Raw genomic sequence first — 115,343 nt, 5'->3', positions numbered from 1 at the left:
ATTACTAGATAGATCCGCTTAAAAAAACGTAGGATGGTGCTGCAACATCATCCTACACCTATTATACAACATATAAGAAAAGGTGGTCTATATGGCTAAATTCAGAATGATACAAACAGATTTTTGGAGCGACCCTAAGATTGTGGAAGAGTTTACTCCTGAAGATAAATTCTTCTTTTTATATTTATTAACCAACCCAAAAACAACTCAGATCGGTATTTATGTAATTACTAAGAAACATATTTCTTTTGACACAGGTTACACAATTGAAGCCGTTAATGCAATAATGGACCGTTTTATCAATCATCATGAAGTTATATCTTACAATACTGAAACACGTGAACTAGCTATAAAGAATTGGGGGAGATACAACCTTAACAAAGGTGGAAAGCCTATTGAGGATTGTGTCCGCTCTGAATTAAAAGAAGTGAAAGATATAAGTTTGATTAATTATGTTGGAGAACGAATTCAAAAAAAGGAAATAAAAGCTTTGTACGATTCGTATAACGTATCGTCGCACGATACGGATAACGATACGTCTAGCGAACCGTCACACGATACGCACAACGATTCGAAACGTAGTGAAAATGAAGAAGCCAGTCATATCAATACTTCTGACGATACGTCGGACGACTCGTCAACGATAAGTGGACAAGATAAAGAAGAAGAAGAAGAAAAAGAAGAATATAAAGAAAAACAACAACAACAAGAACTAGATAAAACATTAGATAGTGGTGGTAGTGGTGTTGATGATCCTGGTTTTAAAGAAATACTTGATTTTTACCGCGATAATTTACAAAAAGCCATTACAGAGACGCCATTCAACTATGAGTTACTCGGTAAATTTTATGATGAATGGGGCAAGGATTTGATGTTAGCAGCATTAAAGTTAGCGGCTAAAAAAGAAGCTAAAGGCATTTCATTTATCGAAGCGGTTTTCAATAACTGGCGAACATATGGTGTAAAAACATTAGAAGATGCTCGACGTTATAACGAACGCATGCTTAAAAGCAGAAAAGGTTATTCCAATCATAAAGTCGAGGATGTACCAAGTTGGTATCGAGAACAGAAAGAGAAGAACGAAGAGATAGAAAAACAAGCAACTGAATCACCTCAATCACAAGAAGAACAAGCAGATGTTAGTCAGCTATTAAAGCAATATAACAGCAAAAAAAGTCCAAAAAGCAAAACATCTTAAACAAATAAGCGGGAGTGAGTCACTTGGAAGATTTATTTACTGATGTAGAACAAACCGCAATATTTATTCGGAACGCTGTTCGTGATGTGCCTGATCGATTGAATACTAATAATGCGCAATTGACTAAAATCAATCAAGAAATTCAAGACTTAATGCATGTTGTAGAGTTTTCTAGCTTTAACGCAAGTGATGGTTACCGCTTAGCTAAAGATTTAAAAATAGCACGCAAGAAGCGAAGAGAACTTAAGAATGAATTAGAGTTGCTTGAACCGCTTGTAAGTGTATTAAAAAAGTTTAGAAATAACTTGCAAGAAATGGACAAGGCTGTTGGTGAAATTCGCAAAGTCAAAGCATTACAACAATCAAGAACTTATAAATGCAGAGTGCGCGAAGATCTACAAATAAAACTATAAGAAGGTGCTGCAAGTGAATAAATGTGTCGAGTGTCAAAAAGAATCAGCACACCATTGGAATAGTCATTTATGTTGGGATTGCTATAAAAAACTGTTTAAAGAAAACGTTGAGGAAGTTAAGCATGACGGTAAATCTACGCAATGAATTTAATCCTTACCCAAAGTCCAAACAACTTGGATTAAAAACAAAGAAGAAGCGGAAAAGTCCTAAGAATAAAAACTTTACTCAAGCTATTAAACTAGCAATCTTTAAACGTGATGAACATCGATGCGTTAAGTGTGGCAGTCACAAAATAGAGAATGTACCACATCACGTTATTTATAAATCGCAAGGTGGTTTAGGTACAAAACAAAATGGAGCTACTGTTTGCAGACTTTGCCATGACTGGGCACACCATAAAAGAAAAGGACCTAATGGCGAGCCATCAAGCGAAGGAAGGCAATGGTTTGTAGATTGGTGTAATCGATGTTTAGACGAAAATGGTGATCGTAAGGAGGGAGCGCGTGAAGAGGTATACACCTGAAGAAGTAAATTACTTAGAGCAAAGCGTTGGAAAAGTCAAATTAGATACGATGGCCAAGAATCTAAACCGAACAACAACAGCTATTCTTATGAAGCTTAAGCGGATGGGCATATATAATACAACGCTTGAAAGCGGGAAAATTACAATTTCTGAATTGTCTAGAGCATTAAACGTAGATAGAAGTACAGTTAAGCGCTGGACGTTTAAGAAAGGCTTAAAAGTTACTAAACAAATAACACGTTTAAAAAAAACGGTATTTCTTATTTCTGTGAGTGACTTTTGGGAATGGGCAGAAGGAAATAAGGAACTTGTCAATTTTTTTAAAGTGGAACGACAGGCGCTATTGCCTGAACCAAAGTGGTTAGAAGAAGCGCGTGCACATGATTTTTATAATAAGTCTCACAAACAATTTCACAAGTGGACAGCTAAAGAAGATCAAAGGCTGCTAACCATGATTAAACAAGGTTACACCTACAAGGATATAGCTGATTGCCTAAATAGAGGTGAGAGAGCAGTTGAACGAAGATTTTCAAGAATACGTTCTAGAATGTTTGTGAAAGCATCATGAAAATATATGTACTTGATCAAGTTGTTTTTAACAAAGACGGAGATCCAATGCAATTAGTTAAAACATTCAAATCAAAGCCACATAGATATAGTTATATTATTTTTATTTAGTCAGGAGTGCGAAAAATGATAAACAGAACAGTATTAGTCGGGCGATTAACAAAGGATCCTAATTTACGCTACACACCTAATGGAGTAGCGGTTGCAAACTTTACGATAGCTGTTAATAGACCATTTACAAACCAGCAAGGCGATCAAGAAGCGGATTTTGTTAATTGCGTGATTTGGAGAGCGCCAGCTGAAAATCTAGCAAAGTATATGACAAAAGGAAGCTTGATTGGTGTAGATGGACGTATTCAAACGCGTAACTTTGAAGGACAAGATGGGAAGACAGTATTTGTTACTGAAGTTCTTGCAGGTTCTGTACAGTTTTTAGAATCGAAAAATAAATCATCCGCTTCAAATCAAAAACAAGAGTCACCTTCAGATACTAATCCGCTTGAAGGCCATGGAGAACCTATTGATATTAGCGATGATGATTTACCTTTTTAGGGGGTGTTTTCAATAAAACAACTTGATTTATTTAGAGAAATTATAGTTGATAACTTTGCTGGTGGGGGAGGAGCTAGTACAGGGATTGAATTAGCTACAGGTTTAAATGTTGATATAGCAATCAATCACGATCCAGCTGCTATTGCAATGCACAAAGCGAATCATCCAGAAACAGAGCATTATTGTGAAAGTGTGTGGGATATAGATCCGATTGAAGTTGTTAAAGGTCGCAAGGTTGGTCTATGTTGGCTATCTCCAGATTGCAAGCATTTCAGCAAGGCAAAAGGCGGTAAACCAGTTAGTCAGAAGGTTAGAGGTCTTGCTTGGATAGCTGTTAATTGGGCGATAAAGGTTAGACCAAGAGTGATCATGTTAGAGAATGTAGAAGAATTTAGAACATGGGGACCACTTAAGCAAAATGATAAAGGTGATTATGTTCCAGATCCTAATAAAAAAGGTATGACATTTTTATCTTTTAAAAAGTCACTTCAAGCACTAGGTTACCAAGTTGATACCAAAGAATTAAAAGCTTGCGATTACGGAGCACCAACCACAAGAAAAAGGCTCTTTTTAATTGCTAGGTCTGACGGAAAGTGTATTACATGGCCAGATCAAACACATGGCGATCCAAGTGAATTTAAAGTACAACTAGGATTAATGAAACCATACCGCATAGCTGCAGAAGTTATTGATTGGTCAATCCCAGCGCCTAGCATCTGTCAACGAAAAAAACCTTTAAGTAAAAACACTATGATACGCATTGAAAGAGGAATAAGGAAATTTGTTTTAAACGATCCTTACATCATCGATAACAAAGCAATGTTTATTCAACATTACTATACACATCAAGGGAAAGAAACACGAGCGAGTGGACTGAATGAGCCTTTAGCAACTATACCTACAGCGAATCGATTCGGTTTAGTAGCTGCATTCTTAACTAAATATTACGGTCAAGGTGTTGGTCAAAGTCTAGAAGAACCATTGCATACGATACCGACTAAAGATCGATTTGGATTAGTAACTGTCAAAGGGGAAAATTACAAGATTGTAGATATTGGTATGAGAATGTTGCAACCACATGAATTATTTAAAGCGCAAGGGTTTCCAAACGAATACATTATTGATCGTGATTTTGAAGGAAATAAATATCCTAAAACACAACAAGTAGCAAGGTGCGGTAATTCGGTACCACCAGTGTTTACAGAAGCGTTAGTAAGAGCGAATTTACCAGAGATGTGCGTAAAAAAATACAAATACAAAGCTGCTAATTAGGAGGTATCGGAATGAACAATAGAGAGATTGATAGATTAATAGCTGAAAAGGTTATGGATTGGGACATAGAAGAATTTAGAAATATCGGAATTGTACGTGCTTATGCAGAAGATGAAGTTATTACTATACCGGATAATTTTTGTCCTAGCGAGAGTATTGAGGATGCTTGGGAAGTGGTTGGAGAACTGCGAAAATTCAGGGGATTCAGTATTCATGATGCGTGGGATGAAGAAGATAACTTAATTTACTCAGCTTGTTTTCTTTACAACGATGGGGCGCACGCAATTGATTATCAAGCATATGCAAAAACAGCGCCACTAGCTATATGTAAAGCAGCATTAAAATCTGTAGGTGTGGAGGTATCAGAATGAAAACAGTATCAGTAATAGCATTCAAAAACAAAGATAAAGACAATCGGTTTTTATCTAACGGTATGGATGCAGGCGATTGGTCAGATGAAGATCTAGATGTTCATATTGACAACATTGAAAATGCGTTTATGATTTGGCGAAAAGACTTCAGCAAGCCAACTGAGAACGATGTTGATGATCTACTAAAACAATCACAAGCGCACAAAAAACTCATGATTAAAAGATTCGGTGATGACGCCATTATTAATTTTGATGTAGAAAATTGGCTAATACAGTATGAACCTATCAACCTAGAGATAACAAAAGAACAATTCCAATTACATTTAGAATGGTTAGACACCATGTAAAGTAGGTGTGATAAATGAAAGGCATCGATCGCGAATCTATCATACAAGAACTATCACTCATTAAAGGGTACAGTGCTGAAGTATTTGAAAAGTTGACAGATGAACAACTTCTAAAAGAATTAAACAACGTATACAAAGCGGGTGATTAAATGCAATTGATTGTTACAAACATAAATAGATTGATAGGCACTACAGAACTTCATGGTGATGGAGAAATTGTAAAAGTAGAAATGCATCCTAAAGGAAAATATGATGTGACATTTAATTTAATGATCAGTAGCGGAGAGTATATTACATCTACGTGTACTTTAAAACATGATGAAGATTTATCTTTTGCAACCGCAGAGAAGAAGTTAATTGAAAAGTTAAAAGTGGGTCTTGAATTATGAACAAGGTAGATGAAAATCTTGCTGAAGTAGTTCGATACCAAAGAGAAATCAAAAAACTAACTGAAGAAGATAAAGTAGACAAGATTTATTTATTGTCAAAGCAATTGATATTTATCGGTAGGCTGTCTGCAATATACGCTGAACACTATAAACAGTTATATGTCTATCGCAAGCAATTGTATAACGAGGAATACTTAAAAGCGAAAAAGCATAAAGCAGCTACTGCAGAAATCGCGGTTGTTGAAGTTAGAAAACAAGAAGCGGAAGCATACGGTAATTACAAACGATGGAACGTCGCATTTATAACCACAAGAGAAGAAATCAATGCATTGAAATATAAGGTGCGAATTGATTTAGCGGACGGTTCTAGTAGTAATACATTTTAAATTAAAAGGAGACCTCTAACCAGGTCTCCAAAACAAACAAGAACAAACGTTCCCTTTTTCAATCATTATTTTACTACAGAAAAGGGGAAAAAGAAATGAATATCAAGTACAACACGATCTATAACATGGACTGCATAACAGGAATGAAGACGATACCGGATAAATCAGTAGACATGATATTATGCGATTTACCATACGGTACAACTAACTGTAGGTGGGATGAAATTATTCCATTTAATCAACTATGGGAACAGTATAAGCGGATTATTAAAGACAATGGAGCTATTGTTTTAACAGCAAGTCAACCATTCACAACAAAACTAATCGCAAGTAATATGAGCTGGTTCCGTTATGAGTGGATCTGGAAGAAAGGCAAACACACTACAGGATTTCAAAACGCCAAGCGAATGCCGCTTAAAAACCACGAAAACATTTGTGTGTTTTATAAAAAGCTACCAACTTATCATCCGCAAGGGTTAATTCCGCTTGTTAAAGTTCGTAAAGGACAACGTAAGAAAACAGGTGGAATATTTAAAGAAAACGATACGAGTTTGTTAAAAGAATATACAACTACACATACAAATTATCCGAAGTCTATATTGGATTTTTCAAGAGACAGTAAAACATTCCATCCAACACAAAAACCATTAGTTTTATTTGAGTATTTAATCAAAACGTACACAAACCGTGGAGACGTTGTACTAGATAATTGTATGGGTTCATTTACTACTGCAGTAGCAGCAGATAATACAAAAAGAAAATGGATAGGATTCGAACTGGAGAAGGATTACTGTACACAAGGAATGGAAAGAGTCAATGACAACCGAGAGAAATTAGGGCTGCCTAAAGTAGATATCATCAGCTAGGGGGAGTTACATGGCCACAGCCATTAAAGTAAAGAAGACCACATTTAAACATATTGAAGCGGAATGGTATAACTATCATGCAACACTAAAAGAGATAGCTAATTTACGAGAAGAGATTATGTATCCCATGCAAGAGCATGAAGACATCAACATTGTCAAAGGTTCTAATTCTGTTAGACAACCAGGTGATCCTACTCAACGTATAGCAACTAGGTTAACAACAAATAAAAGAATTAAATATCTACAAGAGATGGTAGAGGCTGTAGAAACAGTTTATAATGCTTTACCTGATGAATATAAAAACTTAGTTCGCATTAAATATTGGAGTAAAAGTAGATTAACTTGGGAAGGCGTTGCTTTAGAACTTAATGTTAGTAAAAGGCAAGCCATGCGTTGGAGAGATGGAATTATTCAAGCTACTGCTGAAGTGATTGGATGGAGATGAAGTTAAGTTTTAAAAAGCTAAGTTAAAATAATTTGTTGATTTTGCAGGAAAACAATGATTATTGTAGAATTTGTTAAAGTAATGACTAAATCATTTTATATTTTAACAACAAATTATGAGGAGTTTGGATACTTCATGTACAAAATAAGAATTCCAACAATAAACGATGAAATAGAAGATTTCATAAAACTATTTAATATATATAATGAATCTATAAATTTATCACATTCTGAGGTGCTATTAGATTTTAGCTTTTGTAGATTTCTCAGACAAAATGCAGTGGCTTTTTTAGGAGGGGTAATAAGAAATCTACAAAAAAATAATATTACTGTATACCTTAATTTGAATATTTTAGAGAAAAAAGTATATACTAATTTAGAACAAAATGGTTTTATATCGCATTTTTTTGATGAAACAGGACCTTGGACGGGTAATTCAATTCCGTATTTAGAATCTTATAATGAAGATGGTATAAACAATTATTTAGAAGAAAAGTGGCTTGGAAGAGGATGGATTAACATTAGTGAAGATTTAAAAAATGCAATTGTCGGAAAAGTATATGAAATATTCGCAAATGCGTACGAGCATAGTAAATCTGAAATAGGTGTTTTTAGTTGTGGACAGCATTATCCATCTGGTAATGAGTTAAAGTTAACAGTTGTTGACTTTGGTGTAAGTATTCCTAAAAACGTAAGAAATTTTCTGGGAGATGTCTCTTTATCATCGTACGAGGCTATAAGGTGGGCTTTAGCTGACAAAAATACTACAAGGATTTCTGAAGACTATATAGGCGGATTAGGGTTAGGGGTATTAAAAGATTTTATAGAAATAAACAGAGGTAAGCTTGAAATATATTCTGATGATGGTTGCTGTGTTATAAGCAAAAATGGTGTCCAGTATTATTCGTTAAACACTACATTTTTAGGAACAGCAATAAATATTTCTTTAAATTGTGATGAAAATAAGTATAGCTTTAAAGAAGAACAAATTGATGATGATTTCTTTCTATTTTAAGGAGGATGAAAATGCTAATTAAGGTATTTGATCTTATAGGTGATAAAAACGCTCTCTCAATGGATAAAGGAGAGAAAGTGTATAAAGCAATAAGAGAATCAATTGATAACGAAAAAAATGTAGAAGTTGATTTTGAAGGAGTGCAAATTTTTGCAACACTTTTTTTTAATACTGCAATAGGAAAGTTGCTAAAAGACTACCACGCAGAAGACTTAAATGATAAAATAAAATTTATCAATCTAACAGATAATGGGAAAAATCTTGTGAGAAAATCAATTAAAAATTCTGCTGAATATTACAATAATACTGATCTTAAGAACGCAGTTGATAAAGTTATAAATGAGGAGAATTAGTATGATCATTAATGCAAAGGGAATAATCGATATAAATAATGATACTCCATTAGAACAAGATGAATTCTTTGTAGATACAAATGTTTGGTTTTGGTTAACTTATCATCGGGCAAACCAAAACGGAAATAAGTACCAATTGACTGATTATCCTAATTATATAGAAGCGGCACTAGTTTTAGGGACAAAGCTTTTTAGATCAGGCTTATCATTGTCAGAATTAGCTCATCAAATTGAAAAAGTAGAACGAGAGATTTACAAGATCACTACTAACAACAAGGGGTTAAAGCCTAAAGATTATAGAATTAATCAATCAGAAAGAGCGAAAGTGGTGGAAGAAGTTGAAACTTCCTGGGAACAAGTAAAAACTTTCGGAAGACCACTAGAACATGAATATATAAATGAAGTTACTACAGATTTAGCATTAAATAAAATGGGAAAACAAGCGTTGGATGGTTATGATTTGTTTTTAATGGAGTTCGTTGAACGAGCTGGAATAAACAAGGTTATATCAGACGATAAAGATTTAGCATCTGTCCCTAATATTTATTTATTTACTGCAAATAAAAATTTAATTTCAGAAGCAGAATCTCAAGGAAAACTTATAGTTAGAAAAATCTAGTCATTTTAATGTCACTTTTAACGTTATAAAACGTGTTATTATGCTAGTATAGGATTTTTATATTAAAAAGGCATTCACTATAATTATAGTTGAGTGCCTTTTTTCGCTACCAATCATTCATGGCATCCCAATTAATGAATGAATCTAAAACATCCTTTGCTGATTGTTGATCTAAGTTAGCAATCCAGCCTAGAATTAGTAAAGCAAATGCTACTCCAAGTAATCCAGATAAGTATCTTTTCAATATAAAGCCTCCTTTACATAACAATTCGACATATGATTAAATTTACCTGCTAAACTTGCAGGATTTTACTTATTTTTGTCGAAAATGTTTTATTAAGGAGGAAGATTAATATGGATAAGAAAGAAGAGAAAGGTCAAAAATATTTAGTTTCCGATTTAATATATCTATTTAAAAAGAACCAAAAGTGGATTTATTTTTTCTTGTTAATAACTATACTTCCACCAATCATATTTAATTATATAATTTCAAAAAGTGTTCCTAACATACACGTTGTCCAAGATAATAATTGGATTGGTTTTTTTGGAAGTTATCTAGGGTCTATAATTGGTGGTGTTTTGACATTATTAGGGGTTAGATTAACTATAACTTCAAGCGAGAATCAAAGGTTTGTAAATAAAGCTCCTATTGATTTTAGAAAAATTGATTTCATTTTAATTGAAATAAAAGAATTGTTAGATTTGTTAATGACACAAAAAAAAGATGAAAGAACACTTGTAATGTTTGATAAATATCGTGTTGATGAAAAAATTAAAACATTAATGTATGATGCTAGTGAAATAGATGGTACTGTATATCTATATATAAAAAATATAAAGACCGATATAAATTTGTTTTTTAATGAAAATTGGAAATATGTAAAGACTGATGGTTGGGGTAATAATTTGGTGATTGAAAATAAAGAAATTGAGTTTATAAAAAAACTACTAGAGTTGCATGAAAATATAGACTGGAGCCGAAAACAAATCGCAAATCATAAAAGGAAAATTAGTGAAAGATATTATAAATTAATGAAGCCTTAACTATTTAGGAATCTCGATATAAACGGAGATTCCTTTTTCTTCTGGAAAAACAATCCAATAACTGATAAAATTCTATGTAATGATACATGGAAAGGATTGGTTTAGATGAGCAATAATTTTTATAGTAAGCTAGGAATATTTATCGTTGCATTAGGTTTTATTGGAGCAATAGGAATTATCTCTTCTTTTGATTGGGAAACATGGAGTGAAGTAAAAGAGTATCCAGATGAATATATGGGTACTTTTATGGCACTGAAATCTCAATTAACCAGTGTATGGACAACGGCTATTACATCATTCGTAGGTAGTTTAGCTGTCGGGGCTGTATTAATGGCGCTTGGTAGGATTGTTGAATTGTTAGAAGATATTAGAGGTACGAAGCCTGGCAACAGAGAAAAGAATAACATACATAAACCTAAAAAAGTTCCAGAACCAGATAACACACCACGTATTAACTGGTGATGAACATTTATAAATTTTCGATAAGACATCTCACACAAAGAGATGTCTTTTTATTATGCATAAAAGTAGGTGAGGAAGATTGCTGAATACAAAACTAAGCAACAAAAGCGTAAGTTCTATGACAGTAGACCATGGAAGCTATTACGGGAAGATATTAAGGAACGTGACAATTACGAATGCCAGGAGTGTAAACGACAAGGCGGATTAACGATTGATACCAATGAGTACAGTGAGTCTGCAAAGCGCAAGAAGATCGTGCTGGTAGTGGACCATATCAAAGAGATAGAAGACTATCCGGAGCTTGCACTTGATGAGGACAATCTACAAACGTTATGTGTTAACTGTCATAACAAGAAACATGGGAGATATGTTGATTATTCTTTATGGAGAAAGAAACCTAAGTGGGATGATGAATGGTGGTGATGTTAGTTGAGGATTGGAATTGATTTTGCAAACGGGGATGATTATACATTAAGTGATAGAGTGTTAGCTTGCGTTAAGGAAGTTAAATCAAGAATGGTGTATGGAGAAACAACAGAACAATCATTCAACAATGCCATTTATATTTACGAACTAAGCGAGAGCGAAAAAAGATATTTAGATAATTATTTTGTTAGAACACCCCCCACCTAAAAAGTTTCGCGATTTTAACCATCGGGGGCACCGGTAAAGGGGGAGTCAACTCGGCGGTTGCAACATGAAATGATACCCCCTCCCTACCCGTAGTCCATACAGAAAGAAGGTGATTAATTTGGATAAGCAAAAAGTTGGTTTTCGAATGAAGGAAAAACGAAAAGAGAAAAAGTTGACACAAGCTGATTTTTCTAAGGAAGCAGGGATTTCAACGAACTATTATGCAAGTCTTGAACAAGGTAAAAATTCTCCTAGTTTAGAACTCTTGGCTAAAATTGCAGAAGCGTTAGGCGTATCTGTACTTTATTTATTAAACGACAGAATTGATGACATGGAGGGTCGAGTAGAGTTAGAAGTTAAAAGACTGAAGAGTCTTTTTAAAAACATCCCTAAAAACCAACTGGACGTTGCAGAAGGATTAATCACTCAGGCTGCTCGACTACGAATTTTATTAGATGATAACTGGAAAGACATCTTAGAAAACGGGGAGTATGAAAAGTTTTCGCAAAGTGAGAACCAGGTGCCGTATGATCGCAAGCGACCTATAGTTGAAAACTATGACAATCGAGATAAAACCTATCAGACGATTATTAAACAATTAACCGATCTATTGCCACAACCTAAAAATGATGGGAAATCGAAATTATTAGGTCGTAGATAGCTTATGATGTATAACAAGTATGTTGAAGATTATATAAAGAACTGGAAATGTGGCAAACTATTACTTAACAAAAAAAGAATACAGCTAATCTGTTTAATTGAGAAACATATATTACCGCGTGATGATCTTTATTATTTCGATGAAGAGCAAATTGAAAATTATATAGATTTCAGTGAAACCTGGTATTTCGAATTAGATGAATGGGAGAAATTTATAACCCCATTCATTTTTTTGTTCCGTAAAGAAGATGATGAACCTATATTTGATGAGTTTGTCATTAACATGGGGCGCGGTGGTGGTAAGAATGGTTTCATCTCTACCCTTGCTAATTACTTCATCAGTCCTTTACACGGGATTGACTACTATGATGTCTCTATTGTTGCTAACTCTGAAAAGCAGGCAAAGAGAAGTTTCTTAGAATGTTTTCGGGTTATAAATAAAAACGGCAATGAGGATCTACTAGAAGAATTTGAAGCCTTTAAAAGTAGCATTACTGGTACAGAAACACAAAGCGTTTTCGAGTATAAAACAAGTAATGCTAGCTCGCAAGATGGTGGGCGTGAAGGTGCAGTAATCTATGATGAGTATCATGAAATGGAAGATACAGAAATCGTTGACGTATTTTCTGGTGGTCTTGGTAAGGTTGATTGCGGTAGACAATTTTTCATCGGAACAAAAGGCTATGTTCGAGAAGGGTATTTCGATATTAAATATCGTGAATGCGAAGATGTGCTTAATGGATTAATTGAGTTCTCAGGTGTTTTTCCATACATCTGTGAGTTAGATGATTTAAAAGAAATGGATGATCCAAATAATTGGGCGAAAGCTAATCCCGCACTTCAAGAACCTTTGAATAAACGTGGTAAACGCTTATTCAACAAGGTTAAAAAGGAATATGACAAGTTAGCTTATAATCCGTCTGGACGTGCTGCGTTTGTTACTAAACGAATGAATTTCATAGAAGACAATATGGAAAACTCTGTTGCTTCCCGTGAAGAAATAATGGCAACTAATCGACCATTTTTCAAACTCGATACAAAGCCTATTGGGTCGTTAGATTTTGGTAGTGTGCGAGATTTTACTACATGCGGACTGCTATTTAAGAAAAAAGACGAATACGCATTTAAATCATTTACATTTGCTATTAAACATTTTTGCGATGTGCATTATGGGTACTCAAATACGAATAACAATTTTGGTACTGAGAAAAAAGCGCCAATAAAGAAGTGGGAAAAAGATGGATTGATGAAGGTTGTGGATGAACCTTCTTTAAATCCTATGCACGCAGTTGACTGGTTTGTTGAAATGCGCGAGATATATGGTGTGGAAAAAATTATTGCTGATAATTATAAGTTGGATATTTTAAGACCTCTACTTGAAGCAGAAGGTTTTGAAGTGGAAGGGATAAGACGACCTTCAAGCATTCATCCATTACTAGCGCCACGTGTAGAAGATGGATTTGCAAATCATAAATTTATTTTTGATGATAACCCATTAATGCGTTGGTTTACCAATAATGTTTATGTAAAAGAAACTCAAGCAGGAAAGCAGTTTTTAAAGAAAGAAGAAGTCAAGCGTAAAACAGATGGGTTCCAGGCATTCGTCCACGCGTTGTATCGTGCTAGTGAGTTGGAAGATGAAACTGACCTTAATGACTCATTAGATGCACTAGAAGCTTTGAACTACTAAAGGAGGTGAATAAAAAAGGTGGGATGGTTGGATAAAGTTTTACGACGAAATAGTGAACTCGAATCTTTATTTGATTTAGATTTAATTGACGAAACAAATCACAGATATTATTTAAAGCAAATTGCTCTGGAAACCAATATCAATTTTATAGGACGTACAATAAGTCAATCTGATTTCAGGATTATGAAAGATCAAAAACGACAGTATAACGATTGGCATTATTTATTAAATGTTCGTCCAAATACAGATCAGACAGCTGCGAACTTTTGGCAAGACTTTATCTATAAATTAATTTATGAAAATGAAGTTTTAGTAATTTTGACAGATAATAACGATTTGCTGATAGTTGATGACTTTGAAAGAATCGAATATGCAGTTTATCCCGATAAATTTGTTGATGTTACTGTAAAAGATTATACCTTCGGGCGTTCTTTTCAAATGGATGAAGTTATTTATTTGACCTTTAACAATGAAAAGCTAACAAAGTTTATGGATGGAATGTTTAGAGATTTTGGTAATTTGTTCAGTCGTATGGTTGAAATTAGTATGCGTAACCAGCAAATACGAGGAACTGTTGGATTGGATACCGCACAGAAATTAGATAAAGAAACCCAAGGGAAGTTACAAGAGTTTATTGACAAGCTATTTGCATCTTTTAAAAAAAATACGGTCGCTCTGGTTCCGAAGCTAAAAGGGTTTACTTATGAAGAAGTTTCAAAAGGTGATGGTAAAGGGCAATCTATTGAGGAAATTACAAAACTTAAAAGAACTCTAACTGATGATGTGGCTGATATTTTAGGAATACCAAATGCATTAGTGCATGGAGATTTATCAGATTATGAAACAAGTATTAAGGCATACATTAAGTTTTGTGTTGGACCATTAGTGAAGAAAATATCAGATGAACTAAATGCAAAATTGATTGAAAAATACGACCATTTAAAAGGTGAGCGAATCGATGTTAAGGGCATTACAGAAAAGAGCGCAATTGAAAATGCAAATAATGCAGACAAAATGGTTGCCAGTGGAGCATGGAGCAGGAATGATGTTAGAGAAAAGTTTGGTGATGAGCGTGTTGATGATCCACGAATGGATGAATATGTTATCACGAAAAATTATCAAACATTAGATGAACTTGAAGGAGGTGAGAATTGATGCCAAAGAGAATTAATGTAAAAGGTCCTATCGTGTCTAGCGATATTTCATGGATATATGACTTGTTTGACATAGAACATACGTCACCGCAAGGGGTTGCTAAGCAAATCGAAGAAGCTGATGGTGATAGTTTAGAAGTCATTATCAATAGTGGAGGCGGTGAAGTATATGCCGCATCTGAAATATACACGGAGTTAAAGTCTTATGCTGCAAGTGTTGAAACACGAATAGTAGGATTAGCTGCATCTGCAGCAAGTGTAATCGCAATGGCCGGTGATAGAGTATTGATCGCTCCAACAGGAGAAATGATGATTCACAATTCCAAAATGGGTTATTTGGGAGACCACCGGGACATGAGCAAAGCATCTGAAATGCTACAAAATACGGATAAGACGATTGCTAATGCCTATCGCTTAAAGACCGGTATGAATGAGAAAGAATTACTGGATCTCATGGGTGAAGAAACATGGCTAACTCCGCAGGATGCTCTTGAAAAAGGTCTAGTTGATGAAATCATGTTTGAAAATGAAATTAAACTTACAGCCAACGCTGGTGTTTTAAATTTAATACCTCAAGAAGTCATTGATGGTATTAGACAAGGGAAGTTAAACAAAGTGCCAGGTAAATCTGAACAGACATTAGATAAAGAAACTGTAAAGAATATGTTTGCTGATTTTAAGGAAGAAATTTTAAATGAATTAAAAGAAAATAACAATAATCAAAATGAACCTTCAACAGCTGCAGCAACGCAGCCAAAAAGAAAAGGGTTCATTTTTTAATTTAAAAATATTGGAGGAATGAGAAATGACAATTAAATTAAAAGGGAAGATGGATAATTTTAAAGCTAAAAAAGAAGCATATATGGATTTAGTGAAAGCGGAAGAACAAGACCAGGAGAAGCTTGCAACTGCATGGGATGAGATGCAGACAGCTCTTGCTGAAGATTTAACTGAAAAGATTACTGCAGAAGTACGCACGCAACAGATGGATGCACAGATTCTATCGGCACGTGGTCAAAACGTTCTCACTTCAGAAGAGAAGAAGTTCTTTAATGCAGTTGTGACATCTGGTGGATTTGAAGAAGACTCTATTTTGCCAGAAACTACTCAAGAAAGAGTATTCGAGGATCTAGCAGAAGCTCATCCATTACTGCAAGCAATTGGTCTACGAGATCTAGGGGCAGTGACGCGTTTTATTAAATCTGATCCGACAAAAGCTTATGCATGGGGTAAATTGTTTGGAGATATTAAAGGACAAGTTAGCTCAGCGTTTAGCGAAGAGCAAATCACGCAATTGAAACTTACTGCATTCGCTGTAATACCAAAGGACATGTTGGAACTAGGCCCTGTGTGGGTAGAACGTTATGTTCGTAATCTATTAGTTGAATCGTACTCCGTAGGATTAGAATATGGACTAGTAAATGGTCGTGGACCAACAAAAAATGAACCAATAGGATTAATGAAAAACGTTAATTCTGAAAACGGAGCTGTTACAGAAAAAACGTCATCTGGTACTCTAACATTTGCACCATCAGATAAAGGGCAAGTCGTAGTTGGTGAATTACATGATGTTATTCAAGCTTTGTCAACCGATGAAAAAGATAAAGCTAGAAAAGTGTTAAATAAAATTGTAATGGTAGTCAATCCAATCGATGCTATTAGTGTGCAAGCTAGAAACACAATTCAAACAGCTAATGGACAATGGGTAACGGCTTTACCATACAACATTAAAGTTGTTGAATCAGAAGAAATTCCTTCAAAGAAAGCATTATTCTTTGTACAAGGAAAATATCTTGCAGCACTAGCGGGAGGATACAAGACAAACAAGTTTGATCAAACATTAGCGATTGAAGATGCAATGCTTTACACAATTAAGCAGTTTGCTAATGGTAAGCCAGAGGATAATAAAACAGCTTTGCTATATGACTTGAATATCCAGTTCAATACTAGTGATAATACGACAACTACAACAAGCACTAGCACAACAACTACAACGACTGGCGCATAACGGGGTGATGTGATTGGCAGAGATCACGAAAACAATTGTAGATGAATTTAAAGACAGGATGCATATTTCTCATGATGAGGACAGCAATTTAAAACGATTGTTGTCCTTTTCTGTGTCAGCAATAAAAAGCAGTTGCGGTGAATTTAATATTAACGGTACAACGGATATTGATAATCGAGCTAAAGAATTGGTGTTTGAGCGTACGCGATATGCTTACAATGATGCGGTTGAATACTTTGATGACAACTTCTTGAGTGACATTCTCAGCCTGGGCTTAGATATGGAGTTTGCAAAAGATGATACAACAACTACTACCACAACAATAGGGGGTGTCTAAATTGCGGAAATTCGAATATAAACCACCTCGATTGCATTCTGGCCAATTACGGACACCTACTACATTTTATGAATACGCACCTAATCCTGGTCCAGAACCAGGTGAGCAAGAAAAGAAACCTCTATATGAATGTATGGCCAAGATTGACGAAGTGTGGTTAAAGGATGTAGAGCGAGCTAAGTCAAACGGTACTTTATCTGATATCACCATTGTAATAAGAGATCCATTACAAGATTTTATTCCAACGGATAAGCACTATATAGCTATTGATCATCCGCAATATATAGGGAAACGTTACAATGTGAAACATGTCCAACCGGATCCACAAAATAGTCGTTTTATTAATGTTATTGCGGAGTTGGTCAAATGAGTGTGGAAGTAAAAGGTTTAAAAAAACTGCAAAATGAGCTTGAGAAAAAACTCGGACAACAAGCAATGCAATGTATTAGTGACAAGGCTTTGCTAGATGCAGCTAATGAATTTGTTAAGGTTTTAAAACAAGAATTTGAAAGTTTTAAAGACACAGGGGCAAGTATCGATGAAATAACTATAACGGGGCCTGTTTGGGAGAATGGCGTTCGCACAATTAAGATACATTGGCGTGGTCCTAATGGTCGATACCGCATAATCCATTTAAACGAATGGGGAACAATTAATAATCCTAATCCAGCTGGTAAGGGTGCTATAGCAAGAGCATTAAAGAATAGCGAGAAAGTATACCGTGATGCTGTTCGAAAAGCATTGAAAGGTGGTCTGTGATGGATATATTAGACATGATCTATGATGCATTAATTGCAGATGACTATATAAATACCAACGCTGCTGGTTGCATTAAGTTTTATGAGTACCCTGAAACAGGTGATATGACAGGTGCTTATATTGTTATAGATCCAATGGATACACCGACAACAATTGTTTTTGCAGATGATACATGGACAAGGTTGGATTTTTTACTGCAGATCGATGTATGGAGTAAAGACAGAAAATTGACGGATAAACTAGCTGATAAAGTACGTGATTTGATATGGGAGCATTTTGGCTTTAGACAAACAGCAGGACCAAAAGAATATGACAAAGGTGTGTTCCGTGATGCTAGGAGGTATCGCGGTTCTTTGTATCGAGAAGATTTTAATAATTTATAGGAGTGATAGATATGGTATTTAAGGAATACAAAAATCCAGAAGAGACTAATTGGCGTGGATGGTTAGAAAATGGGAATGGTGATGTTATTGGTTTTGTAAAGCTTGATGGAAAAATTTCATTTGAATAGTAATCAAACAATGAGGAGTGAATCGAAATGAACGAAGAAAAAACAAAGTTATTAAAATTAGATTTGCAACATTTTGCTACAGGCGAAAAAAACTATAGAGCATCTACTGGAGTAGATGAATTTTATTACGGCATTGTTGACGATGGTTTAACGGCTGCACAGTTAGAGCGAGTGAAATTTTTGCAGAACATTACGGTAGATATGCCACAAGAAGTGGTTCGTGCGTATGGTGACAACGAAACAGCAGAAATGGCGGTGTCGAGTGGGGATGTAAGTGTAAACTCTGCTTTTCATAAAATACCTATAGAAGATAAGCAAAAGCTATTAGGTTGGGAAGTAGTAGAAGGTTTAACTGCAGCGGGTAATAATGACAACCCTCCGTATGTAGGTGTTATATTTACGAAAACTTATGAAGACGGTTCAAAGGAATATGTTGGTTTGCCTAAAGGAATATTCACCAGACCATCTATAACAGGTAATACAAAGGGTCAAAATACAGAGTTCTCTAATGAAGAGATTTCTGCTCAATTCATGGATAGAGAAGTAACTGGTTTTTCAAAGAAAAAATCAGTTATCTTTGCGCGTGATGCTAAAGATTCTACAACCAATCGCGATGCATTATTCCAGAAAATCTTTGGCATTGCACATCCATCGACAACTACGACCACTACTACAACTGGAGCTTAATAATGTATGAAGTACATTTTATGTCAACCAGCAATCAAACGATTTGAATGGGAATTAGAAGTCTGTATAACAAGACTTCAAAAACTAGGCATCCGTGATATTGTTTTGCTTTTTACAAAGCAGGATGACCGGGTGCCTTTATATTTACAAGAAACTTATGATGTGGAAACGCATGTATATAGCGATGATCGACACGATAAATCTTATATTCCATCTGTAAAACCATACTTATGGATGAGGTATTTACAAGAGAATCCATCGAGGGAAAACGAAACCTATTTTTATTTGGATAGTGACGTACTTTTAAGAGAAATACCAAAAGTTAAACCAACTAAAAATAAATGGATTGCATCTGCTTGTGAGAGTTATTTAAGTGTGGCTTACATTGATAGCAAAGATACAAGCTTGCTAGAGGATATGTGCAACGTTATAGGTGTTGATCCGGAATTAATACGCAATAACAATCCGATAGGTGGAGCGCAATGGGCAATCAAACATCCAAGCTATGAATATTGGAAAAAGGTTTATCATGACTCTATCACATTATATAAGTTGCTCGATAAGTCAAACACAGATATTCAAAAGTGGACAGCTGAGATGTGGGCACAATTGTGGAACGTTTATCACTTTGGTAATGATGTGAAGGTGCCTGAAGAAATGAGTTTTTCTTGGCCAACGGATCCAATTGAAAAATATGATGAAACTAAAATCTTTCATAATGCTGGTGTCGTTGACGATCATCAGAATCTATTTTTTAAAGGGAAGTATGTTAATCATACACCTTTTAATGATTCGCTTGAACATGTTAACCAAGACAGAGCATCATATGAATACGTAAAAGCGATAAAGGAGGTAAAAAATATGGCGAAAAGTGCAAAGTATTTGTCAAATGAAAACTGGCGTGATTTAGATGACGACAAAGAATATGAAAAAGATAAGCCATGGCCACGTCCGGTAAACAAGAAAGTTAGCCAAGAGCGTATTGATGAACTATTGTCGGACAAAAACAAAGCTGGACGCCCAATGATTAGAAAAGTGGAAGAGCAGGGATAAAACCTTGCTCTTTTTAATTTAGGAGGAATTGTTAATATGGCAAATTTAAAAAGAAACATGTTAGAGCTAGTTAAGAATCCAGAAGGTGTGCTAAAAGGTGACGAACCAGAAGTTGAAAAGGTATGGACACCTGCTTTTATACCTTTAAGAGTTGCTCGTGATGCTATCGAAGTGTGGCATGAAGTAGAAGCCAACACAGAAATGACTGAGGCAGATAAGTTTGATAAGATTGCAGATTTTGTGGCCAATGAAGTGTTTGCTGGAAAGATTACACCAGATGATATTTATAATCGTCTACACGCACCTGGTGGTCAAGATGTGTTGAAACAACAATTAATTTTTGTCGCGCAAGGGCAACAAAGCAATGAAACAAAAAACTTTTTGGCGAAGAAGAATTAACGGATGAGGATTTTTCTATCGCCAAGCAAGCGGAATACTTAGATAAACTCATCCTTAAATTGATGGACAACGGCAAGGACATTAACGAGATACTCGATATGCCAATTCATTATATTGTGCAGCTAATGGAAGATAAAAATAAACCAAAAGAAGAAAAATCACTTATTGCTGCTTTTGGTGGTTAAGAAGGGAGGATAAATGATGGCTGAAAGAATTGAAGGTCTATCGATTGAGCTTGACCTGGATGCAATGAAAATCAATTCAGGTCTAAAAGATTTAAAATCCCAATTGACCACTGTAAACAGCGAAATGAAAGCTAACATGTCTGCGTTTGATCGTAGCGATAAATCTATTGCTAAATATGAAACCAGGCTAAAAGGATTGAACAAGAAGTTAGAAGTACAACAGGCCGTTACAGACAGTGCTAGAAAAAGCTATGAGAAGATGGTTAAAGAACATGGTGAAGGTTCCGCGGAAGCACAAAAGGCTGCTAAAGAATATAACAACCAAGTTGCTTCTTTGAATAATTTAAGTCGGTATGTTGAACGTGTAGAAAAGGATCTATCTCAGTTAAGAGAAGAACAACGCATTGCTAATTCCAATTGGACGAAGATGGGTAACAAAATCGACAGTGCAGGAAGCAAAATGAAAACTTTTGGTAACAAAGCAACAGGTGTCGGAAACGCCATGTCTACGACTGTTACACCAGCTGTAATTGGAATGGGAACAGCGATGGGTTTCGTTGCTTCTTCTTATGAAGACTCTGCGGTAAAAATACAAAATTCTTTAGGTCTAACTGCAGAAGAAGCTAAGGAATTAACCGATATATCTCGTAATATTTATAACGATGGCTTTGGTGAAAGTGCTGACCAAATTGACCAGGCTTTATTACAAGTAAAGCAGAACATTAGAGGATTGAACAATGAAGATCTAGATCGTATCACAGAGAAAGCTTTTCTTTTAGCCGAAACGTTTGAATCAGACGTAAACGAGGTTACACGAGCAGGAAACAACGTCATGAAAGGCTTTGGTATTGAAGCGGATGAAGCCTTTGATTTAATGGCTAGGGGCGCACAAAAGGGACTTAATTTTAGCAATGAGATGTTCGATAACTTAAGCGAATATTCGACCTTGTTTGCAAGCATGGGCTTTTCTGCTGAAGAGTATTTCGAACTATTACTGAAAGGTACAGAAGCAGGCGTTTATAACCTTGACTATATCAATGACGTAATGAAAGAATTTCAGGTTCGTGTAAAAGATGGTAGTAAAACGACCTCTGATTCAATGAATAAATTATCAGACTCTACCCAAAAAGTTTGGAAACAATATGAAAACGGCGAGAAAACTGTAAAAGATGTGTCTAATGCAGTTTTAAAAGAATTGAAAGGCATGGATAACCAGGTAGAAGCTAACCAAATTGGAGTGGACCTTTATGGCACAAAATTTGAGGATTTAGAATCTGATGCAGTTTATTCATTAGGTGGTATTGGCGAAGGTATAGAAGATGTCGATGGAACAATGGACGATATGACCAAAAATACCGAGCAATCTATATCAAAGCAATGGAAATCTACTTGGCGTGAAGCTAAAGAAGTATTACTTCCAGTTGGAGAAACACTTCTTGATTTTACAAGAGAAGTATTACCTGATGTCAAAGATGGCATTGAGGATGTAACTGAGTGGTTCGAAGAATTAGACGATGAGGGAAAAAGAAACATTGTAATGCTTGGCGGGATTGCTGCAGCTGCTGGTCCTGTAATATCTGTGTTTGGTGGTTTAAGTTCTGGGATTGGATCTGTAGTTAAGGTAGGCGGTAGTTTATTTAACACGCTAGGAAAAGTCGGAGGAAAAGGGTTAATTGGTCGCATAGGTACAATGGCTTTAGGTGCAGGTCCTGTCGGTTTAGCTGTAGCTGGTGTAGGTGCTTTGGGTCTGAAATTATATGATTTGACCAAGGACAGTAAAGAAGCTGAAGAAGCTACTCTAGACGTTGCAAAGTCATTAAATGATCAAGCAGTGGAATTAGAAAATAGCGCTGAAACATTTGATAAGCTTTCAGAAAAAGCAAAGATAAGTAATGAACAATTAGCTGAACTCAACGACTTAAATATAAGAATTTCAAAGTCTAGCAATCCTGGTGAAATAGAACAATTGCAAAAACAATATGATAATCTTGCAACGAAGTCAGGACTTTCAAAAGATGAGCTTAAGAGATTATTTAAAGCAAACGAAAATATTATTGATCAAACCCCTGATGTAGAAGCAAACATTTCAAAACAGGGGAATGCATTTGCTAAAAACACGGAAGCGGTAAATGAATATATAGCTTCTCTCTATGATGCGACACGCATCGAATTAGAGGGAGAAAGAATAAAAAATCTTGAAAAAGAAAAAGAAACAAGAGAAGAGATTAATAAACTCAACAAAGAGCATGAGCAATATCAGGAGAGAATAACTAAGCTTGTAGAAGCTAAACAAATGTCTGAGGAAGAACGCGGAAAGAGAATTAGAGAAATCGCAGTTGATTTAGAAAAAGAAAATCTCTCGACTGCAGAATTCAATAGATTAAATGATGAGCGTAATGATTTATTGGAAATTCAAAAAGGGAAATATAGTGATATTTTCGAAACGCTGACCGAAAGTGCAAAAGAAACACGTGAGAAGATCGCAAATGAAGAAGAAAGCTTAGAAAAGTTACAAGCCTTTGATGATCAATATCAAAACATTATTTTAAAGCAAGCCGGAATTAATGAAGAAGGTCAGAAAGGTCTTGAACAGTTAGATAAAGCTATAGCAAAGAACGACGAAGAGATAGCAAAACTTGAAGAAAAAAGAGCGAAGAATGGTCAACTTAATCAGGAAGAACAAGAACGATTAAACAAATTGATCGAAACTAACAAGAAGCAACAAGAAGCAAAAATTTATATATCTGAAGAACTTGGACTCTACAACAATATCAATTCTTTGCTTGAGACAAAACTGGCCAAGCTATCACAGGAAGAGCAACAAAAAATAATCAACCTTGCCAAAACAACGGAAATTAAAGTTGAGGAAGGTAATATTGTTGGTCAAATTCAAAAGAAAAATGAACAGTTAGTTATTGAGCGTCAAAACCTTGAAGAGAATAGGAAAAAGCAAGGTGCAAATAAAGTAGAAATCGATAAACAAATAGCAGCTATTGATATGAAACTTGGAAGAAACAATCAAGTTATTGAAGACATCCTTCGCGAAGCGGGTCTTTGGGATCAAGTTAAGAATGAAATTAACTTAGGTAAACAAGCATTAGAAAGTCAAGGAACTCAAATTGATAGCAACAACACTAAAACGCAAATAGGTATAGGCTTAGAACGGGACAGAACAAGAGAAGCAGGTAAAGATGTTAACAAAAATATATTGCTAGGTGATATAGATAGCAGAATTAGTGGTGTTAATTCAGCTTTAGAAAAAAGCGTAGATAAGAATGTTAACGTCAAAACTAGCCCTAGAATAAGTGATTTAGATAGTAAATTATCGGCTCCGTTAAAAAGAACGTTAACAATTAGCCAAAACTTCAAAAGATTTAATAGCATTACAAGTGGCGTTGGTAGTAACGCTGATGGTACCGATTATTTTAATCATCCAAGTGGTTTATCTTGGTTAGGAGAAGAAGGTCCTGAATTAGTTAGACATGGTAACAAATGGTCAATGGCTGACTTCGGATTATATAGTGTTCCAAAAGGCGCTCAAGTTTTTACTAATGACGAGACAAACAGCATAGTAAATGCTCTGTGGAATATACCAAAGCTCGCTACTGGAATTAGTCCAACAGGCGAAGCGGATAGAATAGTGAATACGTTAAGAAATAATCCATTTAACAAATTATTAGCTTTAATAGGAAAGCAAACCACTACACCAAACCATTCTACCAGATCAACATCAGTCGCTGATTATACGAAAGAGTTGTTGAGCGCTACGTTAAAGCAAAACGAAATCTTGATGCAATTGTTGGCTAAAGATAACAGCCCAATCATAGATGCTAGATCACTAGGTAAAGGATTGGAGCCTGTAATAACAGAAACGCAAAATCGGAAGCAGAAGGTGAGGGAGAAATTTGGCGTATGAATCCATAACGTTTAATGGTATAAGAAAAGATTGGCTATATATCGAACGTGGACGAAGCAAACCTCCCTTCGCTGCTAGAAGACGTAATTTAATAACAGTACCAGGTTATCCGGGTGGACACTTACAATCTACAGAGGTGGATCCATTAACAATCAGTCAACCGGTTGGTTTTCGCATTAAAGATGATGCTGACGCATTAGTAAAACAAGACGAATTAGCAGAATGGCTTTTGACTGATGAACCTGTTCCTTTAGAGTTTGATGATGAGCCTGGTCGCATTTATTATGCTGTAGTCCAAAATACTTTAGAAGATTTTGAGAAGATGTCTCTTTTAAGGAGTGGGACCATACAGTTTATTTGTCCTGATCCGTATGCTTATGGCCAAGAAAAAGCACACGGCCTAACTGGTCAAGGAACCGTAATAAATGTAGCCGGCACAGCTGAAGCAAAGCCTGTGTTTGAACTTGAGGTACTAGAGCCAGTTACGTTTGCAATGATCTCAAATGGCGATGAATATAACCTGGTAGGGCGTCCGGCATCAGCATCAGATCAGACATTTGTTAGAGAAGAACTAGTAATGCATGATGATTGCACATCGCTCGCTGGTTGGATTACTGCAGATAAGGTTGACAATGGGAAGATAACAGGAGCAATGAAGTCTGTAAATGGTGCATTTGTCGTAGACTCTGTTGGTACGCCTGTATCACCTGCAGTATGGCAAGGACCATCTATAAAACGAGATATAGGTGCTACTTTAGAAAATTTCAGAATGGCTACTAAGGTTAGTTTAAATAATCTAGTTGGCCAAACAGGAATGATAGAGATTTATCTCTTAGATGCTTTTGGAGAGATTGTTGCGAAGATAGGTATCGAGGACGTGTGGCGAGGTCTGAAAAAGGTACAAGGTAAATTTCAAATGGGCGAGATAGGTAATCGAGAAGCGTATTATCGTGAAGCTGACTATGCACCAGCGTGGAATAACTTTGACGGTATCTTACAAATATTTAGAGATAACGGTAAGTTAAGACCTTATTTTGCTTTGATTGATAACAAAGGTAAGCACGTTTGGGTATCATCTGAATACAGCTACAATGATGTTAACAATAACTATCATACACCTATTACACAAATACAGATCGCGTTTAGAATGTGGCCAGGAACAGAAATGTCTGAAGCAGAGATTAAAGATATAAAATTTTGGAGATATAAAAAAGAGCCAGATAAAGTACCTTATATTGCTCAACCTGGTGATATTATCACGTTTGATCATACAAGTGATAGTGTCTATTTAAATGGCCAAAATTTTATGAAAGAACATGCGATTGGTGGTACCTTCTTCAAATTGAAAAAAGGCGATAATACATTAGCTATGCTTCCAGACGGGGCATTTAACGGCAGTTTAATATATCGCACGCGTTATAAGTAGGAGGTGATGAGTATATGCTGCATATCATAGATGGGCAAGATGGTCGTAAGTTAGATGTGTTACCGTTTGATTATGTAATAGATGATGACCATCATAAGTCACTTGAAAATACGCTTGAAACGTATTATTTTAAAACATTTGCAGATAAACGGTTTAGTCCATACCTTAGTAAACGTAATCGTGTGTTAGTACCAGACGAGGACGGAACATATGTTGAGTTTATTATCTTTGAAACAGATAAGTATCATAACCAAGATGGGCATTTGTCTGAGGTGTATGCGAGTGCTAGTTATATTAATTTGCGTAATGCCGAACCAATTAGGCCACAATCATTTACATCAATGCCTGCTGCACAAATGGTTACCAAAGCAACAAACAAAACAATTTGGAAAATGGGCATTATTGAAGGAAAAGGTACACGCACGATAAGCATTGAAAAGCACACAAATCCTTATGCTTTGCTAAAAAGAATTGCAACAGAATTTGATCTTGAATTACGATTTAGAGCAGAACATAACGAACAAGGAATAACAGATCGCTATGTTGATTTATTGGAACGTGTTGGTGAAGCACGAGGACGTACTGCCCAATTTGGTGTTGATCTACAAGGTATTAGACGTATTGAAAACACTGAAGATGTTGTAACGGCTCTTGTAGGAATTGGTCCTGAACGTGATGATGGAACAAGAATAGAAGTCATCGTTACCGATGATGAAGCATTACAGCGATGGGGCGAAAATGGCGAACACATTTGGGATACGCATGAGGTGCAAACGTCTGATTTAGATATAACTATGGAAGACGTGCGCAGATACACGCGTGCGGCATTAGACAAGCGTATAAAATCATCAGTTAAATATGAAACAACTATTGTTGATTTAGAACATGTGCCAGGATTGGAAAATAAGAAGATCCGTTTTGGTGATACGATTAAAATTAAAGATACAAAATTCAATCCACCGTTATACCTTGAAGCACGCGTATTTGATCAACATCGATCAGCTAAGCTAAAAGGTAACAAAAAAGTAATACTTGGTGACTACGTTGAGTATACGCAAGAAGAAGTAGATGCTATTTGGAATCTGCTAAAAAAACAAATGCGAGAAAAAATTAGTGCTGCAGAAATGCTTGAGTACACATATGACAAGCTGACGATAGATGATAAAGACGAATTTGTGTTCACAGACGGTAAAACATTTGCTCAACTTAAAGCAGACGAAGCACAAGCAGCAGCTGAAGCAGTTGCGATTGCTGAAGCGAACCTGGCTGAAACACAAGCGAAAGCACACGCTGATAATAAAGTATCAGCTGAAGAAGCAAGAGCGATACAAGATGCGAAAGATAAACTTGCTGAAGCCAAAGCGGATGCACTCGCAAAAGCCAATGCTGCAGAAAGTGCAGCTAAGACACATGCTGATACACAAGCTAACATTGCTGAAACAAACTCTAAAGATCATGCTGACATTGTATCTGGTCAAGCCTTAATCGATGCAAAAAATTACGCAGTAGCACAACAAGTCTATGACAATAAAATGACTGAAATAGCAACGGACTTAGCGAATAAAACAGATATTGAATATGTTGATGGTCAGTTGGTTAGCAAAGCCAACAAAAATGATGTATACACTATATCCGAGGTCGATAATCGACTTCTTAATTATGTAGGTGTCATAGAGTATCAAACGGATATAGATGGCATTGTGCAAAATATAAGTTCTAACAGTACATTGATTGGTCAAAATCAAACAGCTATTGCTTTAAAAGCTGATCAAACTGAAGTTAATACATTAAGTGGTACAGTATCAGATAACAGCGCACAATTAAGCGTACAAGCTAATCAGATTAGTAGTAAAGTGGATGCTAGTTATGTTGATGGTGCGATTGCTGGGTTTGTTGGTAGGAATTTACTTATAGGCACTAAGGATTTTGTAGACTCCCTTAATAATAAAGTTACGCATAATGGTGTTGTTTATAGTTTATATGGTTATAATTGGGGCTTTTTATTTAACATGAACTTAAAAAAAGGCGAAACGTACACCGTGAGTGTCCCAGTATTTAATCCTAGCGAGACTGACACATCAAAAGCAAGAATATGGGTAGGTCATTTAGGTAATATGTATACAAATCTACAGCCATTAGAGGCAAGGAAGGTGAAACATACTTTTACTGCTACCCAAGATGAAGATAATGCTATTATTCGATTTTTAACAGCTGACGGCAATGTTCCAACTGTAGGTTGGATTTATCCTAAAACAGAAAAAGGCAACAAAGCCACAGACTGGACACCAGCACCAGAAGACACACAAGCAGATATAGATTTTGTTTACAATTATGCTGAATCCGAAATCACACAATTAGCAGGCAGAGTTGATACTAAAGCAGAATCGACAGTGGTAGATAATTTAGGTGTTAGAGTAACGACAGCTGAGCAGAGTATCAATGCGCTTGATGGTGCGATAAGTCAAAAAGTATCGCAAACAGATTACAATGGCAACACGATCACATCAATGATTAATCAAAGTGCTACAACGATTGATATACAAGCTAATCGTATAAATTTTGATGGCCATGTATTTGGTACAAATGCTACGTTTTCGGGTGAAATTAATGTAGAAGGAAAGGTAATTACTGATCCTAATGTCCAATACACTAACTATATATCTGATCTTACCGTTAACGGAATGGGTTTTAGCGCAAGTTTATATAACGGTGTATATGGTAATGATTTCGGCTTTGCTCCTGGAAGAGTTTATGCAGATAATCAAGGCGGTACTAGTTTTGGTGGGTTTGATATTTATAACGCTGGAAATAAGACAACTATTGCATCGTTGCATGATAAAGACCTTATTTTAGGTATTAAACCTGACGGAAAAAATTCAGTATTTAATGATTTACTAACTCTTAAAGCAAGCACAGGTAACGTAGAAGCTAAAAATAATTTATATATGGGTGGCGCCATCGTTGCTACAAGGTCATGGGCAACTGCAAACTTAGCAAACAAAAATCATAACCATGACAACAGATATTCAAGAGTGGTAGGCTCTACTGATATTTGGTTTGAAAAAACATCAAGTGGCAATCTAAACGTTTATTATAACGGTGCATATGCAGGTACAATTGCAGTATAAGGAGAGATTAAATGACAGTATCAATTTCGGGTACAGATTATCAATACGATCAAAATGAACAGTTAGAAAAGGTGTATGTTAGATTTACTTATCGCACAGCTGGCACACAGTTGCATGGTGATATAGAGTTGTCTGCAACAGAATATAATGCAACAGCTGATATACCAGCACTAGAATCCACAATATTAAATAGATTACAAGCTGAGTTTGCTGTTTAAGGAGAGGTGATAGCGTGCAAGATGCAAACAAGATTATTGATAACTTAAATAGAGAATGGACAAGCGATATGGCTATTATTAAAAAGCGTATCGCTATTTTATTGGAAGAAAACGAAAGACTTAAAACGGAGAATGAACAATTGAAATCAGAAAGGCAGGACGATGAAAATGCAAATTAATATTACAAATGTATCTATGAGTTACAATAACGATGCGATTGATAAGGTTAGAGTTAATTTTCAAGGTTATGACAGCGAACGATCTATTAATGTTAACGGAAATATACCTCTTACTGCAGAACAGTACAAAGGCAATGAGTCACTCACAGCATTAGAGGGCATTGTTAGGCAAGAAGTATCTACAAAGATTTTGGATGATGGTACCGCCGTATAATTGTAATTTATGAAGGAATTTCCTCTTTTTTGTCGAAAATGATTATAGAGGAGGGATTAGTATTGTTAGAAGTTGAATCTGAAATTAATAAATTGGAGATGCAAATTGAAAAGATCTTAAAAAAATCCAAAGATTTCAAATCGGAAAAAATAAAAGGTGAAAATATTTTTAAGTTAGAGCTATTAAAATTAAAAATAATTTCCTCCAGTGAATCGTCTAAGCACAATCATTTTTTTATATTGGTAATGGGTGTGCTTTTTACTCTAGGAGTAACAACAATAACTGGTTCGATTACAAATTATAAGGAATTAAATGTGAATTTTGGAATCATAGTAATAACTTCTTCTTTGTTGTTTTTATTGGATCCATTAATTAAAAAACGAGTAGCAGATTACACTTATGTTATAGGTTTAATGGATATGCTGATCGAAAGAAAAAAAAGTTATGATGCACCTCAATAGGGGGTGCTTTTTATTATGCAGTTAGGGGGTCGAGAATGTCAGTTGAACTAGGTTTATTAATATCAGTAACATCTATGGTCATAGCGTACTTGGGCTATCAGCTTAACAAGCAAAAACAACAAACCAAACATCAAGAGAACATAAAAAATGATGCAACAAGAGAAGCTGTTATAGAGACAAAGCTTGATAACATAAGTAACGGAGTAGACAATATCAGAATTGATATGAGAGCAAATGAACAACGTATTGGAGAATTAAATGAAAGAGTTACTAGAGTAGAAGAATCAAGCAAACAAGCGCATAAGAGAATTGATAATATCAGTCCAGAAAAGGGCGGATTTTTTAATGTGCTTTTTGAGAGGAGGTGAAAATATTTTGGATAAAAAATTAGTTGGACATGTCAAACTAAAAAACGCTGAAGAACTTCAACAATTAATTATAAGAGCTAGCGATCTTAATAATCAACTATTAAAAACTCTTCAGCAAATAAGTGGTTTTAAATTAGAAACCTAACCTTTTAACAGCGTATTCTTGAGTAGCTGAACCAAGCATATCTTGCCAATTTTCGAAGTTTGTAGTTTTAGCAACATGTTCATCAAGTTCTGATTCAGGGATAGCATCAAAGTCTTCTTCGGAAGTAATTTCAAATCCACCAGATTGAAGAAGATCATCAAATGAACTGAATTGTGTATTTTCTTCCATAAAGCTTTTATTGAATAGTTTACCAAAAGGAACTTCTTCTCCTTTTTCCATTTCACTAGCAGCTTTTTGCATCTTTTTCAGTTCTTTATTTAAATCATCAAAACCGTTACTTTTAAATTTCATTTACTTCACCTCCCTTCTTTGTCATTATTCGACAGAAAGGGAGGTATTTCCTTTTAAAGGAGGTGATACACATGGAACAAGTATTAATCTTTGCAACAGTGTTATTGCCAATCGTTACTGCAGTAGTTGAGTTAGTTAAACGTACCGTATCTTTGCCAAAGAACATTATTCCTTTGATTAGCTTAGTGATTGGATTAGTGGTGGGTGCAGCAGGTTATCCGTTTTCTGACCTTGAATTGATTTTAAGATTATGGGCAGGTGGATTCGCAGGCTTAGCAGGAACAGGATTATTTGAGTTAGCAGTAAATAAAAGAGAAGGAAGAACGAAGGATGCTGCATAACGCAGTTTCCTTTTTATTTTGAAAGGAGATGTTATTGTGGGATATGCATTTGAAAGATTACCACAGTTGATTGATAAACGAGAAGGATTAAAAGAAGATGGAGAGTATTCTAAACGTATAAAGTCAATCACTACTCGCGTTTGGCATCATAGTTTAACAAAGAAAAAATTAGGTGGGTCTGATGCTGCAGGTTTTGCTAGGTATCATGTTAGTCTTGGATGGCCAGGGATTGGCTATACTTTTGTGATTGAGCCTAAAAACATAGTAGACACACCAAATGGTAAACGTGCTCGTATTGTCTATTGTCATGATATTGACAAACGCACTTATCACTCTGGTAACAGTAATCAGTTTGCTTTAGGCATTTGTGTAGCTGGTGATTATCGATATGACAAGTTAGATGATGCAACTAAAGCGACAATTGACGAGTTGCAAGAAGCGCTAGTTAAAGATGGTATTGGCAGCAAAGATAAATCGCACAACCAAATGCCTGGTTACAGTTGGAAAGCATGTTGTGTTTATAATTATAAAGAAGCCTTTAAATTTTTAGATGCGAAAAAACCTGATGCTATTCCTGATCAATATAAGATACAAGAGGGTGACACATTCTGGGGAATTGCAAATAATCTTGCTGGTATAAGCGTTAATGATTTAATTGTTGCTAATCCTAATGTAGATCCAAAACGTTTAAAGATTGGCCAAGTTATTAATTTAGGAAAAGCACAAAATTCTTACACGAAGCCAGATGAACCGAAAAAACCACAGTCATCTTATAAGTATCCACTTCCAGGTGGCGTATGGAAGCATTATAAAAAAGGTGGTAAACGTGGCTCGTTTGAAGATGTAGAAGATATTCAACGAGCGCTAAATGCTATTTACTTTAAAGTTGGAAAAGTTGACGGATGGTATGGAAATAAAACAGAAGATGCTGTTACTCGTTTCCAGAAGGTCTATCTTCCGTACGATGTGGACGGTATTTATGGACCACAAACACGGAGAAAAATAAAGGCTGTTCTTAAGTCTAAAGGATATTAAAATAAAAAGGAGCACTTAGTTGTGCTCCTTTAATTAATGGAAATATCCGATTTTCGTGCTTTATCAATTAGATAATTACAAAATGCTGAACACGAAACAAGCATAAATTTCGCATCTTCAAATTCAACATTATTATTATCTTTTAAAGCGTGTCGAATTCCTCCAGAATCACTAGTATAATGATAAATTTTCTTAAACCCTTCTTTTAAGTCTTTATGAAGTTGGATAGTTCCATTTTCCTCTATTTTATTTAGAGCTTTCCCTAAAGTTGTGTTCTGATCACCAACTATTGCTTTAGTTACTGTTTCAACGGCACTAATGGATTCTTTTATAGAATTTCTATAGTCGGGTTGTTGTCTGTCTGATAAAAAAGATAAGGCTTGATTAATATGTTTTTTAACAAGTTGATTTGTACAAGGGTTAGTAATTGCATCTTCTATTTCTTGTATCTCTTCTGGTTGAGTAAGTTGGGTTATACGACCACTTACAAAGCGATATGCAGATACCTCTTTCTCTAGTACATTATTGCAGTAACCTTCAAACTGTCCACTAAGATATTCATCTGGATGATTTTGAGCTATAAATTCTATCAGATCATAAACTTCGTACCATTTAACTGTGTTAAAAAAGTAATCTTTAATTTCAGAAACAAAATATAATGGTCTTGTATCCGTTTCATCAATTGGTTTTTTAAAATAATTGATTTGTATATTTTTCATAAGCGTTCTAAGCGAACTATTATATATATATATTTCATCGTTCTGTTCAAAAAACAAATTATAAAAAACATTCCATAAACCGTTACGTAGATCATCATCTACAGAATCTATTTGTATAGCATTTTTAACAGGTTTTAATCCCACTCTTTCAGAAAATAACATCATTTAACACCTCTCTTAATTTCATAATGCATCTAATCAATATACAAAACTAAACCATCATCACTAACAGCTCCGTTTACACCTGTACCACCATTAAATCGTTTCATAAAATAATTAAGTTCCTGCTCATCTTTAGTTGTTATTCTGTGTTGCTTTTCTTTGTGATGTACGTTGAAAGAAGTTCCGTCATAATCAACTGTATACGTTTTAAAATTCCACGCTTGCATCAGATCAGCTCCTTATGAATTTATTTATCTACAATATTCGATATTAGAAATATATCTCCTTTAAATTTATTTGAAGGATAAAGTTATTTTTTGTCGAAATATTATTTTGAAGGAGGGATAATGTGGATTGGAAAGTTCTTTTACTAATAATAATACCATCTATTTTCGGGATAATTAATTTTAATTCTACATATAGATCTAATACACTTATTCAAATGCATAAGTCTGAACTCAATAAATCTAGAAGCAAATCTTTTAGTATAACCATGATTTCTATATACTTTAGTGCTTTTGTTATTGCCTTTTTACCAATTTTTGTGCTCAGTGATCTTATAAATTCCAGTATAGATGTTTCGAGAATGATTATAACAATATTTTCGGGCACATATAATGAAGGGGTAAAAACAATTATTGACATGTATTTGATGGAAAATATTAATTTTTCTCAAATTGCATTATGGATAATTGTTTTATACATCTCTTCAAGTTTGGCATTTTTTATTATTATGACGAAAAAAATTAATAAGAAATTAAAAGAAAAAACAAATCAGATTTTTAATAAAAAAAACATTTACAATCCTGATCTCAAGAAATATTCAGAATTAGATAAATGGACTTATTTATATATTAATTTATCGGGATTTCTTAATGGGATGTTTTTTTTCACATTATTAAGTGGGCAGAATATTAACGATTTTAAGAATCTATTTTTGTTGTGTATAATACTTTCTCTATATCAATTGGTACAAGCCTCAAATTTATTTGGCCTCATGGCTACCTATGCGTTTACACATAATCTAAAAAAATACAATTTCGTTAAAAACACTAATGAATCACTATGTGGTTATTTAATCGGAGAAGATAGAGATTACTTAATAATTAAACCAGATAATGATACAGTAACTTACTTAAAAAAAGATCTAATTGACATTTATAAAGAGTTTGAGACAAATGTCTCATAATATAACAATTTTGTATTTTATGGAAAGGAAAAAGTGATCACATCTCATGCTTACTTATCGGAGTAAGTTTATTTGGCTTCATTTTACCCGTGATTAATTTTTAAAAAGAATAATATAAAACTATTATAGGAGAATCTTAAAGTGAAAAAGAAATTAAACTATTTAATCTTAATTTTAATGGCCATCTTCTTTATAACTGGTTGTACCAGCGCAGAAGATGCACCTACAGAGGAAGAAACTACTCCACAAGAAGTAAGTGAAGAAGAAACTAACGCTGCGATTGTTGATGACCCAGAGGAGATGGAAGCGAGTGAAGAATTAACTTATACATATAAAGATTTTAAAGGAACATATGTTAATTTTGAAGGAGAGCCGTATGAATCTCCTATAGGAATGTCACACATCATAGTGTTAGGAGACGATTTTTTCCAAAGTTTTAATCGATGGGATTTTGATATGACATCAACTATTTTGGATAAAACTGTAGAAGGAAATGTTTTAACACTTGATTTAGATAGTGACAAAGATGAACAGTGGGGGTTTCATAGCGAAAGTGGAACAGAACAATTCAAGCTACGTTATGAAGATGATAAAAAAATTATGCATTCAATTGCAAATGGACAATCACTTTATTCTATGTCTAGTCAGGATTTACAAACTCACTATAATCAATCAGAAATTGATTATGCACGAATTATTTTGACAATAAATGGTGCGCCGAGTTTAGATCAATGGCTTTTGTGGGAAGATCCTGTTGTTAACATAAACCATAGTTCAGCTGGTGACCCAGTCCTTCAAATTGATGATGATATTGTGTATCCAGAAGAGGTAACGCATTTATCTAGCACTGTTACGGATTCCAATCACATTAGCTACACATCCAATAGAGACGGATATATCACGATTTATCCTAATCCGTCTCATTATCAAGCTGCACAATCAGAAGAAGAGAATCGTCAACTTGCTCAAGAAGTTTTAGATAATGCTTATACAATATATGTAGAGCCATTTGATCCTTACACTGTGGCAGATTTTATTGGACGTGTTGAATTTATAGATGAATAATAATGAAATTGAGTAGGATGTTTAAATCGCCTACTTATATCTCTTTAATTCTTCCCAAACCAAAAGACTTAACTATTTAAAACTTGGCGTATGTGATGTTCGGTGTAAATGAAAAAAGCACCTGCTAATTAAAGTAGGTGCTTTTGCTTGTGATACTGTAAATGATACATTTTTAATCAAAATATCGTTTTATTCATTTCTAAGTAAAATTGCTAAAACGTTGTGTTGTAGGTGTTTTATTATACTTTTAAAACTATATTTTTGTAGTGTTAGGCATGTATTTTTTTCCAACTGTTTCTCCTCAACAACCATTTTGTTCTTGGATATCACACTCCTATGTTCATACAATACGTCGAACACCTAAAAACGAGACAGAGTTTATTTTTAAAAATGGAAAGTCTGTTATTTTAGATGTTTCTTATGGCTCCATGCTTAATCAACTTCAGCGAACTGCTCAATTCCGTTATCTGTTAGAAGAGAGAATGAAATTTAAAAAACGAAACACATCTAATAAAAATAATGAAGGAGAGGATGATGATTTTTTTATCTTTAACTGAAGATAGTATTACCTTTATAACCATATAATAATTTATCCCCTTATTTATAATAAGGGGATAAATTATTTGTAAGGGGATTTGATTGTAGGGAGAGCTTGATGCATTAATTCATAGATAATCGAGGCTACTTTTGTTCGAATAGTGGGGTTAAAGTAATTCCGTTGCTCTTCTCTGCCATTGCAAACATATAAATACGAAGAGAAAGTTTCCGTTTTTTCCAAACGAGTGACATGCAATCGTTGTTTCCTCATATATTTTTTTAATTGTTGTCTTTCAGCAATAGCGCGGTTTTCCATCGTAGTTAATAATGCTGTATAAGGTTCTTTTATTTTAATATCATTCCCTTTCTCAAAAGAGGCTAGGTCGTTTTGGATAACGATAATAGCCATCGAAAGAAAGAGAAAGCGGGATCCAAGTGCATATTCAGAATCTGTTAAGTAACACATTTAATCCCCTCCTCTGTAAAAAAACTAAGCTGTATAATAGAACGTACGTTCTATTATACTGTATTTTATGTTATTTGAAAACGAAATATACTAAAATAGTTATGAAGCGGAAAAAATAACAAAAGTTAAATAGGAAACGATAGGCAAACAGAAAGGTTTACATTAAAATAAAAAGTGTAATACTATTAATAAAAGCGAAAACACCTGTTCAGCAACGTATGGACTGGACGGCACCGTAGGAGATAAAGGAAACACGACGAAGGAAATGAGTCGATGTTGACTTATCGTACAGAGGTGAAGGAAGTACACTAGTTGCTAGGTGTTTGAGCTAGATAATAAAAGCGAAAACACCTGTTCAGCAACGTATGGACTGGACGGCACCGTAGGAGATAAAGGAAACACGACGAAGGAAATGAGTCGATGTTGACTTATTGCACCTAACTTGAACATCGAAAGAGAAAGAAAGCTGCGTAGGCGGAGGAGAAAATGTAATATGTATGTACTAGGTAACAATGCAACCACATTAAATGAAATACAACAATTAATTGAAGCAGATCAATATGACATGGTTTTAAAGCAACTATTAAGAACATACGAAAGTTTTGGCCCGTTACCAGGGTTTTTACTCCCTTTCATTGAAGCATTTCTACCATTTTTACCATTAGTTGTTTTTGTCCTTACTAACTCTGCTGCATATGGATTATGGGAAGGTTTCATCTTATCTTGGGCAGGTGCAAGCACTGGTGCAATGGCTGTGTTTTTATTAATTAGAAAACTTGGTAACAAGCGTCTTTTTATTTGGATACGCCGTAATAAACAGGTGGAACGAGTAACGAATTGGCTTGAGCGTCACGGATTTGGACCACTATTTATATTAATGTGCTTTCCTTTTTCGCCGTCCGCAATCATCAACACTGTTGCGGGTTTATCTAAAATAAATATATATCAGTTTGGACTAGCAGTATTGTTAGGGAAAACAGTGATGATTTTTTCTATTGCATATGTAGGTAGTAGTATCGCTTCTTTTGCTCAAAATCCTGTAAAAACAATTGTAGTTGGAGTGAGTATATCTCTGTTTTGGATATTGGGTAAAATAATTGAGAAATGGCTGCGAAAAAGGGATAAAATCACACAAATAAAAGAAGATAGTGAATAAAAATAGTAGAATAGGATGTTTCTATTCTACTATTTTTTTATATAAAGGAGCAGTGTTCTTATCATGTAATCATGTTAAAATGGAAGGAGCGAACAGACAATCGATTGAAGTATGTGAGGAGAGAAAAGAAATGAGTGTCCGTTTTTTAATAGGTAATGCCGCGGTATCGAAAAGTAACCAATGCCTAACAGAAATAAAAGAGGAATTAAAACAAGATCCAAGAGGAAACGCAATTATTTATTTAGTACCGGACCAAATGACTTTCCAACAAGAATATGCATTATTACAAGATGAAATAAATGGAAGTATACGAGCGCAGGTACTTAGTTTCTCACGATTAGCTTGGCGGGTTTTACAAGAAACTGGCGGGGCAACAAAACAGTTTATCAGCTCAACAGGTTTACAAATGATGCTTCGAAAAATCATCGAAGAGCGAGCAAGCGATTGGCAAATGTTCCAAAAATCTATAGAGAAGCACGGTTTTATTGAACAAATTGAATCGATCATTACCGAATTTAAACGTTATCGTATTACACCGGAACTTCTAGCTATGCAAATAGAAGAAATGGACCAGTTTAAGCATTTAACACCTAATGAAAAAGGGCTAAAACAAAAATTAGAGGATTTATATTATCTGTACGAAAGACTGGTAAGTGTATTAGACGGAAAATACATTGATCAAGAAGATCAGCTTAATTTATTAATAGACAAAATGTCACAAGTAACTTTTTTAAAAAATGCAACGATTTATATTGATGGTTTCCACCGGTTTACACCACAAGAGCAAGAGGTAATCGGTATGTTAATGAAGCAAGCGAAACATACTACAATTACACTCACTTTAAATCAAATACCACAAGAACCAACAGAGTCATTTGATATTTTCTCTCAAACGAAAGAAACCTATCAAACTTTAAATGAGCTAGCAGATGAATTAGGACTTGAATCGAAAACAGAGGTTCTAGTTGAAGAGAAAGATAGACTAGCTCCGGCATTTATTCATTTAGAGAAATTTTTTGATACTAGACCAGCTCCAAGTTATCAACATGAAGCACCAATCCAACTAGCACAAGCAGTACATCCGCGGGCAGAGGTAGAAGGAGCGGCGCAAGAGATTTTGCGTCTAGTTAGAGAAGAGGGATTTCGTTACCAAGACATTGCTGTTTTAGCAAGAGAACCGGATGTATATCATGATCTCATTGCAACAATTTTTAAAGATTATCATATTCCTGCCTTTATTGATGAAAAAAGAACGATGCTACATCATCCATTAGTAGAATTAATTCGTTCAGCTTTGGATGTTGTTGTTGGCAACTGGCGTTATGACACACTTTTCCGTGTCTTAAAAACAGGACTAATACCAACAAGTAATCAAAAAGATCCATTAGATATGGATGCAATCGATACATTAGAAAATTATGTACTTGAATACGGTATTCGCGGAAGAAAACAATGGTTAAGTGATAAACCGTGGATTTTTCAACGTTTTAAGGGTTTTGAACAAGCCGGTCAAACAGATTACGAGAAAGAAAAACAGGAAAGAATCAATTGTTATCGTGATCAAGTTGTACAAGCACTTGAACCGTTAGATAGGAAATTGCGAGCAGCAGAAACGATTGAGGAAAAAGCTGCTGCACTATATGAATGGTTGGAGCATTTGGGAGTACCTGACCAACTGGAATATCTTCGTGATCAATTCGAACAAGAAGGTGCATTGGAGGTTGCTAAGGAACAAGAACAAGTTTGGGACGCAGTATTACAACTTTTAGATGAAATGGTTGAATTAACTGGTTCTGAAACGATTTCATTACAGCTGTTTCAACAAAGTTTAGAAGCGGGGCTAGATACGTTAACCTTTGCACATGTTCCACCAAGCATCGATCATGTAGTAGTAGGGACAATTGACAGATCTCGAATGACTGGAATAAAGGCATCACTACTTTTAGGAGTGAATGAAGGAACTTGGCCAATGAAGCCGAAGATAGATGGTGTATTGTCAGAAGAAGATAGAGTACTACTAGGGACCCACGGATTGCAATTAGCAGATGGGGAAAAACAACAATTGATTGATGATTGGTTTTATGTTTATTTAGCATTTACCCTTGCTACAGAAAAATTATGGATTAGCTATCCGCTTAGTGATACAGAGGGAAAAGCAAAGATAGCTTCTCCATTAATTAAGCGCATATATGATTTATTCCCGAGAACAAAGGAAACGGTTATTTTATTACAAGATCCAGAAGAGATGGAAGAAGCAGATCGATTTGTAACGACACCAAACAAAACGCGATCCGCTTTGACGGCACAGTTAGCAAAGCACCAAAGAAACTACCCTATTGATCCGATTTGGTGGAGTGTGTTTAATTGGTTTGTTAATCATCAAGAAAAGCATGGGAAAACGCATGCCATCTTGCAAAGCTTACTTTATCAAAATAAACCAGTGAATTTAGAAAAAGATACAGTTGAACAGTTATATCCAAAGCAAATTAAAGCAAGTATATCAAGGCTAGAAACCTATTACCGTTGTTCTTATCAACATTTTGCTAGATATAGTCTGGGATTAACCGAGCGTCAAACATATAAGCTAGATGCACCTGATATCGGACAATTATTTCATGAAGCCTTAAAGCAAATTACAGAATGGATTCAAGCAGAGGACAAAAGCTTTCATCATGTTTATCAAGAACAAGCAACTACTTATGCAAAGCGTGCTGTTGAGAAATTAGCACCTATTTTGCAACATCAAATTTTGCATAGTTCAAATCGGTTTTACTATATGAAAACCAAATTAGAGCGAATTATCGCAAGAGCAACATTTGTATTGAGTGAACAATCAAGAAAGAGTAATTTTTCACCTGTTGGTTTAGAACTTGGGTTCGGTTTATCTAATAGCCCATTAGATCCATTACGTTTATCATTGCCGAACGGATATGAATTATTATTAAGAGGGAGAATTGATCGAGTAGACCAAGCGAATGAAGTGGATCCTTTATATTTACGAATTGTTGATTATAAATCAAGTGCAAAAGGGCTAAATCTAGTAGAAGTATATTATGGGTTATCCTTGCAAATGTTAGCATACTTGGATGTCATTTTAACGAACGCAGAGAAATGGTTAGGACTTCAGGCTTTACCTGCCGGTGTTCTTTATTTTCATGTGCATAACCCGATGTTGTCAGAAAACAGTGCATTAAATGAACAGACCATTGAAGAGAAATTATTTAAAAAATTTAAAATGCAAGGTTTGTTATTAGAGGATGAATCCATTGTGAAAATGATGGATACGAGCTTGGATAGCGGAATGAGCACAGTGATTCCAGCAGGTCTGAAAAAAGACGGAAATTTCAGAAGTGGTTCCAACACAGCAACTTCTGAAACGTTTGAATCGCTACAGACTTATGTGCGTCAATTAATGATTGAAGCAGGTGTAGATATAAGTAATGGTGGTGTTTCGCTAAATCCATACCAGCAAAAGCAACAAGTAGCTTGTACGTATTGTCCTTTTCGATCTGTCTGTCAATTTGACACGACATTACCAGAGAATAATTATCGTCGCTTAAAAGAATTAAAAGACGAAGAAATAGTAGAAAAAATTAAGCAAAAGGAGGAGAGGTAATGCCGCAGTGGACGAAAGAACAAGAACAAGCAATATATACAAGTGGTACAGATACATTAGTAGCGGCTGCGGCTGGGTCTGGTAAGACAGCAGTATTAGTTGAACGAATTATTCAGAAACTTATCGATAAACAAAATCCAGTAGCGATTGACAGCCTGTTAGTTGTAACGTTTACGAACGCTGCAGCACAGGAAATGCGTAATAGGGTAGCAGAAGCACTAGAGTCGGCTTTAGAAGTTTCCCCACAATCGAATCATTTGAAAAAACAACTGGCATTATTACAGCAAGCATCCATTTCTACATTACATGCTTTTTGTATGGATTTGATTCGTCGAAATGCTTACTTATTAGATATTGATCCTAGCTTTAGAATTGCTGATACAATCGAAGCGGATATGCTGAGACAAGAAGTGATGGATGATTTATTTGAAACGTGGTATGGAAAAGAAACAAATGAGCAACAAGCTTTTTTTACTGTAGTAGATAGCTTTTCTAGTGACCGTAGTGATGTGGAAGTAGAAGAATTGATTTTAAAGCTATATGATTTCGCTATGCAGAATCCTTGGCCAGAAGAGTGGCTGGATCAAATAGTGGAAATGTATGCAATTGCACTAGAAGCTGATGAAGCGGATCTACCATGGTTAACTATATTAAAAGAAGATGTGCACAGACAGCTTAATGCTATGCAAAGTGAGGCAGAGCAGGCTTTAGAAAAAACAAGAGAAAGTGATGGGCCTTATCATTATGCAGAAGCTATTGATGCTGATTTAGTCATGATTCAAGAAGGGAAAGCAAAATTAGCATTCAGTTGGGAAGACACGCGTACTCATTTTATGGAAGCTAAGTTTGCAGCTTTATCAAGAAAAAAAGTGGAATGCAATGAAGAAACCAAAGAAAAAGTGAAATCCATACGTAATAAATATAAAAAACGTTGGAATGAACTTTCCGACAATTGGTTCTCGAGAAAGCTAACTGATTATTTAGCTGACATGCAAGCACTATATCCATTAATGAAAGAGTTAGTCACATTAGTTAAAGCTTTTAAAGCAAGTTACACAGCTATAAAAAAGGAAAAAGCACTTGTTGATTTTTCCGACTTAGAGCATTATTGTTTACAACTTTTATTAGCAGATGATGCAACATCAGATCAGATTTTGCCTTCTAAAGTTGCTCAAGCGATGCAAGCTAAATTTACAGAGGTTTTAGTAGATGAATATCAGGATACCAATCTAGTTCAAGAGACAATTCTATCCTTAGTAACAAGAAAAGATCTTGGAAATATGTTCATGGTAGGCGATGTAAAGCAAAGTATTTACCGTTTTCGACATGCGGAACCGTCATTATTTATTAACAAGTATAAACGATTTGCAGAGTCTTCAAATGATGAAAAAAGAATTGATCTTGCCCGAAATTTCAGAAGTAGGCAAGAAGTATTAACAGCAACGAATTACATCTTTCGTCAATTGTTAGACGAAGAAGTAGGTGAAATTGCTTATGATCAAGATGCTGAATTAATTTATGGCAACCTATCTTATGATGAATTGCCGTTAGAAAACCCGAATACTGAAGTAGTTATCATTGATCGAGATACAAAAGAAACAGAAGCAGAAACAGAGGAAGAAACTCTGGAAGATTTGGAGAAAGCACAAATTGAGGCAAGAGCTTACGCAAAACGAATACAAAGCTGGATCGGAAATCCAGATCGACCTGCAATGCAAGTAATGGACAAAGCGACAGGTCAAAAACGTTCGATACAATACCGTGATATCGTCATTTTAATGCGTTCCATGACATGGGCACCTACAATTATGGAGGAGCTTAAAAAGCAAGGAATTCCAGTATATGCGGAGATAGCAAGCGGCTATTTAGAAGCAATTGAAATTAAAGTCATGATTAACTTATTAAGAGTGATAGATAATCCTCAGCAAGATATTCCACTTGCAAGTGTATTACGGTCACCAATAGTAGGTTTGGATGAGAATGATCTAGCAGAAATCCGTTTAGCTAAAAAGCGCGTAAGCTATTATGAGGCATTATTGGCATATCAAAGTATAATGTCTGACCGAATCAAACAGAAGCAGTTATCTACTTTTTTAACAAACTTAGAATCATGGCGAACACAAGCAAGACAAGGATCACTCGCAGAACTTATATGGCAAGTGTATCGTGACACAGGGTATTATGATTTCGTTGGTGGCATTCCTGGAGGTAGACAAAGACAAGCTAACTTGCGAGCGTTATATGATCGAGCTCGTTCCTATGAATCCACTTCATTTAGAGGTTTATTTCGTTTCTTACGCTTAATTGATCGCATGGAGGAAAAAGGAGATGACCTTGGTGCAGCAAGAGCATTAGGTGAATCAGAAGATGTTGTGCGAATCATGACGATTCACAAAAGTAAAGGATTAGAATTCCCAGTAGTGATCTTGGGTGCGATGGATAAACAGTTTAATCAGCAGGATCTAAAACAGAAATATTTACTACACAAGGACCTTGGTTTCGGTAGTAAATACATTGATCCAGAAAAAAGAATTATGTATCCAACACTTATTTATCACGCATTGAAGCAACAAATGAAACAAGAAAGCTGGGCAGAAGAGATGCGTGTACTATATGTTGCGCTTACCCGTGCAAAAGAGAAATTAGTCATGATTGGATCTGTTGCATCTTTAGACAAGAAATTGAGCAAATGGCAAGAAGTTATCGATCATCCAGACTGGGTGTTACCTGCTCATTACCGTTTAGAAACGAACACTTATTTAGATTGGGTTGGTTCTAGTCTGATTCGTCATCAACAAGCAACTCCATTACGAGAGAAAGATTCCGCCCAAGCTCCAATTACGATTGCTGAAGATCATTCTAAATGGGATATTCAATTGGAACATGCCAACATGTATCGTGTACAAACATCTGAATTAGAACATACAAAGATGCATGTGGAACAGAAGATAAGTGAGTGGCAACCAATTTTAGACACGGATGAGTCCTTAGATAAGAAAGTACAAGAACGGTTAACATTTTCCTATCCGTATGAGCAAGCTGCGAATTATCGAGCAAAGCAAACAGTTACTAAATTAAAAAGACAACACGAAGTAAAAGATATATACAGTGATACGCAGTTAATTAAAGATTTTAAAGCGCCTATCACAAAACGACCTGCTTTCATGCAGAAAGAACAAAAGCTACGTGCATCAGAAATTGGAACAGCAATGCATACAGTCATGCAGCAATTACCATTTACAAAAGTGTGGAAAGAAGAAGAAGTTTTAGAGGCTGTTCAAGAGATGGTAACGAAAGAGATATTAACTCAAAACCAAGCAGATGCAATTGATGCCAATGCGATTGCAGCTTTCTTTAAGACAGATATTGCCGCAAATATGTTACAAATGAAAAATGAAGAAATCTATCGAGAAGTTCCGTTTAGTCTAACCTTAAGTGCAAAAGAGGTCTATCCTAATTGGTCTTCAGATGAAGAAGAGCGGGTGTTCATTCAAGGGGTAATTGATTTAATTGTACCAGCATCAGATGGCTGGATTTTAATCGATTACAAAACGGATCGTATCCAGGAAGGTACAGAAGAAAGTCATTTAGCTGAACGATATCGTATACAATTAAACTTGTATGCAAAAGCATTAGAAGAGATATGGAAACAACCAGTAGTTAAGAAATATTTATATTTCTTTTCAACTAGTAAGTTAATCGAAATATAAGGATAGTGTAAAAAGATGATTAGATTTAAATCTAATCATCTTTTTATGTAAAAGTGGGAGGACCCACTTTATGCGTTTGCACTCATGACTTGATCAACGGCATCTGGATCAAGTGTGTTTGTTGCATTTAAACCACTATTCGTATTAATAAAATCGCCAGTATTGAAAGCACCTGATCCTGCAGATGTTTTTGATGAACTCTTTGGTGATAAATAAAAACTATCTCCAAAATTAACCACTCCGCCACCAACTGAAACAATTTTAATTGGTCCGACTATCGCTGGCATATCATCCACCTTCTTTAATCGTTCTTCTTAGTTATCATATGAACTTGTTCGTCTGACTGTTCATCCGATTGCAAAATTCGAATATGCTTAAGCCTTGATTCAGCGTCAATGGTATTTACATTTCCAAGCTGTACAACAGAAGCGGCTGTTACACCTGTTATATCAATCGCATTAACATGAATATTGTTATTATGATTAAATGTAGCTTTTTGTATTATTGTTTTTGGTAAAGGGGCAAATTTTTTGCTAAAAAGAGGATAATTGCTAAATGAATATCCTTCATCAGATTTTATACCACCTTCTTTTTGTATGGCAATGACATTTGCTTTTGGCTTTAGAATGGTAGCATCACCAATTTCAAAGATGCAAGAGTTAATCATGTTATTTACTCGAACTAATTTAATTGTTGATGTCCGAGACATTGGTTATACTCTCACCGTCCTCTCGACTTAATGGAACAAGGGAGCCAACGATATAAGATTCTGGAGGTGTATCGTAGTAAGATTGTAATTGCATACAATCATTATCCCCTACAAGAAAAACAGATGAAGAAGCTATTGCAGTAATATCTATTCCACCAACATTTAATCCCCAATTATGCACTTCAAAATACATATGCTTCACTCCTACTGTTTAAAATATTCTCGTAACCCATAATCAATTTCTTCTTTAATTTTATTGAAAATAAATTTTTCTCTACTATTTTTTTGTTGTATCTGTTGTTTATCTGCTTCTTTACTATAGAAAGATATACGTTCAGCTAACTGCTTACGTATATCTTGAATAATAAGGTTTTTCTTAGTTTCATCAATCGGACGATTTGCTTCTCTTGCCATTTGATCAAGCAAGGTAGGGCCAACTTGATAAATATATGCATCCAATTGAGCAAGTAAAGGTTGAGGTTGATTTAATTGCTTCTCTCGCTGCTGTAATGGAACAGAGAAGTCTTCTACATTTGCAAGATCTTCAGGAGAAAAACCAATGTGTAATGTTCCATCCATACGCTCAATCTTTAATTGGTCAAAGTGGTATTCTAATTTTTCAATCGTAGTATTTGAAGGGACATTTTTCTGTTCTGATTCTAGTTGGTTTACTCGAATGGATAAGTCATGAATTCTTTTATCTTGTTTTTTAATGTGTGCATGCAGCTGCTCGATATAATGATACCATGTGTCATTATTCATCCTATCCCTCCTGTAATACATGTCGATCTTACTAAAAGCACTTATCTAATTAACTAAAGGCCGCCAATGGAACTAAAGGTGCTTCTGGTTTACTCTGTTGTAATTCAGCAGGAGCAGCTAGTTCTTCGTATTCTCCTGTATTATATAAATCAGCTGAAGATTGGATTGAACCAGCACTTCCGATTTGCAGAACTGAAGAATTGGAAATACTACCTATCTTTAACATCTGAATAGTAATTGTTTGATGAACGGTCCAGTGCATCGTTATCACTCCACTCCTAAACATTAAAAGCTTGTTATAGTTTGATCAATTTTATCCTGATCATTTATTTGTGTGTTTGCTTCATTTATATGAATGGAAAGTCCATTACCTGTATTAAAAGAGCCACCACCAGCAAATGTTTTTAAATCGGAATAAGGTTGCATGATGTATACATCTCCAATATGAAAGATGCTTGAAGCACCAATTGAATTAACTTTTACGGCTCCCACAATCGCAGGCATATTGCTTCCTCCTTTATCTTAGTTTATGAGTAAATATCCCAATTGTGCTTTTTGAAGAAAAATTCAATTGTACTATTCTTATATTTTTAACGTTTAATTTTCGTGTAACTTGGTTATAAACTAGTAGATTGTTTCATTCTCCGAAACAGGCGAGTAAAGAAAATGGAAAAATGTTTGAATTAAAGTTAAAATGTATTTTAGTATGATAAGTAAATAAAATTGAAGTATACTTTGTCATGTGGAAAAATTATAAAAATATACAGGAGGAATAATATGATTCATTTACACATCACATCATGGGTATTAGCGCTCATTCTGTTTGCAATGTCTTATTACTATTATAAGGTGGATAAACAAAAAACAGCTAAAATAACACATATGATTACTAGATTATCGTACTTACTAATTCTTTACTCTGGAGGAGACTTATTGGTAGGTTACATTCAATCAGGCACATTTAATTCTTTTGCGGCTGAAACGATCATTAAAGTTGCTGCTGGATTATGGGTAATTGCTTGTATTGAATTGTTACTTGTACGTTTTGCTAAAGGTAAACCAGTAAAAGGATTCTTCGTCCAATTAGCTGTTGCATTAGTTATTGTAATTGCCCTAGGATTTGGACGTCTACCTTGGGGATTGCTCCCAGTATAATGACCTTTTAAATAAAGCATATTGCTCTTTTTTGAGTGATATGCTTTTTTTGTTTTAGACACAACTCTTACCTGTTAATCATATAAATAAAAAATGATACCTGTTTAATAGCGTGAAAGGGCGTGTCGAATAAAGATGTGTGGAATTACAGGCTGGCTTGATTTTCAACGAGATTTATCCAAACAATCAGGACAAATTACGACTATGATGGATACATTAAACCACCGAGGACCAGATGAACAGAATCAATGGACTTCAACACATGTAGCATTTGGACATAACCGATTAATTGTCGTTGATCCGGATGGTGGTAAGCAACCAATGCATTGCTTGGTAGAAGGGAATGACTATGTACTTGTATATAATGGTGAATTATACAATACAGAAGATATAAAAAAGGAATTAATAAAAAGAGGCTGGACTTTTGCGTCTCATTCGGATACAGAGGTTATATTAAAGAGTTATATCGAATGGGAAGAAGCGTGTGTTGATTATTTTAATGGCATATTTGCTTTTGGAATATGGGACCCAGTCAAAGAACAACTATTCCTTGCTCGTGATCGATTAGGGGTAAAGCCATTATTTTATGCAGAAAAAAATAGTTCATTTATCTTTGCATCTGAACTTAAGGCGATTCTCGCACATAGAGCCATTACACCTATTCTTGATAGTGAAGGGATTAGTGAATTACTTGCGCTAGGACCTTCAAGAACACCGGGAAATGCTCTGTTTAAAGGAATTTCTGAGCTGCGTGCAGCTCATATAGGCATTGTTGATAAAAATGGCTTTCGCACCAGAAGATATTGGAACGTGAAAAGTGAACCACATAAAGATAATTTAATTGAAACAGCAGAAAAAGTGCGCTTTTTATTGACAGATGCCGTAGAAAGACAATTAGTATCTGATGTGCCACTAGGCACTTTCTTATCTGGTGGAGTTGATTCTAGTGCAATTACTGCCATTGCTGCTAATTACTTAAAAAGAGAAAAAGGTATGACGCTATCTACATTCTCTATTGATTATGAGGAAAACGATAGGTATTTTAAAAAAAATAGTTTTCAACCTAATAGTGATGCTGATTTTATAGGGGGAATTGTTGATGCGCATCAAACAAAGCAATATACTTTTGAAATCAATAACAATGTGTTAGCCGATTTGTTGAAAGAAGCGACAATTTTTCGAGATTTTCCTGGAATGGCTGATGTAGATAGTTCATTATTGTGGTTTTGTCAACAAACTAAAAAAAATGTAACTGTTGCACTATCAGGTGAATGTGCAGATGAAATATTTGGTGGTTATCCTTGGTTTTATCGAGAAGATGATTTGAATAGAGAAGTTTTTCCTTGGATTCGTTCGTCCGAAATACGTAGTAGCTTATTAGTAAAACAGTTTAAAAAGGATTTATCTTTAGATGACTATATGCGTGAACGTTTTGAAGAAACTATGGAGGAAACACCACTCCTAGATGGTGAAGATGCTCTATCAAGCAAGCGTAGACAATTATTTTATTTAAATATGCATTGGTTTATGCCAACATTATTAGATCGAAAAGATCGTATGAGTATGGGAGCCAGTTTCGAGGCTCGTGTCCCGTTCAGTGACCATCGCTTAGTTGAATATGTTTGGAATATCCCTTGGGAAATGAAAACATATCAAGATAGAGAAAAAGGAATTCTTCGTAAAGCTTTAGAAGGTCTACTTCCTAATGAAATACTTTATCGAAAGAAAAGTCCATACCCAAAAACACATCATCCTGACTATACAGAAGCAGTGATAAATTGGATGAATGCGATTATTACGAATAAAGATGCTCGATTATTTGAATTATTTGATCGAGATGAAGTTGTTAAATTAGTCAATAGTAAAGGAGAAGAAATAGATACACCGTGGTTTGGTCAATTAATGAAGGGACCTCAACTTCTAGCATATTTAGGACAGATTGACCATTGGTTAACCTATTACAATATTAAAATAGAGCAATAAAAAAAACAAACAACAGTTTAGTCTGCTGTTTGTTCCTTTTGAACGTACGCCTTACGAATCCACACTTTTGACCGCCAGCGCTTGAGCATGAGCATTCCTCTAAGCCATTCGTCGGCAATAAATCCGATCCATATACCAACAAGTCCCATACCAAGGAATATGCCAAAGAACCAAGCAAAAGTAACACTAACTCCCCACATAGATAAAATACCAACGAAGACGGGGAACTTCACGTCTCCTGTAGCACGTAATGCATTAATAACCACTAAATTAAATGCTCGGCCAGGTTCTAAAATGACAGTAATAAGTAATAATAATGCTCCCTCTTCAAGTATGGTTTGATTATTAGTAAATATCCCTAATAAAAAATCACTTGAGAAATAGACAACTACTGCAGCAAAGGTACTAATGAGTATAGCAATTTTTAAGCTTTTTATTCCACGTTTATAGGCGGAATCGATATCCCCAGCACCGATCATATGTCCGATTAAAATCTGTGAACCTTGTCCAATAGCGATCGAAAACAATAATATAAACATCATAATATTTTGAACATAAACTTTTGTTGTAATAGCAACCGTTCCTAATTGAGCAATGAAATAAGTAATAACCATCTGGCTGGCATTATAGGATAATTGTTCACCGGCAGACGGAACCCCTATGTTAAGTAGATCTAAAACATTTTGTTTCTCATATCGATAAAAAGAGCGGAATGGCAATGTTCCTTTGTTGCGTTTAATTAAAATAATCAATAAAGTGATAAATCCTAAGAATCGACTAATCATTGTAGAATAAGCAACACCAATAACTCCTAATACTGGGAATCCAAATGGTCCAAAGATAACAAAAAAGTTACCAATAATATTTATAATATTCATACCGATAGTAACGTACATCGTATCTTTGGTATATCCATAGCTTCGTAAAATAGCGGAAACAGTCATAATAAGTGCTTGAACAAATATAAAGCCACCGACTATATTCATATAAGCATCTGCTTCACCCATTAATTCGTGCGGTAAATCCATTAGATTCAATAATGTTGTACTAAAAAAGGTAAGAAATAAACTTAAAAGTAATGAGAATATTAAATTTAGACTTATCGATGTCACCGCAATTTTACCGGCAACTAATGGTCGGTTAGCTCCCAGATTTTGCGCAACTAGAATAGAAGCACCAGCTGCCACGAAGCCAAACATTACAATTACAACGGATAAAATTTGATTAGAAACGCCAACTGCTGCAACAGCATTATCTGAATATTGACTAAGCATAAGTGTATCAGCATTACCCATGAGCATATGAAGTAATATTTCAACAAAAATAGGCCAAGTCAAAGCAAATAAGGTTAACTTTTTTGTTTTATTTACATCTGTCAAAGATAGTAACTCCTTCCATATCTAGTGATGTTCACTGACGTTTCACTTATCTTAATGTAGAAAAGAAGTGAAGACATGATTATAACTTTACGACTATTCCTTATAGATAGCAATAGCTATTTTATTATCTTTACACAGAAGACCTCTCCCGACAATTACTAAATAATCATTTCTCATAAAAAAACAAACTATGCATGCATAGTTTGTTTTTAAAATAAATAGAAATTGCTTAAAAGTTATTCTCTTTTAGTTAAGTATATATATTAGTACAGTTTAAATTATTGATACGTATCATTTAAGAAAAATAATGCAATTGTTCCTGGTCCAGCATGTGCTCCTATACTTGAACCAATCATATTAATTTTAATATCTTTTACTCCGAATGTTGATTGGATCATCTCTGCTAATTGATTTGCGGTATCGAGTGCGTCCCCGTGACTAATTCCAATTCGCTGATCTTTTAAATCTACACCACGTTCTTCCATAATTTCTAACATACGCTTCCATACTTTTTTGGAGCCGCGAATTTTCTCAAGCGGAATAAGTTTTCCATCCTCTACATGAAGAAGTGGCTTAATTTTGAGTAACGTACCAACAAAAGCAGCCGATTTGCTGACTCTTCCACCACGATATAAATATTCTAAATCGTCAACAGTAAAAATGTGCTCCATATGTGCAGCATAATAACTGCTAATTCGCTCAATTTCTTGTAGAGAAGCTCCTTGTTTAGCTAATTCAGCTGCGCGAATGACAACTAAGCCGTATCCTATCGAGGCACACTTTGTATCAATGATCGTCAATTCCCAATCAGGATACGCTTCCTTTATATCCTCTTCTGCAATTTTTGCTGACTGATAAGTACCTGACAATTCAGACGAAAATGCGAGATAAAGACAGGATTTATTTTGCTTTGCATAAGTTTCAAATAAGGCTTGAAAAGCAGCAGGAGAAACTTGTGAGGTTTTAGGTGTTTCACCATCACGCATCGCATCGTACACTGTTTTTGCAGAAATGGTTTTTCCATCCTCATAATCTTTGCCTTTTAATTGTACAGTTAAAGAAACGCAATGAACCCCATATGTTTCCATATCTTCTTGTGATAAATCACACGCGGAATCCGCTAGTATTTGTACCGCCATTTTAATATCCCCCCTATATAATTTTATTAAAAAATTAAAATAAAGCCATTGCATAAGTAATACTTCTAGTTTATAGTTAGCAAGGGTATTCGTCAAAGTAAAAAATCTTGATCATACTCCTTGATTAAAGAACATACAGGTTGGGTATGTTTAATATAAATGTAAAATACTTAAATAGGTAAGTGTGCGATTTTGATTGGGGGTTTACTATATGTTTTTATTTGAAGCGAAAAGAATTGCGATTGTTGTTTTAGGTGCTTTACTTAATGCCATTGCGCTAAACTTTTTCTTAATTGGCGCAGATGTTTACGCTAGTGGTTTTACGGGGATGGCACAACTTTTATCAACTGTATTCTCAGATTATTTAAACATCGACTTTATTAGTACGGGTATTTGGCTATTATTATTAAATATTCCTGTTGCTATTCTGGGCTGGTTAAAAGTTGGAAGACATTTCACAGTTTATAGTTTCTTATCTGTTGCAATTACAACGGTGTGTTTGGAAATATTACCTGTCCTTAGCTTTTCAGGAGATATTATGTTAAATGCCGTATTTGGTGGTGTAATTGGTGGTGTCGGTATAGGGATCACACTGAAATGGGGTGCTTCTACCGGTGGTTCAGATATAGTTGCAATGTTCCTTTCTCGTAAAAAGGATCGACCTATTGGAAGTTATCTTATGATTATTAATGGAATCATTATTCTATTAGCAGGTATCTTAAATGAACCAGAAAACGCATTGTATACTTTACTTACTTTGTATGTGACAACGCGTGTAATTGACGCCTTGCATACACGTCATGAGAAGTTAACAGCAATGATTGTTACGAAAAAAGCGGATGAGTTACAACAAGCGATACATGATACGATGGTGCGCGGTATAACGATATTACCTGCTAGAGGGGCGTACTCAAAAGAAGATAAAGCAATGCTTGTATTAGTCATTACGAGGTATGAACTATATGATTTAGAACGAATTATTCATGAAGTGGATCCGAATGCTTTTACAAATGTTGTCCAAACGACAGGAATCTTCGGTTTCTTTAGAAAAAATGATTAAAAAAATGTACGAGGCGATATCGCCTTGTACATTTTTTTGCTAACTTATATTAATAACCGTACTGATTAATAATCGCTTCTACTTTAGGAATGATTTGATCCCAGTCAGCATCAATTAATTTATTCACAGTAATGAAGTGCTGAAAACCAAATACATTGTCAACGCCATCTAATTGCATTAAATCATTCATAATAGCATGTTCACTCGTTTGACCTGGCATGACAGATATACTATTATCACCTTGAAAAATCATGGAATCAGTACTAAATTTCATTGCGTTCGGGTTCGGTGTTGATTCGACTAAAACACTCATGTTATTTCCTCCTAGACGTAACATATTCTTTTGTTTAGTTTAGCAAAAATATCTTGAAGATTAAAGTCAAAAAGCATTGATAAACGTCTAAACTTGTTTTACGCTAATAGAAGTAGATATTCATATTGATTCGATCGTTTGGAATCAATGTAATGAGAATTTGGAGTGAACGCTTAATGGATACATACAAGCAAATGTATATCGAACGTCACAAAAAAATAATAGACACATTGGATCAGCAAAAAACGATTTCTAGAGATGATCTATATGAAATATTAACTAATATTAGCAAAACAGCTAGTTATGTAGGTTTAGATAAATTTAGCCAAGTATCATCGAGTTTATTAGAACGATTAAACATGACAGATAAGATCGATTGGACTAATGCTGAATGGAGTAATTTTATTCAACCATTAATGGAGCTTTTTTACGAAGAAACAAAAAAACTGGAAAACCGAAAACGTATCCTACTAATAGATAAGAATGAGAACTCATTAAACCAAACAAAAGAGGCATTAGAAGATAAAAAATATGAAGTTTTATTAGCAACGAATAGAAATAGGGCGGTTCAGTTCTTTTATGACTTTCATCCTGATGTTCTTATTCTTCATCTTTGTAATGATGAACAGATGGTTTTCGATATTATCCATCGCTTGAAAAAGCGTGCAAATGAATCTGGTATGATTATGATGGTTGTTGGTAAACAAGGTGACGCGCATTTAAAGATGAAAGCTTATGACGCGGATGTCACTGACTATATTGAAAAGCCAATCCAATATGATGTATTAGAACACATATTGCAAAACCGAATTCGTCAACAGCATTTCTTTAGAGAGAGCATATTAATTGATGAATTAACACAGGCCTATAATCGTACTTTTCTAAATACTATTTGGAAAGGACTAATGAAAAAGTACAAGCAATCGGATAGAGTCTTTTGCATTGCAATTTTAGACTTGGATTTCTTTAAGCGGACTAATGATCAATATGGTCATGGTGTAGGGGACGACGTGTTAAAATACTTCTCTGCTTTTATTCTTCGTAATAAACAAAACAAAGACTACTTCATTCGTTATGGTGGAGAGGAATTTATTTTAATTATTAATGAATTAGATCAAGCGGCAGCTGCTGAATATATGCAACAACTATTAGACGGTTTACTGAAGACGCCATTTAATCTGGATGGTAAGGACTTACCCATAAGCTTTACTGCCGGTGTTTCACAGATGGATATACAAATTGAGCAAATAGAAACGTTGATTGAACAAGCTGATCGCGCACTAAACTATGGTAAGAAGCACGGGCGTAAACGAATTGTGAAGTATAACGGATTAGTAGATCAAGAACAATTGTCAGACCAAAGGGAAATATTGAAGTTAGCAATAGTGGATGATGATCGTTTTGTTCGGCACATGTTGAAAGATAAATTGACTAAGTTAGAAATTAACCCTTATCAAATCGAAGTAGAAAGTTTTTCAGATGGAGAAGGTTTTATTTCCTCTGATTGGTACAAAGGAAGAGATAAAAAAATTCTTTTGTTAGATGGTGTTTTGCCAAAAATGGACGGTTTGGACATTTTGCAAAAACTTAGAGAAATTGTAAATGAAGAAGAATTGGGGATAATTATGTTGACTGGTAGGCAAAAAAATAGTGATATGGTCCAAGCATTAGAGCTTGGTGCAGATGATTATATTACAAAGCCATTTAATGTTAAACAATTAGAAGCTAGGATAAAACGATTGGTTCAGCGATTATTTAAAAAATAATTTTATGTTATGCACCCTATAGACTAAATCAAATAAAAGTCTATAGGGTGTTTTTTATATCTTAGCTGAGCGTCAGCTTGTGATTATTCTGGAGTGTGACAATATATGTTGCAGTCTTATTGTAATTCTTGATTTTCTCTTAATTGCTGCTCTAATTGCTGAAGCTCTTCTTGTTCTTGAGGTGTAGCCTTTGAATATGCTGATTGAATAGCGTTGCTAGCGGCTTGTTTATCTTTATCAGACATTGAATGGCCGTTAGTTAAACGTTGTATTGCTTGCTTAGCTTGTTGCATAAAATGATTTTCCATGCCAGGCCCTCCTAAACATTCGATTTGTTTTGGTCTAAATCTGCTAATCGTTCTTTATAAGGAAAACGCTCATCATGTTTTCTTACTGAATCAGCACCTTGTGCGGTAAAACGTTTTGATTTACTTTTTTTTGTCATACGTAAACCTCCTACAGTAATGAAACACACGCAGATGTTATTACAAACAAAAAGCTTGTAATCCATAAATGAACTACAAGCTTAATTTAAACAAAAAATCATTTTTTATACGACGGACTAGACAGTTTTAGTTGATAAATCTAAGTATTTTTCTAAAAATAACCCAATTCCATCTGCTTCGTTAGTTTCTGTTACGTGATTAGAAATATCTTTTAATTCTTCAATAGCATTTCCCATTGCCACACCTACACCTGCATATTCAATCATCTCTAAATCGTTGTCTTCATCACCAAACGCAATAACATTTTCTTGAGGAATATGGTAATAGTGCGCAATTCGCTTTAATCCGACTGACTTGTTCATCCCTTTTCGAACGACTTCAATAACATTCCATGGAGCACCCCATTTACGATGTTCAATAACAGTTGAATGCTCAGTGTCTAATCGTTCTCTTAAAGTCGTAATATGTGATTCATGTGGATGAATCAACAGCGAAGTGGGATCCACATTCAGTTGATTTTTTAATGAGCCGATAGTAATTGGACTTTCTTCTTTATCAGTGAAGAGAATTTCCATGAGTTCTTCGTCATAACGGTCAAGGTATACATCATCAGAGACCTCAGCCATAACATTCTTCACTCCAAGATCATAACACGTTTGAATAATTGCTTTTGCTGTTCGTACAGGAAGTGGGCTATGTAAAGCTTTCCACTTTGTATCAGTAGGATGATGAATGAGTGCACCATTGAAGTTGACCATCGGCGTTTCTAGTCCTAATTCATGATAGTAATCAATACTTGCTCGATGTGGTCTACCTGTTGCAATTACAACGATATGTCCTTCTTTCATTGCTTGAAGTACGGTTCGTTTTGTTTTTTCACTGATGACCTTTTTATCTGTCAGCAGTGTGCCATCTAGATCTAAAGCAATCAGATGTCGATTATTTGTCATGTAAAATCACCTCATATTAGTAAGTATAGTGTAAAGAAGAAAAGTCTCACTGTAAAGGAATAAATGTTTTATGGCTAATTTTTGCATCTAGAGCTTGTAGAATATATGATAATACTATAAATACAATATATAAAGATAGAAAGGGACTTTATTAAATGATACATATTAATAAACAATACTGGGCAGACATACCTATTCTAATTGTAGAAGAGGAAACACACGTAAATAAGCCATTACCTGTAATTACTTACATGCACGGATTTACTAGTGCAAAAGAACATAATTTACCATTGGCATATATGTTGGCTGAAAAAGGTTATCGTGTTATTTTACCTGATTGTTTACTTCATGGAGAAAGAGAAGGAGAAGTTTCTCAAGAGGAGAGACAGTTGAAGTTTTTTGAAATTGTTCAGAAAAATGTGGAAGAAATTAAACAAATAAAATATTTTTTAGATGAGAAGGGGTTAATTGCTGACGGAAGATTTGGACTTGCTGGCACGAGTATGGGTGGAATGACGACAGCTGCTGCGTTGACGCAATATCCTTGGATTAAAACAGCAGCGATTCTAATGGGAACACCGAAATTAACTTCGTATATGGAAGGGTTAATAAGTATTTTAGAAGAACAAGGACTACAAGATTTTTTTGAAAAGAATGATATAACTACAATATTAGATAAATCAAAAGAATTGGATCTGTCTTTGCAACCTGAAGTGTTGGCTGGAAGACCATTATTTTTCTGGCATGGTGAAGCAGATTCAGTTGTTCCATTTGATCATGCTTATAATTTTCATGAAGCTGTTGTGCCATTATATAAGAATCCAGAAAATATTCGTTTCTTACGTGAAGTAGGTGCAGGGCATAAAGTAAGTCGATTTGCGATGATCGAGACTGCAAATTGGTTTGAGTTACAATTGTAAAATGTGATTTAGATCATTTAATTTTTCAAAATTTATGTTTATAATATATAGTAAGTATGTGAACAGGAGGAATGTTAAAATGGAAGAAGCATTACAGGAAAATTTAATGGGTGCTTTGGAAAATGTAATTGATCCAGAGCTTGGTATAGATATTGTTAATTTGGGTCTTATTTATGGTGTTGATCTGGAAGACGATGGAACAGCAGTAGTAACCATGACATTAACAGCTATGGGTTGTCCATTGGCGGCACATATTGAAGAAGATGTAAAACGCTGTTTAGAAGACATTCCAGAAGTGAAAAGCACACAAGTAAATATTGTCTGGAGCCCACCTTGGAGCAAAGACCGTATGTCAAGATACGCGAAAATTGCATTAGGAATTCCAGATTAAAAAATAAAATCCAACCGTCCAACTGTATGCATTCGGACGGTTGGATTTTAAGCTTTCATTGACCTACTCAATGAAGAACAATTGATACAGTTTTTCCGGTTGAATAGATAAGTAGCCAGTGCTTTCTTTTTTTATTGCGTCTTTTTTCTTTAGCTGTGACATTGTTCTGCTTATCGTTTCCCGACTTGCTCCAATCATATTTGCCATTTCTTGATTCGAAAAGAACTGGTTTAAAGTAATCCAATGATTGTCCGATGCTACGCCATGTTTTTCAGAGAGACGTAACAATAGCATAAGAATCTGTTCAAAACTATTATGTAAAATCTGCTCCTCCAATCGATTTTGTAGATCGACAATCAAATTTCCGAGCATGTAAATTAACTTCACACTCAATGACGGCTGCTCAAGAAGCAATGCTTCAAAGGACTGTATCGGTAGAGAGAGCAATTTCGTTTGCTCCATTGCTACTGCATTTGCAGGGTAGTAACTACGCTGAAAGAAACCTTGATGCGGAAACATCTCTCCTTTAGTCAAAACATTAACAATTTGTTCTTTACCGTTGATATCATTTTTATAAATTTTCACATTACCATGTTCAATGAAATAAATACATTTTAGTGGCTCTTCATGAAAAAAAACATGCTCTCCCTTTTTATATGTATTCATGCGTAATAACGTTTTAATAGATACCAGCTCTGAATCTGTTAAATCTTTAAATAGTGGAAAATCTCTCAACATATTTATTATATCGTTAGCCACATTAACACTTCCTTTTAAAGAGAACCTATTCAACTTGTTGAATAGGTTCTCTAATTAATCAATTGTACATAAAACAATTGGGCAATTTTCGCAATTAATTTCTTCTTTCAAAAATTCTAAATCAAAAATAGTTATTTTTCCTTTTTCGATCTTAATGATGTTATTTCTACGCAGATCGTTTAATAAACGATTCACACTTTCTCGTGAGGTACCACAGAAGTTAGCTAATTCTTGATTTGTCAAACTAATGTTAATTAAGATTCCGTCGGGTACTTTTTTTCCATAACTATTTGTTAAACGTATAAGTGTGGAGTATAAAGCCCCTTTTTTACCATGAAGCACAAGATCTCTGAATTTGGTTTGATCTTTTCGATAAGTGAGATTCATTATTTTTAAAAATTCCATAGTCAAGTTTGGATCAACTAATAATTTCTCTTCTAATGTTTGTTTCTTAATTACTCCAACCTCGCCATCCTCCATAACTTTTGCATTAAGGATGTATTTCGGTTGTTCTTCTTCAAAAGCCAGCTCACCGACTATATCATGTTTTGCGCATATACGTAGAGTTAACTCACGTCCATCTGGAGAGATTTTTCCTATTTGTACTCTCCCAGAATAGATAATGTATAGTTCAGAAACCTCTTCACCTTGTTGAAATAAGAAAGTATTCTTTTTAATGGGTATGCGATGATCAACTGCTGATAATACAGCTGAAAGGTCTTTAGACATCCCTTTTAGCTGTCTTTTTTCATCCATGAATATCAGCTCCTAGCAAAATAGGTGTATTCCTCTTAGTTTAGAACGATTTATAGTAAAAGAAAAGCAAAAAAACCGACGATGAAACAATAGAAGGCAAAATATTTCAAATTTCCTTTAGCCATAATGTTCATAAACCAACGCAATGAATAATATGTAGCAACGATTGCTGTGATAAAGGCTAATAAATAAGGTATCCACATTGTTTTTAGCTCAGGTGTAAACAAATCATCTAATGAAAGAATCATGGTCCCTAAACTAATTGGGATATAAAGTAAGAATGAGAATCGCAATGCAGTCTCTTGTTTTGTTCCTAGTAACATAGCAGCTACAATGGTAGCACCAGAACGACTAATACCAGGGATTAAAGCAACTGATTGTGCTAGCCCAATAATAATTGCATCTTTCAAAGTTAATGCGCCATCGTTTTTTCGGCCGCGAATATTTCTAATAATCCATAGTGCGATTCCTGTGACAATAAGTGTAATACCGATAATTTTATTAACACTAAAAATTTCTCCGATTTGGTCTTCAAACAATAATCCGATTACACCAGCAGGAATTGTCGCTACTATAAGATACAAGATGAAATTAAAATCTGTTTTTGCTTCTAACTCTCGATTGACAATGTATTTGAAACCATTCTGGATTAGGCGAATGATATCTTTCCGATAAATCATTAATACAGCAATCAATGAGCCGAAATTAACTAAAATTTCAAAAGATAAATTTTCTAATTTTAAATTAAATAAGTTTTGTACAATAACTAAATGCCCACTAGACGAAATGGGGATAGGCTCCGTGAAACCTTGAATGAATCCAAAGAAAATATATTTTAACAATATAGCAAGTGAATCTGAATATTCCATTTTAACTCTCCTAATCTAATAGTTTATCTTACTGTTTACAATCAATTGTGTGTTTGTCACATGCCCTATCTCAGTTGCATAAAATACCGATGAAGAGAGGAGAGGGTTAGATGAAGAATCCACAATATCAAGTACCACAAATGTATGATTTATGTAAGAATCATATGTATCATTATGTATTAATAGAAACGTCAGATGGAACAGCGATTGATGGTATCATAACAGATGTTGATGAACAATCTGTGCACCTCGCAATTCCAAATACAATGCAAACAATGCCGGAAGCAGAAAATAGTCGTCAATACTATCCGAGTTATGGGTACGGTGGGTATCCTTATGGAGGTGGTTATCCATATGGTCCAAGACCACCATATGGCCCATATCCAGGTTATGGACGTTTTAGACGATTAGTATTGCCATTGGCCGCGTTAACTGCATTAAGTGTCTTACCATGGTTTTAAGGTTAAAAATACCCCCTTACCAATAGGTATGGCAAGGGGGTATTTACCTAACTATTCGACTGTTTCATTGGTATCATTCTTAGTTATAATACCATCCCCAACTATTGAGACTACAACAGTAAGTCCTACTGTTAAAGCAAGAACTGGTCCTATACTAAATTGTTCTCCAGCCATGCTTAATAATATATAGCCTACAGCAGAGCTGATTGCAAATGACCAAATTAATAAGCCAAGGTAACGCATAGTTCTCACCTCTATTAAAAACATTCTTTATATATCTTACCAAATAAAATCATGAAAATAAAGCTAATCTTTTTTTTATAAAATAATTATTTATTTTAATTCGTCTCGATAAAGAAAGGTGATTTATATGTATGTCATTGTAGGCGCGTTTAATTGGATCGGTTATCACATCGTTGAACAGCTTTTATCAGATGGAGAAAAGGTTGTTGGTGTAGATAAATTAGATTCAGAATTAAAAACGCACTTTTTACTTTCAATAGGAAGAAATGCGAACTTTACATTTATGGATGAAACCTCAGAAACGTATCATAAAATTCAACAACAGTCCGTCGAACATATTCTTTTAATTAACCGCTCAGATCAAAACTATATAAATTTAACAAAAGAAGTAGATGTTTATTCGCTTCATACGAATGTGCTAACAGATAGAAATGATTTAGTGACCTACATTCGCATGCCACTTATCTATGGTGTTTGGATGCCAAGAGATAGCTTTTTTCTAAGGTGGAATAAGGAGAAAATATCTTTCAACTCAGAATTATTTAAACAGAGTGCTGTAGCTATAGAGGATTTTATTTTTGTTGTATTACAAATTATCGGAGCTAGCTTAAAACCGAATGTTATACAATTATGCATGAAGAAAAACGAAGGAAACCAGCATGATATATCTAATTTATATATGATAGAACAAAGAAATTTTAAAAATAAACTCACAGAATTGGAGTCGCATTATCAGCAATTCAAAGCAATATATGAACATCACGATATCTAATTCGTGTTTTTCCGTTTACTGTTTTATTAGGAAAAGGTAAAATAAAATAGTAATCATAGCTGTATGAGGATGTGCATAAATTGAAGAACATCATTATTATACTTTATTTTACAACAATTTTTGTAGCACTTGTTTCTTTAACTGGTTGTAATTCTGGCGGTAAGATCAATAAAGTGGGGATGCTTGTAGAACATTCCATCAACGACCAAACATGGGGAGAAAAAGGGTATAATGGTTTATTGCAAATAAAAGATAAATACAATGTGGATGTGTTTTTTAAAGAAGAAGTAAAAACACAAGAGGAAGTTAATAAAGCAGTTGGCGAGTTTACTACACAAGGTGTGAATTTAATATTTGGTCATAGTAGTATTTATGGTAAATATTTCAATAACATTAAAGAAAACTATCCCGACATTCAATTTGTGTATTTTAACGGCGCTTACAAAGGAGATAATCTAACAAGTTTACATTTTAACTCGAATGCCATGGGTTTCTTTGCCGGTATGATTGCTGGTAAAATGACAGAAACAAATCAAGTCGGTATTATCGGAGCTTATGAATGGCAGCCAGAGATAGAAGGATTTTATGAAGGGGTGAGTTATCAAAATCCGGATGCCACCATCTCTATGAATTTTGTTAATGACTGGGATAATACGGAGCGTGCAATAGAGATTTTTTCTGAAATGAATAATAACCATGTGGATGTCTTTTATCCAGCAGGAGATTCTTTTAGTAAAGAAATTATTGATCGTGTTCGTCAACAAAATAAATATGCTATTGGCTTTGTGAGTGATCAATCTGAGTTAGGGAGACACACGGTTTTAACAAGTACTGTTCAACATGTAGACAAGCTTTATTTATTAGCTGCGGAGAAATTTGATAAAGGCAATTTAGATGGAGGTATATTTACTTACGATTTTGAGGATGAAGTAATTTCGCTGGGCACATTTAGTCCAGAAATGCCAAATGTATTTAAGCGATATATTGAGGACGAAATTGAAAAATATACAGAAACAGGCTTATTACCAAACGAAAGATAAACTGATACTTCAGTTCTTTCGTTTTTTCTTTTGTATACTAATGTGAGTGTTTTTTAAGTATCAAAACTTGATAAATTAATAAAATTATCGTATATTAGTACCAAGTCTTAATATTTGATGTTAAAAATATAAATTGAATATTTTTTGAGAGGGTTGAAGTATATGAACGCAGGTATAACTGGAGTAGGTAAATACGTTCCAGAAAATATAGTAACGAATCATGATCTAGAAAAAATAGTTGATACAAATGATGAATGGATTCGTACGAGAACAGGTATAGAAGAACGAAGAATTGCAAGTGATGACATAGATACATCTGATATGGCTTATTATGCGTCAGAGCAAGCAATAAGAGACGCGGGAATTAGCCCAACAGATATTGATCTAATATTAATTGCAACAGTTACCCCAGATAAGCCATTTCCAACTGTAGCTTGTATGTTACAGGAGCGTTTGGGTGCAACAAAAGCTGCGGCAATGGATATTAGTGCCGCATGTGCAGGGTTTATGTATGGAGTCATAACAGCAAAACAATTTATAGATACAGGTGTTTATAAACACGTATTAGTTGTGGGAGCAGAGAAACTTTCTAAAATTACTGATTGGACGGATCGAAATACATGTGTATTATTTGGAGACGGGGCTGGAGCAGCTATTATTGGTAATGTGAGTGAGGAGCGAGGAATTAAATCGTTTGAATTAGGAGCTGACGGTGGCGGTGGTAAATACCTTCAGCAAGAAGAGAAATTTATTCAAATGAATGGCAGAGAGGTATTTAAATTTGCTGTAAGACAAATGCCGGAATCGTCTTTGAACGTTGTTAAACAAGCGGGTCTAAATAAAGAAGATGTTGATTACCTCATTCCACACCAAGCGAATATTCGAATCATGGAAGCTGCAAGAAACAAGTTAGATATTCCAGTTGAAAAGATGAATACATCCGTAAAGAAATATGGAAATACATCATCGGCATCTATAGCGATCGCATTAGCAGAAGCAGTTCAAAATGGAGATGTAAAAGATGATGATTTCATCGTATTAGTAGGATTTGGGGGAGGACTCACTTGGGGTGCAGTCGGTTTAAGATGGGGAAAATAAATGATAAAATCTATCATATGTAACAAAATAAATTATTAGATTATCTATATAGGAGGAAATAGGTATGACCAAGAAACGTGTGGTAATAACAGGGATGGGAACTGTGAGCCCATTAGGAAATACAATTGATCAATTATGGTCAAACTTAATAGAAGGAAATTCGGGGATTGATTATTTTACTAAAGTAAATAAAGATGATTTTCCTGCCAAAGTTGGGGCAGAAGTGAAAAATTGGGATCCGACACAATACATGGATAAAAAAGATGTAAAAAGAATGGACTTATTTACCCAATATGCAGTAGCTGCAGCAAAAATGGCCGTGGAAGACGCAAATTTAGAGATTAATGATGAAAATGCATCACGAGTAGGTGTTTGGGTAGGTTCGGGTATTGGAGGTATGACAACTTTTGAGGAACAATATCAAAAGTTCAACGAAAAAGGTTACCGCCGTGTAAGTCCTTTTTTTGTACCGATGTTAATACCTGATATGGCAGCTGGTCAAATTTCCATTCAACTAGGAGCAAAAGGAATTAATTCTTGTACGGTAACGGCATGTGCTACAGGAACAAATTCAATCGGTGATGCTTTTAAAGTAATCGAACGAGGCGATGCCGACTATATGATTACTGGTGGAGCCGAAGCGCCAATAACGGGTATGGCAGTAGCTGGGTTCTCAACTGCTAAAGCTTTATCTTTTAATGATGATCCCAAAACAGCAAGTCGTCCATTCGATAAAAATCGTGATGGATTTGTTATGGGAGAAGGAGCTGGCATTTTAGTGTTAGAATCATTAGAAGCAGCTGAAGCCAGAGGAGCAACTATTTATGCAGAAATTGTTGGATATGGTTCTGCAGCAGATGCTTACCATATTACAGCGCCTGCGCCAGAAGGAGAAGGTGCTGCAAGATCGATGCGTCAGGCTATAGAAGATGCTGAAATTGATGTAACAGCAATAAATTATATTAATGCGCATGGAACAAGCACAGCAATGAACGATTCATTTGAAACGAAATCAGTGAAAACTGTATTTGGTGAACATGCATATCAGCTTGACATGTCATCCACTAAGTCGATGACTGGACATTTATTAGGTGCAGCTGGAGCTGTTGAAGCGATTGCATGTATTAAAGCAATCACAGATAGCATTATTCCACCTACAATAAATTATGAAACAGAAGATCCGGAATGTGATTTGAATTACGTTCCGAATAAAGCAAAAAAGGCTAACGTTTCTTATGCATTAAGTAATTCATTAGGATTTGGTGGACATAATGCAACATTAATCTTCAAAAAATACGAATAGAAAAAGAGCTGTCTAATTGTAGGCAGCTTTTTCTATTCGTATTTTTAATATTGTTTATCATGAAGTCGATGGTATTCTTTTTGATCTGACTCATACAATCTAAACAAAGGACAAGCTAAAAAAAGGAGAATGGTGATGATTTATTTATGCATTTTTTTAATTGGGTTTGGATTTACTGTAGCAGGTAGTGTCACCATGATTCTATATTTGAATTTGATTCCAGCAGGTTTAACATGGATGGAATACTTTAAATTCATAATATCAAGAAGTGAATGTTATCTAGTATTAATCGGAATTATAATAATTTCTGTCACAATACCAAAGCTAGCGCATATAGTAAAATGAATAAATTTTTTTTAGTTGGCCATACTGAATGCTAAATAAAATACAATCCTCTTAATCAAATCATATAGATAAAATTAAATTTGATGAATGGAAGCGAGGGCATACATATGCAATATTTACATGATGTATGGGTGAATTGGTTTGAAGGAGAAGAAAATGGTTACAATGTTTGTGAATTCCATGAATGGCGTAAGTATGATGGAATAGAAATATTGGATCAAGTGCCTATCACTTATGTAGACTCCAAATTATTTCAGCAAATTGAAAACGATTTAACTGACCTTCCTGATATGTTATTAAAGAAAATAAGAAATGCATCGTATCTCCGTAAAAACCAAGACAGAATCCCAATTGAATATGCAACAATTGTAACAAATGGACAATCGGCTTTAGCAATTGATACGATGGGTTATCAAATCCCAATTAGAAAAAGTCGCTTAATCCCTAGACAAGAAAGACTTGTTTTTGAAGCGGTAAAATCATATAAATCATACCAATTTGTTTTAGAAAACAACAACTATGAAAAAACATATCATATTCTCTCTTTACCACCTAAAGCTATGATTGGCTTAACCCGAAGAGAAAGACACTTAAAACAATTGTTAATGATGGTATTAGATCAGTTAAAACAAACAAAAAATACGCAAGAAGTACATTACTGGTTAACAGAGTGGATGCCGAATGAGTATCAATCAATTCAAAAATTGACGTCTTTCGAAGCATGGAACAAACTCTATACTTCGCTTGTTGAAGGATGGTCAAAACAACACGAATTGATCTGTAAAAAAATGGTCAAAGGCCAACCGTTCTTTGAACAATTATGGGAACTAGAACAGAATATGAGAAATAAGCATAAGTATAAGAGAATATTATAAAAAAGTCATTCCTAGCTAAGTAGCTGTGTGGAATGACTTTTCACTTTATTATTTTTTCTTTTTTACTCTCCCTAATCCCATTGCTTTTTTTGCTTTTGCTAATGTTTTGTTTGCTTTATAAGCAGCTTTATCTGCACCAAGATCTAAAATTTCATCAAGTTCTGATGAAACAATTAGTTCGTGATAACGTTTCTGAATCGGCTCTAACAATCCAATCAAAACATCAGCTGTATCTTGCTTAAATACACCATAACCAGCATGTTCATATTTTTTCTCTAATGTTTCAATACTTTCTCCAGTGCAACTTGCATGAATCGTTAGTAAGTTACTTATTCCAGGCTTATTCTCTTTATCAAATCGCACAATACCTTCTGAATCTGTAACTGCACTCTTGATCTTTTTCTCAATTTGTTTTGGATCATCTAGCATAAATATGGAAGCTTTCTGATTTTCGTCAGACTTACTCATTTTCTTTGTCGGTTCTTGTAATGACATAATTCGTGCACCGACTTTCGGAACACTTATTTCGGGAATCGTAAATATATCATTATATTTGTTATTGAATCGTTGCGCCAAAGTCTTAGTTAACTCTAAATGCTGCTTTTGATCTTCTCCTACAGGCACAATATCTGTGTTATAAAGTAGTATGTCTGATACCATAAGCGGAGGGTAAGTTAACAATGCAGAAGATACGGCTTCTTTTCCTGCTGATTTATCTTTAAATTGTGTCATTCGTTCCAATTCACCAATATAACTAATCGTTTGCATCATCCAGCCTAACTGTGTATGCGCACTTACTTCAGATTGAATAAATAATGTTGATTTTTCTGGATCAATACCTACCGCTAAATATAATGCGGCAAGAGAACGAATGTTATCGCGTAACTTCAAGCGATCTTGCGGAACTGTAATTGCGTGTTCGTCAACAATACAAAAATAACAGTCATGATCATCTTGAAGATCAACGAAATGTTTTAAAGCTCCTAAATAGTTTCCTAGTGTTAGTGCACCACTAGGTTGTATACCTGAAAAAATTGTTTTCATTGTTTATCATCCTTTACCTATTCTTTTTATAGCATGGCTCGAAAAAAACCTCTTGAAAATAAAAAAACATATTCCATAGAAAGGGACGATCGAATCGTGGTGCCACCCTTTTTACCTCAGGAATATGAGATCACTCAAATCAGTTAACGCCTGCGTTACGGTTGTTATTACACAACGATGACTCCTGAGTCCCAATTTCATTATTCCGTAGTGTCTGTTCTCAGCTAATCAGACTCTCTGTTATCTAGTGGGAATAAATCCTATACTCAATCGACGTCCAATTTAAATATTAATATAAATTATAATAAAATCATAAAGTAGATGCAACTACATATAATAAAAAACTAACAGTATAGACATGATACATCCAAGCCCAATAGCTTGAAACCGAAATATAGAAACAAGTTTTTCATTAACACGCTTTGATGGTAACGGTTTTTCGTCCCATTCCATTGAGTAGTTTTTTTTGAAAATACTACCACTCGCTTTTCTGAAACCATATGTTACACCGTCGAAAAAACCACCATGAATTGTCATAAATGTTAGCCAAAGTAGTAAGTACCCAACAAAGAAATAAAATATTGTGTTAATTAAATATAGTAATTCAATGGTTCCATCCTTTATAATTGAAATAGTCATAATAACAAATAGGTTAATAAGAAGTATTAAAATGGTTGAATTCATCTTTTTAAAACGTTGCAAGTGTCCACCTCCGTAAAATAATACTAAAAAATAGTATAGCATAAACTCAAAATATTGAGAGTGAAATATGCTAGAAACAAAAGTGTATAAAAAATAAGGAAAATAATTACAACGTTAATAGGTAAAAATAACTATATGTTAATTTTAAATTACTTAAAATTAGGTAAAAATACCTGTTTATTTAAAACAAATGTAAAAAAATAATGCAAAATTGTTTGAAAACTTGTATAATTCATTTTGTGGATATTATCATCTGCAAAATATTTAGAAAATTAAAACTTAGGGGAGGTCATTATTACAATGAGAAAGTCAAATTGGCTATTACTAGTTTTCGGACTAGTACTAACAGTATTCCTTGCGGCTTGTAGTGGTGGTGATGATACATCATCAGATGGCGGTGAAGGAACAGAAGATAGTGCACCAGAACAAGTATTAAACATACTAGAATCGGCACAAATTCCAACAATGGACTCTGCGCAAGCTACTGATGCAGTAGCATTTCAATTCTTAGGTGAAACAATGGAAGGTCTATATCGCCTAGATGAGAATGCGCAACCAATACCTGCTATTGCAGCTGGTGAACCTGAAATCAGTGAAGATGGTACAGAGTGGACAATTCAATTACGAGATGATGCGGTTTGGTCAAACGGAGAACCCGTTGTAGCTGCTGATTTTGTTTTTGCATGGAGACGTGCTGTTGATCCACAAACTGGTTCAGAATATGGTCCGTTTATGATGAACGGTGTACTTAAAAATGCAGAAGCAGTTAATAAGGGAGAAGTTCCAGTAGAAGAATTAGGAGTAGAAGCTGTAAGTGATACAGAATTAAAAATTACACTTGAAAAACCAGTTCCTTACTTCCATAGTTTATTAACTTTCGGAACTTACTTACCACTTAATGAGGCATTTGTTACCGAAAAAGGCGAAGATTATGCATTAAATTCTGATAATTTACTTTATAACGGTCCATTTAAATTAACAGAGTGGGATCCAACTGGTGAAAACCCTGAGCAATGGACACTTGTTAAAAATGCTGATTATTGGGATGCAGAATCAGTAAAATTAGAAAAAATTAATGTAAGTGTTGTAAAAGAAACAAGTACAGCAGTTAACTTATATAACACAGACGAAGTAGACCGTGCAGGTTTATCAGCTGAATATGTAGAAAAGTACGCTGGGTCAGAAGATTACAAATCACTTCCTGAGCCAACATTATTCTACCTAAAGCTTAACCAATCAAATGAAGCGCTTGCAAACCAAAACATTCGTAAAGCAATTGCAATGTCAATTGGTAAACAAGATCTAGTTGATGTTATTTTAGCTAACGGTTCAATTCCTGCTACTGGTGCTGTTCCAAAAGATTTTACAACTCACCCTGAAACAGGTGAAGATTTCCGTGAAATTAATGGTGACTTAATCACTGAAGATAAAGAGGCTGCTAAAGACTTCTGGGCTAAAGGTTTAGAAGAGCTTGGTGTAGACTCTGTAGAGTTGGGTTACCTTGGTGGTGACAGTGATGTAGCATTAGAAATGGATGCTTACATCAAGGATCAGTTAGAAGAAAACTTAGAAGGCCTAACTGTTGAAGTTGTATCTGTCCCATTTGAAGAGCGTATTTCACGTAATGAAAAAGGTGAATATGATATTCAAAACTCTGGTTGGGGTCCTGACTACCTTGATCCTAATACATGGTTAGAAATGTGGACATCTACTTCACCATATATGACAAACAACTATAATAATGAAGAGTATGATTCTTTAATTGCTGAAGCTAACAATGAGCTTTTGACAGATCCAGTAAAACGTTATGAAAACTTCTTAGAGGCAGAGAAAGTATTGATGGAAGATGCTGCTATCGCTCCATTGTACCAACGTTCTCGTGCATATCTATGGAGACCGTCTGTAAAAGGTGTTATCTTCAACCCAATGGGTGCTGACTTCACGTATAAACATGCGTACATTGAAGAGTAAAGAAAAGCAAATTGGGACCAAGATTTAATCTTGGTAAGAGAGTGTACTGCCTTAGCTGGCATATGCTCTCTTTTTCCATTTGTGTGTGTTTTTAGAATTGTTTGAACATTCTTGTCGAATGTTGAAACCTTTATGAACAGGAGGGTTATTATTATGGGTAAATATATTTTAAAGCGGATTGGATACATGCTTATCACGTTATTTATCATTGCCACATTTTCATTTATCCTCATGAAAATGCTTCCCGGATCTCCTCTAACAGCTGAAGAAAAAGTAACAGAAGCTCAGCGAGAAATTATATTAGAAAAATATGGATTGAATGATCCGATTCCGGTCCAATATGTTAGATATCTAGGGAATTTAGCGCAAGGAGATTTAGGTGTTTCATTTCAAATGAAAAACCAACCTGTAACAGATATACTTATGAGTAGAGCACCTATCTCTGCAGAATTAGGTTTTTGGGCTCTAATAGTAGGAACCACATTTGGTATGTTGCTCGGATTAATTGCAGCGATAAGACAGAACTCTTGGATGGATTATGGTTCTAATATAATTTCAGTAATAGGCATATCGATTCCATCGTTTATCTTTGCAGGTTTGCTTCAATATTATATTGGTGTTCAACTAGGATGGCTACCAATTGCGTTCTGGGGAACTCCACAACAAGCAATTATGCCTGTTATCGCTCTAGCCATTTTCCCAATGGCAATATCTGCTCGTTTTCTACGTACAGAAATGATTGAAGTGTTAGGTTCAGATTATATTGTAACTGCGAAAGCAAAAGGTGTATCAAAATTCGCGATTATTTTCAAACACGGTTTACGAAATGCCTTAATACCTTTAATTACTGTAATGGGACCAATGGCAGTAAGCTTAATGACTGGTACGTTAGTTATTGAAAAAATATTTTCTATTCCAGGAATCGGAGAACAGTTTGTTAATTCTGTAACTACAAATGATTTTTCAATCATAATGGGTACAACATTGTTCTTTGCATTTTTGTTCATTGTGATTATTCTAATTATCGATATCTTATACGGTATTATTGATCCAAGGATTCGATTAGCGGGAGGGAAAGACTAATGGATAAAGACAATCTGAATAAAGATCTGTTTGTTCCAGCACAGAAAGATGAAGAAAAAAGCGAGCAAATAAATAGACCAAGTCTTTCCTTCTGGCAAGATGCGTGGATTCGCTTACGTAAGAATGGTGGAGCAATATTTGGTATGGTCGCATTGGTGATCTTAACTTCACTTTCTATTTTTGCTCCAATGTTAACAAGTCATGGCTTAGATGATCAGGACTTAGGCTTATCACGTATGCCTCCTAAAGTACAAGGATTAGAAAATATTGAATGGCTTGGGTTAAATGGTAAGAAATCAGAGACTTTTGAAGCGGATACGGTAGATGCTGCAAAAGACTTAGCACTTGCTCGTTTTTCGCAAGAAGATTTTTCTTATATTGATTTTGATGTGAAAGCTGAAGGAGATGGCTCCGACAATTCTGCGAAAGTAAAAGCAATGTATGATCCATATGCAGATAAACAAGTAGAAGAATACTTCTGGTTTGGTACCGACACATTAGGACGTGATTTATTCACTCGTGTGTGGATGGGTACACGTATTTCGTTATTAATTGCACTAATTGCGGCCTTCATTGATATGGTAGTTGGTGTCGCATATGGCGGTATTTCCGGTTATTTCGGTGGACGAGTTGATAATATTATGCAACGTATTATCGAGATATTAGTAGGTATTCCAAACTTAGTTGTTGTTATTCTGATGATTATGATATTAGATCCGGGTATAACAGCTATAATTATCGCATTAACAATTACCGGGTGGACAGGTATGGCTCGGATTGTGCGTGGGCAAGTATTGAAATTAAAGAATCAAGAGTTTGTACTTGCTTCACAAACACTTGGCTCATCACATACTAGGATTTTAACGAAACATCTGATTCCGAATACAATTGGAATGATTATCATCAACACGATGTTTACCATTCCAAATGCAATATTTTTTGAGGCCTTTTTAAGTTTTATTGGATTAGGGCTACAAGCACCTGATGCATCTTTGGGTACATTAATTAACGATGGATTTAAAGCTTTACAAATTAATCCACATATTATGATATTCCCTGCAATTGTTATGTCACTAATTATGATTGGATTTAACATTCTAGCAGACGGACTTCGTGATGCATTAGATCCGAAAATGCGCGAATAGGAGGTAATAATGAGATGGAAAACATTTTAGAAGTAAATAATTTACATGTTTCCTTTGATACGTATGGAGGAGAAGTGAAAGCTGTTCGCGGTGTTTCTTTTGACTTGAAAAAAGGAGAAACACTAGCAATTGTTGGTGAATCTGGCTCTGGTAAGTCTGTTACAACTAGAGCTATAGCACGTCTTATTCCATCCCCTCCTGGGCGTATTAAAGAAGGCGAAATACTATTTGATGGAAAAGATTTAGCTAAATTAAGTGATAAACAAATGCAAGCAGTCAGAGGAAAAGATATTTCAACAATCTTTCAAGATCCAATGACATCATTAAACCCAACCATGAAGATTGGTACTCAAATAATGGAAGGTTTAATTAAACACCAAAAAATGAGCAAATCTCAAGCGAAAGAACGAACCATTGAGCTTTTAGAGTTAGTAGGACTTCCGAGTGCAAGTGAGCGAGTAAATCAATATCCACACCAGTTCTCAGGTGGACAACGCCAGCGTATAGTAATTGCAATCGCATTGGCATGTAATCCTAAGATACTCATTGCGGACGAACCAACAACAGCTTTAGATGTTACGATTCAAGCGCAAATTTTGGAGTTAATGAAAGATATTCAGAAGAAAACAGAAAGCTCAATCATATTTATTACACATGATCTTGGTGTAGTGGCAAACGTAGCAGATCGTGTAGCTGTTATGTATGCTGGTAAAATTGTTGAAATTGGAACTGCAGATGAAATTTTCTATAATCCTAAACATCCATATACATGGGGCCTTATAGGTTCTATGCCAACTTTGGATAGTACAGAGGAAAGCTTAGTAGCTATCCCAGGATCGCCACCAGATATGCTTAATCCACCAAAAGGAGATGCATTTGCACCTCGTAATGATTTTGCATTAGAGATTGACAAAGAATTGGAACCACCTATGTTTAAAGTATCTGATACACATTATGCTGCTACATGGTTATTGCATGAATATGCACCGGATGTGGAGCCTCCAGAAGCGGTAAAACGTCGAATGAAGGGATTCGCTAACACAGGTGCTGCTTCAAGTGGGGAAGGTGATCAAGCATGAGCCAGGAAAAGTTATTAGAAGTAAAAAATCTTAAACAGCATTTTAAAACAGGTAGACATAGTGTTGTTAAAGCTGTAGATGGTATTTCCTTTGATATTTATAAAGGTGAAACATTTGGCTTAGTAGGTGAATCTGGTTGTGGTAAATCAACTACTGGACGTAGTATCATTCGTCTTTACAATGCAACGGATGGCCAAGTAACTTTTGGTGGTGAAGATGTTCATGGGAAGAAATCAAAAGCTAAATTGAAAGAATTTAATCAAAAGATGCAAATGATTTTCCAAGACCCATATGCTTCATTAAACCCGCGCATGACCGTAATGGACATTATCGCAGAAGGATTAGATATACACGGACTAGTTAACAATCAACAGGAGCGTAAAGCACGTGTCCATGATTTATTAGAACGTGTCGGATTAAACAAAGAGCATGCTAGTCGTTATCCACATGAATTTAGTGGTGGGCAGCGCCAACGTATAGGTATAGCTCGCGCATTAGCTGTAGATCCTGAGTTTATTATTGCAGACGAACCAATTTCTGCTTTAGATGTGTCCATCCAAGCTCAAGTAGTAAACTTATTGAAAGATTTGCAGAAGGAACATGGTTATACGTATTTATTCATTGCCCACGATCTTTCTATGGTGAAGTATATTAGTGATCGAATCGGTGTAATGTACTTCGGAAAAATGGTTGAATTGGCAGATAGTGAAGAATTATATAAAAATCCACTTCATCCATATACAAAATCGTTACTTTCAGCGATTCCATTACCAGATCCTGATTATGAGCGAAATCGTGTGCGTACGGAATATAATCCAGCTGATCATGATACAAGTGAAACTCCTGAATTTAGAGAAATTCGTCCGAATCACTGGGTATTGTGTACAACAAAAGAATTTGAAGCTTACAAAAAAGAAATTAAGAACTAGAAAGAATAAAAGCTTTCCATCGAAGGATGGGAAGTTTTTTTCTTTTTATAATAATTTAGAAATAAAATTGAAACATAAAAAAATGTAAAACCGCGTATGAATTTGTCACTATTTCCTATATAATATAAATTATGAAATAAGTTTTATTAAAAGTAGGGGAGTATGATTACATGAGCAAACAGCAACTTAAGATTACAATGATAATAAGCATTTTATTGGCTGTAGTAATTTTTCCATTATCGATCTCAGCCGATGAAGATCAAGAAACGCTTATAGCAAAAAACCATAGTAGCAACCAAATTAAGTTAACCACCTACGATACAAAACAGCAATTTGCTCGCTTTGTCTATGACTCGGGCTTAACCTTCAATTATCCTGATGCTGTACGTGGTATTTATGTGACCGGACATTCAGCAGGTGGTAGTAGATTTGAGCAATTAATTAAACTAATTAATAATTCAGAGTTGAACACAATGGTTATTGATATTAAAGATGACCATGGTAATTTAACTTTTAAGCCTGACAAAGACTCTCCTTATTATGACATTGCGAAAAACTTTATTAAAGATCCACGTAAAATGCTTGAAGTATTAGAGAAGCATCAGATTTATCCTATAGCTAGAATTGTAGTCTTTAAAGATACAGTTTTAGCGGAAAAACGACCAGATTTATCGTTTACTGATAACGGAAAGGTTTGGGCAAATGGTAAAAACGAATCATTTGTTAGTCCTTTTCAGAAAGAAGTATGGGAATATAACGTTGAAATAGCTAAAATGGCAGTTGAATTAGGATTTCAAGATATTCAATTCGATTATGTAAGGTTCCCTGAAGGCTTTGAGAAGAGAGATAAGGAATTAACTTACACATTAGGTGACTATAAAGATTCAGATATGAACAATATTAAGAAACGTGTACAAGCAGTTACAGATTTCGTAAGTTACGCAAAGGAATCATTACATACGTATGGTGTGGATGTCTCAGTTGATATATTTGGATATGCGGCAACGATTGAAGAAACACCGGGAATTGGACAGAATTTCTCGAAAATTTCTTCCAATGTTGATGTCATCTCATCGATGATCTATCCAAGCCATTGGACACCATACTTTGGAATCAACTTTCCTGATAAAGAGCCGTATAAGTTAGTTTCCGCTTATAGTAAATTAGAAAATGAAGTCTTAGGTGCATTAGACAATCCACCTATCTCAAGACCTTGGATCCAAGACTTTGAGGCGCCTTGGCTGTATAGTGGAGCAACAAAACAGTATGGAGTAGCAGAGGTGGAAGCGCAAATAAGAGCATTAAACGAAAACAATATTAATGAGTTTCTATTATGGAATGCAGGAAATTCTTATACAGAAGGTGTAGACTATACACCTTTAGATTAGTTGAAAAACCTCTCTTTCGTGTGTGATAGAGAGGTTTTCTAACTATATACGCATAATATTGTTTTAATTAAGCATTATAAGGGTATATGAATGCAGAAACAATTTAAAGGAAGTTAACAAATAAAAGTAGATTAGCTATACTAGTTAAGGGAAGCATATTTGTAATTTAGACAAAAAAACTAAAGGGAGAAGAAACATGAATTGGTATGAAAAATTGAATGAGTATTTTCCAATTGAAGAAATGAAGTCTCAAGAGCATATGGAGATACTTTTAAAAGAAAAAAGCGATGTGTATTATAAAGATGAAGGGCCTTATCATGTCATGATGTATGCTGAATTTAATACATTCCTTTTCATTGATTACCTATATGTATCGGCTCAATCAAGAGGACAAGGTTTAGGTCACAAGTTATTAGATAAGTTAAAACAAAAACAAAAACCGATTATTTTAGAAGTAGAACCAATCGATTATGAGGATACCGATTCTCAGAAACGATTGCGTTTCTATCACAGAGAAGGATTTTTACATGCACAATCCATTGGCTTTAGTCGCCGTTCTTTTGCAACAAATGAACAAAGTCAATTAGAGATTCTTTATTGGTCACCAAATAATGAAGATGAAGAAACAATCTACAAACAAATGTGCAAGATTTATGAGAATATTCATACGTATAAAGATGAAGAAGTATATGGCCAATCATATGAAACTACTGAAGAAGCTTTAACGTATGATAAAGACCGTGGCATGGATGATATATTTGTTACGTTAAAAGACAAAGCATAAGGATGAAAAACCATGTTGATATACAGCATGGTTTTTTATGTTAATGTATAAAAAAATAAAAAAAATTTAATAAAAAGGTTTAGCCTTGATTTTGTGGTGGAATACAGTAAATGTGTTACTTAAGATGAAATGTGTAATTTCTAAGTAAATTTGATTGACGATATATCGAAATATTGACAATTGTAGTATACTAAATATAGATTATTTATTTAAAGTGATTTTAATTTAATAATCTTTAAATTAAAGGTAAAAATAAATATATTGAGGAGTGAAGTAACATGGTAACACTTTATACCTCACCAAGCTGTACATCTTGTCGGAAAGCTAAAGCGTGGTTGGAAACTCATGATATTCCCTTCGTTGAAAGAAATATTTTCTCCGATACACTGACTTTGGATGAGATTAAAGAAATTTTTAGAATGACAGAAGACGGAACAGAAGAAATTATTTCAACAAGATCAAAAGTTTTTCAAAAGCTAAGTGTTGACTTCGACCAAATGCCATTAAAAGATTTATTTGATTTAATCAAAGATAACCCTGCTATACTAAGACGTCCAATCATTATTGATGAAAAGCGTCTACAAGTTGGTTATAATGAGGATGAAATAAGAAGATTTCTACCAAGAAAAGTTCGTACATTATACTTACGTGAAGCACAGCGTATGGTTAATTAATATGAAAACACGCAGATCCTTTAAAATGGTCTGCGTTTTTCTGTGTATGATTTATGCTTGAAAATAAATAATTTTATTTTTTTAGGCATTTCTATTTTCAATTATATCTGATTTATCATAAAATAGAGTATAGTTAATAATTTATCCTAATATGATTAAATGTTATTTCAAGCGGGTAAGGTATAATAGGTGAAGTAATCCCTTCCACCTAATATATTTTAGAAGGGAGAGGTGAAAAATGGAAATAGAAAGAATAAATGAGAATACGGTTAAATTCTACATTTCATATATGGATATTGAGAATAGAGGATTTGATCGTGAAGAAATTTGGTACAATCGAAAAAGAAGTGAACAGCTTTTTTGGCAGGTAATGGATGAAGTGAATTATACAGAAGAAGAATTTAATATAGATGGACCTTTATGGATTCAAGTACAAGCTTTAGATAAAGGGTTGGAAATAGTGGTAACAAAAGCTAAATTATCTAAGGATGGACAGAACTTAGAGTTACCAACTGACGCGAATAGTTCACTTGATATGCCATTTGATGAGAAAATTGAATCCATACTTGATGAGAAGTTTGGAAATGACACAGAACAAGAGCAAGAAGATATGCTTCATCCTATTGATGAGGATTTAATAAAAATTATTCAGTTTGAAGACTTTGAAGATGTTATTCAATTAAGTCATCAACATATTCAAATGGATGGAGTAAGAGATGTCTTATATTTCTATCAAGGAAAGTATATACTCTTCCTTCAGTTTGATGATTTGTATTTAGATGAGGATCAACAAGAAAATATCGAAAGTCAACTGTTAGAGTTTGGTCAAGAATCAAGGAAAACGGTACATTTATTAGAAGAATACGCAAAAGTTATTTTTGAACAAGATGTATTTCAACAAATACGTCATTACTTCCCAAAATAATAAAATGTTATATGATCGAGAAGTTGTCATAGAAGACAGCTTCTTTTTATTTTTTATAAAAAGGAATTATTGTTTTACTGTCGAATAAATAAGTATAGAATAAAGGATGGTGAGGCAATGCTCAAAGCTGTTTCAAAAGATGGCACGACGACGATTCTTGCATTATTATCAAAGGAGAGGATCATTCAGTTAAGACTAACAGAAATATTTTTTTGCCCAAGCTGTAAAGAAAAAGTTATTATTAGAGTAGGAGACAAAAGAATTGCTCATTTTGCTCATCAACGCAAAAGTCAATGTGTACTTTCAGCAGGAGAAGGGGAGTACCATGAGCAAGGAAAATTGGACTTATACCATTGGCTTAAAAATCAAGGATATTACGTCGAATTAGAAACTTACTTACCTCAAATTAAACAACGACCAGATCTTTTGCTATTCCACAAAAACAAAAAAGTTGCGATTGAATATCAATGTGCAACTATTCCCACAAAGCAATTTGTTTCCCGAACGATTGGCTATAAAAAATTAGGCATCACTCCTATCTGGATTTTAGGTGGAAATCGCTTTAAACGCGACAAACAACAGCAGATATCTATTACACCAACTGATCAACACTTTATTCATCAATTGAATTCTAGATTACCCATTTCTTATTTATATTACTGTTCTAATACGAAAGAGTTTGCCATTAGTTATAATGGATGGCTAAGTGGAAGAAGAACAGTGATTGGCAATTTAATAATACGCCCTATCAGATCATTAAAATTCGTTGACCTCTTCAACATTTCTTCCAACAATGATACAGAAAAAGTAAAACTGTGGTTATATGAAAAGAAACGTTTTCGTTTTAAAAATCAAATACATCCAAGCAAAGATGAGAAACAGTGGCGACAGTGGTTATACTTACATCGTAGTCATCCATCTACCCTTCCTGCTATGATTTATCTACCAGTTTTGAGCCAATGGAAAATGACTGTTCCACCTTGGAATTGGCAAAGTAGGTTATGGTTTGATTTAATTATCAAGAAGAAACGTGTGACTTTAAGTGATTGTCAATATTTATGTCGAAACTACATCTCCCCAGATTTTTATTTTCCACTTGTATCTCCAAAACATGAACCAATCAATGAATATCTCACACTATTAACTCATCTTGGTTATATTAAAAAAGTATCAAAGCAAACATTTGAATTACAAAAAGAATTGATTTCATATAAGTCATTGGATCAAGCATTAGAACATGATAAGTTAATAATGAACCATTTTACTTCAATTAGAAAATCTTCTAACACATGAAAAAGAAGGAATAAGTTATAATAATATGTAAAAGGTTTAAAGATCATTATCTTTTTAGAAATGGAATGGAGGCTAAATGATGTCAACTGACAATCAAAAATTACAAACTAGGGATCAGGTTGCCAATGAAAAAACATGGCGACTAGAAGATATTTTTGCAACAGATGAGGTATGGGAAGAGGAGCTATCAGAATTAAAGAAAGAAATTAAAAGATTTCAGGGTTATCAAGGAAAACTAGCCGATCAATCATCAAATCTTTATGATTTGCTAGTACTTCAAGATAAAGTTTCTGAACGCCTAGGCAAACTGTATACTTATGCTCACATGCGTTACGATCAAGATACAACAAACTCTTTTTATCAAGCGTTAAATGCTAAAGCAGAGAATTTATTAACACAGGCAGCAAGTGCTATGAGTTATATTGTTCCAGAAATATTACAAATTGAAGATGCTAAGCTTGAACAGTTTTTCAATGCAGTGCCTGAGTTAGAGCACTATCGTCATGCTTTAGCAGAAATTACACGTAGACGTGAACATGTTTTATCTGAAAAAGAAGAGGAACTATTAGCTGAAGTTTCTGAGGTAACAGATAATGCATCACAGACGTTTGGGATGCTAAATAATGCTGACCTAAGTTTTCCAACAATTGAAGATGAAAATGGTAAGGAAATAGAACTGACACACGGGCGTTATATTAACTTTCTAGAGTCAGATGATCAATCTGTTCGTGAAACTGCTTTTAAAGCAATGTATGATACGTATGGTAGCTTTATCAATACGTTTTCATCCACATTGTCTGGAGCGATTAAAAAGCATAACTTTAATGCCAAAGTGAGAAAATACAATTCTGCTAGAGAAGCAGCATTGGACAACAACAAAATTCCTGAGAAGGTGTATGATAATTTAGTTGAAGCGATTAATGAACGGTTAGATTTACTCCAACGTTATGTTGCATTGCGAAAAAGAGTGTTAAACTTGGACGAATTGCATATGTATGATTTGTACACACCATTAGTAAAAGATGTTTCCATGACATACACGTATGAACAAGCACAAACACATATTTTAAAAGGGTTGGCTCCTTTAGGTGAAGAATATGTTTCTAGATTAAAAGAAGGTTTTGAAAATCGTTGGATTGATGTTGAGGAGAATAAAGGAAAGCGTAGTGGTGCATATTCATCGGGCACTTATGGAACAAACCCTTATATTCTGATGAATTGGCAAGATAATCTAAACAATCTATTTACGCTTGCCCATGAATTAGGACACTCTCTACACAGCTATTATACGAGAGAAAATCAGGCGTTTCGTTATGGAGACTACTCTATTTTCGTTGCTGAAGTAGCTTCGACATGTAATGAAGCATTATTAAATGAGTATTTATTGGAGCAAACAACAGATGAGAAAGAGAAATTATATTTACTAAATAATTTCCTTGAAGGATTTAGAGGAACTGTTTTTCGTCAGACAATGTTTGCAGAATTTGAACATGTCATTCATAAGCAAGCACAAGAGGGTGAAGCTTTAACACCTGATAAACTAACAAAAGAATATTATGACTTAAACAAAAAATACTTTGGTGAAGACATTACGATTGATAAAGAAATTGGATTAGAATGGGCAAGAATTCCTCATTTTTATTACAATTATTATGTTTATCAGTATGCAACGGGTTATGCTGCTGCACAATCACTTGCATCTCAAATCTTAACAGAGAAGCAACCTGCAGTTGATCGCTATTTAGGCTTTCTAAAAGCAGGTAGTAGTGATTATCCAATTGAAGTCTTAAAACAAGCGGGTGTTGATATGACGGAGAAGACACCTATTATGCAAGCATTAGATGTATTTGAGGAAAAACTTGATGAAATGGAAAAATTGTTAGATAAAATGGAGTAATAAATTAAAAACGTAGTTGTCTAAAAGGCAACTACGTTTTTAACGACCACGGAAAATGTGGCGATGGGAAAAAGTAAACAGTGTTATGTAGATACAAAAAAATAAAAGTGGCAACGTAATAAATTTAGAAATTAGCTCCATTAAACCAAGTAAATTGATAACAAAAGCAATACATGTTAATAAGAGAAAAAACCAAGGTATATACTGTCGCAAGTTGATTCCCTCCAAGTAATTAGTCCTGATTCACTAAAGTAATTAGTATATAGTATGTTAGAATAATCTTTGTTAGAACTTTGACATTTTTGTGAAACTATAAGCTAAATTATTGCACAATAGATAAATACTTGGTATAGTCTAAATGTGAGATGTTTAACAAACAAAACCCCTTTGTTTGACCTGAAACTTTCTCCCATCCCCCCTTGTCTATAAATAGACTAGGTGAAGAGAGTGTACCACCCTGTACACTCTCTTTTTTTGTACAAAAAATTAAAATAGAGGATACTGATTAGTCAGTTCCTCTATTTTAATTTCTATATTCCCAAAACGATCCATACTTTACTGGGAATTCATATACAATTTGTTTTAGCTTTAATTTCTTTAATTCTCTCACTGTACGTTCTAATGACCAATCATAAACGACAGCCACTTCTTTTGTAGCAACAAAGCCATAATAAGCGATAAACTCTTCTAATGATGGCCGTTCAACTGGCTTCACTTCTTTTTCTAACATTTGTTTCAATACTTTGACATAGATCTCATAAGGATAAACACCAGATAGTTTTAGTCCATCATCATCTACAGATTGATTGAAAAAAACAATCGAAGGAGTATAATCTATTTCCATTTCTTTTACTAATTTGAGATCACATTGCAATGCTTTTTTAGCAGAATTAGAATAGAGATCTTTTTTAAATTCAACAATATCTAAATTTGCTTCGTATGCACAGGTAATTAAATTGTTTTCAATTGAAATGTCGCGTTTATTCAAGAACACACACTCTTGTATTTTTCTTAAATATCTCTTGCCTGCTTTTTTACCTTGTAATTCGGCTGCTTTAATTGCAAGTGGAAGCATGGAAGGGTAGTTAACCGGATTTTCCTTCCATAGATCACCATCACAACACATTCCAGTCAAGCTACTTGTTCTCTCCCATTGTTGTTTCAAGTAATCATTATTTCCCTTTTCTTGATTAAAAGAGGATAGACGACTACTTATAATCGGACGAATAGTGAAAAAACGTCCATATTCTAACATTAATTTTTTTAACAATGGTTCCAATGACCAACTTTCTGGACAAAGTGGGTCGATAAACAAATAAATCTCGATCGGTTTTCTAAGAAGATCAAAGTAGCCAAGCTGTGCCGTAGCGTAATTAGATGGCCCAGATTGATTCCAGCTCACATCGATTCTCCTTTCTCATTATCAAGTGTTTTCATATAAGATGTACTTATTCGCACTTTAAACGTTATCTTTTTTTATGTTAGGTTGCCCATTTGAGCTAGGCAAATTACTTAATAGTAAAATGTTTTGACACTACTTAACTTTGTCATAGATTATTCTAACAGGCAGACTTGAGGTTGGGCAACTTATCTGTTTGGAAGGCAACCCAAAAAGAAAGTTATTGTGACAAACTATTGAAAAAACGTTCGATTTTATTCGGGGTGTTTTTTATCGTAATCCCATTACTTTCAATTAATTCTTCCATTAATTTTTCGCTATTTCTCATTGAAGAGGATTCAATTTCTAATTCATAGTCAACACAATTGTTATACTTACTTTTATCGAGGACAACTAGCCCGTTTTTATAAGGTAATTCTAATCGATGTGTTTCTAGTGTGCCTTTAAATTGAATGAAATGATTATCAATCTTTAGTTCTGATAATTGTTTGGCTACATCTGTTTTTACAATTAATTGATTTGAAATAGACTGAATGGCTTCTGCTTCTGTCAACTGATCATGTGTTTCTAATAAGCCATCTTTATAGGGTTGTTTTAAAGTTAACACCCAAACATTGTTTTTCTCTCTAATACGTAATGCACAACCGTTTTGTTTTAAAAGAAAATCTGGTGTTTCAAAGTAATAATTCACTTGTTTTTTTGCCTCATCTATTGATAGATTTAAGTGTTCCAATAAGTTTTCATATTCTTGCTTCGTCAATAAGTTCTTGCTTTCCATTTCCACTTCTTGTGTCATAGATTACAACTCCTGTTCGTTTTTCCCTTTTTTATCTATTAGTATAGAGGAAGTAGAAGAAGAATGTCGAATGATTTACGTTGAAGCGAGTTTCTAAAGGTATTATAATGATTTTGGTTCAACATATGATACAATGATTGTAAATAAAGAACTTTAAATGTGGAGGCGATGGCCGGTTTGAATTGGGAAACATTTCTTGCACCTTACATACAAGTAGTTGAAGAATTAAAAATAAAATTAAAGGGGATAAGAGCACAATACGAACATGAGTCAATGCATTCCCCGATTGAATTTGTTACTGCGAGAGTGAAACCTATATCAAGTATTATAGATAAAGCAAATAGAAAAAACATCTCATATGAAACATTAGAAAATGATATGCAAGACATTGCGGGTGTTCGTGTTGTATGTCAATTTGTTGATGACATCTATACTATTGTTGAGATGTTACGTTCAAGAAATGATTTTAAGATTATAGAAGAAAAAGACTATATTAGAGATAAGAAGGAAAGTGGTTACCGTTCTTATCACATGATTATCTGCTATCCGGTCGCTACAATTAGAGGGGAAAAACAAGTTATTGCAGAAATTCAGATTAGGACTCTTGCAATGAATTTCTGGGCAACCAATGAGCATTCCTTGAATTACAAATATGAAGGTCAAATTCCTTCTCATGTTCAAAACAAATTAAAACGAGCAGCAGAAGCGGCTTTTCAGTTAGATGAAGAAATGTCAATGATTAAAGACGAAGTTCAAGAAGCGCAACGGATTTTTAATCAATATAAATCTACCCATAAGCATAAAGGAGGAGGGCGATCGTAACTTATGAAATTCTCCATTACATCAAAAGGTGATCATAAGTCTGAGAGTATTAAAGCACTAATATATCAATATTTAACTGATTTTGATTTAGAATATAATGAAACAGAGCCTGACTTAGCCATATCAGTTGGTGGAGATGGAACATTTTTAAAGTCATTTCATCACTATAGCCATCGATTGAATCAAACAGCTTTCATTGGGGTACATACAGGGCACTTAGGTTTTTATGCAGATTGGGTTCCAGAAGAAATAGAAAAATTAGTTATTGATATTGCGAAAAATCCATTTCAAGTAGTGGAATACCCATTATTAGCGATGACTATTCACACAAAAGATAAAAAGTCCAAACGATATCTTGCTTTGAATGAATCATCCATTAAAAAAGTGGAAGGCTCTGTTGTATTAGATGTAGATATTAAAGGGGAACACTTTGAACGATTTAGAGGCGATGGTTTGTGTATTTCGACTCCATCTGGAAGTACAGCCTATAATAAAGCACTTGGAGGAGCAATTATTCATCCTTCACTGGCAACATTACAAATCACAGAAATGTCCTCCATCAATAATCGAGTTTATCGTACAATTGGATCACCATTGATTCTGCCGAAGCATCATATTTGTGAATTTAAACCAGTTGAGGAGAACCAAAGCTTTTTATTAACTATTGATCATATCACGAAAAGTGTTGTTGATATTAAATCCATTGAATATCAAGTAGCAGAAGAAAAAATACGTTTCGCTAGGTTTCGCTCCTTTCCGTTTTGGAAGCGGGTTCGTGATTCCTTTATATCTGATGAACGATAAGAAAGACGAAAAGGTGAAGTTACATTGAAATGGCAAGTGACTAAAGAAGAAAGTGGCTTAATGCTAAGAGAGTATTTAAAAGAAAGAAAAGGCTTCTCGAGACGAATAATTAAAGCAGTCAAGTTTGAACCTGGCTGCTTGATGGTAAATAATGAGTTTGCAACTGTTCGAAAAGTAATCCAAACAGGCGATACCGTAGAAGTTAAGTTTCCTAAAGAACACCGTGGCACATTTATGAAAGCAGAACCATTGGATTTGGATATTGTTTATGAAGATAACGATATTCTGGTTATTAACAAACCAGCAGGCATAGCTTCCATTCCCTCGATTCATCATAAAACAGGAACACTTGCCAATGGTATATTACATCATTATGAAAAAAAACAATTAGATTTCACGGTGCATATTGTTACTAGACTGGATCGTGACACCTCTGGATTGATTTTAATATCGAAACATCGTTTGAGTCATTCCATCCTTGCAATAGAACAAAAGAAAGGTGCAATTGAGCGTCGCTATCAAGCGATTGTGTCAGGGCACTTAACAGAAAAAAACGGAACAATTGTTGCGCCAATAGCTAGGAATCCAAACTCTATTATAGAGCGAATGGTAGCCCCTGAGGGTAAACGATCGGTCACACACTATCAAGTACTCAAGGAAACAACTACTGACTCACTAGTACATATTAAATTGGAAACGGGAAGAACACATCAAATTCGTGTACACTTTGCTTATCTCGGTCATCCGTTACTAGGGGATGAACTATATGGAGGCGAAGTAGAGAGAATAAAACGCCAAGCGCTACATTGTGTTTCTTTATCGTTTACACATCCGATTACCAAAAAGCACTATACATTTACATCCGATTTATCTCCAGATATGAAAAAAATACTCCAAACGAAATGAGATATAAATTTCGTTCGGAGTATTTTTTAGGTTGTGCAATAGGGGAGGCATCAATTTTAATCAAAATAACGGAACTTCTCTTCCAAATAAGGTTGTTTCGAAGGTACACTAATTGTTGTTTCTTCTGGTAAACGAAAAGCAGTAAGTTTATTCCCGAACACACAGCCTGTATCGATGTTAATCGTCTTATGCACGATACGAGGTTCTTTAACTGGAGTATGACCATAAACAATCCAATTGTTTCCTTGATAATTTTGAGCCCAATCTCGCCTGATTGGACGTCCATCCTCGTGTGTCTCACCAGTAATATCACCGTAAAAAACAAAGGTGGCTACTTTTTTATCGTTACGGCCGATTAATTCTTCTTTAATTCCTGCATGCGCCACAACAGCTTGATATTCTGGAAGCACTAAATATAATGGTGCATTCTCATATAATTGGATAAACTTATCTTTTATTTTATGCTGTTTAGTGGTTGAAAGGTTATTATATTCTGCAACGGTTGTTTCTAGACCGTGCTTCACTTTTACGTTATTTCCGAGGAAATAACGATATAGCTTGTTGCAATGATTACCTGGAATATACGCAGCAATTTTCTTTTCTACGACCATTTCATACACCAGTTCAATCATTTTAATTGAATATGGCCCTCGATCGGTAATATCACCTAAAAATATTGCTGTTCGTCCATCTGGATGAATAGGAATATTTTTATCATTCAAATAGCCGAGCTCTTTGAATAAATCAAGTAACTCCTCATAACAACCGTGTACATCACCAATAATATCTATACCCATATAGTAACCTCCGTGGTGTTTAAATTATGAATCAAACATATATACTTTGGTTCGATAATGAATATTTAATACAATTCCGATTGCAATTAAATAGGTTAACGTTGAACTACCACCATATCCAATGAACGGAAGAGGAAGACCTGTAATCGGTAATAAGTTAATGGACATACCGATGTTTTGAAATATTTGATAAGTAAACATTCCTACCATACCGGTAACAAGATAACTTCCGAAAGGATCATTACTTTGTAAACCTATATGAATTAATCTGTAAATCAGTAAGAAAAATAGTATTAATAGAGCACTAGATCCGATAAATCCAAACTGCTCCGCTATTGCAGAAAAAATAAAATCGGTTTGACGTTCAGGGATGTGGGAAACTTCGAATTCTCCAATTCCTTTTCCTGAGAGTTGCCCAGATCCAATTGCGCGCATCGCACGAATTAATTGATATGAATCTCCCTGTGTGTTATTAGCGGGATCCAACCATGCATTAAATCGTCGTTCCACATGTTCAAACCCATAATCTTCGGCTAACTGATCAATTTTTTCCGGAAATGACACAAACAAAAATATTAACAATCCGACCGATACAACAGCGGTTCCGATTAAGGATAGAATAATACGCCATTGAATACCCGAAACAAGAATCATTGACAGGATAATCGCAACGAGCACTAAGAATCCACCTAAATCAGGCTGTAAGGCAATAAAACCCATAGGAGGAAGCGAAACAAATGCCATTTTAGCAAGCAACCATAAATCATTTTTGATTGTATCCATCTTAAATTTTTCTTTGTGCATAACAATGAGATGTGCTAGGGCAATAATTAGTATTACTTTCATAAACTCTGCAGGTTGTATAGAAATAGGACCTATTTTAAACCAACCCCAAGCTCCTCCAGCTCTATGCGCTATCCCTGGAGGGAAATGAAAATGAAGCATGACTAACATTAGCATACCGAAGCCATAAAGAATCCATGCAATTTGGTGTAATCGATCGTAATCAACAAACATAATTGCAACAATCACCATTGATCCAACGATATACCAAACGAGTTGTTTAATGTGAAAAGCTTCATTTATATATGGTTCCAATGTGTATAGAGTAAATATACTAATAATCGCTAATAAAATAACAATTGAAATTAACGTATAATCTATTTTAGGGGAAGTATTCTTTTCCATTGTTGATCAAACTCTTTTCTATAATAATAATTTAAACTCTATTGCTTAGTTTACCTTAAATTGTTTTATTTTTTAAGTATTGTTTTTTATAATTGAAATCAAGTGTAGCAAAAAAACAAAATATATGCTAAATTCTGCTTAGCTAACATTTCTTTTTCATTGACAAATTTATTGTTGGCGATTACTATAGTACGGTCTGGGCGATGAAGGAGGGGACTTTCCAATGGAACATTTAGAACAACAAGAAAGAGAGCGGTTATGGAACAAAATTCAGGATGCACTTATTCATGAACAAATTGATCAATTTCGTGCTGAATTTTTAGAAATACATCCATATGACCAAGCGAAGATATTCGAAGAACAAACAGAAGACATTCGTTTTTTAATTTATACCTATTTGTCGCCTAAAGAAGTTGCAGATGTAATGGAACACGTAGATGAAGAATTAACTGAACAATTTATCATTGAGATGAATCCAACATTTGCTGCACAAATATTAGCGGAAATGGCTACGGATGATGCCGTTGATATATTAAATGATTTAGATAAGAATAAAGTCGCAAGTTTTTTGACGATGATGGAAAAGGAAGCTGCTGAAGAAATTAAAGCACTTCTACATTATGAAGAGAAGACTGCCGGTAGTATTATGACAACAGAGTTTGTTGTCATCCATACAGAGCAAACGGTCAAGGAAGCTATGCGACATTTAAGAAAAGAAGCACCTGAAGCGGAAACGATTTACTATCTCTATGTAATAGACAAAGACAAGAGATTAGTTGGTGTTATCTCCTTACGTGATTTAATTATAGCAGAAGGAGATTGGCTAATCGCTGATGTAATGAGTGAACGTGTTGTTTCCGTTCCCGTCGGAGAAGACCAAGAAGATATTGCACAAATGATGCGTGACTATGATTTTCTTGCCTTACCGGTAGTGGATTTTCAAGATCATCTGCTAGGTATTATCACAGTCGATGATATTATGGACGTTATGGATCAAGAAGCAAATGATGACTATTCTAAATTAGCAGGGGTCTCCGATATGGAGCGCTCTGGTGATAATGCATTTGTTTCCGCTCGAAAAAGATTACCATGGCTTATTATCCTCTTGTTCTTGGGTTTATTTACAGCAAGTATTATTGGAAGATTTGAAGAGACTTTAGATAAGGTTGCAATTCTTGCGATATTTATCCCTTTAATTGCGGGGATGGCAGGTAATACAGGGACACAAGCATTAGCTGTAGCTGTGCGTGGGATAGCTACAGGTGAAATTGAAAAACAAGGGAAATGGAAAATTATTATGCGTGAAGCGATGACTGGTTTAATTACCGGTATCACTTGTGGTGTTGTTATTACTATCGTCGTGTATGTATGGCAAGGTTCGGTATTTCTTGGCATGTTAGTAGGAATATCTATTGCAGCAACTTTAATTGTAGCAACAATTGCAGGCGCATTAGTTCCCTTAGTAATGGATCGCTTTAATATCGATCCTGCTGTTGCCTCAGGACCGTTTATTACAACAATTAACGATATTATATCGGTTATGATTTATTTCGGTTTAGCAACTGCATTTATGAATCTATTATTATAAAAAATAAAAAGGGAGGCTGACCACATTGGAGGCACATCCTGAATCAGTTAGTTCACTTGTTATTGTAATTATCGCTGCATTTATCACACCGATTCTTATGCATCGATTACGTTTAAATGTAATTCCGGTTGTAGTGGCTGAAATAATTGTAGGCTTAATCATAGGACAAAGTGGATTTAATCTAGTAGAAGAAAGTAATTGGTTAGAAACATTATCAACACTTGGATTTATATTTTTGATGTTTTTAAGTGGACTTGAAATTGATTTCTCTCTATTTTCTAAGAAAAAGAAAAAGAGAAACGATGCTAGCGAAACGAGTATGAATCCGGTCGTCGTTGCGACTATAGTTTTTATCGGAATTCTTTTACTGTCACTAGGCTTATCTTATTTATTTGTTTTAGCTGGATTTATTGACAATATATTCTTAATGACATTAATCATCTCAACTATCTCATTAGGTGTTGTTGTACCAACATTGAAGGAATCCCAAGCAATGAAAACGCCGATTGGGCAAACAATTCTACTAATTGCTGTTATTGCAGACTTAGTGACAATGATTCTGTTGGCAGTTTTTGTTTCTATTTATGGAGATGGATCAGGAAACATGTGGCTGTTGCTAATTCTCTTTGCTGTTGGTATTGTACTTTATTTTGTTGGAAGGCATTTTAAAAATCAGTCCTTTCTCGAAGCAATGTCAAAAGGAACCATTCAAATTGGTACTAGAGCTGTATTTACATTGATCATCTTTTTAGTAGCAGTATCAGAGTCTGTTGGTGCCGAAAATATTTTAGGTGCTTTTATCGCAGGGGCACTTGTATCATTACTGGCACCGAACCAGGATTTAGTCCAAAAGTTGGATAGTTTTGGCTATGGATTTTTAATTCCTATCTTCTTTGTAATGATAGGTGTAGAGATTAATATTTGGACATTATTTGGTGATCCGATGGTGTTAATGCTGATTCCATTATTATTGCTTGCTTTATTGGTATCTAAACTACTTCCAGTGTTGTTTTTGAAAAAATGGTATGATACACGAACAGTATTTGGAGCAGGCATGATTTTAACCTCAACACTATCGTTAGTTATTGCTGCAGCTGCAATTGGCGAAAGAATTGGAGTAATTGATACTCAAATGGAAAGTGCACTAATTCTTGTTGCTGTGTTAACTTGTATTATTACACCGCCTATTTTCAAGAAGTTATATGTGCATCATGAAGAGGCTATCCCTAAACAAATTGTAACTTTTATCGGATCGAACCAAGCGACACTTCCTGTTGTTCGAGAGTTGGATCAAGAATTATTTGAATCACATTTGTATCACACTCGTTTAGATAAATTAGACGATAAAATTACTAAATCTGTTTTTGATATTAAAGAAGTAGAATCGTATGACATCAATGAACTACAACAGTTAGGTGTGTTTGACTCTAACATTGTTGTTGTTTCAACGGGAAATGAAGAAATAAATAAAGAAATTGCATGCTATGCGAAACATAATGGTGTGGAGCGTGTTATTGCTAGAGCAGAAACCTCACACATTGACAAACAATTAAAAGAGAATGGTGTGGAAGTATTTTCTTTCTTATTGTCAACGAAGACATTGTTAAAAGCGATGATCGAGGCACCGAATGTAGTGGACATCTTAACGAATCAAGAAAGTGCCTTGTACGAAATTCAAATGAATAATTCTGTTTATGATGGTATTATGCTGCGTGAATTTCCTTTTACAGGTGATGTGATAATGGTTCGTATTTTTAGAGACAATGACTCAATTGTTCCACATGGTGACACACAATTACGCTTAGGAGATAATTTAGTTGTTACTGGATCAACTGAGTATGTGGAAGAACTACAAGAATTATTAGAGTTTAGTTAATAAAGATCAGATCTACCTCAAGGGAGAATGGGGTAGATCTTTTTTTGGACAATAATAATTGAGTTTTTAGTATAATTAGGATAAAATAGTATCAGGTACTAATAACAACCTATAATTCCGTTGGGAGGATGTCAAATGAATTTTTCTTTAGAAGGTCGTACATATGTAATTATGGGGGTTGCGAATAAGCGGAGTATTGCATGGGGAATTGCTCGTTCATTACATCAAGCAGGAGCAAAATTAATTTTCACTTATGCAAATGAAAGATTTAAGAAACCAGTAGAAGACTTAGTTGCTACACTCGATGGTCAAGATGCTTTATTTTATGAGTGTGACGTAACAAATGATGACGCAGTAAAACAAACGTTTGATGAGATAAAGCAAGATGTTGGGGTAATACACGGACTCGCACATTGTATTGCTTTTGCACAAAAAGAAGATCTAAAAGGTGAATTTGTTGAAACAAGCCGTGATGGTTATTTACTTGCACACAATATCAGTGCCTATTCATTAGTTGCTGTTGCTAGAGCAGCACAGCCATTAATGACAGAAGGCGGCGGGATTGTAACAATGACCTATCTTGGTGGTGAGCGCGTTGTACAAAATTATAATGTAATGGGAGTTGCTAAAGCAAGTCTTGATGCGAGCATGAAGTATTTAGCTAATGATCTTGGTAAATACGGTGTACGCGTGAATGCAATCTCAGCTGGCCCGATCCGTACGTTATCAGCTAAAGGGATCGGTGATTTCAACTCTGTGCTTAAAGATATTGAAGATAAAGCACCATTACGTCGTACAGTGACACAAGAAGAAGTGGGAGATACTGCTTACTATCTACTAAGTGATCTATCACGCGGAGTGACCGGTGAAATCATTCATGTCGATTCAGGATATAACATTTTAGGTTTGTCATAACAGGAATGGGACATTGGGGTCAGACCCTAGTGTCCCATTTTTGGGCACACAAATTTCCTTGTTTTCATATATTAACGTGGAGAATGTTTTTAAGGAGGAATGTTTTGTGTCTAGAAGAGGAAAGTCTACTAAGAGACGCCCGATGTTATATATTGATCAGCCTGATTTACAAGCCCCAACCCCTAATATGCAGGAGAATTATCATTCGCCTAAGCCCGAAAAATTATCTACAACCACTGTTTCTCAACCAACTAAACGCCCTAAATCTAGAAAAAGCTCAAAATCGAATGAACTAAAACAGACGGATAAACTCGATATACATGAAAATGAATCACCAGAAAATCACAATCTAGAAAATGATTCGATTGAAGAACCAATAGAACAAGAGGAAATACTTGAAAAAGCTGATGAAGAGAAAGATGAGGAAGAAGAAGAAAATGAAGCTAAAACGGTGAATCAATCACAGGAGAAAGTACCTTTTGCTGAAATGTCACTTATTGAGCAAGTGGATTATTTAGCTGCATCTCCAGGCTTTATGCCAAAAATTAAATGTGAGGTTATAACTGAAGATGAACGATTTAAAGGTATTATAAGAGAGAGGAAAGAAGAAACAGTTTATATTGAAACCTTTAAAAGACCAAGATATCACCAAATTTTATTACATGAAATTGCTTCTATTCGTTTGTTAGGATTTTAATAAAGTAGATAAAATGAAAAAGGCCTGATGTCAAAAATAACATCAAGCCTTTATTCATTTAAAATGCGCTAATTGCTGGTAGACAAGTAATGTGACAGAAACAATCTAAATCAACAGTAATACATACTCCTGTTACTTCTAAATCACTAGTATGTTGCTCGACAGGAGAGCGTGGATCTTTTTTAGGATCATTTTCTTCACGAAGTAGTTCTAATACAGCGCAGTTATCTTTGTCAACACTTTTCACTCTAAAGTAAAAGCTAGCAAAAGCATCTCCTAGATCATCTGCCGGAACGCCGTAGCCTTTAAAAGGTTTACAAGTTCCTTTGCAATATAAAATAACAGGTACAGTGTCTAGACCGTTAGAAGGACTTGTGTCGCCTAACAAATCTGCAATAGATTGCTCACAACTTGTTACGCAATCATTTAGTAAATCAGACTGCGCATCAGCAATTTCGCGAAGAATATCTGATACACAATTTCCTGAATCGTATTTACCTCCACATGTCATAACGATGAACTCCTTTCGATAAAATTAATGACTCATTCGTCACTTATAGCTTATGTACAGTTACAATGTTTGTGTAGGCATTCATCTGCTTACAAGTAAAAATAAGTAATTTATAAAAAACGGGCGTATGTCACAAACAAACTGAACCTAGTTACATAGACTAATAGCGACTAAGTCTTTAGTGAAAAGGAGTGAACTATTGTGTCAGAATCAAAAAAAGTGATACACGTGAAGGATTTAATCATAAAAGCAGATAATGTACATTTTGAACCTACCCAACAACGTACTGAGCGTGAGCGTCCACGACCATTTGATGCTTTCTTTGGCGTGAGAAGACGAGCAGATGAACATGTTGAGCCTGAACAAAAACTAGAAGCAGAAGAAGCAGAAGAAGTGGAAGAAGAAACTGATGAAAAAGAAGAACCAAGATCAGAGCGACGTCCATTTTCTTGGCTATAATACAGGAGAGATAGTACCACAAATGGGCTATCTCTTTTTTTATCGTATTAGAGAAGGGAGTTGAAGTTGTGTGAATAGCAAACGTTTATTAAATAATGTAGCTATTGTAGCGAAACATTTAGAGAAAAATGAAAGGTATTTTCGATATCCCGAAAAAAAGGTATTACCAATTATTAAAGAAACAGAAGAACACATGCGTTCGTTTGAAAAACAAATGTCTTCCTGGTCTAAATATTTTTCGTGAAATTAGGAATGTTATTTAGAAAATTGGGTATATAATTACTAAGGAGGAGTAGCTTATGGGTTATATACTACCAGTAACTAATTATCAATATAGTAATTATCATGCACGTGTGACACAGCCAAAGCGTGATCCATATCCAATTGAACAGTTATACCCCATTCAATTAGATATGGATTATCAGAAAAACATAGAGGATCAAGCAACAGACATTTCTGAATTAAGCACGAAGCATAAAAGACATAACGCAAAATCAGCATTAGCATCCGCGCATACAGCAGTGACAGAACAGACATATACAGACTTAACCGGAACAGGAAAGTTTGTTAATCAAGTCATATAAAAAGGAGAGAACTTACATCGTTTGAATAAGTAAGTTCTCTCCTTTTGTATATTCCGCATAAAATACGTCCTTATATGAATATACTTCTTGCTTCTTCAATTCTTCTATTAACCACTCTTTATTTTGTTTAATTTCCTTCAGGTTATCTTCAATGATTTCTCCGTCATTAATTAACATTCTAGATAATGTGACTTTCTCTGCAGGTAAATTTAGATCCAATCGTGTGGCTTGTTGAGCATATGTTTTTTTCAATACTGATACTGTTCCATCCGTTTCTAAAATGGCATATTGTACTTCACGAATAGAGAATGCATCTTTTGATCGCAACAGATGAAGTAATTGGTTCATGTCAAGCTTGCTTTTTGCCATTACTTCTCGATTAAGTTTTCCCTCATGAATGACAATAGAAGGTCTACCTTCCAGTAAGGAACGACTTTTTTTGAATTTTTGGGTTGCAATTTCCGTGACGTATAATAGTACACCCCATAATAATATTGCAAAACCAATACCAACAAGTCCAACATTGTCATCATATAAAGCATTACCAACTAATTCTCCCAAAATTAATGCGGAAATAAAGTCAAACGCAGTGAGTTGACGGATTTGTGTTTTTCCAAGTGCCTTTGTTAAAATAAACAATCCAACAAATCCAAATAATGATTCTACAAAAATATCTGGTACAAGTTGCATGATAATCCTCCCCAATTGACATTGCTAACTATTAGCATGGACAGCGAAGAATTATTTTATGCGACTTTTAGTTGAATAGCTGTTTTTCCATCATAACGTGTGGCATGTCTGCATCAAGAAACACACTAGATGCGGTTTGGTATCCAAGTTTAAGATAGAATAACTCCGCATGGGTTTGTGCACCTAGTTTGACTTTTCCAACGCCTTTTTGCAGCAGTGATTTTTCTATATGTAAAATAAGTTCTTTGCCTAATGATTGACCTCGAAATGCTTTGACCACACAAATCCGTTCTAGCTTAGCGTAATCTAATTCGATTCTGTAACGAGCGGCAGCAACAGGTTTATTATCTATGTACCCAACAAAATGTGTAGCTTGTTGATCTAAGCTATCTTTTTCGATCGCTTCTGGCACTTGTTGTTCATGAACAAATACATTCGTTCGAACCGAAAAAGCATCCTTTAATTGTTTTTTATTTTGTACCTCTACAATTTCCATGTAAGAATCCCCTTTTGCAGTAATATTGTTCCTTAGTATAACATGAGATCTTTTACTAAAAGAAATAAAAAGTGGAAAGCTAATTTAAATGAAACAATAATAAAAAAAACTCATTAGCACCATGGAAGAACGCCAATACGACGCTTAATTGTATTGGCGTTCAACAGATTAATGAGCTTTATTAATATTATTTTGCAAAGCGGTGATTACCAATCGTAGTCGTTACTTCTCTTGATAAAATCCAGTCACTTTTAGCAGTTCTCGGATTGTAAAAGTAAATCGATCCTTTTCCTTGCCCACGAAATGCAAGTGATTCTTGTACAGCACGTTTAGCAGAACTGTCAGCAGGTTGATTGATTGCACCATTTTTAACCGGTGTAAAAGCATAGTATCCGCCTGGTGAGCGTTCGTAAACGACTCCTTTTATCGTATTAGGAAAATCACGATGATCGACTCGATTTAGTACAACAGTTGCCACGGCAACCTTCCCAGCATAAGGTTCTCCTTTTGCTTCTGCATGAACAAGACGAGCTAATAAATCTACTTCTTGATTAGAAATACTAGTTGGCAACGTTAGTTTTTGTCCTGGATAAATCATCGTTCCTTTTAAATGATTTGTTTGTTGCAGTGCAGTTAAAGAAACACCATAGTAATTTGATATTTTCCATAGTGAATCCCCACTTTGAACAGTATGTGTAGCTGCACTTGCAATAGATGGTGTTAAAAATATTGTGAAAGATAGACCAATAGTTAATATGATTTTTTTAATGTTTTTCATGATAGCCTCCTTGTAATCTATGACTCTACTTCAAGGCTATCAGTTGTAACATACCCTTTCACTATCTAAAAAATGGAAGAATGCTAGAAGGATAGAATCCACAATGGATATCGAAAATACTGGTAATATATTCTGCAAGAAAAAATTGGTTACATACACAAGTTTAGCTATGCTTATAACAGCCAGATGACAAATTGTTTACAAACACTATTGACAACAGTTTGATACATGATTATGATAATAGTGCTACGGAATTAATAACGTGTCTCGTTAGCTCAGCGGGAGAGCACTTGCTTGACAGGCAAGGGGTCACTGGTTCAATCCCAGTACGAGACATTGTGAAAAACGACATTAAAAAGAAAAACATTCCCCATAAGCAGGTATAGGGAATGTTTTTTTGTCTACTCTGTTTTGTTGTAAACGTACAGGATAGAATTTAATCATTGTTTTTTATTTTCCAAGGTGGATCACCGTATTTGTGTAAATTTTGATTTATTTTATAAACAAAGTATGGAACAAAGTAAGATAAAATAACACATATAATAGCTAGATTTGATGGTAGACGCTCGACAACAGCATTCCACATGTTATCCCCCCTCTTTTTCAGAATTGTATAGTGTATTTCCAGAATGTTCTATTGTGACATCAACATCTACACTAATATCGCTTTGTCTAAAGTAGTTCTCGCCTGTATCCCAATTCTCTTTTATTGATTCCCAAAGTGTATAATGATGGTTACGAAGGTAAACATTTATTTTAAAAATATCAGTTTGTAATTCATTTTGAGCTTTCTCTATCGTTTGTTTAATTAAAGAGCTAATTTTTTTTACTAATTCCTCCTCGTATGCTTCTGAATTAGTAAATGGGTTATTCTTATCAGCTGTCTCTGATATAATCCCAGTCACTTCTACCTCTAATTGAAATTTTAGATTATTCTTTTTTTCATTGACTAAATTTATTTTACTTTTATTATCTATAAGCTCGGCAGTGAATTTGGTATCATCAGCTGAAATGGATATTGTGCCAGAATTAGCGTCACCTGTAATTATATTTCTTCCTTTTGTTAAAGTACCATTCAAAATGCCAACAATTCCCCCTTTTTTACCATTAAATACAGCGACACCATCATTTTCAATGCTTTCATCATCTAAAATATATAAGTAAGGCATAACAAAACTTAATTCCATTAATAAGTACTCGTTTAAATCACCAAGTCTTAGTGGATAAGATACTTCAGCACTTCGTTGATTTTCTAGTAATGTGCTTATGTACTCTGAGGGGAGTTTAACGTCTTCAGGTACTATTTCCAGTAAAGCATTTGCTTTTCCTTTTGATATAGCGACTTTAATACCTCGACGCATATCTTGTGTTCGAGTAAACACATCCAGAGATTTTTTAAACAAGTCTGGTTGCATGACGACTTCCTCTGAGAAAATAATTACTTCTAAATGTTCAGCAAACATGGTGCGATTTTCTTGTTTGGAGATTTTATTATTAATATCGAACAAATTGTCACCAGATTTTGATAAATTACGGTAAGCTTTTTGATTAGTAACTCCTTCTGAGGTAGTATTGATACCACTAGGTACAACAAGCTGATCAGTTAATCTCAACTGATAATCATTTTTTGTACTGTCATTAGCTAAATCAACAGCAACTCCATAAATGAAAGCTCGCTCCTCTAATTCAACACTATCCCAACAGCCAGTTAGTAACAGCAAGCTTAAAATATACAGAGTAATAAGGGGAGCATTTTGAATATGCATGTTATTTCACCCCTCTAATCATACGTAACAAGAACAAAAGAAGTGTTACACCTATTGACAAACCTAAACCTAAATAACCAATTACTCTTCCTGATAATCCAGTTTCATATGAATTTTTAGGTAAGCTACTAATAAAGTAAATGATAGGTGATAGTATAAAGACTATTTTTAGTTTAGTTACTTTTTTGAATAGCGACTGTAAAGCAAGCACTGCTACATCAAATGACATTGCACTTGTATTAAAAATGGCCATTATCCATATTGCAAAAAATAAAGAATCAAAACGATTAAAAAATTCACCCGGTAATTCGATATCTCTTGCCAATTCGATTACAGGAAATATTAAATTTGATGTTGCGATATTACCGAATACTAAAATGGTAATTATCAAAACAATTAAATGAGAAGCAATTACCCATAACACACCAATAATAGAAGCCTTAGATGTCTGTGTTGGTGATTTTATTAACGGAACATAAAACAATAGATATCCGAGCACACCAAAGCCACTAATTGTTAACATACTACGATAAGTAGTAACAAAATATCCATCTAGATTTGTTTGAAAAACAGGGAGCGCATTATTTATCTCTGTAAATCTAAAACTTAATAAAGCTAGTGCTATGATGGCAACAATAATAAATGGTAAGAATAAGGCATTAAGACGAAAAATGGCCGCTCGAGAACCAGATACGGCATATACAACTGCTAACAAAAAAACAAAACTAATAATTTCTATAGGTGTCTTATCAAATAGATATAAGTGTGAGATATTAGAAATTGCGCGTATTTCAAAAGAAGTAATAAATATGCCATGAAGAACAAAAAGTAGAGTTATGCCAATAGCAACAGGTTTGGATGCTAGTTTTGAAGCATATGTAATAAATGATTGACCTGGAAATTTAGAAGCTAATCGTACTGTTAACCATGTGAATAGGATAATAATGATGCCTCCTAATAATATAGATAAGACAGCATCAAGTCCAATAGTTGGTTGTGCCAACTTTCTAGGCATATATAGAATTCCTATAGCAATTGCCATAGAAGGTATTGCAATTAAGATATCACGGTCATGAATGGCTTCATAGCTAAGTTCTAACTTATTCATTTTGTTTGTCTCCTCTTCCTCTTATCCGTTACTTTCAAATAATTAGGGCGATTCATTAGCATCATTAAAGGAGATCGGATAACTAATCCTTTCCAATCTTTTATAAATAAAGGTGCAAAGGGTAAAGAATATGGAACACCAATGCTTTTTAAATTAACGATGTGAATGTTAATTACAATATAAACGAGAATAACTCCATACAGTCCAAACACAGCTGCTGCAATCATAAAGCAGAATCGCAATAAACGTAAGCTGATTGCCATACTATATTGTGGAGTTGTAAAAGATGCGATTGCTGTAAGGGCAGTAATAATAACCATAATTGGACTTACGATTCCTGCACTTACGGCTGATTCACCAATTACTAGACCGCCAACAATACCAATCGTTGACCCAATAATTTTAGGAAGTCTTATTCCAGCTTCATGTAAAATTTCAAAAGTTATCGCCATAATGACTACTTCTACGAAAGCTGGAAAAGGCACACCTTCACGTGAAGCTGCAATTGAGAATATTAATTTTGCAGGAAGCATTTCTGGGTGATAGGTTACAAGGGCAATATACAGACTAGGCAAAAAAATTGCGATAAAAGCTGTTAGATAACGTAATAATCTTAACGATGTCCCATTTAGCCATCGTTGATTGTCATCTTCTAATGAGTGAAAGGTTTCGACTAATGTTATTGGTGCAATAAGAACAAACGGTGTACCTTCTAATAAAATAACTACTTTTCCTTTTAACAGTGATTGAATTGCTCGATCCGGTCTTTCTGTATCACCTATTTGAGGAAAAGGTGATAAGAAGCTGTCTTGTATCCATTGTTCTACTTCACCTGAACTAAAGGCATAATCAGTATCAATACTCTTTAAACGTCGGTTAACCTCATTGACAATGTTCATATTTACAATTCCAGCTATAAAACTAACGACTATCTTTTGTTTCGATCGTCTGCCAATGTGGTGTGTTTCAAAACGTAAGTTAGGATCTTTGATATCTTGACGTATTAAAGATATATTCGTATTGATATCTTCTATAAATCCTGCTTTTGGACCTCGGATTAACCTTTCTGACTGCGGCTCTTCTATTGACCTATGCTCACCACTTGCAGTTCCCATTAATAGTACTGTGTCTGTTTCATTGATATATAGCGCTGTATTGCCAGATAAAATTCCAAAGGAAACATCATCTAATGTTTTTACTTTACTTATATCTGTAATCGCAATTATTTTTTGGTAAAGATAATCTAATAGATCTGTCTTTGTTTCAGTTTGATTAGATAGTATTTCTTTAAGAACATTATTTTGAACAAGTTGATTATCAATAAGTCCATTTATGTAGATGATGGCTGCCTTTTTACGCTGATTGCCCAATGTTAATTCTCGAATAATTAGATCACTTGGATTACCTAACATTTTTTTAATAATATTTATATTGTCTTCTAGATAATGACTAATCTCGATTGGGAATGAAGAGTTATCTTGAGATAATTCTTCATTTTTCTTATGATTAATTTTCGATTGCCTTTTCATAAAATCCCCTCTAAGATAAAAAAAGTATTAGTACATTTATTTCCTATCAACTATTTTTTATACTGATGGTTTTATAAAACGAACAATTAACTTATAAGCAATAAATTATATGGTGAATATTGCATTAAAGTTATAAAGCTATAAATAAATTTGGAATATTAGGATGAAGCAAGTGGTTGAAGAGTATTGGAATTGCTTTTGGAAGAACAAAGTGAAGATTAATCTGAGTGAATGTGTTAGTTGATAATTCGCGGATAAACCTGATTACCTGGTTGAATCAGTAATAAATGGATTGATCTGAAACTAATCTTATTAATTATATAGTCATAACTCAGTTGAATAAAATTTTACGAGTAAGTCAATCCGTTTCGATCTTATATCTTAAGAGAAAAGAAGGGAAAATGTTGAATAATAGTAATAACCAACAAACGCTAAGTATAGATCTAATCAAAATACCGAATGGTAAACTATTTAAAAGCAATATGGATACAACTAGAACCCATGCAAAAAACTACGCTTCCACGGGTTGCTTTTAACGTAGCACTACAATTCGGGCAGGTTATTTCAAACCTATTTTTCTTTTGTGATTTCAATTTAGTTTTATAGTCAATTTTTTCTGAGCAGTTATCGCAAGTCGTCATATTACCACTCCTTTGCAATATCGTACAAATATCTTGTATATAGTATATAGAGTGTGTAATTTTAGAACAACCATATTTATTATTTTTTACAAAAAGGTGGAACTGTATAATGAACAACGTTGAAACATCTGCTCTTAAAAAGGTAGTATTATCGTTGCTTGCAGTATTGGCGGTAATTATGACCGTAATAATCGTTAGAGATATTATCGTATATAATAGTCCGCTAATTTTATCAATATGGACATCTATTTTACTAATAATCAGTAATGCAGTATTGCTACTATTTTTTATTAAACGTAGAATGCTGTTTTTTGTGATATATCCGATTTGTGCGATTATTATTATTCTGGTAAGTTTAATGATTGATATCGTAACCTAAAATAAATGAATGTAAGCAGCTATATTCAGAAAAGTGGTTATAGCTGCTTTCTTTTTTAGTAATAAAGTAGATTCATTTTATATATACTTACTAAAAAAGCTTACATATTACCGTTACGCTACCATTAATGTGGTATAGCGCCGGATAATAGGTAAGCAATTTACTTTATTCTATCGGATGAAACGCGTTTCATAGCAAGCTAGAATTAAAAATCATTGTTTTTATTTTATTTTGTTCGGAAATTCAGATAGAATGACCTTGGAGAATCTAATCATCCAAAGGAGAACTACGATGTATATTTATATTTTTGATAAAAAGTCTACTTGCAAAATAGATGAACCAATCTTATGTTTGGTACAGCAAAGTAAAAAAGTGTACATGCTAGAAACAGAAGAAGCGATGCTTGATCAAAGCTTATCTAAAGACACGATAAAATATAAGGTGATTGACGGTGAATTACCTATAGATTATGATAAGGAAATGTATGTTGTGTTTAACCACATTCCAGTTTCCGAAGAAGGAAGAGAACAATTTGAAGTACGTTTCTTAAATCGTGCACGTAAGATTGAAGAGGAAGCAGGTTTTTTGGCTATTCGAGTTTGTCGTCCGGTAAACTTTGACACATATGTGATTATGACCTTTTGGAAATCTGAAAAAGCGTTTACCGATTGGCAACATTCGAAAGCATATAAGCAAGCACACAAAAAAAGAAGAACGGATGATGGAATCGATCAAAAGCGTCCAGATATTTTTCCTAGGCGTTCTTATCTAAACACCTATCATGTACAAAAAGAATAAAGATGCATATACTGTTTCATTAAAAAAGACGAGGAGGGAATCTCTGCATGGATGAAGTTAATCAATCCATCGAAGCATTTATCGACCATGCTGGATGGCTTGCGCCGGCCTTATTTGTGGTGCTGCACATTATTCGACCTATTTTATTCATTCCCGTAATCGTTATTTGTGTAGTGGGCGGAGTGGTTTTTGGCTTTGTGCAAGGTGCAATTCTTTCATTAATCGGATTATCGTTAATGAGCCTGATCTCATACAAAATTGTGTTTCGTCTTCCCAAACTGCACAGAAAGATCGCTGATTTAAAAGAGAAAATGTTTCAAGATCGAACAATCACCGTATCACAGGTAATGGTGTTGCGAGTGATGCCATTTGTTCATTTTCATTTGTTATCCTTTTATTTAATGGAGATGACCAAGAATATTAGGGAATATATGTATTATTCCATTTTAGGATTAATCGCACCCGCTATCATTTATACTGCATTTGGAGAAGCAATCTCTGCATTTCCGTGGTATATTACAATTTGTTTCTTTTTAATTTTAATCCTTATTTATTTCTTTATTGATAGAAGAAACAAAGTAAGAATGCACTTAAATTAATCAAAAGATAAGCGCCTTTACCCTTGTAATGGCGCTTTTTACATAGCATAATGAAGTTAATAAAAGAGATGACGGAGTGAAAATCATACATGACAAAGAAACGAAGTAAAGATCAATATATTTTTCAAGTCAAAGAAGAGAGTGAGTTATTACAATTTCTATTACAAAACCTCGATCAAGGTAGAAACCGGACAAAATCTATGTTGGCAAGAGGTCAAGTGCTTGTAGGTGAGAAAGCAGAAACACAATTTAATCGCAACCTTGTTCCAGGAGATACAGTTACGATTTTAAAGCATGCTGTTCCTACTAATAAGAATAAAGGAATTACTATACTACACGAAGATGACGATGTGATTGTTATCAACAAAGAGGCGGGATTATTATCTATTGCCTCATCAAAAGAAAAACAACAAACAGCATATCATCAGTTGATGGAACATGTGAAAATGCAGCATCCAAAGAATAGAATTTTTATTGTGCATCGTCTAGATCGAGAAACATCTGGTGTAATGGTATTTGCTAAGACAGAAAAGGTGAAAAGAAGCTTACAGGATCATTGGAAGCAAGTCGTCAAAAAAAGGACGTATGTTGCAGTTGTTGAAGGCCGTATATCCGAGCAACAGCAAACGCTTGTATCCTGGTTGAAAGAAACAAAGACACATAAAATGTATGCTTCAGCAAAGGATAATGGTGGACAAAAGGCAATCACACATGTTAAAAAGTTAGCTGCAAACAAAAAACACACCTTACTAGAGCTAGAACTAGACACAGGTAGGAAAAACCAGATTCGTGTACAGATGGAACAAATAAAGACACCGATTGTTGGCGACAAAAAATATGGTGCAGCAACAAACCCAATTGGACGTTTAGTTTTACACGCAAATGTGCTTTCATTTAAACATCCAATAACGAATAAAACATTGGAATTTAAAGTAGAAGTTCCAAGCGCGTTTTATCAACTTGTGAAGGAATGATATGTATGTATTTAACGATAAGTGAAGCGGCAGAATATATAGGTGTAACTGAAAAAGAGGTTAGGCAGTTAATTTTTCAACAGCGTATTCGTACGATTCATGATGGAGAGAATTATTTAATTAATAAAGAACAGTTTAATGAACACTTCAAACAGATGGAGCGGTATAAACAACAGATGCAGGAATTTTTAAGTGAGCCGATTCCAGAAGATATAGATGTTAAGGATGAAGATTAACGAAAATCTTAATTCATTTTCGATAGTTGTTAGATGAAAATAGATAGGAGCCCTATAACCTTTATTGGCTGTAGGGCTCTTTACTTTATGTTATTTCAGATAAATTGTTAAAGCCGGGTCTTCAAAACTAGGATCGTAATCAAAAGACTCTTTTTGGAAAATAAATGTCCAAGGCATACTTGTTTTTTCTTTAATCATTAATTGTGGAAAAGAAAAACATTGTTTAGCAATTACCTGTTCTTTTTCCACGTAATATACAGTTGTATTTGAAAACGTGAAAGTGACGTCTGAAAAATTATGGATTAATGCCATAATTAAATATTCACCTTTATGATTAACGGCTGTTCGAAACACACTAAAATGTATTTGATCTATACTGTTTTCACAAGTTTGATTAAATGTTGCATGAATTAATTGTTTGTCTTTATCACTAATCGTACGATTCCAAGCATCCTCAAAATGGAGTTCTTGCATCATTACAGCCTACTTTCTAATCTGAGCGTTAGTACAAGTATATCAAGAATGATAGAAAAAGTAGAATATTCTTATATGATTGGAGGGAAAACTAAAATAATTCAGGAGGTTATAATTGATATGCGCGCATTGTTAAGTTGTTAAAGGTTGTTGATAAGGAGTCTAATAACGTTAGATAGATTAATCCATTTCCTTCAAATCTCGTATCAAAACCAAGAGGAAGTGTACGTCTAATTAACTGAGCATATAATTCAATTTCTGTTAATTTACGATCAAACTGTTTACTAGTTATGTTTTTTATTAATGCTAATGCGCCTGATACGTGAGGGGCTGCCATAGATGTGCCACTTAATACAGCGTATCCACCATTTATATAGGTAGATGTAATATCTTCTCCAGGAGCTACTAGGTCAACTTTACTGTTTGAATTGGTAAAGCGCGAGGATTGGTGGTCCGAATCAATAGCACCAACACTGATGACTTCATTATAATAAGCGGGATAAGATAACTCATTGGTCTGGGTTTTTCCATCCCCTTCATTACCGGCAGCACAAACAATTGGAATATCGTGTTGCAATACAGCTTTTTTGATAACTTTGTGTAGTGCAGGTAAGTCTTCAACTCCTCCTAAGGACATCGATATAATGTCTACTTGTTGTGCAATAGCATATTTAATTCCTTTAATTGTCCAATCATATTCACCCTCACCGTTTTTATCTAGTACTTTAACGATCAATAAATTTACTTTAGGTGCAACGCCAACGACTCCGCGGTGATTCAAGCTAGCTGCTATCGTACCAGCCACGTGTGTACCATGTCCGTTATAGTCCTCGAAAATATGTTGGTTCCCACCATCATCTGTTGTAAAATTTCTTCCACCGATGATTCTGTTTGATAGTTCAATATGTTTTGTATCACATCCAGTGTCTAGTACTGCTATCGTAACTCCTTCACCTTTAGTCTCTGCCCAAATTTGTGGTGCTTGTATCATCTTCACACCTTTTGGAATTTCATTCGTTTTTTTCATTTGTTTGACAACTTTGAAATTAGCAAGATGCAATTTGTTATCCACGGACCATCCTCCTAATGAATCTTTATTTTTAATAACTTTATCGTAGCAAGAAAGAAGTAAATGCAGTAGAGGCATGTATAACAGATCAATGTAGGTTTCTGCCCGAATTTTAGATATGGAGATAGTTGTCGCTAGTTGAAAATAACGATAAGATAGACAGATAGATAAATACATTCCTAAAAAAGAAAAAAGAGGAGAATGCTTGATGTCAAAAACACAGGATATTAAAGAAACCGTACAACTAATTAAAGACTTAGTATCAATCCCAAGTCCATCTGGAAATACAAACAAAGTGATTCAATTTGTTAAAGATAAGTTAGTTCAATTGGGAGTACAAACTATCAAAAATAGAAAAGGTGGATTAATTGCAACCATACCTGGTGAAGACAATACAAAGCACCGTGTGTTGACTGCTCATGTAGACACATTAGGTGCAATGGTTAAAGAAATTAAATCAAACGGGCGTTTGAAATTAGATTTAATTGGTGGGTTTGCTTATCATTCAATGGAAGGTGAATATTGTGAGGTTGAAACATCCAATGGCACTGTAATTACAGGTACTATTTTGATGCATCAAACATCTGTGCACGTATATAAAGATGCCGGTTCAGCTGAAAGAAATCAAGCGAATATGGAAGTACGTATAGATGCAAAGGTGAAGGATGAGAAGCAAGTACGTGCGCTTGGGATAGAAGTTGGAGATTTTGTTTCGTTCGATCTACGTGTACAAGTTACTGAGAAGGGCTTTATTAAATCAAGACATCTAGATGATAAAGCGAGTGTTGCGATGATCCTTCAATTAATAAAAAGAATTAAACAAGAAAATATTTCATTGCCTTACACAACGCATTTTCTTATTTCAAATAATGAAGAAATAGGTTATGGAGGTAATTCGAACATCACACAGGAGACCGTGGAATATTTGGCAGTAGATATGGGAGCAATAGGTGATGGACAGCAAACAGATGAATATACTGTTTCTATTTGTGCAAAGGATTCAAGCGGACCTTATCATTATGGACTTAGAAAACATTTAGTTCAATTATGTACAGCACATCAAATCAATTATAAAATAGATATCTATCCATACTACGGATCCGATGCTTCTGCTGCTATAAAAGCGGGGCATGACATCGTGCATGGTTTAATCGGACCAGGAATAGATGCTTCACATGCATACGAACGTACACATGAAGATGCACTAATCGAAACGGAGAAGTTACTTTATCATTACGTTCAATCTCAATTAGTCGATTATGAATCTTGAATTAGAAATAACCATGCAGTTATCAAAAGCGATAACTGCATGGTTATTTAGACAGCTTTTTTGATAATGGATAAATACCGAAACTTTGGATAACTAACGAGAGCAAAACAACTGCAAATGAAATGGAGACGATGGAATCAATCTCTGGATTACTTGTTTGTTTGCTAAATAAACTTAAGATTAGAAAGATTGACATGGTACCTTTCAAACCTGCCCAAGATACGATGAAAGCCATTCGCCAGTTCGTATGTCTCCAATTTGAAAACAGTCTTGATGCACCTAAGATTATAATATATCTTATTCCAATTGTGATAAGAAAAGTAATGATCGCAAATAACCAATAGTCAAAAATTAAGTAATGTGTCATTTCTATTCCAATTAATAAAAATAGAAGAGATGTAATACTTAGCTCAACGATTTCCCAAAAGCTATTGAGAGATGTCTTGAATTTTGATTCATTTGTTGATTTTGCATATTCAAAACTTAACATAATACCAGCTGAGACCGTGGCTAATACGCCTGAGACATGGAAGAACTCGGCCAAATGAAAGCTTCCAAAAGCTAAAACAATGCTGAGCATAATTTGATAATCTCTGTGGTGTGTGTAATGAACGCCTTTACTCATTAGCCAACCTAAAATTATACCTAACCCTGCTCCTCCAACGGATACATACAAAAACTCTTCTAAGAAATCAAAAATATTAGGTGATGTTTGGTTAATAAACATACTACTTAGAACAGTAAAGACCACAATGCTTGTTCCATCATTCAACATAGATTCACCATCGACAACGGAGGCAATCCGCTCATCGTCTGTTGACTTTTTTAATATGGAAACGACAGACACTGGATCGGTTGGTGTTAGCATAGCTGCTATGACAAAACTACCTAACAAAGATAATGACGCTAGTGTATGACCAAACGCAAATATTGCACCACCTAACAATGCTACAGTTACAAGTAACCCAACTGTCGCTAAAAAAATGATTAAACCGAAATTACGTTTAAGAGACTTCGGTGAGAATTGATAAGCAGACACAAATAATAATGGTGGGAGGAATACATTGTAGATCATATCGCTCGTAATTTCGACAGAAGAGAAATAAGGGATAAATGATAAAACGATCCCTGTTAGTAATAGTACAGTCGGAACAGGGAAATTCTCTTGTTTTTTATCTAATGTAAAAATAATAAATCCAATTAATAGTAGCCAAATAAGATGCCCAATCTCCATTGTGTTCCCCTCCTAAACGTATAATACCTTCTTTCTTGAAAAGTTAAACGTAGCAAACAAATAAAAGCAATAAACAATATTTTACATATGAAGATTTTTGAATGGGATAAAAATGAGCACAGCAACAAAAAAAGAATTTTCGAAAAATAGAACTTGCAATACATTTACTTATATGGCAAAGTGAAGAGTGTAGACAATTAAATAGGTTGTTTCATGTGGGGGGACCGGTGTTGCCGGTTGAGATTGTATCCAAAAGATACTGACCCTTGGAACCTGATCTGGCTGAGACCAGCGTAGGGAACATATCTAAACACACGTAAATCATCATTGATATGATTAGATATGCACGCTATAGCTCTCGCTAAGCGTGCTTTTTTATTTCGTGTTGTATTATATGTTCCTCTAAAAATTTTAAAAGGGGGAATTTTTTATGTTAAGAAAGTTTAGTTTGTTAGCTTTTATCGTTTTGCTTTTCGTTACGGCCTGTGCAAATGAGGGCGATCAAGAAACAGAAACAGATGGTTCACTAGAAAAGGTGAAAATGGTTTTGGATTGGACACCAAATACGAATCATACTGGTTTCTACGTTGCACAGGAAAAAGGTTATTTTGAAAAAGAAGGCTTGGATGTTGAAATTACCTTACCAGGTGAATCTGGTGCAAATCAAGTAGTTGCTTCAGGAAAAGCAGCATTTGGTATTAGTGCACAAGAACAAATAACAGAAGCGAGAATACAAGATATCCCGATTGTGTCCATCGCCGCAATTATTCAGCATAACACATCTGGATTCGCTTCCCCAGCTGATAAGGATATAACATCACCAGCTGATTATGCTGGAAAAACCTATGGTGGTTGGGGTGCACCAGTAGAAATAGCGGTACTTGATTCATTGATGAAACAAGAGAATGCTAGTGTTGAGGACGTAAATATTATTAATGTGGGCAATACAGATTTCTTTACTTCGGTAAAACGTGATATCGATTTTTCATGGATATATTACGGTTGGACTGGTGTAGAAGCTGAATTACGTGGAATGGAATTAAATATGCAATACTTGACGGATTATTCGGACAAGCTAGATTACTATACGCCGGTAATCACAACGAATGAAACATTGATAGAAGAAGATCCAAAAAAGATTGAGAAATTTATGCGTGCCGTTTCAAAAGGATATCAATTTGCGATTGATTATCCTGAAGAGTCAGCTGATATTTTAATAGAAGCTGTACCTGACTTAGATGCTGAGTTAGTAAAAGCAAGTCAAAACTGGTTATCTCCAAAGTATCAAGCAGATGCAGAAAAATGGGGCGTGCAAGATGTAAAGGTTTGGCAGGATTATGCATCATGGATGTATAAGAATGATTTGTTAGATAAAGAGTTAGACGCTGAATCAGCATTCACTAATCAATTTTTACCTGAAATAAAATAATGATATAAAGAGAGGAATGAGCATTATGGCAAATGCATTAGTTAGTATTCAAATAATTCCAAAGCTAAAGGATGGAGGAGATACGATTCCACTTGTTGATGCAGCAATTGCTGTGATCGATACATCTGGTGTGAAGTATAAGGTGAATCCATTAGAAACAACCATGGAAGGGGATTTGACTAAATTATTCTCTATCATCGAACAAATGAATAAAAAAATGATTGAGTTAGGAAGCTTGAGTGTGATTTCGCAGGTGAAAGTGTTTTACAAGCCTGATGGCGCATCGATGGATCATTTAACAGAAAAGTATCGTTAAGATTGGAGGAGTGGCGATTTTGTTTCAGCTTTTGATACAGAATCGCCTTTCATTTATGAAAAAAATAGTAAGACACTATAGTTCGGTAATCGTTATTATCGCAATTTTATTTATTTGGCAATGGAGTAGTAAATTATTATCTATTCCTAAATGGCTGTTGCCAGCACCAACAGATATTTTGAATGAAGCAGTTAATGGTTGGAATACGTACACGCACCACCTTGTATCAACGACTTATTTGTCTATTGGTGGTTTTGTAATTGGAGTAAGTGTTGGTCTGCTTGTTGCTGTGATTTTGCACTTATTACCAATAGTTAGACAAGCTGTTTATCCATTATTAATTTTGTCTCAGAACATTCCTATCATTGTATTAGCACCTTTACTTGTTATTTGGTTTGGTTTTGGGGTCTTACCCAAACTTATCATTATAACACTCGTTTGTTTTTTTCCTATTGTTGTAGCAACATTGGATGGGTTTCGCCAAACATCACCTGAACTCCTACATTATATGCAGATGGCAGGTGCAACAAAAGGTCAACTCTTTCGAAAGTTAGAGTTCCCACATGCGTTGCCTGCGATCTTTTCTGGAGTGAAAATAGCTGCAACCTATAGTGTGATGGGAGCAGTTATATCTGAATGGCTTGGTGCGAACAAAGGTATCGGTGTGTATATGACGTTAGCACAATCATCGTTTCGGACTGATCGTGTTTTTGTGGCGATTGGTTTTATTATGGTATTGTGCTTGATCTTTTTCGCGATAATACTGACACTCGAGAAAGTCTTGTTAAAAGGAAGGATGCATACAAATGGGTGAATTGGTCGCAACAAATATTACAAAATCATTTGATAGTAAAAAGATATTAGATCGCCTTTTTTTTACTGTGAAAGAAGGAGAGTTCGTTACGATCTTAGGTCCTTCTGGAAGTGGTAAAAGTACGCTTTTTCACTTAATTGGCGGTATGCTTCAACCAGATGATGGAACCTTTACACTTAATCAAGAAGAGATTACCGGCAGGCGTGGTGCGATAAGCTATACTCCACAATCTCCATCATTACTTCCTTGGCGTACAGTGCTTAAAAATGTAGTGTTAGGATCAGAAATTAAGGGTGAGGTAGATTTCAACCAAGCGAAACATATGCTTGAAAAAGCAGGGTTAAGCGGATATGAAGATGCATACCCCCATCAGTTATCTGGAGGAATGCGTCAACGTGTCGCTTTTGTTAGGGCGTTACTTAGTCCACAAGATTTTATCTGTTTAGACGAGCCTTTTTCAGCGCTTGATGAATTCACCCGATTAGAAATGCAACAATGGCTGTTAAAGATTTGGGAAGAGCATAGAAAGTCAATCCTGTTCGTCACGCACAATATTGAAGAGGCATTATATTTATCTGATCGAATTCTAATTTTGTCAAAAAAACCAGCAACGATTGTAGAAGAATATACATTACCATTCGCTAGGCCACGTGATCAGGATTTATTTTTGACAGATGAATTTTTACAATGGAAGCGGGAGATTTATCAAGCATTACAAGGAAATCTAAATTAATAAGACTAGTGACATGCTTTGAAAACAAAAAGTCTAAAGCTGTAATAGCTTTAGACATCACATGAATCATCTGTGCAAAATCCAGTATCGGATGAAGAAAGGTCCTCAAAAGCTGGCTTTTCTTCTTCCCATACTTTTTCTAATGCAGAGGTAAATGTTTCGATCGGTTGTGCACCTGAAATCGCATATTTTGAATTAATAATAAAGAAAGGTACACCTGTCACGCCATACTGTTTGGCTAAAGCTTCATCGGTGCGCACTTCTTTTGCATATACTTGTTCATCCTGTAAGGTTTCTAATGCTTCGTTGCGGTCTAAACCAATATTTTCAGCGATGTTTGCTAGTGTGTCATGATCGTTTAGATCGATATTCTCTGTGAAATAACCATGTAATAACGCTTCTGTTAATGCATGCTCCTTATTGCACTTCTTCGCAAATTTAACTAAGCGGTGAGCTGAAAAAGTATTAGTAGGCTTCATGTTGTCAAAATGATAGGTTAATCCTACCGTCTCTGCTTGCTTACCAATGTTTTCATTTGTTTCTTTTGCCTGCTCTAGTGACATATTGTATTTTTCTGCAATTGCTTCGTGAATGTTTTTATCACTATTTATTGGAGAGTTAGGATCCAATTCATAGCTTTTATACTCTACTTCAACATGATCACGATAGTCAAATTTATCTAATGCTTCTTCTAATCTTCGTTTCCCAATATAGCAAAATGGACAAACAAAATCAGACCATACTTCTATTTTCATAACAACAAAACCCCCATTTTTTGATTCGCATGAATTGTAGTGTAATAAGTGACTTTCCCTAATCACTAAAATATAAGTTCGTAATGATGCGCAATCAATATTTACTTTCTATCATGCCATAAAATTTGTAAGAAATAAAAATATATGCTCATGTTTTTCTTGCATGTAATATATTTGAAATGCATAATGTACGTTAAGTGCTTGTATTAGTAGAAGAAACCGTGAATGAAATCCCTTGTCAAAATAATATGCTCCACTTGTATAAAGAGGAAAATAGTAAAGATAGGATGAAATGTAATGCAAGATTGGCTGCTTGAAATAATAAATAGTTACGGTTATATCGGTATAGTCTTTTTAATAGCAGTAGAAAATATTTTTCCACCAATACCGTCCGAGGTTATTTTAACATTTGGAGGCTTCTTAACGACAACGACATCTTTATCAATCATTGGTGTTATTGTTGCATCGACACTCGGTTCTGTATTTGGTGCAGTGGTACTCTACCTGATAGGAGCTTCAATATCAACAACTTCACTTAAGAGGTTTATAGCTAAACGTGGACATTATTTACGTTTAGAACAAAATGATGTTGACCGAGCTATTCTTTGGTTTAATAAATACGGCGGTTGGAGTGTGTTTATTTGTCGCTTTATCCCACTTATAAGAAGCTTAATTTCTGTACCAGCTGGATTAGCAAAAATGCGATTTTTCCCATTTTTATTGTTAACCATGATTGGGACATTGATCTGGAATACAGTATTAGTTGGACTAGGAGCGTATGTTGGAGAGTCTTGGAATGAGATCGTTACTTATATGAATACCTATTCCAATATTCTTTATGCTGTCCTTGGCTTAGCTTTTATCGTGGTGCTTGGTGTTTACTTTTATAAGAGAAAATAATTTTGTTCACGTGAACGCATTATGCTATCCTTGTAAGAAGTATTGAAAGAGGAGAAATATTATGGACATACCAATATTGTACGAAGATAATCATTTATTAAAGGTAGAAAAACCAGTAAATATTCCTGTTCAGGAGGATCAATCTGGGGATCTTGATTTATTAACGATGTTAAAGCAAGATATAAAAATTCGATATGATAAGCCTGGAAATGTATATTTGGCATTATTACATCGTCTAGATCGCCCGGTAGGTGGAGCGATGGTGTTCGCGAAAACATCTAAAGCTGCATCTCGTATGGCAGATAAAATAAGGAAGCATGAAATAAAAAAACAATATTTAGCTGTAGTAAGAGGGGAAATAGAGCAAAAAGCAGGAGAATGGCAAGACTATTTAGTAAAAGATCACCAGAAGAATCAAGTGCGTGTTGCAAGAAAAACAGATAAAGGTGCAAAGAAGGCTATCTTAGATTATCACGTTTTAGCGACAGCAAATGGGCTGAGCTTAGTAAAGGTGAATTTACAAACAGGGAGACCACATCAAATTAGGGTGCAATTTGCATCAAGAGGTTACCCACTGTATGGCGATCAAAAATATGGTGCAAAAGTAAATAAAGTAGGACAGCAAATTGCTTTATGGTCACATCAATTGGGCTTTGATCATCCAGTTAAAGGTGATGAAGTTGTACATATATCAACTCCACCAAATACGCATCCTTGGAATATGTGGGATAAGCGTCTAATAAACTAATTCACTCTGTTTGATCATTAACGTTTTAACAGCCAAATGAACGATTACTTTGGCTGTTTTTTAAATGGAGTGATCGCAAAAAACAATATGCTATACTAAATGCAAATAGCTACAGGAGGATTTTTATGAACAAGCAAACATTCTTTCAACAATTCAATGAAGCATTAATGCAAGGGGATATAACATATATACTGGAAAGTGTCACACCTGATGTGACATGGGAAATGATCGGTAATGATACGATTTATGGAAGGAATACACTAGCTGAAGTGCTTGCAGGCATGGATCAAACAATGGAATACAAATTAACAATTGAACACATTATTATAAACGAGACTAAAGCAGTAGTGAATGGAATCATTGAGGTGACTACGAGATTAAATGAACTTAAAACGTATGGTTTTTGTGATATTTATCAACTAGCTGCGAACGAAATAGATAAAATAAACAAAATAACTAGCTATGTCATTCAGAAATAGTTGAATTTTTAACATTTGGAGGGCGGAAAAATGAGAGAAGAAAAGCAGGCTGAAAACAAAGAACAATTGCTATTGCAAGCTGTAAAAACACAGCGTTCTATTCTTCAATTACTAGAT

At 34.7% G+C, this 115,343-nt stretch carries 136 protein-coding genes, 1 tRNA gene, 1 pseudogene, 1 riboswitch and 1 other annotated feature (1 of these 140 cut by a window edge); of the genes and pseudogenes, 99 read left to right on the top strand and 39 right to left on the bottom strand.

The window, feature by feature from the left end; genetic code table 11:
• The first annotated feature begins 91 nt into the window (after positions 1-91).
• From HP569_RS05285 to HP569_RS05215, 16 genes are all read left to right on the top strand, one after another.
• Entirely contained in the window at positions 92-1,198 is a 1,107-nt protein-coding gene (locus HP569_RS05285; RefSeq protein WP_182200116.1) for a DnaD domain protein, read from the top strand.
• Positions 1,199-1,221: 23 nt separating this feature from the next.
• Complete coding sequence (locus HP569_RS05280) at positions 1,222-1,611, top strand: hypothetical protein (protein WP_182200115.1); 390 nt, start codon at positions 1,222-1,224, stop codon at positions 1,609-1,611.
• 122 nt (positions 1,612-1,733) lie between these two features.
• Positions 1,734-2,135 (top strand): HNH endonuclease, encoded by a 402-nt coding sequence (locus HP569_RS05275; protein ID WP_182200114.1) that lies wholly within the window; start codon positions 1,734-1,736, stop codon positions 2,133-2,135.
• Positions 2,116-2,703 (top strand): helix-turn-helix transcriptional regulator, encoded by a 588-nt coding sequence (locus HP569_RS05270; protein WP_182200113.1) that lies wholly within the window; start codon positions 2,116-2,118, stop codon positions 2,701-2,703. Before HP569_RS05275 ends, HP569_RS05270 begins: the two co-directional genes overlap by 20 nt.
• A 125-nt stretch (positions 2,704-2,828) precedes the next feature.
• Entirely contained in the window at positions 2,829-3,254 is a 426-nt protein-coding gene (ssb, locus tag HP569_RS05265) for a single-stranded DNA-binding protein (protein ID WP_182200112.1), read from the top strand.
• A 12-nt stretch (positions 3,255-3,266) separates the two neighbouring features.
• Positions 3,267-4,526: a DNA cytosine methyltransferase gene (locus HP569_RS05260; RefSeq protein WP_182200154.1), complete on the top strand. Its 1,260-nt coding sequence runs from the start codon at positions 3,267-3,269 to the stop codon at positions 4,524-4,526.
• Positions 4,527-4,537: 11 nt separating this feature from the next.
• Positions 4,538-4,897: a BC1872 family protein gene (locus HP569_RS05255; RefSeq protein WP_182200111.1), complete on the top strand. Its 360-nt coding sequence runs from the start codon at positions 4,538-4,540 to the stop codon at positions 4,895-4,897.
• Positions 4,894-5,244 (top strand): hypothetical protein, encoded by a 351-nt coding sequence (locus tag HP569_RS05250; RefSeq protein ID WP_182200110.1) that lies wholly within the window; start codon positions 4,894-4,896, stop codon positions 5,242-5,244. Before HP569_RS05255 ends, HP569_RS05250 begins: the two co-directional genes overlap by 4 nt.
• Before the next feature lie 14 nt (positions 5,245-5,258).
• Positions 5,259-5,393 carry a hypothetical protein gene (locus HP569_RS14525; protein ID WP_281366440.1) on the top strand — a complete coding sequence of 45 codons (135 nt, stop codon included), beginning with the start codon at positions 5,259-5,261 and terminating at the stop codon, positions 5,391-5,393.
• The gene (locus tag HP569_RS05245) at positions 5,394-5,633 is read left to right on the top strand and encodes a hypothetical protein (RefSeq protein ID WP_182200109.1); all 240 of its coding nucleotides are present in this window, start codon (positions 5,394-5,396) and stop codon (positions 5,631-5,633) included. It abuts the gene before it with no gap.
• Positions 5,630-6,019: a hypothetical protein gene (locus HP569_RS05240; RefSeq protein WP_182200108.1), complete on the top strand. Its 390-nt coding sequence runs from the start codon at positions 5,630-5,632 to the stop codon at positions 6,017-6,019. The genes HP569_RS05245 and HP569_RS05240 overlap by 4 nt, the downstream gene beginning before the upstream one ends.
• A gap of 95 nt (positions 6,020-6,114) precedes the next feature.
• Positions 6,115-6,885, top strand: coding sequence for a DNA-methyltransferase (locus tag HP569_RS05235; RefSeq protein WP_182200107.1), 771 nt, complete (start codon positions 6,115-6,117; stop codon positions 6,883-6,885).
• Between the two features lie 10 nt (positions 6,886-6,895).
• Positions 6,896-7,330 (top strand): transcriptional regulator, encoded by a 435-nt coding sequence (locus tag HP569_RS05230; protein ID WP_182200106.1) that lies wholly within the window; start codon positions 6,896-6,898, stop codon positions 7,328-7,330.
• A 54-nt stretch (positions 7,331-7,384) separates the two neighbouring features.
• Positions 7,385-8,344, top strand: coding sequence for an ATP-binding protein (locus HP569_RS05225; protein ID WP_182200105.1), 960 nt, complete (start codon positions 7,385-7,387; stop codon positions 8,342-8,344).
• 11 nt (positions 8,345-8,355) lie between these two features.
• Positions 8,356-8,697 (top strand): STAS-like domain-containing protein, encoded by a 342-nt coding sequence (locus tag HP569_RS05220; protein WP_182200104.1) that lies wholly within the window; start codon positions 8,356-8,358, stop codon positions 8,695-8,697.
• A 1-nt stretch (position 8,698) separates the two neighbouring features.
• Positions 8,699-9,316: a PIN domain-containing protein gene (locus HP569_RS05215; protein ID WP_182200103.1), complete on the top strand. Its 618-nt coding sequence runs from the start codon at positions 8,699-8,701 to the stop codon at positions 9,314-9,316.
• Positions 9,317-9,422: 106 nt separating this feature from the next.
• Here HP569_RS05215 and HP569_RS05210 read toward each other — a convergent pair whose 3' ends face one another.
• Positions 9,423-9,560, bottom strand: a complete 138-nt coding sequence (locus HP569_RS05210; protein WP_182200102.1) for a hypothetical protein — start codon at positions 9,558-9,560, stop codon at positions 9,423-9,425.
• Positions 9,561-9,670: 110 nt separating this feature from the next.
• Here HP569_RS05210 and HP569_RS05205 point away from each other — a divergent pair, with 110 nt between their 5' ends.
• The 27 genes and pseudogenes from HP569_RS05205 to HP569_RS05085 all read left to right on the top strand — a co-directional run bounded on the left by HP569_RS05205 (position 9,671) and on the right by HP569_RS05085 (position 30,953).
• Entirely contained in the window at positions 9,671-10,360 is a 690-nt protein-coding gene (locus HP569_RS05205; RefSeq protein WP_182200101.1) for a hypothetical protein, read from the top strand.
• 105 nt (positions 10,361-10,465) lie between these two features.
• Complete coding sequence (locus tag HP569_RS05200) at positions 10,466-10,822, top strand: hypothetical protein (RefSeq protein WP_182200100.1); 357 nt, start codon at positions 10,466-10,468, stop codon at positions 10,820-10,822.
• Positions 10,823-10,900: 78 nt separating this feature from the next.
• Positions 10,901-11,245, top strand: coding sequence for an HNH endonuclease (locus HP569_RS05195; protein ID WP_182200153.1), 345 nt, complete (start codon positions 10,901-10,903; stop codon positions 11,243-11,245).
• A 6-nt stretch (positions 11,246-11,251) separates the two neighbouring features.
• Entirely contained in the window at positions 11,252-11,455 is a 204-nt protein-coding gene (locus HP569_RS05190) for a hypothetical protein (RefSeq protein WP_182200099.1), read from the top strand.
• A 145-nt stretch (positions 11,456-11,600) separates the two neighbouring features.
• Positions 11,601-11,759: pseudogene (locus tag HP569_RS14560) on the top strand (helix-turn-helix domain-containing protein); the annotation flags it as partial.
• Positions 11,760-11,786: 27 nt separating this feature from the next.
• On the top strand, positions 11,787-12,116 hold the full coding sequence (locus tag HP569_RS14555; protein ID WP_343051105.1) for a hypothetical protein: 330 nt from the start codon (positions 11,787-11,789) through the stop codon (positions 12,114-12,116).
• Between the two features lie 3 nt (positions 12,117-12,119).
• Positions 12,120-13,805 (top strand): terminase large subunit domain-containing protein, encoded by a 1,686-nt coding sequence (locus tag HP569_RS05180; protein WP_182200098.1) that lies wholly within the window; start codon positions 12,120-12,122, stop codon positions 13,803-13,805.
• A gap of 18 nt (positions 13,806-13,823) precedes the next feature.
• Positions 13,824-14,960, top strand: a complete 1,137-nt coding sequence (locus HP569_RS05175) for a phage portal protein (protein ID WP_182200097.1) — start codon at positions 13,824-13,826, stop codon at positions 14,958-14,960.
• Complete coding sequence (locus HP569_RS05170) at positions 14,960-15,739, top strand: head maturation protease, ClpP-related (RefSeq protein WP_182200096.1); 780 nt, start codon at positions 14,960-14,962, stop codon at positions 15,737-15,739. Before HP569_RS05175 ends, HP569_RS05170 begins: the two co-directional genes overlap by 1 nt.
• Positions 15,740-15,764: 25 nt before the next feature.
• Entirely contained in the window at positions 15,765-16,967 is a 1,203-nt protein-coding gene (locus HP569_RS05165) for a phage major capsid protein (RefSeq protein ID WP_182200095.1), read from the top strand.
• A 58-nt stretch (positions 16,968-17,025) separates the two neighbouring features.
• Positions 17,026-17,304 carry a phage gp6-like head-tail connector protein gene (locus HP569_RS05160; RefSeq protein ID WP_182200151.1) on the top strand — a complete coding sequence of 93 codons (279 nt, stop codon included), beginning with the start codon at positions 17,026-17,028 and terminating at the stop codon, positions 17,302-17,304.
• 1 nt (position 17,305) lies between these two features.
• Positions 17,306-17,674, top strand: coding sequence for a phage head-tail adapter protein (locus HP569_RS05155; protein ID WP_182200094.1), 369 nt, complete (start codon positions 17,306-17,308; stop codon positions 17,672-17,674).
• Positions 17,671-18,063, top strand: coding sequence for a hypothetical protein (locus HP569_RS05150; protein WP_182200093.1), 393 nt, complete (start codon positions 17,671-17,673; stop codon positions 18,061-18,063). Before HP569_RS05155 ends, HP569_RS05150 begins: the two co-directional genes overlap by 4 nt.
• A complete protein-coding gene (locus HP569_RS05145; protein WP_182200092.1) occupies positions 18,063-18,446 on the top strand; it encodes a DUF3168 domain-containing protein in 384 nt (127 codons plus the stop codon). Before HP569_RS05150 ends, HP569_RS05145 begins: the two co-directional genes overlap by 1 nt.
• Before the next feature lie 155 nt (positions 18,447-18,601).
• A complete protein-coding gene (locus HP569_RS05140; RefSeq protein WP_182200091.1) occupies positions 18,602-19,261 on the top strand; it encodes a major tail protein in 660 nt (219 codons plus the stop codon).
• 6 nt (positions 19,262-19,267) lie between these two features.
• A complete protein-coding gene (locus HP569_RS05135; RefSeq protein ID WP_182200090.1) occupies positions 19,268-20,314 on the top strand; it encodes a hypothetical protein in 1,047 nt (348 codons plus the stop codon).
• 36 nt (positions 20,315-20,350) lie between these two features.
• A complete protein-coding gene (gene gpG / locus HP569_RS05130; protein ID WP_182200089.1) occupies positions 20,351-20,713 on the top strand; it encodes a phage tail assembly chaperone G in 363 nt (120 codons plus the stop codon).
• A 62-nt stretch (positions 20,714-20,775) separates the two neighbouring features.
• Positions 20,776-20,898, top strand: coding sequence for a phage tail assembly chaperone GT (gpGT, locus tag HP569_RS14520; RefSeq protein WP_281366439.1), 123 nt, complete (start codon positions 20,776-20,778; stop codon positions 20,896-20,898).
• Between the two features lie 16 nt (positions 20,899-20,914).
• Positions 20,915-24,814 (top strand): phage tail tape measure protein, encoded by a 3,900-nt coding sequence (locus HP569_RS05125; protein WP_182200088.1) that lies wholly within the window; start codon positions 20,915-20,917, stop codon positions 24,812-24,814.
• The gene (locus tag HP569_RS05120) at positions 24,804-26,240 is read left to right on the top strand and encodes a distal tail protein Dit (protein ID WP_182200087.1); all 1,437 of its coding nucleotides are present in this window, start codon (positions 24,804-24,806) and stop codon (positions 26,238-26,240) included. The genes HP569_RS05125 and HP569_RS05120 overlap by 11 nt, the downstream gene beginning before the upstream one ends.
• 14 nt (positions 26,241-26,254) lie before the next feature.
• A complete protein-coding gene (locus tag HP569_RS05115; protein ID WP_182200086.1) occupies positions 26,255-29,368 on the top strand; it encodes a phage tail spike protein in 3,114 nt (1,037 codons plus the stop codon).
• Positions 29,369-29,379: 11 nt separating this feature from the next.
• Complete coding sequence (locus HP569_RS05110; protein ID WP_182200085.1) at positions 29,380-29,586, top strand: hypothetical protein; 207 nt, start codon at positions 29,380-29,382, stop codon at positions 29,584-29,586.
• A 14-nt stretch (positions 29,587-29,600) separates the two neighbouring features.
• Positions 29,601-29,765, top strand: a complete 165-nt coding sequence (locus tag HP569_RS05105) for a hypothetical protein (protein WP_182200084.1) — start codon at positions 29,601-29,603, stop codon at positions 29,763-29,765.
• Between the two features lie 16 nt (positions 29,766-29,781).
• Positions 29,782-29,979, top strand: coding sequence for a hypothetical protein (locus HP569_RS05100; RefSeq protein ID WP_182200083.1), 198 nt, complete (start codon positions 29,782-29,784; stop codon positions 29,977-29,979).
• Positions 29,980-30,041: 62 nt separating this feature from the next.
• Complete coding sequence (locus HP569_RS05095) at positions 30,042-30,440, top strand: hypothetical protein (RefSeq protein WP_182200082.1); 399 nt, start codon at positions 30,042-30,044, stop codon at positions 30,438-30,440.
• A gap of 35 nt (positions 30,441-30,475) precedes the next feature.
• Complete coding sequence (locus HP569_RS05090; protein ID WP_182200081.1) at positions 30,476-30,808, top strand: hypothetical protein; 333 nt, start codon at positions 30,476-30,478, stop codon at positions 30,806-30,808.
• A 7-nt stretch (positions 30,809-30,815) separates the two neighbouring features.
• Entirely contained in the window at positions 30,816-30,953 is a 138-nt protein-coding gene (locus tag HP569_RS05085) for a hypothetical protein (protein ID WP_182200080.1), read from the top strand.
• On the opposite strand, the gene HP569_RS05080 is transcribed toward HP569_RS05085, so the two are convergent.
• Positions 30,942-31,265, bottom strand: coding sequence for a hypothetical protein (locus HP569_RS05080; protein ID WP_182200079.1), 324 nt, complete (start codon positions 31,263-31,265; stop codon positions 30,942-30,944). The genes HP569_RS05085 and HP569_RS05080 overlap by 12 nt on opposite strands.
• A 71-nt stretch (positions 31,266-31,336) precedes the next feature.
• On the opposite strand from HP569_RS05080, the gene HP569_RS05075 reads away from it, so the two are divergent.
• Entirely contained in the window at positions 31,337-31,606 is a 270-nt protein-coding gene (locus HP569_RS05075) for a holin (RefSeq protein WP_182200078.1), read from the top strand.
• 36 nt (positions 31,607-31,642) lie between these two features.
• Entirely contained in the window at positions 31,643-32,641 is a 999-nt protein-coding gene (locus HP569_RS05070; RefSeq protein WP_182200077.1) for a peptidoglycan-binding protein, read from the top strand.
• Between the two features lie 29 nt (positions 32,642-32,670).
• Here the strand turns inward: HP569_RS05070 and HP569_RS05065 are convergent, their stop codons facing one another.
• Complete coding sequence (locus tag HP569_RS05065) at positions 32,671-33,525, bottom strand: AbiJ-NTD4 domain-containing protein (RefSeq protein WP_182200076.1); 855 nt, start codon at positions 33,523-33,525, stop codon at positions 32,671-32,673.
• A gap of 29 nt (positions 33,526-33,554) precedes the next feature.
• Complete coding sequence (locus HP569_RS05060; protein ID WP_182200075.1) at positions 33,555-33,749, bottom strand: hypothetical protein; 195 nt, start codon at positions 33,747-33,749, stop codon at positions 33,555-33,557.
• 122 nt (positions 33,750-33,871) lie between these two features.
• Between HP569_RS05060 and HP569_RS05055 the strand changes: the two genes are divergently transcribed.
• The 3 genes from HP569_RS05055 (at position 33,872) to HP569_RS05045 (ending at position 36,333) form a co-directional block, all read left to right on the top strand.
• Entirely contained in the window at positions 33,872-34,711 is an 840-nt protein-coding gene (locus tag HP569_RS05055; protein ID WP_182200074.1) for a hypothetical protein, read from the top strand.
• A 141-nt stretch (positions 34,712-34,852) separates the two neighbouring features.
• Positions 34,853-35,776 carry a hypothetical protein gene (locus HP569_RS05050; protein WP_182200073.1) on the top strand — a complete coding sequence of 308 codons (924 nt, stop codon included), beginning with the start codon at positions 34,853-34,855 and terminating at the stop codon, positions 35,774-35,776.
• A gap of 275 nt (positions 35,777-36,051) precedes the next feature.
• Positions 36,052-36,333: a competence protein ComK gene (locus HP569_RS05045; protein WP_182200072.1), complete on the top strand. Its 282-nt coding sequence runs from the start codon at positions 36,052-36,054 to the stop codon at positions 36,331-36,333.
• A 62-nt stretch (positions 36,334-36,395) separates the two neighbouring features.
• Here the strand turns inward: HP569_RS05045 and HP569_RS05040 are convergent, their stop codons facing one another.
• Entirely contained in the window at positions 36,396-36,779 is a 384-nt protein-coding gene (locus tag HP569_RS05040; protein WP_182200071.1) for a YhjD family protein, read from the bottom strand.
• Between the two features lie 493 nt (positions 36,780-37,272).
• Here HP569_RS05040 and HP569_RS05035 point away from each other — a divergent pair, with 493 nt between their 5' ends.
• The 3 genes from HP569_RS05035 (at position 37,273) to addA (ending at position 45,261) form a co-directional block, all read left to right on the top strand.
• Positions 37,273-37,935 (top strand): TVP38/TMEM64 family protein, encoded by a 663-nt coding sequence (locus HP569_RS05035; RefSeq protein WP_182200070.1) that lies wholly within the window; start codon positions 37,273-37,275, stop codon positions 37,933-37,935.
• A 130-nt stretch (positions 37,936-38,065) separates the two neighbouring features.
• Positions 38,066-41,551 (top strand): helicase-exonuclease AddAB subunit AddB, encoded by a 3,486-nt coding sequence (gene addB, locus HP569_RS05030; protein ID WP_182200069.1) that lies wholly within the window; start codon positions 38,066-38,068, stop codon positions 41,549-41,551.
• Positions 41,551-45,261, top strand: a complete 3,711-nt coding sequence (gene addA / locus HP569_RS05025) for a helicase-exonuclease AddAB subunit AddA (RefSeq protein WP_182200068.1) — start codon at positions 41,551-41,553, stop codon at positions 45,259-45,261. Before addB ends, addA begins: the two co-directional genes overlap by 1 nt.
• A 68-nt stretch (positions 45,262-45,329) precedes the next feature.
• On the opposite strand, the gene HP569_RS05020 is transcribed toward addA, so the two are convergent.
• From HP569_RS05020 to HP569_RS04995, 6 genes are read right to left on the bottom strand one after another with little or no spacing between them, the layout of a single operon-like run.
• Positions 45,330-45,548: a spore germination protein gene (locus HP569_RS05020; protein ID WP_182200067.1), complete on the bottom strand. Its 219-nt coding sequence runs from the start codon at positions 45,546-45,548 to the stop codon at positions 45,330-45,332.
• Between the two features lie 14 nt (positions 45,549-45,562).
• Positions 45,563-45,970, bottom strand: a complete 408-nt coding sequence (locus tag HP569_RS05015; protein WP_182200066.1) for a spore germination protein GerPE — start codon at positions 45,968-45,970, stop codon at positions 45,563-45,565.
• Positions 45,948-46,163, bottom strand: coding sequence for a spore gernimation protein GerPD (locus tag HP569_RS05010; protein WP_182200065.1), 216 nt, complete (start codon positions 46,161-46,163; stop codon positions 45,948-45,950). Before HP569_RS05010 ends, HP569_RS05015 begins: the two co-directional genes overlap by 23 nt.
• Positions 46,164-46,174: 11 nt before the next feature.
• Positions 46,175-46,732: a spore germination protein GerPC gene (gerPC, locus tag HP569_RS05005; protein WP_182200064.1), complete on the bottom strand. Its 558-nt coding sequence runs from the start codon at positions 46,730-46,732 to the stop codon at positions 46,175-46,177.
• Between the two features lie 49 nt (positions 46,733-46,781).
• Positions 46,782-46,994, bottom strand: a complete 213-nt coding sequence (locus HP569_RS05000) for a spore germination protein GerPB (RefSeq protein ID WP_182200063.1) — start codon at positions 46,992-46,994, stop codon at positions 46,782-46,784.
• 23 nt (positions 46,995-47,017) lie between these two features.
• Complete coding sequence (locus tag HP569_RS04995) at positions 47,018-47,236, bottom strand: spore germination protein (RefSeq protein ID WP_182200062.1); 219 nt, start codon at positions 47,234-47,236, stop codon at positions 47,018-47,020.
• Positions 47,237-47,509: 273 nt separating this feature from the next.
• On the opposite strand from HP569_RS04995, the gene HP569_RS04990 reads away from it, so the two are divergent.
• On the top strand, positions 47,510-47,887 hold the full coding sequence (locus HP569_RS04990) for a YisL family protein (protein ID WP_182200061.1): 378 nt from the start codon (positions 47,510-47,512) through the stop codon (positions 47,885-47,887).
• Between the two features lie 135 nt (positions 47,888-48,022).
• Positions 48,023-49,870 carry an asparagine synthase (glutamine-hydrolyzing) gene (asnB, locus tag HP569_RS04985; RefSeq protein ID WP_182200060.1) on the top strand — a complete coding sequence of 616 codons (1,848 nt, stop codon included), beginning with the start codon at positions 48,023-48,025 and terminating at the stop codon, positions 49,868-49,870.
• 17 nt (positions 49,871-49,887) lie between these two features.
• Here the strand turns inward: asnB and HP569_RS04980 are convergent, their stop codons facing one another.
• Together HP569_RS04980 and HP569_RS04975 are read right to left on the bottom strand one after the other, a co-directional pair.
• Positions 49,888-51,249: an MATE family efflux transporter gene (locus HP569_RS04980; RefSeq protein ID WP_182200059.1), complete on the bottom strand. Its 1,362-nt coding sequence runs from the start codon at positions 51,247-51,249 to the stop codon at positions 49,888-49,890.
• Positions 51,250-51,527: 278 nt separating this feature from the next.
• A complete protein-coding gene (locus tag HP569_RS04975) occupies positions 51,528-52,388 on the bottom strand; it encodes a DegV family protein (RefSeq protein ID WP_182200058.1) in 861 nt (286 codons plus the stop codon).
• A 211-nt stretch (positions 52,389-52,599) separates the two neighbouring features.
• On the opposite strand from HP569_RS04975, the gene HP569_RS04970 reads away from it, so the two are divergent.
• Positions 52,600-53,448 (top strand): YitT family protein, encoded by an 849-nt coding sequence (locus tag HP569_RS04970; protein WP_182200057.1) that lies wholly within the window; start codon positions 52,600-52,602, stop codon positions 53,446-53,448.
• A gap of 49 nt (positions 53,449-53,497) precedes the next feature.
• Here the strand turns inward: HP569_RS04970 and HP569_RS04965 are convergent, their stop codons facing one another.
• Positions 53,498-53,761 carry a NifU N-terminal domain-containing protein gene (locus HP569_RS04965; RefSeq protein WP_182200056.1) on the bottom strand — a complete coding sequence of 88 codons (264 nt, stop codon included), beginning with the start codon at positions 53,759-53,761 and terminating at the stop codon, positions 53,498-53,500.
• 152 nt (positions 53,762-53,913) lie between these two features.
• On the opposite strand from HP569_RS04965, the gene HP569_RS04960 reads away from it, so the two are divergent.
• Entirely contained in the window at positions 53,914-55,527 is a 1,614-nt protein-coding gene (locus HP569_RS04960) for a GGDEF domain-containing response regulator (protein WP_182200055.1), read from the top strand.
• Positions 55,528-55,643: 116 nt separating this feature from the next.
• Here HP569_RS04960 and HP569_RS04955 read toward each other — a convergent pair whose 3' ends face one another.
• The 3 genes from HP569_RS04955 to HP569_RS04945 form a co-directional block, all read right to left on the bottom strand.
• The gene (locus HP569_RS04955) at positions 55,644-55,835 is read right to left on the bottom strand and encodes a DUF3813 family protein (RefSeq protein WP_182200054.1); all 192 of its coding nucleotides are present in this window, start codon (positions 55,833-55,835) and stop codon (positions 55,644-55,646) included.
• Positions 55,836-55,846: 11 nt separating this feature from the next.
• Positions 55,847-55,972, bottom strand: a complete 126-nt coding sequence (locus HP569_RS04950; RefSeq protein ID WP_182200053.1) for a competence protein — start codon at positions 55,970-55,972, stop codon at positions 55,847-55,849.
• A gap of 117 nt (positions 55,973-56,089) precedes the next feature.
• Positions 56,090-56,923 carry a Cof-type HAD-IIB family hydrolase gene (locus HP569_RS04945; RefSeq protein ID WP_182200052.1) on the bottom strand — a complete coding sequence of 278 codons (834 nt, stop codon included), beginning with the start codon at positions 56,921-56,923 and terminating at the stop codon, positions 56,090-56,092.
• Between the two features lie 155 nt (positions 56,924-57,078).
• Between HP569_RS04945 and HP569_RS04940 the strand changes: the two genes are divergently transcribed.
• Positions 57,079-57,843, top strand: coding sequence for an alpha/beta fold hydrolase (locus tag HP569_RS04940; protein WP_182200051.1), 765 nt, complete (start codon positions 57,079-57,081; stop codon positions 57,841-57,843).
• A 79-nt stretch (positions 57,844-57,922) separates the two neighbouring features.
• Complete coding sequence (locus HP569_RS04935) at positions 57,923-58,234, top strand: metal-sulfur cluster assembly factor (protein ID WP_182200050.1); 312 nt, start codon at positions 57,923-57,925, stop codon at positions 58,232-58,234.
• A gap of 63 nt (positions 58,235-58,297) precedes the next feature.
• Here the strand turns inward: HP569_RS04935 and HP569_RS04930 are convergent, their stop codons facing one another.
• The 3 genes from HP569_RS04930 to HP569_RS04920 are packed head-to-tail and all read right to left on the bottom strand — an operon-like array spanning position 58,298 to position 60,618.
• The gene (locus HP569_RS04930) at positions 58,298-58,993 is read right to left on the bottom strand and encodes a Crp/Fnr family transcriptional regulator (RefSeq protein WP_246366919.1); all 696 of its coding nucleotides are present in this window, start codon (positions 58,991-58,993) and stop codon (positions 58,298-58,300) included.
• 54 nt (positions 58,994-59,047) lie between these two features.
• Complete coding sequence (locus HP569_RS04925) at positions 59,048-59,749, bottom strand: Crp/Fnr family transcriptional regulator (RefSeq protein WP_182200049.1); 702 nt, start codon at positions 59,747-59,749, stop codon at positions 59,048-59,050.
• Between the two features lie 50 nt (positions 59,750-59,799).
• Entirely contained in the window at positions 59,800-60,618 is an 819-nt protein-coding gene (locus HP569_RS04920; protein WP_182200048.1) for an undecaprenyl-diphosphate phosphatase, read from the bottom strand.
• Between the two features lie 110 nt (positions 60,619-60,728).
• On the opposite strand from HP569_RS04920, the gene HP569_RS04915 reads away from it, so the two are divergent.
• A complete protein-coding gene (locus tag HP569_RS04915; RefSeq protein ID WP_182200047.1) occupies positions 60,729-61,079 on the top strand; it encodes a hypothetical protein in 351 nt (116 codons plus the stop codon).
• A gap of 51 nt (positions 61,080-61,130) precedes the next feature.
• On the opposite strand, the gene HP569_RS04910 is transcribed toward HP569_RS04915, so the two are convergent.
• Positions 61,131-61,322 (bottom strand): DUF2929 family protein, encoded by a 192-nt coding sequence (locus HP569_RS04910; protein ID WP_182200046.1) that lies wholly within the window; start codon positions 61,320-61,322, stop codon positions 61,131-61,133.
• 127 nt (positions 61,323-61,449) lie between these two features.
• Between HP569_RS04910 and HP569_RS04905 the strand changes: the two genes are divergently transcribed.
• From HP569_RS04905 to HP569_RS04885, 6 genes are all read left to right on the top strand, one after another.
• Positions 61,450-62,094 (top strand): hypothetical protein, encoded by a 645-nt coding sequence (locus HP569_RS04905; RefSeq protein WP_182200045.1) that lies wholly within the window; start codon positions 61,450-61,452, stop codon positions 62,092-62,094.
• Positions 62,095-62,165: 71 nt separating this feature from the next.
• Complete coding sequence (locus HP569_RS04900) at positions 62,166-63,134, top strand: BMP family ABC transporter substrate-binding protein (protein ID WP_246366918.1); 969 nt, start codon at positions 62,166-62,168, stop codon at positions 63,132-63,134.
• 162 nt (positions 63,135-63,296) lie between these two features.
• Positions 63,297-64,232, top strand: a complete 936-nt coding sequence (locus tag HP569_RS04895; protein WP_182200043.1) for a beta-ketoacyl-ACP synthase III — start codon at positions 63,297-63,299, stop codon at positions 64,230-64,232.
• 64 nt (positions 64,233-64,296) lie between these two features.
• Positions 64,297-65,535: a beta-ketoacyl-ACP synthase II gene (gene fabF, locus HP569_RS04890; RefSeq protein WP_182200042.1), complete on the top strand. Its 1,239-nt coding sequence runs from the start codon at positions 64,297-64,299 to the stop codon at positions 65,533-65,535.
• Between the two features lie 129 nt (positions 65,536-65,664).
• Entirely contained in the window at positions 65,665-65,880 is a 216-nt protein-coding gene (locus HP569_RS14645) for a YuzI family membrane protein (RefSeq protein WP_484555936.1), read from the top strand.
• 107 nt (positions 65,881-65,987) lie between these two features.
• Positions 65,988-66,755: a DUF3603 family protein gene (locus tag HP569_RS04885; RefSeq protein WP_182200041.1), complete on the top strand. Its 768-nt coding sequence runs from the start codon at positions 65,988-65,990 to the stop codon at positions 66,753-66,755.
• Positions 66,756-66,803: 48 nt separating this feature from the next.
• On the opposite strand, the gene trpS is transcribed toward HP569_RS04885, so the two are convergent.
• Positions 66,804-67,799 carry a tryptophan--tRNA ligase gene (trpS, locus tag HP569_RS04880; RefSeq protein WP_182200040.1) on the bottom strand — a complete coding sequence of 332 codons (996 nt, stop codon included), beginning with the start codon at positions 67,797-67,799 and terminating at the stop codon, positions 66,804-66,806.
• 78 nt (positions 67,800-67,877) lie between these two features.
• Positions 67,878-68,082 (bottom strand) — a binding site (T-box leader).
• A 44-nt stretch (positions 68,083-68,126) separates the two neighbouring features.
• The gene (locus tag HP569_RS04875; RefSeq protein ID WP_182200039.1) at positions 68,127-68,501 is read right to left on the bottom strand and encodes a DUF3899 domain-containing protein; all 375 of its coding nucleotides are present in this window, start codon (positions 68,499-68,501) and stop codon (positions 68,127-68,129) included.
• A 300-nt stretch (positions 68,502-68,801) separates the two neighbouring features.
• On the opposite strand from HP569_RS04875, the gene HP569_RS04870 reads away from it, so the two are divergent.
• From HP569_RS04870 to pepF, 11 genes are all read left to right on the top strand, one after another.
• Positions 68,802-70,472 carry a peptide ABC transporter substrate-binding protein gene (locus HP569_RS04870; protein WP_182200038.1) on the top strand — a complete coding sequence of 557 codons (1,671 nt, stop codon included), beginning with the start codon at positions 68,802-68,804 and terminating at the stop codon, positions 70,470-70,472.
• Between the two features lie 153 nt (positions 70,473-70,625).
• On the top strand, positions 70,626-71,555 hold the full coding sequence (gene opp3b / locus HP569_RS04865) for an oligopeptide ABC transporter permease (protein WP_182200037.1): 930 nt from the start codon (positions 70,626-70,628) through the stop codon (positions 71,553-71,555).
• Positions 71,555-72,700 carry an oligopeptide ABC transporter permease gene (gene opp3C, locus HP569_RS04860; protein ID WP_182200036.1) on the top strand — a complete coding sequence of 382 codons (1,146 nt, stop codon included), beginning with the start codon at positions 71,555-71,557 and terminating at the stop codon, positions 72,698-72,700. The genes opp3b and opp3C overlap by 1 nt, the downstream gene beginning before the upstream one ends.
• Positions 72,701-72,714: 14 nt before the next feature.
• The gene (locus tag HP569_RS04855) at positions 72,715-73,779 is read left to right on the top strand and encodes an ABC transporter ATP-binding protein (RefSeq protein ID WP_182200035.1); all 1,065 of its coding nucleotides are present in this window, start codon (positions 72,715-72,717) and stop codon (positions 73,777-73,779) included.
• Positions 73,776-74,708 carry an ABC transporter ATP-binding protein gene (locus HP569_RS04850; RefSeq protein ID WP_182200034.1) on the top strand — a complete coding sequence of 311 codons (933 nt, stop codon included), beginning with the start codon at positions 73,776-73,778 and terminating at the stop codon, positions 74,706-74,708. The genes HP569_RS04855 and HP569_RS04850 overlap by 4 nt, the downstream gene beginning before the upstream one ends.
• 170 nt (positions 74,709-74,878) lie before the next feature.
• Complete coding sequence (locus tag HP569_RS04845; protein ID WP_182200033.1) at positions 74,879-76,096, top strand: putative glycoside hydrolase; 1,218 nt, start codon at positions 74,879-74,881, stop codon at positions 76,094-76,096.
• A gap of 196 nt (positions 76,097-76,292) precedes the next feature.
• Positions 76,293-76,880: a GNAT family N-acetyltransferase gene (locus tag HP569_RS04840; RefSeq protein WP_182200032.1), complete on the top strand. Its 588-nt coding sequence runs from the start codon at positions 76,293-76,295 to the stop codon at positions 76,878-76,880.
• Positions 76,881-77,158: 278 nt separating this feature from the next.
• Complete coding sequence (gene spxA / locus HP569_RS04835) at positions 77,159-77,554, top strand: transcriptional regulator SpxA (RefSeq protein ID WP_182200031.1); 396 nt, start codon at positions 77,159-77,161, stop codon at positions 77,552-77,554.
• 238 nt (positions 77,555-77,792) lie between these two features.
• Positions 77,793-78,479, top strand: a complete 687-nt coding sequence (mecA, locus tag HP569_RS04830) for an adaptor protein MecA (protein WP_182200030.1) — start codon at positions 77,793-77,795, stop codon at positions 78,477-78,479.
• Between the two features lie 117 nt (positions 78,480-78,596).
• The gene (locus tag HP569_RS04825; protein WP_182200029.1) at positions 78,597-79,772 is read left to right on the top strand and encodes a competence protein CoiA; all 1,176 of its coding nucleotides are present in this window, start codon (positions 78,597-78,599) and stop codon (positions 79,770-79,772) included.
• Positions 79,773-79,851: 79 nt separating this feature from the next.
• The gene (pepF, locus tag HP569_RS04820) at positions 79,852-81,669 is read left to right on the top strand and encodes an oligoendopeptidase F (RefSeq protein ID WP_182200028.1); all 1,818 of its coding nucleotides are present in this window, start codon (positions 79,852-79,854) and stop codon (positions 81,667-81,669) included.
• 523 nt (positions 81,670-82,192) lie between these two features.
• Here pepF and HP569_RS04815 read toward each other — a convergent pair.
• Together HP569_RS04815 and HP569_RS04810 are read right to left on the bottom strand one after the other, a co-directional pair.
• Positions 82,193-83,071, bottom strand: coding sequence for a ClpXP adapter SpxH family protein (locus HP569_RS04815; protein ID WP_182200027.1), 879 nt, complete (start codon positions 83,069-83,071; stop codon positions 82,193-82,195).
• Positions 83,072-83,288: 217 nt separating this feature from the next.
• The gene (locus tag HP569_RS04810) at positions 83,289-83,864 is read right to left on the bottom strand and encodes a CYTH domain-containing protein (RefSeq protein WP_182200026.1); all 576 of its coding nucleotides are present in this window, start codon (positions 83,862-83,864) and stop codon (positions 83,289-83,291) included.
• 177 nt (positions 83,865-84,041) lie between these two features.
• On the opposite strand from HP569_RS04810, the gene yjbM reads away from it, so the two are divergent.
• The 3 genes from yjbM to HP569_RS04795 are packed head-to-tail and all read left to right on the top strand — an operon-like array spanning position 84,042 to position 86,396.
• A complete protein-coding gene (yjbM, locus tag HP569_RS04805; RefSeq protein ID WP_281366435.1) occupies positions 84,042-84,686 on the top strand; it encodes a GTP diphosphokinase in 645 nt (214 codons plus the stop codon).
• A gap of 3 nt (positions 84,687-84,689) precedes the next feature.
• Complete coding sequence (locus tag HP569_RS04800) at positions 84,690-85,490, top strand: NAD kinase (RefSeq protein WP_182200024.1); 801 nt, start codon at positions 84,690-84,692, stop codon at positions 85,488-85,490.
• Positions 85,491-85,514: 24 nt separating this feature from the next.
• Positions 85,515-86,396, top strand: a complete 882-nt coding sequence (locus HP569_RS04795) for an RluA family pseudouridine synthase (RefSeq protein ID WP_246366917.1) — start codon at positions 85,515-85,517, stop codon at positions 86,394-86,396.
• A 56-nt stretch (positions 86,397-86,452) separates the two neighbouring features.
• Here HP569_RS04795 and prpE read toward each other — a convergent pair whose 3' ends face one another.
• A complete protein-coding gene (prpE, locus tag HP569_RS04790; RefSeq protein WP_182200023.1) occupies positions 86,453-87,193 on the bottom strand; it encodes a bis(5'-nucleosyl)-tetraphosphatase PrpE in 741 nt (246 codons plus the stop codon).
• A 24-nt stretch (positions 87,194-87,217) separates the two neighbouring features.
• The gene (locus HP569_RS04785) at positions 87,218-88,381 is read right to left on the bottom strand and encodes an FtsW/RodA/SpoVE family cell cycle protein (RefSeq protein ID WP_182200022.1); all 1,164 of its coding nucleotides are present in this window, start codon (positions 88,379-88,381) and stop codon (positions 87,218-87,220) included.
• A 223-nt stretch (positions 88,382-88,604) separates the two neighbouring features.
• Between HP569_RS04785 and mgtE the strand changes: the two genes are divergently transcribed.
• The 4 genes from mgtE (at position 88,605) to HP569_RS04765 (ending at position 93,457) form a co-directional block, all read left to right on the top strand.
• Entirely contained in the window at positions 88,605-89,969 is a 1,365-nt protein-coding gene (gene mgtE / locus HP569_RS04780; protein ID WP_182200021.1) for a magnesium transporter, read from the top strand.
• Between the two features lie 25 nt (positions 89,970-89,994).
• Positions 89,995-91,845 (top strand): monovalent cation:proton antiporter family protein, encoded by a 1,851-nt coding sequence (locus HP569_RS04775; RefSeq protein ID WP_182200020.1) that lies wholly within the window; start codon positions 89,995-89,997, stop codon positions 91,843-91,845.
• 135 nt (positions 91,846-91,980) lie between these two features.
• Entirely contained in the window at positions 91,981-92,760 is a 780-nt protein-coding gene (fabI, locus tag HP569_RS04770) for an enoyl-ACP reductase FabI (protein WP_182200019.1), read from the top strand.
• A 106-nt stretch (positions 92,761-92,866) separates the two neighbouring features.
• Positions 92,867-93,457, top strand: coding sequence for a CotO family spore coat protein (locus HP569_RS04765; protein ID WP_182200018.1), 591 nt, complete (start codon positions 92,867-92,869; stop codon positions 93,455-93,457).
• Positions 93,458-93,515: 58 nt separating this feature from the next.
• On the opposite strand, the gene HP569_RS04760 is transcribed toward HP569_RS04765, so the two are convergent.
• Complete coding sequence (locus HP569_RS04760) at positions 93,516-93,968, bottom strand: CotY/CotZ family spore coat protein (RefSeq protein ID WP_182200017.1); 453 nt, start codon at positions 93,966-93,968, stop codon at positions 93,516-93,518.
• Positions 93,969-94,169: 201 nt separating this feature from the next.
• Here HP569_RS04760 and HP569_RS04755 point away from each other — a divergent pair, with 201 nt between their 5' ends.
• The 3 genes from HP569_RS04755 to HP569_RS04745 all read left to right on the top strand — a co-directional run bounded on the left by HP569_RS04755 (position 94,170) and on the right by HP569_RS04745 (position 95,011).
• Positions 94,170-94,427, top strand: a complete 258-nt coding sequence (locus HP569_RS04755) for a hypothetical protein (protein WP_182200016.1) — start codon at positions 94,170-94,172, stop codon at positions 94,425-94,427.
• A gap of 70 nt (positions 94,428-94,497) precedes the next feature.
• The gene (locus HP569_RS04750; protein WP_182200015.1) at positions 94,498-94,671 is read left to right on the top strand and encodes a hypothetical protein; all 174 of its coding nucleotides are present in this window, start codon (positions 94,498-94,500) and stop codon (positions 94,669-94,671) included.
• 55 nt (positions 94,672-94,726) lie between these two features.
• Positions 94,727-95,011, top strand: coding sequence for a hypothetical protein (locus HP569_RS04745; RefSeq protein WP_182200014.1), 285 nt, complete (start codon positions 94,727-94,729; stop codon positions 95,009-95,011).
• A gap of 12 nt (positions 95,012-95,023) precedes the next feature.
• On the opposite strand, the gene HP569_RS04740 is transcribed toward HP569_RS04745, so the two are convergent.
• The 3 genes from HP569_RS04740 to HP569_RS04730 form a co-directional block, all read right to left on the bottom strand.
• Entirely contained in the window at positions 95,024-95,701 is a 678-nt protein-coding gene (locus HP569_RS04740) for a YetF domain-containing protein (RefSeq protein ID WP_182200013.1), read from the bottom strand.
• A 67-nt stretch (positions 95,702-95,768) separates the two neighbouring features.
• On the bottom strand, positions 95,769-96,197 hold the full coding sequence (locus tag HP569_RS04735; RefSeq protein WP_182200012.1) for a GNAT family N-acetyltransferase: 429 nt from the start codon (positions 96,195-96,197) through the stop codon (positions 95,769-95,771).
• A 187-nt stretch (positions 96,198-96,384) separates the two neighbouring features.
• Positions 96,385-96,975: a cell wall hydrolase gene (locus tag HP569_RS04730; protein ID WP_182200011.1), complete on the bottom strand. Its 591-nt coding sequence runs from the start codon at positions 96,973-96,975 to the stop codon at positions 96,385-96,387.
• 264 nt (positions 96,976-97,239) lie between these two features.
• On the opposite strand from HP569_RS04730, the gene HP569_RS04725 reads away from it, so the two are divergent.
• Positions 97,240-97,311 (top strand) — tRNA-Val (locus HP569_RS04725).
• 100 nt (positions 97,312-97,411) lie between these two features.
• Here HP569_RS04725 and HP569_RS04720 read toward each other — a convergent pair.
• Genes HP569_RS04720 through HP569_RS04705 form a run of 4 tightly spaced genes read right to left on the bottom strand, consistent with a single transcriptional unit; the run spans position 97,412 to position 101,378 of the window.
• Complete coding sequence (locus HP569_RS04720; RefSeq protein WP_182200010.1) at positions 97,412-97,561, bottom strand: hypothetical protein; 150 nt, start codon at positions 97,559-97,561, stop codon at positions 97,412-97,414.
• Between the two features lies 1 nt (position 97,562).
• Positions 97,563-98,741 (bottom strand): Ger(x)C family spore germination protein, encoded by a 1,179-nt coding sequence (locus HP569_RS04715; RefSeq protein WP_182200009.1) that lies wholly within the window; start codon positions 98,739-98,741, stop codon positions 97,563-97,565.
• 1 nt (position 98,742) lies between these two features.
• Positions 98,743-99,849, bottom strand: a complete 1,107-nt coding sequence (locus HP569_RS04710) for a GerAB/ArcD/ProY family transporter (RefSeq protein ID WP_182200008.1) — start codon at positions 99,847-99,849, stop codon at positions 98,743-98,745.
• Entirely contained in the window at positions 99,846-101,378 is a 1,533-nt protein-coding gene (locus tag HP569_RS04705) for a spore germination protein (protein WP_182200007.1), read from the bottom strand. Before HP569_RS04705 ends, HP569_RS04710 begins: the two co-directional genes overlap by 4 nt.
• A 1,311-nt stretch (positions 101,379-102,689) precedes the next feature.
• Between HP569_RS04705 and HP569_RS04700 the strand changes: the two genes are divergently transcribed.
• The 4 genes from HP569_RS04700 to HP569_RS04685 all read left to right on the top strand — a co-directional run bounded on the left by HP569_RS04700 (position 102,690) and on the right by HP569_RS04685 (position 105,005).
• Positions 102,690-103,196, top strand: a complete 507-nt coding sequence (locus HP569_RS04700; RefSeq protein WP_182200006.1) for an antibiotic biosynthesis monooxygenase family protein — start codon at positions 102,690-102,692, stop codon at positions 103,194-103,196.
• Between the two features lie 47 nt (positions 103,197-103,243).
• Positions 103,244-103,795 (top strand): TVP38/TMEM64 family protein, encoded by a 552-nt coding sequence (locus HP569_RS04695; protein ID WP_182200005.1) that lies wholly within the window; start codon positions 103,244-103,246, stop codon positions 103,793-103,795.
• Positions 103,796-103,884: 89 nt separating this feature from the next.
• Positions 103,885-104,769, top strand: a complete 885-nt coding sequence (locus HP569_RS04690; RefSeq protein WP_182200004.1) for an RluA family pseudouridine synthase — start codon at positions 103,885-103,887, stop codon at positions 104,767-104,769.
• 5 nt (positions 104,770-104,774) lie between these two features.
• Positions 104,775-105,005 (top strand): excisionase family DNA-binding protein, encoded by a 231-nt coding sequence (locus tag HP569_RS04685; protein ID WP_182200003.1) that lies wholly within the window; start codon positions 104,775-104,777, stop codon positions 105,003-105,005.
• A 90-nt stretch (positions 105,006-105,095) separates the two neighbouring features.
• On the opposite strand, the gene HP569_RS04680 is transcribed toward HP569_RS04685, so the two are convergent.
• Together HP569_RS04680 and HP569_RS04675 are read right to left on the bottom strand one after the other, a co-directional pair.
• On the bottom strand, positions 105,096-105,479 hold the full coding sequence (locus tag HP569_RS04680) for an SLAP domain-containing protein (RefSeq protein ID WP_182200002.1): 384 nt from the start codon (positions 105,477-105,479) through the stop codon (positions 105,096-105,098).
• A 109-nt stretch (positions 105,480-105,588) separates the two neighbouring features.
• Positions 105,589-106,551: a S8 family peptidase gene (locus HP569_RS04675; RefSeq protein ID WP_281366432.1), complete on the bottom strand. Its 963-nt coding sequence runs from the start codon at positions 106,549-106,551 to the stop codon at positions 105,589-105,591.
• A 205-nt stretch (positions 106,552-106,756) separates the two neighbouring features.
• Here HP569_RS04675 and HP569_RS04670 point away from each other — a divergent pair, with 205 nt between their 5' ends.
• Positions 106,757-107,818 (top strand): M42 family metallopeptidase, encoded by a 1,062-nt coding sequence (locus HP569_RS04670; protein WP_182200001.1) that lies wholly within the window; start codon positions 106,757-106,759, stop codon positions 107,816-107,818.
• Positions 107,819-107,861: 43 nt separating this feature from the next.
• On the opposite strand, the gene HP569_RS04665 is transcribed toward HP569_RS04670, so the two are convergent.
• Positions 107,862-109,052, bottom strand: a complete 1,191-nt coding sequence (locus tag HP569_RS04665) for a cation:proton antiporter (protein WP_182200000.1) — start codon at positions 109,050-109,052, stop codon at positions 107,862-107,864.
• Positions 109,053-109,259: 207 nt separating this feature from the next.
• Positions 109,260-109,369, top strand: a riboswitch (TPP riboswitch).
• 113 nt (positions 109,370-109,482) lie between these two features.
• Here HP569_RS04665 and HP569_RS04660 point away from each other — a divergent pair.
• From HP569_RS04660 to HP569_RS04645, 4 genes are read left to right on the top strand one after another with little or no spacing between them, the layout of a single operon-like run.
• Positions 109,483-110,481: an ABC transporter substrate-binding protein gene (locus HP569_RS04660; protein ID WP_182199999.1), complete on the top strand. Its 999-nt coding sequence runs from the start codon at positions 109,483-109,485 to the stop codon at positions 110,479-110,481.
• A 25-nt stretch (positions 110,482-110,506) separates the two neighbouring features.
• The gene (locus tag HP569_RS04655) at positions 110,507-110,797 is read left to right on the top strand and encodes a thiamine-binding protein (protein WP_182199998.1); all 291 of its coding nucleotides are present in this window, start codon (positions 110,507-110,509) and stop codon (positions 110,795-110,797) included.
• Positions 110,798-110,852: 55 nt separating this feature from the next.
• A complete protein-coding gene (locus tag HP569_RS04650; RefSeq protein WP_182199997.1) occupies positions 110,853-111,611 on the top strand; it encodes an ABC transporter permease in 759 nt (252 codons plus the stop codon).
• A complete protein-coding gene (locus HP569_RS04645; RefSeq protein WP_182199996.1) occupies positions 111,604-112,344 on the top strand; it encodes an ABC transporter ATP-binding protein in 741 nt (246 codons plus the stop codon). The genes HP569_RS04650 and HP569_RS04645 overlap by 8 nt, the downstream gene beginning before the upstream one ends.
• Before the next feature lie 50 nt (positions 112,345-112,394).
• Here HP569_RS04645 and HP569_RS04640 read toward each other — a convergent pair whose 3' ends face one another.
• Positions 112,395-113,099 (bottom strand): DsbA family oxidoreductase, encoded by a 705-nt coding sequence (locus HP569_RS04640; RefSeq protein ID WP_182199995.1) that lies wholly within the window; start codon positions 113,097-113,099, stop codon positions 112,395-112,397.
• A gap of 297 nt (positions 113,100-113,396) precedes the next feature.
• On the opposite strand from HP569_RS04640, the gene HP569_RS04635 reads away from it, so the two are divergent.
• The 4 genes from HP569_RS04635 to HP569_RS04620 all read left to right on the top strand — a co-directional run.
• The gene (locus tag HP569_RS04635; protein ID WP_182199994.1) at positions 113,397-113,999 is read left to right on the top strand and encodes a DedA family protein; all 603 of its coding nucleotides are present in this window, start codon (positions 113,397-113,399) and stop codon (positions 113,997-113,999) included.
• 61 nt (positions 114,000-114,060) lie between these two features.
• Positions 114,061-114,747 carry an RluA family pseudouridine synthase gene (locus HP569_RS04630; protein ID WP_182199993.1) on the top strand — a complete coding sequence of 229 codons (687 nt, stop codon included), beginning with the start codon at positions 114,061-114,063 and terminating at the stop codon, positions 114,745-114,747.
• A 125-nt stretch (positions 114,748-114,872) separates the two neighbouring features.
• The gene (locus tag HP569_RS04625) at positions 114,873-115,226 is read left to right on the top strand and encodes a nuclear transport factor 2 family protein (RefSeq protein ID WP_182199992.1); all 354 of its coding nucleotides are present in this window, start codon (positions 114,873-114,875) and stop codon (positions 115,224-115,226) included.
• A gap of 30 nt (positions 115,227-115,256) precedes the next feature.
• Positions 115,257-115,343 carry the 5' portion of a hypothetical protein gene (locus HP569_RS04620; protein ID WP_182199991.1) on the top strand. Its footprint extends 165 nt past the window's final position, so only the first 87 of its 252 coding nucleotides appear in the window; it begins with the start codon at positions 115,257-115,259; its stop codon lies off the right edge, out of view.

Source organism: Paraliobacillus salinarum (assembly GCF_014083865.1).
Lineage (GTDB): Bacteria > Bacillota > Bacilli > Bacillales > Amphibacillaceae > Paraliobacillus > Paraliobacillus salinarum.
This window is presented reverse-complemented; position numbering and strand designations above follow the sequence as displayed.

Coding starts and splice junctions, on each gene's coding strand:
- HP569_RS05285 (WP_182200116.1), top strand. CDS start 92: ATGGCTAAATTCAGAATGATACAAACAGATTTTTGGAGCGACCCTAAG.
- HP569_RS05275 (WP_182200114.1), top strand. CDS start 1,734: ATGACGGTAAATCTACGCAATGAATTTAATCCTTACCCAAAGTCCAAA.
- ssb (WP_182200112.1), top strand. CDS start 2,829: ATGATAAACAGAACAGTATTAGTCGGGCGATTAACAAAGGATCCTAAT.
- HP569_RS05255 (WP_182200111.1), top strand. CDS start 4,538: ATGAACAATAGAGAGATTGATAGATTAATAGCTGAAAAGGTTATGGAT.
- HP569_RS05250 (WP_182200110.1), top strand. CDS start 4,894: ATGAAAACAGTATCAGTAATAGCATTCAAAAACAAAGATAAAGACAAT.
- HP569_RS14525 (WP_281366440.1), top strand. CDS start 5,259: ATGAAAGGCATCGATCGCGAATCTATCATACAAGAACTATCACTCATT.
- HP569_RS05245 (WP_182200109.1), top strand. CDS start 5,394: ATGCAATTGATTGTTACAAACATAAATAGATTGATAGGCACTACAGAA.
- HP569_RS05240 (WP_182200108.1), top strand. CDS start 5,630: ATGAACAAGGTAGATGAAAATCTTGCTGAAGTAGTTCGATACCAAAGA.
- HP569_RS05235 (WP_182200107.1), top strand. CDS start 6,115: ATGAATATCAAGTACAACACGATCTATAACATGGACTGCATAACAGGA.
- HP569_RS05230 (WP_182200106.1), top strand. CDS start 6,896: ATGGCCACAGCCATTAAAGTAAAGAAGACCACATTTAAACATATTGAA.
- HP569_RS05225 (WP_182200105.1), top strand. CDS start 7,385: ATGATTATTGTAGAATTTGTTAAAGTAATGACTAAATCATTTTATATT.
- HP569_RS05220 (WP_182200104.1), top strand. CDS start 8,356: ATGCTAATTAAGGTATTTGATCTTATAGGTGATAAAAACGCTCTCTCA.
- HP569_RS05215 (WP_182200103.1), top strand. CDS start 8,699: ATGATCATTAATGCAAAGGGAATAATCGATATAAATAATGATACTCCA.
- HP569_RS05205 (WP_182200101.1), top strand. CDS start 9,671: ATGGATAAGAAAGAAGAGAAAGGTCAAAAATATTTAGTTTCCGATTTA.
- HP569_RS05200 (WP_182200100.1), top strand. CDS start 10,466: ATGAGCAATAATTTTTATAGTAAGCTAGGAATATTTATCGTTGCATTA.
- HP569_RS14555 (WP_343051105.1), top strand. CDS start 11,787: ATGGAGGGTCGAGTAGAGTTAGAAGTTAAAAGACTGAAGAGTCTTTTT.
- HP569_RS05180 (WP_182200098.1), top strand. CDS start 12,120: ATGATGTATAACAAGTATGTTGAAGATTATATAAAGAACTGGAAATGT.
- HP569_RS05170 (WP_182200096.1), top strand. CDS start 14,960: ATGCCAAAGAGAATTAATGTAAAAGGTCCTATCGTGTCTAGCGATATT.
- HP569_RS05165 (WP_182200095.1), top strand. CDS start 15,765: ATGACAATTAAATTAAAAGGGAAGATGGATAATTTTAAAGCTAAAAAA.
- HP569_RS05160 (WP_182200151.1), top strand. CDS start 17,026: ATGCATATTTCTCATGATGAGGACAGCAATTTAAAACGATTGTTGTCC.
- HP569_RS05150 (WP_182200093.1), top strand. CDS start 17,671: ATGAGTGTGGAAGTAAAAGGTTTAAAAAAACTGCAAAATGAGCTTGAG.
- HP569_RS05145 (WP_182200092.1), top strand. CDS start 18,063: ATGGATATATTAGACATGATCTATGATGCATTAATTGCAGATGACTAT.
- HP569_RS05140 (WP_182200091.1), top strand. CDS start 18,602: ATGAACGAAGAAAAAACAAAGTTATTAAAATTAGATTTGCAACATTTT.
- HP569_RS05135 (WP_182200090.1), top strand. CDS start 19,268: ATGAAGTACATTTTATGTCAACCAGCAATCAAACGATTTGAATGGGAA.
- gpG (WP_182200089.1), top strand. CDS start 20,351: ATGGCAAATTTAAAAAGAAACATGTTAGAGCTAGTTAAGAATCCAGAA.
- gpGT (WP_281366439.1), top strand. CDS start 20,776: ATGGACAACGGCAAGGACATTAACGAGATACTCGATATGCCAATTCAT.
- HP569_RS05125 (WP_182200088.1), top strand. CDS start 20,915: ATGGCTGAAAGAATTGAAGGTCTATCGATTGAGCTTGACCTGGATGCA.
- HP569_RS05115 (WP_182200086.1), top strand. CDS start 26,255: ATGCTGCATATCATAGATGGGCAAGATGGTCGTAAGTTAGATGTGTTA.
- HP569_RS05110 (WP_182200085.1), top strand. CDS start 29,380: ATGACAGTATCAATTTCGGGTACAGATTATCAATACGATCAAAATGAA.
- HP569_RS05100 (WP_182200083.1), top strand. CDS start 29,782: ATGAGTTACAATAACGATGCGATTGATAAGGTTAGAGTTAATTTTCAA.
- HP569_RS05090 (WP_182200081.1), top strand. CDS start 30,476: ATGTCAGTTGAACTAGGTTTATTAATATCAGTAACATCTATGGTCATA.
- HP569_RS05080 (WP_182200079.1), bottom strand. CDS start 31,265: ATGAAATTTAAAAGTAACGGTTTTGATGATTTAAATAAAGAACTGAAA.
- HP569_RS05075 (WP_182200078.1), top strand. CDS start 31,337: ATGGAACAAGTATTAATCTTTGCAACAGTGTTATTGCCAATCGTTACT.
- HP569_RS05065 (WP_182200076.1), bottom strand. CDS start 33,525: ATGATGTTATTTTCTGAAAGAGTGGGATTAAAACCTGTTAAAAATGCT.
- HP569_RS05060 (WP_182200075.1), bottom strand. CDS start 33,749: ATGCAAGCGTGGAATTTTAAAACGTATACAGTTGATTATGACGGAACT.
- HP569_RS05045 (WP_182200072.1), top strand. CDS start 36,052: ATGTATTTTTTTCCAACTGTTTCTCCTCAACAACCATTTTGTTCTTGG.
- HP569_RS05040 (WP_182200071.1), bottom strand. CDS start 36,779: ATGTGTTACTTAACAGATTCTGAATATGCACTTGGATCCCGCTTTCTC.
- HP569_RS05035 (WP_182200070.1), top strand. CDS start 37,273: ATGTATGTACTAGGTAACAATGCAACCACATTAAATGAAATACAACAA.
- addB (WP_182200069.1), top strand. CDS start 38,066: ATGAGTGTCCGTTTTTTAATAGGTAATGCCGCGGTATCGAAAAGTAAC.
- addA (WP_182200068.1), top strand. CDS start 41,551: ATGCCGCAGTGGACGAAAGAACAAGAACAAGCAATATATACAAGTGGT.
- HP569_RS05020 (WP_182200067.1), bottom strand. CDS start 45,548: ATGCCAGCGATAGTCGGACCAATTAAAATTGTTTCAGTTGGTGGCGGA.
- HP569_RS05015 (WP_182200066.1), bottom strand. CDS start 45,970: ATGTCTCGGACATCAACAATTAAATTAGTTCGAGTAAATAACATGATT.
- HP569_RS05010 (WP_182200065.1), bottom strand. CDS start 46,163: ATGTATTTTGAAGTGCATAATTGGGGATTAAATGTTGGTGGAATAGAT.
- gerPC (WP_182200064.1), bottom strand. CDS start 46,732: ATGAATAATGACACATGGTATCATTATATCGAGCAGCTGCATGCACAC.
- HP569_RS05000 (WP_182200063.1), bottom strand. CDS start 46,994: ATGCACTGGACCGTTCATCAAACAATTACTATTCAGATGTTAAAGATA.
- HP569_RS04995 (WP_182200062.1), bottom strand. CDS start 47,236: ATGCCTGCGATTGTGGGAGCCGTAAAAGTTAATTCAATTGGTGCTTCA.
- HP569_RS04990 (WP_182200061.1), top strand. CDS start 47,510: ATGATTCATTTACACATCACATCATGGGTATTAGCGCTCATTCTGTTT.
- asnB (WP_182200060.1), top strand. CDS start 48,023: ATGTGTGGAATTACAGGCTGGCTTGATTTTCAACGAGATTTATCCAAA.
- HP569_RS04975 (WP_182200058.1), bottom strand. CDS start 52,388: ATGGCGGTACAAATACTAGCGGATTCCGCGTGTGATTTATCACAAGAA.
- HP569_RS04970 (WP_182200057.1), top strand. CDS start 52,600: ATGTTTTTATTTGAAGCGAAAAGAATTGCGATTGTTGTTTTAGGTGCT.
- HP569_RS04965 (WP_182200056.1), bottom strand. CDS start 53,761: ATGAGTGTTTTAGTCGAATCAACACCGAACCCGAACGCAATGAAATTT.
- HP569_RS04960 (WP_182200055.1), top strand. CDS start 53,914: ATGAGAATTTGGAGTGAACGCTTAATGGATACATACAAGCAAATGTAT.
- HP569_RS04955 (WP_182200054.1), bottom strand. CDS start 55,835: ATGGAAAATCATTTTATGCAACAAGCTAAGCAAGCAATACAACGTTTA.
- HP569_RS04950 (WP_182200053.1), bottom strand. CDS start 55,972: ATGACAAAAAAAAGTAAATCAAAACGTTTTACCGCACAAGGTGCTGAT.
- HP569_RS04945 (WP_182200052.1), bottom strand. CDS start 56,923: ATGACAAATAATCGACATCTGATTGCTTTAGATCTAGATGGCACACTG.
- HP569_RS04940 (WP_182200051.1), top strand. CDS start 57,079: ATGATACATATTAATAAACAATACTGGGCAGACATACCTATTCTAATT.
- HP569_RS04935 (WP_182200050.1), top strand. CDS start 57,923: ATGGAAGAAGCATTACAGGAAAATTTAATGGGTGCTTTGGAAAATGTA.
- HP569_RS04925 (WP_182200049.1), bottom strand. CDS start 59,749: ATGGATGAAAAAAGACAGCTAAAAGGGATGTCTAAAGACCTTTCAGCT.
- HP569_RS04920 (WP_182200048.1), bottom strand. CDS start 60,618: ATGGAATATTCAGATTCACTTGCTATATTGTTAAAATATATTTTCTTT.
- HP569_RS04915 (WP_182200047.1), top strand. CDS start 60,729: ATGAAGAATCCACAATATCAAGTACCACAAATGTATGATTTATGTAAG.
- HP569_RS04910 (WP_182200046.1), bottom strand. CDS start 61,322: ATGCGTTACCTTGGCTTATTAATTTGGTCATTTGCAATCAGCTCTGCT.
- HP569_RS04905 (WP_182200045.1), top strand. CDS start 61,450: ATGTATGTCATTGTAGGCGCGTTTAATTGGATCGGTTATCACATCGTT.
- HP569_RS04895 (WP_182200043.1), top strand. CDS start 63,297: ATGAACGCAGGTATAACTGGAGTAGGTAAATACGTTCCAGAAAATATA.
- fabF (WP_182200042.1), top strand. CDS start 64,297: ATGACCAAGAAACGTGTGGTAATAACAGGGATGGGAACTGTGAGCCCA.
- HP569_RS14645 (WP_484555936.1), top strand. CDS start 65,665: ATGGTGATGATTTATTTATGCATTTTTTTAATTGGGTTTGGATTTACT.
- HP569_RS04885 (WP_182200041.1), top strand. CDS start 65,988: ATGCAATATTTACATGATGTATGGGTGAATTGGTTTGAAGGAGAAGAA.
- trpS (WP_182200040.1), bottom strand. CDS start 67,799: ATGAAAACAATTTTTTCAGGTATACAACCTAGTGGTGCACTAACACTA.
- HP569_RS04870 (WP_182200038.1), top strand. CDS start 68,802: ATGAGAAAGTCAAATTGGCTATTACTAGTTTTCGGACTAGTACTAACA.
- opp3b (WP_182200037.1), top strand. CDS start 70,626: ATGGGTAAATATATTTTAAAGCGGATTGGATACATGCTTATCACGTTA.
- opp3C (WP_182200036.1), top strand. CDS start 71,555: ATGGATAAAGACAATCTGAATAAAGATCTGTTTGTTCCAGCACAGAAA.
- HP569_RS04855 (WP_182200035.1), top strand. CDS start 72,715: ATGGAAAACATTTTAGAAGTAAATAATTTACATGTTTCCTTTGATACG.
- HP569_RS04850 (WP_182200034.1), top strand. CDS start 73,776: ATGAGCCAGGAAAAGTTATTAGAAGTAAAAAATCTTAAACAGCATTTT.
- HP569_RS04845 (WP_182200033.1), top strand. CDS start 74,879: ATGAGCAAACAGCAACTTAAGATTACAATGATAATAAGCATTTTATTG.
- HP569_RS04840 (WP_182200032.1), top strand. CDS start 76,293: ATGAATTGGTATGAAAAATTGAATGAGTATTTTCCAATTGAAGAAATG.
- spxA (WP_182200031.1), top strand. CDS start 77,159: ATGGTAACACTTTATACCTCACCAAGCTGTACATCTTGTCGGAAAGCT.
- mecA (WP_182200030.1), top strand. CDS start 77,793: ATGGAAATAGAAAGAATAAATGAGAATACGGTTAAATTCTACATTTCA.
- HP569_RS04825 (WP_182200029.1), top strand. CDS start 78,597: ATGCTCAAAGCTGTTTCAAAAGATGGCACGACGACGATTCTTGCATTA.
- pepF (WP_182200028.1), top strand. CDS start 79,852: ATGTCAACTGACAATCAAAAATTACAAACTAGGGATCAGGTTGCCAAT.
- HP569_RS04810 (WP_182200026.1), bottom strand. CDS start 83,864: ATGACACAAGAAGTGGAAATGGAAAGCAAGAACTTATTGACGAAGCAA.
- HP569_RS04800 (WP_182200024.1), top strand. CDS start 84,690: ATGAAATTCTCCATTACATCAAAAGGTGATCATAAGTCTGAGAGTATT.
- prpE (WP_182200023.1), bottom strand. CDS start 87,193: ATGGGTATAGATATTATTGGTGATGTACACGGTTGTTATGAGGAGTTA.
- HP569_RS04785 (WP_182200022.1), bottom strand. CDS start 88,381: ATGGAAAAGAATACTTCCCCTAAAATAGATTATACGTTAATTTCAATT.
- mgtE (WP_182200021.1), top strand. CDS start 88,605: ATGGAACATTTAGAACAACAAGAAAGAGAGCGGTTATGGAACAAAATT.
- fabI (WP_182200019.1), top strand. CDS start 91,981: ATGAATTTTTCTTTAGAAGGTCGTACATATGTAATTATGGGGGTTGCG.
- HP569_RS04760 (WP_182200017.1), bottom strand. CDS start 93,968: ATGACATGTGGAGGTAAATACGATTCAGGAAATTGTGTATCAGATATT.
- HP569_RS04745 (WP_182200014.1), top strand. CDS start 94,727: ATGGGTTATATACTACCAGTAACTAATTATCAATATAGTAATTATCAT.
- HP569_RS04740 (WP_182200013.1), bottom strand. CDS start 95,701: ATGCAACTTGTACCAGATATTTTTGTAGAATCATTATTTGGATTTGTT.
- HP569_RS04735 (WP_182200012.1), bottom strand. CDS start 96,197: ATGGAAATTGTAGAGGTACAAAATAAAAAACAATTAAAGGATGCTTTT.
- HP569_RS04730 (WP_182200011.1), bottom strand. CDS start 96,975: ATGAAAAACATTAAAAAAATCATATTAACTATTGGTCTATCTTTCACA.
- HP569_RS04720 (WP_182200010.1), bottom strand. CDS start 97,561: ATGTGGAATGCTGTTGTCGAGCGTCTACCATCAAATCTAGCTATTATA.
- HP569_RS04715 (WP_182200009.1), bottom strand. CDS start 98,741: ATGCATATTCAAAATGCTCCCCTTATTACTCTGTATATTTTAAGCTTG.
- HP569_RS04710 (WP_182200008.1), bottom strand. CDS start 99,849: ATGAATAAGTTAGAACTTAGCTATGAAGCCATTCATGACCGTGATATC.
- HP569_RS04705 (WP_182200007.1), bottom strand. CDS start 101,378: ATGAAAAGGCAATCGAAAATTAATCATAAGAAAAATGAAGAATTATCT.
- HP569_RS04700 (WP_182200006.1), top strand. CDS start 102,690: ATGTATATTTATATTTTTGATAAAAAGTCTACTTGCAAAATAGATGAA.
- HP569_RS04695 (WP_182200005.1), top strand. CDS start 103,244: ATGGATGAAGTTAATCAATCCATCGAAGCATTTATCGACCATGCTGGA.
- HP569_RS04690 (WP_182200004.1), top strand. CDS start 103,885: ATGACAAAGAAACGAAGTAAAGATCAATATATTTTTCAAGTCAAAGAA.
- HP569_RS04685 (WP_182200003.1), top strand. CDS start 104,775: ATGTATTTAACGATAAGTGAAGCGGCAGAATATATAGGTGTAACTGAA.
- HP569_RS04680 (WP_182200002.1), bottom strand. CDS start 105,479: ATGCAAGAACTCCATTTTGAGGATGCTTGGAATCGTACGATTAGTGAT.
- HP569_RS04670 (WP_182200001.1), top strand. CDS start 106,757: ATGTCAAAAACACAGGATATTAAAGAAACCGTACAACTAATTAAAGAC.
- HP569_RS04665 (WP_182200000.1), bottom strand. CDS start 109,052: ATGGAGATTGGGCATCTTATTTGGCTACTATTAATTGGATTTATTATT.
- HP569_RS04660 (WP_182199999.1), top strand. CDS start 109,483: ATGTTAAGAAAGTTTAGTTTGTTAGCTTTTATCGTTTTGCTTTTCGTT.
- HP569_RS04655 (WP_182199998.1), top strand. CDS start 110,507: ATGGCAAATGCATTAGTTAGTATTCAAATAATTCCAAAGCTAAAGGAT.
- HP569_RS04650 (WP_182199997.1), top strand. CDS start 110,853: ATGAAAAAAATAGTAAGACACTATAGTTCGGTAATCGTTATTATCGCA.
- HP569_RS04645 (WP_182199996.1), top strand. CDS start 111,604: ATGGGTGAATTGGTCGCAACAAATATTACAAAATCATTTGATAGTAAA.
- HP569_RS04640 (WP_182199995.1), bottom strand. CDS start 113,099: ATGAAAATAGAAGTATGGTCTGATTTTGTTTGTCCATTTTGCTATATT.
- HP569_RS04635 (WP_182199994.1), top strand. CDS start 113,397: ATGCAAGATTGGCTGCTTGAAATAATAAATAGTTACGGTTATATCGGT.
- HP569_RS04630 (WP_182199993.1), top strand. CDS start 114,061: ATGGACATACCAATATTGTACGAAGATAATCATTTATTAAAGGTAGAA.
- HP569_RS04625 (WP_182199992.1), top strand. CDS start 114,873: ATGAACAAGCAAACATTCTTTCAACAATTCAATGAAGCATTAATGCAA.